Source organism: Parabacteroides sp. B2-S-102, from assembly GCF_023656665.1.
Lineage (GTDB): Bacteria > Bacteroidota > Bacteroidia > Bacteroidales > Tannerellaceae > Parabacteroides > Parabacteroides distasonis.
Map to the genome: position 1 here is coordinate 1 of NZ_JAMOKM010000009.1, position 115,343 is coordinate 115,343.

A 115,343-nucleotide genomic window follows, 5' to 3' on the forward strand; every position below is an offset into this window, starting at 1 on the left:
TTAGTCCTATCTGAACTCAATCCATCTTAATGTCTTTTATCAAGAATAAGGAAGTTGAACGAATAAATATAAGAATATGGAAATAAAGACGATAATCTCAAGTATCTGCTTGTTACTGCTGGCGGTCTCGTGCTCAATGGATGATGATGCGCTGAGGGATATAGAGAAAGGACATTCGGGGAGTGCTGTGATAGAGGAGGGAGAGGTTGCCCTTTCTATGAAAGTTTCTCTTTTTTCTTTGGAGACAAAATCCTTGTCTGGCGTAGGGACATTGCCTGCTTCCATGGACGAGGCAAAGATTAATAATTGTACATTGATTTTTTTTGAGGGTGGGCAAGTCAATTCGATAATGGAAGGGCTGTTTGTAAATAGCGAGAATTATATCGTTAAAAAGAAAAACGGCACGGAAGATGACTGGGCAAAAGTAATCGTGAAAGTGAAAAAGCCTAGCCCTTACTCCGTAATGGTAATCGCTAATAGCTCTAAATCGTTTGCGGGTTGTCAATCGGAAAGTGATATAAACGATATAATACAGGATAATAAGGATGCTTTAGTTAAAGTAGGGAAAATGAATATCAATTTTGATTCCAACTTTGCCGGTTATGCGACAATTAGGGAAGCATTGGAAAAACCTTTAGAAGTTGGTCCAGTCCCTCTTTCTCAGCTAACCGCTCGTATAGAACTTGCGGAATTTAATGTTTCTGGTTTTCAAGGAGCATCTGTTCAAGAGAAGATTACTGTTACAGGAGTGGATCTGTTGAACTTGAATCCTGAGAGTTATACGACAAATGAGCAAACTCATAAAAATGCGACTTATTTGCAGGAGAATAAGACGTGTAATGTGGAGGTATATGATGGAGTATCGGAGCTTCCGTCAACTTATTCTTTTGTAGAGAATAAAAATGTATTGTCTTTTTACTCGTTCCGGAATCTGGCGGCGGCAGAAAGTGATCAAGTGAAAATACAAGTCCGGTTTAAGGTCGGAAATAGCGAGGAAAGAACGACAAGGCAGTTTGTGATCAATAAGGAGGGGAATATTTTGCATGGTGTAAAATCCGGATATGTTTATCGCTTGGTTGTCAATATGACTATTATTGGAGATAAGGTCGAGACAGAACTACTTTGCTATACAAGAGATTGGTTGAATAATACCATATCCATTCCTATGGAAGATAATTAAGGTGTAAACGGGTAAAATAAAAATACAAGATTATGAAAATAAGGAATATATTATCAGTGCTGTTTGTCGGACTGCTTTTCACGAGCTGTAACTCGGAAGAAGAAGTTCAGCGAGGAAATGAGGACGGGCGGGATATCTCATTCTCTATGACTCTTACTTTGGGAGAAGTGACAGCGATGACGAAAGCTGGAGGGGATATCGCTGAAGGGTATACATATTCGACGGAGGATGAGGTAAAAGTGAATAATGTTGTGGTCGCTATATTTAATGAGGCGAATGGAACTGTGGGTGAGTGCTTGGAGTACAAGTCTGTAGCGTTTGACGGGGGAATTTCCAATTCTACCGTAACGATTGATGGAAAAACATTGATTGCTTATAAAATTGATAATATACAAGCAAAGACAGGTAAGGTTCGTATCGTAGCGATTGCGAATTCAACGCATTATGAGGACTTGGCTAGATTGGAAACGACTACTTATGAGAACCTGAAAGGTTTGTCGGAAACCGTTTCAGGTGGAACTTTTGATGCTTCAAATTTGGTAAAGGTCGGGGAGTTGGCTGCGTATGACCTAAATACGGCTGTGACAAGTATATCTGTTCCGATGACACAATTAGCGGCACGCATCGATATGAAGTTTACGGTAGATGAAGAGCCGGAGACTGTGTCTACAACAGCTGATACAAAAGTAACCAACCAGTGGTTCTATACTGTAACTAAACTTACGGTCAAGAATATCAATCAGAAATCAGATTTAATATTGCTTGGTCGAGATAATCAATATGATGATGCTTTCTCTACGGCAAAGGATATTACATTGCAAAATGGCGTTGCGTTACCTTTTTATACCTATGAGAAGTTGAACACAACGTTAACCCCATTGTCTATATATGTAACGGTTGATTTACAAAAGATACAGGTCACTACTACCTTTAATGAGGATATGACTATTCAAAATGTAACAAAGGGAAGTATTATAGAGGAAGAGAAAGATCATTCTTATAAATATGAGGATTTTAATCCTACGACAGAGCTTGAAGGATGTACGACAAATGGTATCATACATGGTAATAGATATGAGCTTACAGGTAAAATATCCATGAAGACACAACGAATCAACTTTACGGTATCTACAACACCGTGGGAAGGCGTGGAAAAGTTTGTCGTGGATGTGGTTATCGCTGATTTGAAGTATTTGTTCGTGAGGGAGACTAAGGTGGTGATGGCGAATATCACTGAGTATAAGATTGAGTTTGCTTCTAGCTCGAATATTACGATTGATCAACCATCTTATGCGACTTATGAAAAGTATGAGTTAAAAGGAAATGTTATTACTAAAGGTACAGGATACTATGATAATAGAGATAAGCAGTATCCGTCTATAATAGGAGATTTAGGAAAGAGTGGATATATCAAAATTACGAGTAAATTACCAGAGAATTATTTCCCAAAGCAATTTGTTTTTGGAGTTCATAATGCAGAGGGTTTGAAAGTATTAGGAATTGCAGTGGATCAGTATCCTCCTCAATATCTGACAGGAGTTGTTTCTGGGGGAACTAATACACCCGCCAGTCCGACGGGTAGTACTAATCCCAATTTGTTTACTGTAACGACTATTGCTCCGGGAACATTAGTTATTGGCGATCCTTATGATAAAATTACAGGACTAACAAAAAATGATATGTTGTCCAATGAATTGGTTTCGCCAAGATTTGTAGTTGCATCTCGATATGGAACGGTGTCTGGTGGTAGTTATAACTATGATAAAGCAGTTAAACGTTGTGAGGTGTATGAAGAGCATTATACGGATGAAAGAGGTGTTTATCATTCTTATGAAGCAGGAACGTGGCGATTACCTACTTTGGCAGAATTGGAATTTATGTATACGATACAGAATTCAGATCAAGTAGTAAATTATTTATACAATACGGGGGGGCAGTATTGGAGTGCTAGAAAATATTGGTGTTATTATTTTGGAGCCAAGGGTACAGGTTACAGATATGAAACAACAAATAGCACTAATAGCAATAGATTTGTTCGCTGTGTACATGATCTTTACTGATTTTATGAACCTTTAATATTAGGTAATTATGATAAAAAAAATATATGGCTTGTTTTCTGTATTGCTGTTGCTCGCTTCATGTGCGACAGAGGAAATAGAACAAATAGAAATTCAACCGACAGATGGATCAATGGTTTCTCTTTCATTCTCTGTAGATGCTCCGAATGCTCTTGAGATTACGAAAGCGACCGGGGATGTGGAGAAAGGTGTTGAGTCCTTATATCTATATACATTTAATGAGGATGGAGAGTTTATCTCTCCAGTTGTAGAGGCTGTTGTTTCTGGCAATGGATATACGGCTTCTATCTCAAAAGAGACCCGTACCATCCATTTTGTCGCCAATGATGGAACGTTAACCCCTTCCCTAGAAAGCGGAATGGCCTCGTTAGTGACAGATAAGCAAATCTTTTGGGGAAAGAGAACTTTTAGTGATATTCCTGCGAAAAATATAAGCAATAGTCTGGAAGCTGCTGGTAGTAACAATGTTGAACTACTACGAAACTGGGCTAAAATAACGCTGAATCTCTCATCGGAGGCAGCTGAGAAATTGGAAAATGTTTCTTATCTTATTTATAATGAATCGCAGTTGGCATCTATCGGGTATAAAGATGAGGGAAAGTTGAATATTCCAAATCAAGATTTTTATGCGCCACAGAATGAGCCAGAGGATGGTAAATATGCAAAGCTGGGTAAATCTGTGTATACTTTTGAACATTATAATCAAGATAAGAAAGCGACTTTTGTTATTATTAAGGCGCAATTTGATGGTAGCAAGACCTATACATATTATAAGATTGATCTTGCCGTAAAGGATGAGAATGATAAGGTAACTCGTGTTTATGATGTCGTTCGTAATTATGCCTTTAATATAACGGTCAAGAGCGTTTCCAGAAAAGGAGCTACGTGGGCTGAGGTTATAGATGAAAATGTGATAGCGGATAATAATATCACGGCCTCGGCTATTATGGAAAAGTACCCGAATATAACTTATGATGGTGAGGCCTTGAATGTTACAAAGACGACATTCGTTTTTACGGGGGCTTCTAACACATTGTCGATGACTGCGACATATGCGGGAGCAGGGCAGTTGAGTGTGGTTCCGGATGAGGGAATGTCGGATGTCGTAGAAGGAAACTTAAGTTATCCTTCTTGGATACCTTCTGGCAATCAGACGATAACGATTACAGCCAATATAAAGCCGGCTCCTGGCTCCGGTGAGAAGATAGCGTATTTCTACGTGGTAGGAGGTAATTTGCAGCGTAAGATTAAATTGGTCTTACGTCCCCCTTATAACTTTATCAATCCGAGATTTGAAAATGTAAAAGCTGGTGCCGGAACAAATGTGATTAATGGAGGCCTGAAACAAGATGTTTATCTGAAATTCTCGATACCGGAAGATATTGATGAATCATTATTCCCTATTGAGTATAAGATATATACTAAAAAACTATATGCGGTAGAACCCGGTGTTCGTTTGGAAACAACAGGAGCGAAGGATTGGTGTTATGTATATACGGATCAAGTCTTTAGCAAAGATGAGAAGGTTATCCATTTTAAGACGAATACGGCTAATGAAGGAGAAGGTATGGGGGATAATGACAAAGTGTTTTTAAAGGCAGATCTGTTTAATGCGTTTAGTGCTTTAACTTATTCACGAAAAGCTCCAACAACCATATCTCCTACTATTGCTGGAAATGTTACAGGGGGAAGCAGTTCTTGGAATGGATATACTGTTCGCTATAAAATAAATAATATAGGTTCGGAGAATTCTTTTAAATGTGGAAGTGGGGGGGCTTACTCTATTGCGTTGAAGAATGTTTTGTCTACAGATGTTGTTTATTTTTATTATTCAGGAAATAGCTATTGGTCTTGTCAGAAGTCCGTAAGCCACTTGATAGAGGATGGTAATATAGTGATGAGTAGATAATTAAGTACAATCAGGGTTCCCATCCATCATGTGAATGACGGATGCGGGGAGCGTGCAGCACACAATGGATTGAATTTGTTTTACACGTAGGCTGCACCTCCTCCCCGGCCCTTTACCTCATATAGCATTCGTGCTTTATCGATGCCATTCATTCCGTAAGAAGATGGGCGGCGTCGCTTTCTTCATTTGCCGATGACGTTAACTTACTTGCCCCATGCAGTTAACTTGCTTTGGTCTGATATCAAAGGTTCTTGTGTAAAAAATTGCGCAACCCTTTGTTTATTAAAAAAAAGGCTCTATCTTTGCAGCCCGAATAAGTATGCGAATAATAATAAATAATATAGAAAGATGAAAAGAACATTCCAACCTTCCAACAGAAAAAGAAAGAACAAGCATGGCTTCCGTTCAAGAATGGCTACCGCTAATGGCCGTAGAGTATTAGCTTCTCGTCGTGCTAAAGGCAGAGCTAAATTAACGGTATCTGACGAATACAACGGATAATTAGTCACGTTCTAAAGATTTATAAAGAAAGTAGAGGTTTTTTCCTAAAAAGCCTTTACTTTCTTTGTTTTTGTAGTATTGCTCTGGTGGATATTGGTCTATATGCCGTTTTTTTTCTACTTTTGAACCGCCTACAAATACATACGTGAAATGAGTAACTTTTTTGTAAAACTGATAAAGAATCCGTTTGTCATCAATCTCTTGTTGGTGATAGTCGTGTCGTGCGGCGTTGTTTATGGCGTGCTGGCGTGGCTGGATTCTTATACCCGCCATAATCAAGCGGTGGTCGTTCCGGACGTGAAAGGAATGAAGCTAGAGGACGCCGCCGAGTTTTTCGGGAATAATAAGCTACGCTATAACGTGATCGATTCCGTATTCTCGAAAGATGTGGCTCCGGGCTCCATCGTGGAGTTGGTTCCCGGTGTCGGATCGAAGGTGAAAGAGGGGCGGATCGTCTTTGTTACGATTAACGCGTTGACCTCCCAGATGGCCGTGATACCGGAGGTGGAAGACTTATCTTTCCGTCAGGCGTATGCCTTGCTGCGGGCCCGTGGCTTCTCGTCGGTCGAGATAGAGTATGTGCCGGGCGATTATAAAGATTTGGCGATGGGGGTGGAGTTAAACGGGCGTACCTTGCCCAAAGGGGAACATGTACCGTTGACCGCTCATCTGGTATTGAAAGTAAGCAGTGGCGATCCGAATATGCTTCCCGACTCATTGGCTTTGGATAGTATTCCGGTAGAACCATTGGATAGTGATATAGAAAACTGGTTTTAAGGGAATGGACGAGTTTTTGGACGATATGGATGATGAACAGGTAGACGACCTGTTGATGCCGGAAGAAGACGAAACATCGTCGAGCCAGATGTATGAGCATTTCCGCTTCGTAGCGGACAAGGGGCAATCCCTGCTCCGGGTGGATAAGTTCTTGGTAGACCGTATGATGGGCGCTACCCGTAACCGCATCCAATTGGCGGCTGAGGCGGGTTGTATCTTGGTGAACGATAAGCCGGTGAAAAGTAATTACCGGGTGAAACCTTTGGATGTGGTTTCTATCGTGATGGATCGCCCACGCCGGGAACTGGAGATTATTCCCGAAGATATCCCTTTGAATATAGTATATGAGGACGATGATTTGCTGGTGGTGAATAAGCCGGCAGGCTTGGTCGTACATCCCGGTCACGGTAATTATACCGGTACGTTGGTGAATGCCTTGGCTTATTATTTGAAGGATGATCCCTATTATGATCCTTCCGATCCTCGTTTAGGCTTGGTACACCGTATCGATAAGGATACGTCGGGCTTATTGGTGGTGGCTAAACGCCCGGAGGCCAAGAGTAACCTAAGCCTGCAGTTCTTCAACAAGACAACCAAACGTAAATACCGTGCCTTGGTATGGGGCATCGTTCAAGAGGATGAGGGGCGTATCGAGGGAAATATCGGCCGTGATCCTCGTGACCGTATGCAAATGACCGTCTTCCCGGAAGGCGATCAAGGCAAGACTGCCGTCACCCATTACACCGTATTGGAACGCTTGGGCTACGTGAGCTTGGTGGAGTGCCGTCTGGAGACGGGGCGCACGCACCAGATCCGTGTACATATGAAATATATCGGTCATACGCTTTTCAACGATGAGCGGTATGGCGGACATGATATCTTGAAAGGAACAACTTTTACTAAATATAAACAGTTCGTGCAAAACTGTTTCGCTATTTGTCCACGTCAGGCCTTGCATGCTAAGACGTTGGGGTTCGTTCATCCTACTACGGGAGAGGAGATGTTTTTCGATTCCGAGATTCCTTCCGATATGCAGCAGCTGATCGACAGATGGCGTGTATACGCGAACACTAAAGAATTATAAAAATGAAAAAGAACATCGCTATCGTAGCAGGGGGAGATTCCTCCGAGATCGTTATTTCATTAAAAAGTGCGGACGGAATCTACTCTTTTATTGATAAAGACAAATATAATTTATATATTGCCATCGTTAAGAGGGATGAGTGGGCGGTTATACTTCCTAGCGGGGAACATACACCAATTGATAAGAATGATTTTAGCTTCAAGGAGAATGGCGTGGCGAAGCATTTTGACTTCGCTTATATAACGATACACGGTACTCCGGGCGAGGACGGACGTTTACAAGGATATTTCGATATGATCGGTATGCCTTACTCGTCTTGCGGGATGCTGGTGAGCGTTTTGACATTCAATAAATACGTATGCAATCATTACTTGAAAGACTTTGGTGTAAAAATTGCCGCATCCATTCATTTATTCAAGGGAGAGACTATTACGGACGAAGAAGTCGTGACTCGTTTGGGTTTGCCTATTTTCGTGAAACCAAACGATGGGGGTAGTAGTTTTGGCGTGACGAAGGTGAAAGAGGTCTCCGCTATCCAGCCCGCTATCGCTAAGGCGTTTGGGGAAGGACGTGAGGTGATTCTCGAGCGCTTTATCGATGGAACGGAAGTGACATGCGGTTGCTATAAGGTGGAGGGTAAAGAGGTTGTCTTCCCTTTGACCGAGGTGGTTACGAATAACGAATTCTTCGATTTCGACGCGAAGTATAACGGACAGGTGGACGAGATCACTCCGGCCCGTATCTCCACCGAGTTGACGGAGTTGATACAGCGCGAGACATCAAGGATCTACGATATATTGGGCGCCAAAGGACTGATTCGTGTGGATTATATTATTCCGGCAGACGGGGAGCCTGTCTTACTGGAAATAAACACGACACCGGGAATGACGGCTACCAGCTTTATCCCACAGCAAGTACGTGCGGCGGGATTGGATATAAAGGATGTCATGACAGACATTATTGAAGACGAACTCAAAAACAGAAAAACAAAATGAATAGATATGGATACAGAAACAGTTTCCCCTAATTTCGACGACATCCGTCCGCTGAACAACAGTGAGGTGAAGGACGCGATTGAAAAATTGGTCGCCAATGAGGATTTCGAGCGGGCTTTACGTTACATAAAGCCGAATTTGAATTGGGAGGAATTCTCAGTTGCCATGCGTGCTTGCAAGACGAAGGAGGAGTTTAAATCTACTCTGGCCTATGACGCTGTAATGACGGTGGCGAAAAATACTACTTTCTCGCTTACTATCTCAGGGCGTAGCCGTCTGCCGAAAGATAAGGCGGCCTGTACGTTTATCTCGAACCATAGGGATATCGTATTGGATGCCTCCTTCTTGAACGTCATGTTATATGATGTGGGGTATGGTATGACGCAGGTCGCTATCGGCGACAATCTTTTAATCCGTCCGTGGATCGAGACGTTGGTGCGCTTGAATAACAGCTTTATCGTGAAGCGTGGCGTTTCTGTTCGTCAGATGTTGGAGGTCAGCAAGACGCTTTCCGCCTATATCCATCATGCGATCAAGAATGTGAACGAGTCTGTATGGATCGCCCAGCGTGAGGGACGTGCTAAGGATTCGGACGATCGTACGCAGGGCAGCGTATTAAAAATGTTGAGTATCGGCGGTGATAAGGATAATCTGTTGTTGAATTTGATGGACTTGAATATCGTACCGGTCGCTATCTCCTACGAGTTTGATCCTTGCGATTTCTTGAAGGCGAAAGAATTCCAGATGAAGCGGGATGATCCGGATTACGTGAAATGTCAGCGGGATGATTTGTTGAGCATGGAAACGGGTATCCTGAATAATAAGGGTCGTGTCCACTTCACGATCACTTCCCCGATCAATGATTCCTTGGCTAAACTGGACAAGGATATGGAGAAGAATGAGCTGGTAAGCGCTATCGCGTCCGTTATCGACCGGGAGATCTATAAGAACTATCGTTTCTATCCGTGCAATTACGTGGCGTATGACTTACTGAACGGCACTCGTCGTTTCCAAGAACATTATGGTCCGAAGGATAAGAAGCAATTCGAGGAATACTTGCAAGGACAATTGGATAAGATCGTCCTTCCGAACAAGGATGAGGCGTTCTTACGTAAGAAGATCTTAGAGATGTACTCCAATCCGCTGAAAAATTATCTGACAACTTTATAAGCGGCCTTTATCGGCTATGCGTAGCGGTTCGTACTTGATCCGCCCTTGATCCCCTCTTTCCGGCGAGCATGCCACCTTCGGGTGGCAGCCGCCGGAAAGGAGGGATTATCTTTTTTGCAAGAATTCGTCCAAGGATTCCTCTTTCTGCAATCCAAGTTTCTTGCGGATACGGCTGCGTCCGGAGTTGACGCTGGGACGGGAGATGCCCAAGGCCAACGAGATCTCGTCCGTGCTCTGCTTCAGGTAGATCAGCATGCAGAGCAGTTCGTCGGATTTGGTCAGTTCCGGGAAGTCCTTACGCAAGCCGGGCAGGAAGCGAGGGTACAGGGCGGCGAAGGATTGGCGGAACCGCAACTCGTCCTCGCCGCTCAGCAAGGAGGGGTTGAGCTTCTGGCGTACGCTGTCGATCACCTCGTTATGGGCGGCTTGCTCCAGCTCGGCGCTCAGTCGCTCATTGTGGCGGTTCAGTTCTTGTTGGGTAGCGAGGAGATTATCCAGTCGTTGACGCTGGATCTCCCGCTCACGTTGGTGAAGCCGGCGACGTTGGAGTGCGTAGACAATGATCCCGGTCAGCAGGCAAATGGCTAGGATCAGGATGACACGCGTATAAACGAGCGAACGTTCCTTCAAGGCCACTTCGGCGGATAAGGCCCGATTCTCCTGCTCCTTCCGTCCGGTCTCGTAGCGTACGTTGGCACCAATGGCGTACCGCTGCTTCTCCGCCAGTTGCAACGAGTCGTGTATCTCCTTGTATTCCGGGTAGATCTCGGCCATCTTGTCTCCCTTCTTCTGTTCGGCGTAAAGGTTGAGCAAATGCCGTCCGGTCCAATCCATCATATCGTTCGCCTCGTATTTCTTGTAGAGAGCGTAGGCCTCTTCCATCAGGGGGAAGCCTTTTTCCGGCTTTCCGTCGCGTACGAGGCAGGCCCCCAGCATGAATTTGAAAAGATCTTGATACCCCGCGGAGATCGCTTCTTCCTCTTCTATCAATTCCTTGTACCCTTCGAGGGCGGCAGGGATAGAGTCGGGCACATATTCGTAGTAATAATTGTAAAGTATGTTTTTGGCGGCGAGGACATAGGCGTTCTCTTTCATCTCCTCCCCTCTCTTTAAGGCCTGCCGTGCGTAATATAAGGTAGAGTCGTGCTGTTCCAGCTCCCAGAAAATCCCGGCTTTCATCCGGTAGAGGTCGCTGATGGTAAAACTATCCAACTGGAGGGAGTAGTCGATGGAGCGTGAGATGGCCTCCATAGCCTTGTCGTACAATCCGAGGTCGCTATAGGTGGAGGAGAGGTCGGCGAAGGTGTAGACGAAGCCCCGGTTGAGCTTCTCGGGGTGGGCTACGCACCAGTCCATGGCTTCCTGTATGACTTCCACCTCTTTTTCCCGCATTCCCTTGCGGCGGTAATAATGGCCGAGGGTAGAGAGCAGGTCGGCCGGATCGTCGGCGGCATCGGGGTGGAGGCGATAGACGGCGAGGGCCCTTTCTTGCGTACGGATCGCGTCCGAGGGGTCGCGGCGGAATTTATAGAGCGTGTTGGCCGCGGCCTGGGCGATACGGATCTCCAGCCACGGGTCGTCGGAAGGGGGAAGGGCGGCGAGGCTGTCGGCGAGGCGCAAGGCCTCCTCCCGGTTGTCGCGGTCGTTGAGCTTCTGGAATATCTCCTCGGTACCGGGCGGTAGCTGCCGGGAGAGGGGGCCGTCCGTAGGAGGCGTGTCGTGCCGGCAAGCGAGGGTGGCTAGCGAGAGGAGGGTGGCTAGCAGGAAATGCGTGATGTCTCTCATCTGCGTATGATTTTTCGGTTTCCCGCAAATATACGCCGTTTTTCTTGTAAAATAGCCTGTTTCGGGGTGTAAATCGATTGAATCATCTATTGGTTTTTTATCCGTCCGAAGGCCCGGCGGCGTACCTTTGACTTGTTCGTACCACCGGTGCCTCGAGCGGCGCGTCAATTAAATTGATGATCGCATTTCGCACGGATAAGGCCGTTGTTGAGGACTTGTTGAGTGGATTGATCAAAAAAGAATTCGTCATATAAGAACAGGAATCGTTTTCTTTGAGAAACAAAAACGAAGTAGCAATGGAAGGGTCATACTTACCGATTTTGATGCTGTGCGCGATGCTGGCGTTCCTCCTCTGCGGGGGCGGTTGGGTGTTCGCGTGGAAGCATCTGCGCCGGCGAATCGACGAGCGGTTCGACGTACTGTCGGAACACTTGGAGCGTCACGCCGCCGAGTGCCCGATACGGAAGGAGTTCCTGCTCGCCTCCTGCCTTCCCAACGATCCGGAGCGGAAGGGGAACGAGGCGTTCCACCGATCGTTCCGGGCGTCGTACCCGGGCTTCCTGCCGACGCTTAGGGAGCGGGTGCCGGGGATCACGCCGGCGGAGGAGACGCTTTGCATGCTGATCAAGATGAACCTGAGCAACCGGGAGATCGCCGACAAGATGTCTATCTCCATCGGAAGCTTGCATACCACCCGCTACCGGCTGAAGCAGAAGATGCCGCCGGAGGGCGCCAAGGGCATGGACGAATGGGTACGGGCGATCGAATAGGGTCATGGGGAGGCGAACTTCCCACATTATTATATAGAGTTACACCTTTATCTAAAAAAAAATCATTATGCGAACAAAATCTTTGTTTTTAGGTCTCTTGACGCTGGTGGCGTCGGCTTTCCTCGCGGGATGTTCCGACGACGACACGGAAGTGTACGTCCCCCAGCGTGTGGCGGAGTTCAACCTCTCCGACGAGTCGGGCGGCAACCGGCTGTTCATCATCCATCCGTGGGAGGGCGAGATCGCCATCCCGGTGCATGATGACCGTATCCGCGACTTCGAGTTCAGCGGCAAGTATTTCGACTGGGAGATGAGGCAGGGGGCCGAGAGCCGCTTCCTCGTGCTCAACCTCAAGAAGGAGGTGGAGCTGAAGCCTTTCCTCGAGAAGGTCGCCCTGCGGGGGATCGCCAGCAAGTCGGGGGAGGCGGCGACGGACACGCTCTTCCTCGTGTCGCAGCCCAAGCTGGAAAGCTCCGTGGCGGATGACGCCCCGAGCTATATGCACAACGTGGGCAAGACGGTGAACGCGTCGGGCGATATCTTCGCCACCCCCAAGGAGCCTTTCCTCGATTTCGACCTGATATACGGCACGAAGGCCTTCGTGAAGACCCCCCAATCCGAGTCGTGGGGACGGGAACGCTCCGGCGTGGACTACGAGGAGCTGGTGGACAACATGTGGCAGGAGCTCGGCATCTCGGTGAGCGGCCTCGGCTTCACGAACCAAGGCGCTCCCACGCCTACGAGATCGAAACTCTTCTCCGGCTCCTTCAACGAGCGGTTCCAGCATAACCGGACCTCGTCCAACCGCTTCGAGTATCACGTGGACGTGCATGTCAAGCCGATGGTGGAGCTGCACATGGCCACCGCCATCTATACCACCGACAACGATCCCGACGTCTTCCTGCCCTACCTCACCGCGACCGCCCAGTTCTTGCTGAACGTGAGCCATGACGACCTCTACAAGCGATACCCCAACACCAAGGAGGGCATCTACGACCTATACGACACCTACGGCACCCACGTGCTGGTGGGCGGTGTCTTCGGCGGGAGCTATACCTATATCTATAGCCGGAAGGAGAACATGTATTACGACGAGACGGTGCTCGCCGCCGAGGCGGAGCTTTCCGCCAAGTCGGCCTCGCCGGCGGGAGAGAACGAGAACTGGCTCCAGACCTACTACCGCGTGATGGGTACGCACGGCGGAAAGATCGGCGCTGGGGGAGGATATACGAAGTCGGAGCTGAACGAGCATATGTCCGAGGAGAGCATCATGATCATCACCGGCGGAAACGCCTCCGTGGACTTCGAGAGCTGGGACAACTCCATCGCCGACGAGAACAGCAACCTCCACCTCGTGCGCTACGGGCCGAAGGGCGATTCCACCAACTGCTTCATGATCCCTCTCTATTACCTGACGAAGGACTCCGCGCGGAAAAATGCGCTGAAGGAGCACCTGAACGCCTACGTGGAGGAGCATTCGAAGCTGGAGAAGGAACCGAAGCTGATCGTGGCCGACTTCATGATGCGTACCGGCAAGGACGATCACGGGGATCCCGCCGGGCAACGCGTCTTCACCGGGCCGGACGGCAAGAAGCGAATCTACAGCCCGCTGGTGCTCAACACCAAGGGGCCGGACAAGTCGCAGATCGGCAAGATGCTCGACACCTCGGCCCACCAATACCTCGACGTGGGGGATTACGCCGACCAGCTCTGGTGGGTGGCCTTCGATTTCGAGGGCGAGTGCCGGCCCATCTACCACATGCGCTTCATGAAGGAGGACGACGCCCGCCAGCACGGTTTCGAGCCGCGCGGACAGGACGCCGAGTCGGGCATGGAATGGGAGGCGATCGACAACCATTTCGTCTCCTTGCGCTTCACGACCGACGATACCCATAAGGAGCCTATCACCGGCGTCGGCATCGCCCGCAAGGGGAAGAGCGACGATAAGTATTACGTCATCGCCACCTCGCCCGGCACCGACATGACGCTCCCTTACTCCATCGACACGCAATTCCCGGCCTATTGGGGAAGCGTGGAGTATAAGTCGAAGGAGGAGAACCCGCCCTACCGCTTCGGGGTAGACCAGGAGGACGACCTCAACGAGGGCGACAGCTGGTTCGGCAGGAACAAGGCGACCAACCATAAGCAATGGATCTTCCCGGTCTACACCACCAAGGACTTGGAATGGCCCATCCGCTTCACGAAGGCGACGGACTAGCGAAACGCCTCGGAAACGATCCCCACGGCCGTAGCGGTCCCTCCCGAGGCCTCCGGAGCGATGCCGACAGCCGTAGCGATCCCTCCCGAGGCCTCCGGAGCGATGCCGACAGCCGTAGCGACTCCTCCCGAGGCCTCCGGAGGGATGCCGACGACCGTAGCGACTCCTCCCGAGGCCTCCGGAGGGATGCCGACGACCGTAGCGGCCCTTTCCGAGGCCTCGGGAGCGATCCCGACGACCGTAGGCGCCGCTCGAGAGAAAAATCACTGATTACCCTAGGGCTTGCCCTAGGTCTATAAGATACCTCGCGTCTGCGGACAAGAGGAAAGTATTAACGAAAAAACAACAAACAGTATGAGTTTAGCGAAACAAATCGGATCGGTAGCGAAGACCGCGCTGAGCAACGCCGGCCACATGAACATGAACAACGAGATCTACGCCCGTATCTTGGATACGACCGTGACCGCCCTCCATCTGGAGGCCCTCGCGCTGGGCTACAAGGAATGCCTCGACCGGGAGGCGGAGTGCGTGAACCGTGTCACCAAGAGCGCGTCTACCGCCCAGATGGAGGCGAAAGACGAGGAGCGGGACAAGATCCTCCAGTTCATCTATTCCATGAACGGCTCCTATAAGGTATGCCCCGACGAGACCCTGCGAGCCCCCGCCCTGCTGGTGGACAGCGTGCTGAGGGCCTACGACAAGATCTACGCCAAGGCCTACGCCGAGGAGACCGCCCTGATCGACGGCCTGCTGCTCGACCTCGCCAAGGCCGACGTGGCGGAAGCCCTCAAGACCCTCCGCCTCGACACCTACGTCGCCCAGTTGAAATCCTTGAACGATGCCTACAAGGCTCTCGACACCACTCGCACCGACGAGTATGCCGCCCGCGTGAAGACCGATACCACCAAGGCACGCAAGGCGACCGACGAGACCCTCGACCTCATCATCCAGCGGGTCAACGCCTATGCCGTGCTCGAGCCTACCGAGGCCATCAACGCCTTCATCGACACCGTGAACCAGATCTTCCGCAAGTATAAGAACCTCATCGCCGCCAAGGGAGGCCCCACCAGCCCCTCCAAGCCCGACGACAAGCCTTATCCCACGCCCGACCCTACGCCCGACCCCGAGAACCCCGGCGGCGATAGCGAGAGCCCGGATGAGATCTGATCCGGACAAATTTTCAAACACTTAAAAACGAATTCATATGAACGAATTTTATCTTTCTAGAAAGATATCCGCGCGGCTCACCCTCCGGGCCGCCGCGCGGATGTTCTGTATCCTGGCGCTGGCCCTCTGGGGGCCGGCAATGGCAGGAGCGCAAGCGCAGACACAGTCGCTTGACGTGGCTAATATTTCTGATAAACTAACCCTCACCTATAAACTGAAAGCCGCCGGCTCGACCGATTACGCTTGGTTTTACAAGGTCGGGACGAATGGCACCGACACCGAGTTCTCCGGTACGCTGACGGGCTCGGAAGAGAAAACCAATTGCCCCGTCATCACCATTAAAAGCGAGAAGGAAACCACTTCCCCGAATTATGATGATTGTGCCAAACTCATATTGAATGGAATAAAGCTGACTGCTGTTACTGATTCCGATTTGTTTGTAATAGGGGAGAAAACTAAGCCGCTCTGTATCCAGGCAACAGGTGAGTCTACCCTGAAATGTAAAGCGACTGAAACTAATAAGAGTCAATTTCGTGTAATTAAGAACGATGATGGAGGTATCCTACTTCTGGATGGTGGAGATGCTGGATTGAATATCGTTGGGGATGGAGGTGGAATATATTTGCGCTCTGGTGGAGCAACTATAAGTGGCATCCTCAAAGGCAAAATAAATGTCACAGCGGATAATCCCATAGCGAATGACCATTATGCTATAACGGCAGATAATAACTCTTCTTTATATGTGGCCGAAGATGCGAAAATAATGGCTTCTGCGGGAAAAAAAGCAATTCTTGACAATAGTGATTCGCGTGTGTATTCCTCCTTCCTTCAATGGAGGTTTGAGGTCGCCCCGGAGAGCGGCAAGAGGCTGGAAATAAAAAATGCCAACGGCAACTCGTTTGATCCTGCTATCCAATTCACCACCGACGGCAAAAATAGGTGTTTCGCTATCAACGTCGTGAAGGGCACCGGCTACACCGTTTGGCTAGACGATAATCTACTCATGGACGAGAAGAAAACAACCGTCTTTACGGAGACGGGGAATAAATTATTCACCTCCGAAGGAATGCAATTTCCTGCGGACTGGTCCGTCTACGGTGAGACAGCCCATGTCGGCACGGATGGCATCGATGTCTCCGTCTCCGGCACAACCTACACCGTCAAGACCCCCCGCGGCCTCGCGTGGATCGCTTGGGTGACGAATAATGGGAAGACAACCGCCAATACTACCACCAATATCACCAATACCGGTGATGCTTACTATCCTGCCAATGCAGGCTTTAAGGACTGCACGGTTAAGCTTGCCAACGATATCTCGCTGGCTACGCCTACCAAGGGCGTTGCCGCTGGTTTCGTGAATAATTGGGTACCGATAGGGACTTATGGTAATAGATTTCAAGGCACTTTCGACGGGAATGGCAAGACCATTACCGGAATGGCGATCGAATCAACTTCGGTAAACTATATCGGTCTTTTTGGGTATTTGGATGGAGCGACCGTGCAGGATCTGACGATGGCAGATGAAGGAACTCCCCCAGCAATTAATTTGAAGACTTCCACTTCCACTGATTCAGGCGCAGGCGATAACTACTATCTTGGCAGTGTCGCAGGCTGGGTGAAGAGTGGAAAAATCATCAATTGCCATAATAAATGTGCGGTCAGTTTCTCTGTGTCTGGCAAGGCTGGAAATGTCGGTGGATTTGCCGGTCTTATAGATGAAAACTCGGTGCTAAGCGCTTGTTCAAACAGTGGAGCTATCACTGTCAGTGGATCAACGGTTATGGGGGCTGGAATCGTAGGGGTAAGTGTCAAGTCTTCTATTGCTTCCTGCTTCAACACGGGTGATGTCAGTGCTATTGGTAATACTTCTACCGCCTATGCGGGCGGTATCGTAGGCGACAGTGATCCTAATGGTAGTAGCAGTAATCCGAGTCATATATCGTACTGCTATTCAACAGGGAAAATAACCGCTAAAGCAAGCTCGGCAAGTACTTCCGGCGGTATTGTTGGAGGTGCTCAACATGTGGTTCTTAAATCTTGTTTTGCCACGGGCACTGTTTCCGCTGAATCATCAAGCAGCAGCAACGCTGCTTATGCTGGCGGTATCATCGGGTGGATTTGGGACGGTAAAATTACCGTAGAGGATTGCCTCGCCTTAAATACCGAAGGAGTGAAAGCTATCGGAAGCGTCTCTGAAAAACATGCCGGTCGTATTGCCGGAAATAATATAGGTAATGATAATGGTACAGTTCCCCTTTCCAACAACTACGCCAGCACCAAGATCAAGTTGACGGTAGGAAATACCACTGCTGCCCCGACCACCGACATCGCCGCCGACGCGATAAACGGTGCCAACACCTACCTCGACGATGTCGCCACTGATATCGCCGGTTGGACAGGCGAGGGTAAAGCCTTTACCGCCATCGGCACCACCTCGAGCGGCAAGCTCCCGCTACTGAAAGTCATCACCAACTATGATGCCGACGGACTGCCGACCACTTACGAGGAAGGTTCTTTCATTCCCGGCCAGCCCGACAACTTGACCTCTTCCACCTATCTGGCTTCCCTTGATCCGCTGTCTTTGTCTAACGGAGACACTGATCTCATCACCCTCTCTCGCTCCGACAACAAATGGAGCTATACAAAGGGAGAAAGCGGAACGCCGGCCCGCTTCAACGGCATAATCAAGATGGATGCTTCGTCCGTATCCTCCAACAAGCTCATGGTCGCCACCGTCACCGGCAACCCGACGCTGACGTTCGAGCAAGTGACAATCAACGCGACCGGCGGCGCTGCCTTGACCGTCAACGAAGGTTGCGAGCTGACAATTGCGTCGAATGCCGATTCGAAGCTCAGCGCATCCGGTGCCTCTACCTTGATCAATAAAGGTACCTTGAGGCTGTCGGGCGACTTCCGTATCGAAAACACCGGCTCGTCCGAGACGGATTACTGCCTCGATAACTCCGGCACCTTCAGCGTGCTTGATCCGGGCAAGACCCCTGCCATTTTCCATTGCGCCCATACCGCTATCCATAACACCGGCACCCTTACCAACGCTTGGATGGAATGTCGGTTCACGGCTGAGGCGGGACAGTCTGGCGCTAAAATAGCCTTTGCGCCGCTTGACGGCTCATCCCAGTCCATCGATGCGATGCGCTACGACAAGACCTTAGCCGCGATCGTTACGGCCGGCAAGACCTACCAACTCTGGGCGGTAGCGACCGCTGATGCCCGTACCCGGCAGAAGGGCTCTGATAGCGAAGGAACGGTGATCACGCGCTTCCCCGCTCCCGCAGCCGATGGCGCGGTAGCGGTCTTTACGGATGTGAACGACTTGAAGACGGTCGAGATCTCCGGCAATCAGGATTTCTCGGCCGGCTGCGCGAATGAGGATGTTCTCGTCAAATCGGACGGCGTGCTTACCGTCAATGCCGAGAATGCCGCCGTCCTCAACCTGACTCTGGAGGAAGGCGCGCGGGTCGTGACGATGACGGAGCTGAAGGTGTCCGATACCTTCGCTACCACCCGCTCGCTGGGCAACCAATGGACGGCCTTCGGTAGCCCGGTCGCCTTGAAAGCCTCCGTGGGGGATGCCGGAATCCTTTACGCCGCCACCGGCTACACCGGTACGGGTGCCGCCGACCAAGGTTGGAAGGACCTTTCCGGCACGACCGCCGACGGCACGAAAGCCGCCGACCTTGCCGCCGATAGCCCCTACCTGCTTGCCGCCGAGACAGCCGATACGAAGGTAGCCTTCACCGCTACCGCTTCCGCCGGCTCGCCGATCAAGATACCGGCCACGACTCCGGTCACTTTAGGCGATGCCCTCGCGAACGGCGTGTTCCTCTTCCAAGCGAACCCGAACCTCGCCGACCTCACGCTCAGCGGTATCTACGTGCTCAACGCCGAGGGTACCCGCTTCGACCTCCACGAGTCGGCCTATACGCTGAAGCCTTTCGAGGCGTATATCACCGCCAATGCCGTCACCCGCTCGCGGCTTCGTAGCGTGGGCGCCGCCGATGGTTCCGTGGTGACCGCCAACGAGATCGTCGCCGCTACCGCCGCCCTCCGTGTCTGGGCCACCGACGGGGCGCTGCACGTCTACTCCGGGGAAGCCGCCGCGCTTACCGTGGTACGCTCCGACGGACGTGTCGTCTACGCCGCCTCTATCGCCCCCGGCGATACCCGCTTGGCCTTGCCTTCCGGTATTTACATGGTTCGAATCAATAACATCACTTATAAAATAGCGCTTTGATATGAAACGATATATTAGTTTATGGCTCGTATGCCTGCTGGCGGTCTTCTCAATGACCGCCCGGGCGCAGGAAGGGATCGAGACGAAGGCCCGTCCCGACTTTCCCGCCCTTCCTTTCACGCTGACCTACTCGGCTACGGCTCCGGAAGGCGCTGCCTTCTTCTCGCTCTCGGCGGACGGCAAGCAGCTCCTCGCTTCCTCGACCGTACATGCCGGCACGCAGGTGACGCTCACGACCGCCCCCGCCGCCGGCTACCGAATGGTTTTCGGCTACCCGATGGTCTGCCGCACGGATGCGCCCGCCACTACGGTGACGGTTACGGCGGTCTCCGGCAGTGCTAACACCTACACCTTCACCATGCCCGCCTACCCGGCCACGGTAGAGGTGCTGTACGAGAAGATCCCGTACGCCGTCACCTTCGCCACCCCCGAGAACGGTACGCTGGCCTTGGATACCATCGGTACCAAGCTAACTACCGGTGCCGAGCTTATTCCCGGCAAGCAGGTGACGATCACCGTCTCCCCCACCGACGGCTACCAAATGGTTTCCGGCTACCCGAAGGCCTACCGCACGGATGCGTCCGGCACTAAGGTAACGCTTACGGCAGTCTCCGGCCGCGATAACACCTACACCTTCACCATGCCCGGCTATCCGGTCACGGTAGAGGCGAAGTACGAGAAGATCCCGCGCCCCGTCACCTTCACCGCCCCCGAGCACGGTACGCTGGCCTTGAAAGCCAACGGTGCCGAGCTAACCTCCGGTGCCAAGCTCGCCCCCGGCACGGAGGTGACGATTACCGCCGTTCCCGCCGAAGGCTACCAAATGGTTTCCGGCTGTCCGAAGGCCCGCGTCACGGATTCGGACTTCTATGGAGTAAGGGTAACACCGGTTGAGGGCAGCGCTAACACCTACACCTTCACGATGCCCGTTGACTTCCAGATCGCGGGAATCACGGTAGAGGTGAAGTACGAGAAGATCCCACGCCCCATCACCTTCACCGCCCCCGATCCCAAGCAGGGCACGCTGGACTTGGCTGTCGATGCTAACCCGGTTGCCTCCGGTGACAAGCTCGCCCCCGACACGACGGTGACGGTTATCGTCGTTCCCGCCGAAGGCTACCAAATGGTTTCCGGCTATCCGAAGGCCTACCGCACGGATGCGCCCGCCACTGCGGTAACGCTTACGCCGCTCTCCGACAACTATAACGTCTACACCTTCACCATGCCGGACTATGCGGTCACGGTAGAGATGCGGTACGAGAAGATCCCGTACGCTGTCTCATTCGCTACCCCCGAGCATGGTAAGCTGGCCTTGGATACCGCTGGTATCCCGCTTGCCTTCGGTGCCGAGCTCGCCCCCGACACGCGGGTGACGCTTGCCGCCACTCCCGATGCAGGCTACCAAATGGTATTCGGCTCCTTGAAGGTCTCCGGAAGTGAAGCCAAGACTGTCCCGTTGCAGAAAGAGGCCGATGGCACGACCTACTTCTTGATGCCGGCCAGCGAGGTGAATGTTGAGGTGGAATTTGAGGAGGTCCCCAAGGCTCAATCCTCGGAAGCCCGTTTGAGTTCCCTCTCGTATCAGGTAGGAACTGGGGAGGCGAAACCGATCCCCGGCTTCCTCGCCTCTACGATGGCATATAAAGTGATACTTCCAAACACGACCTCGCAACCGGCTACCCTCACCTTATCCGGCCAGCTGGCCGATGCGAAGGCTAAATTGCTCGTGAATGGATCGTCAGTTACCGTACAACCGACAGGATCGTTCACGGCTACCGTACCGACAGGATCGGCCGCTACCTTGGTCGTTACCGCCGAGGATGGACAGACCAAGCGCACGTATGAGGTGGAATTTGAGGTAGCTCCCCAGTCGGTATGTTACGTCACGATCGAACAGCCGGCAGGCGGCACGATCTCCGTTTCCTATGAAAAAGAGGACAAGGAAGTGGTCGTGAAATCCGGCGATGCCGTACCCGTTGGTACCGTTGGTACCGTGTTGAGCTTGGCACATACGGCCTTGCCAAATTACAAGTTCAGTGGTTACAAAGTGAATAATGGTTCCCCGTCAACATCCGGGAATATTACCGTCTCCGGTACCGACGACTTGACGATAACCGCTACCTTTACGCCGGAATCTACCGTAACCCCGGAAGAGATCGCTGCGATCGGTACGCCAGCCGTTCCCAAGGAAAAGGAAGGGCAGGTGGAAACGTATGATCCACAGGCCCCGATCGTGATCATCCCCGATGCCGTATCCCTGCCATCGGATACGGAACTCTCCAGCCTCCGCTTGGTGAAGGAAGATATAGAAGACCCGGAGAAAAAGGCTGAGATTGAAAAGAAAGCGGAAGATGCCGCCAAAGCTGCGGGTATCGATGATGCCCCGAAGATCGTGATGGAAGTGACCTTGGTTAAGGTGACGACCACGATTTCCGGCGAGGAAACCACAACCGCCGTAACCCCTGTGCAACCCTCCGATACCGTGACGGTACGTATCCCGTATCCAGAAGGCGTAAGACAAGACCTACATGATATCGTGATTATCCACCTCCGCTCGGACGGCGAGGTAGACGTGTATTCCGAGGCTAAGGACAACTTGAAATTGGAGAAGGACTATATGGAGATCTCCGTTTCCAGCTTCAGCCCGTTCGTGGTAAGCTATACGGCCAAATCTGAGCAGGTGGATCCCGATTATCCCGACACGCCCGACACCCCGGATACCCCGACATCGAACGCCTCGGTAGAGGGAGGCATGGCGGTTTGGACCTCTGCCAACGCCCTCCATATCCGTGCGGATCGTTCGGCTGAGGCATGGGTTGTCGGCCTGTCGGGTGCCAGCCGTGCCCGGTTCGCGGTCGTTCCCGGCGAGACGAGATACGCCCTTCCCGCGGGAGTCTATCTTGTCCGGATAGCCGACCAGACCTATAAGGTACGGATACGGAACTAAATGTTGTTTGTCTAATGTGCGAGGGATGCCCTTGTTTCTCCTTGGGGAGAGCGGGGCATCCCTTCTTTTTTGTGGATATGTTTCTTAACATACCTACCCGTAATCAATTGGTTAGCCGCAAATGCTTATCTTTGAGCTATCCCGATGTAAACGCTTACGATATGTCAGTCATTTAAACTCAATTATAGTATGAAACCGGAAGATTACATTACCAGAGAGGAGAAGTATGGTGCCCACAACTATCATCCCCTGCCGGTCGTTCTCAGAAGAGGCGAAGGCGTGTTCGTGTGGGACGTGGAAGGAAAACGTTATTTTGATTTCTTGTCCGGCTATTCTGCCTTGAGCCAAGGACATTGCCATCCTAAGATCGTGAAGGCCCTGATGGAGCAGGCGGAGAAGCTTACGCTCGTATCCCGTGCCTTTCATGCGGATATACTGGGTGAGTACATGGAATTTACCTGTAAGTTCTTCGGATATGACAAGCTCTTGCCGATGAATACGGGAGCCGAGGCGGTGGAGACGGCCTTGAAGCTTTGCCGCCGGTGGGGATACCGCCGGAAAGGGGTCGCCCCGGAGCGTGCGAAGATCGTGGTTTGTAGCGAGAATTTCCACGGACGTACGATCACGATTATCTCTATGAGTACCGACCCTAGTTCCTACGCCGATTTCGGTCCTTATACGCCCGGGTTTATAAAGATACCCTATAATCATGTAGATGCGTTGGCCGAGGCCTTGAAAGATCCCGATGTAGTAGGCTTCTTGGTGGAACCGATCCAAGGTGAGGCCGGGGTCGTGGTGCCCGACGATGGTTATCTGCGGACTTGCTATGATCTTTGCCATCAGCATAATGTGTTGTTTATCGCGGATGAGATACAGACAGGTATCGGTCGTACCGGTAAGCTATTGGCTTGCGATTACGAGGGGATTCGCCCGGATATCTTGATCTTGGGAAAGGCCTTGTCCGGTGGGGTCAGTCCGGTCTCGGCGGTATTGGCGGATGATGAGATCATGCTAACGATCGCTCCGGGAGAGCACGGTTCTACCTACGGGGGCAATCCATTGGCGGCGAAGGTAGCTATCGCCGCCTTGGAGGTGGTACGCGACGAGTGTCTCTCGGAGAACGCTTTCAAGATGGGTGAATTGTTCCGTAGCGAGATTGAGAAGATCGATAATCCGATGATTAAGAAAGTACGGGGTAAAGGCTTGCTGAACGCTGTCGTGACGGAACCTAAAGATGGGAAGACGGCTTGGGATATCTGTCTGGCGTTGAAGGAAAATGGCTTGATAGCTAAGCCTACCCACGATCATATCATCCGCTTCACGCCTCCTTTGGTGATTACTGAGGAGCAAATGATGGAAGCTATTGGTATCATACGAGATACATTTGCTAAATTCTAAGGTATGAAAATAAATGTAATAGGCGTTCCCTTGAACTTGGGATGTGATCGGGAGGGCGTAGAGCGTGCCCCGAATCACCTCCGGGAACGGGGATTGATGAAGTTGATACGGGGAAACGGGCATCGTGCTTTCGATCTGGGTAACTTATATGTGCCTCCGGTTAGCGAGGCCGATAAATTCGCCCGGGGAAACAGCATGAAATACTTGGATGCCATCGTAGAGGTGAATAACAACTTGGCGGAGTTGGTTTATGATACCTTGAGAGGCGGCGCTTTCCCCTTGGTAATCGGTGGGGATCATTCGCTGGGCTTGGGAAGTGCCTCGGGCGTGGGCAAATGTTATGATGATTTCGGCATTATCTGGCTGGACGCTCATGGGGATATCAATACCAGCGAGACGTCACCCAGTGGTAATATCCACGGGATGCCTCTTAGCGCATTGATGGGGATGGGAAGCGAGGAGCTGGTGAATGTCTACGCACCCGGGAACAAGGTGAACCCGCAGAACGTATTCTTGGTCGGGACCCGCAGTCTGGATGAGGGCGAGTGGGATTTGATCGAGCGGGAGAAGCTGAGTGTCTATACGATGGAGACGATCCATCTGAAAGGTATCGGCTTCGTTGCGGAGGACATCAAGCGGAAATTGAAGGAACGGAAGATCCGCAACGTGCATTTCAGCATAGACGTGGATAGCATAGACCCCCGTTTCGCCCCGGGCACGGGAACCCGTGTGTGTGAGGGACTGATGCCGGATGAGTTCAATAACTTCGTGGATCATATGTTGTCTACGAATCTGGTTAAGTCGATGGATCTGGTAGAGCTGAATCCGGAACTGGACGTGAACGAGCAGACTACGAATCTTTGTTTGGAGATCATTGATTATATTACGGCCCGTCTGTAAAAAGAAAGCTCCTTGTTCCGGCATGAACCGGGTACAAGGAGCTTTGGTGATAAACCACTAGTCTATCGGTCTATCTTATTTACGGATATTATCGTAGTTGAAGCTATCGCTTAGATATTCATCCTCGGTAAATTTATTTCCTTGTGGTCCCCAATTACCCATAGCCAGTCTTGCGAGCATAGTCATCGGGTTGAAGTCGCTCATATCGCCACTAGCGGCGGCCAAAGAGACGGATTCCATTAATTTGCGCATGGAATGAGGATAATCCTCGTTGATCACCATGTTGCGGTATAAGGCAAGGATTCCATCTCCTTGCTCCTTACGGTTCCAAGTCAGTATATATGTACCGTCGTTGGCTTCTGCCTTCGCTTGGAGATCGGGTAGTTTGGCGGAGTTGGCGTCTGCTATGATAAAGGTTACGAAACCTTCCTTGTCCACTTCAGGCATTTCCTCGTCATAAATAGAGGCATACGAGTAGGACTCGGCTGACCCAAGGCATATAGACCAGTACCGTACATCGGCGGTGGCGTATTCGCTTACGCTTTTAGGAGCCGTAGGAGGAATGAAGCGGAAAGTAGCTACCTCGCCCTCATTCAATTTGATACGGGCGAATAGATATTCAGCCGGACTATTCGGATACATCAGGCTCAGCGGGGCACGCATGAACGGAAGCTGCTTCATGTCTACCGAGAAGTTCATAGGGGGTAATTGTAATGACTCATGGATATTACATTTCTCACGCTTCGGGAAATCCACTTCCTCACCTGTAGTCACATCGAAAGCTTGGATAGCAGGCATGTCCACGCCGCCATACTCATCGCCGCTATATTGTTTCGCCAAGTAAAGACGCATGAAAATGGAGACCATATTGACATCCTCCGGGAACTCACATACGTTCTTCATCGAGGCGCGTGCGCTGGCGGGGGTGTTAGCGGGAATGATGTAAATCGTATAGCCATTTGCTCCGTAGTCGTCTGTTTCCTTTACATAAGGGTTGATGGAGCTGTCATCGGGTTGGATATTTACGTCTTCAATGCTGGATACGTCTATTTGGGTCTCGTCGTTATAAACCGTGAAATTGAAGAAGCGTGACTTCGGGAACTTTCCAGTCAAACGAAGGCCGATGTTTGGATTATCTTTGTAAGAATAGGTGTATTCCCAATAATCGGCATAGATATCAGGAAAGGCCAGTAGGGTTTGATTGTCGCCTCGAAGCGTCTTGCCCCATTGTTCCTTGGGTTCCGGGTTGTTGATTTGAGTGGTATTCTCATCATCGTCGTCGCAAGCGGTGAACATACCCACAGTAAGGGCTACCAACATTAAGTAAAAAATCTTCTTCATGATTCTGTTCGTTAATTAATCTGTTTGTTATTAAAATGAGAGCGCAAAAGTATCTCATTTCCAATTAGGGTTGACCTATTGAAAATGAAATACCTTGGATAAGACCACAGAATCCTAGGAATGGAACAGCTAGAAGGGGTATCCGATAGCGAAATGGTAACCCATGCCGTCCTTGAATTTCGGGATATTGTAATAGCCTTTCTTTCCGGTATCGTAAGGGAGATGCAGACCGATACCCACGTCGAAACGGATGACGATAAAGGTGAGGTCGTAACGCAGGCCGAAGCCGGTTCCCAAGGCTAGATCCTTGAGGAAGCTACCCCATTTCAGTTGTCCGCCGGGACGATCCGGATCGTTCCGGATCAGCCAGATGTTACCGCTGTCGAGGAAAGTGGCCCCATGCAGGTCGCCAAGGATCGGGAAGCGGTATTCGAGGTTGGCCTCGAATTTAAGATCACCCGTACGGTCGATGTAAGCGTATTTATTGTTATCGCTGTTTTGATAGTAGCGTCCGGGACCGATGCTGCGGATCGTAAAAGCACGGATGCTATTCGCTCCGCCGATGTAGAATTGCTCGTTATAAGGGGAGGTACGGGCGTTGCCGTAGCTATAAATAGCGCCGGCCATTAATCGGCCTACGAGATATTGCTTATGCCCGAGGGCGTAATTATAACGTATCTCGGCGGTTCCCTTGATGAATTGGGCGAAGGGGTTGCCAAGTAATTCCTTATCCTCTTTATTGAATTTCTTCCCGGCTAACGCATAAATCCCATCCAAGACAAGGCCCGCTTGGGTAACGGATGCCTGCCACCAAAGATGGTTCCGGCGACTGGTGATCGGGGAGTCATCATAGGTATAGGTATAGTTCATGGCCGGGATGAATTGATTTTGCAAACTCTTCTTTAGGGCCTTGTTCACGTTGGTAATGCTGTCGAACTCATGCGTGGTATGCTGGAGCAAGTTGAACGTCAGCTTGAAAGGGGTGATGGAATGATGAGACGTGGCGGTAGGCTGGAACTCATACGAGGCGTCACCACCGAATGCCAGCAACTTGAAGAAACGGGCCCGGTTCATCTGGTCCGCATAGAGGCGGAAGGTGGTGCTGGCCGGGAAATTCATGTCCCGTTTGCTGAATGTAGGGAACAATACCCGTGGGAAAGTCAGCGTGGTAGTCAAGCCTAACTCATAACTGTTGATCTTGGAGTTGCTACCATCCAGCTTGTTGCCGGTCTGCCATTCGTAAGAGCCGCGGAGTTTCACGCCGAAGGTCTCGCCCCCTCCGAAGACATTCCGTTTGGTCACGCTGAAAATGGCGCCCGGACCCACTTGGTCGTTGCTCTTGGCGGTGACGTTCAACTCGAGCTCGCCGTCTAATGGAAGATCGTAGACCGTATTGATCCGCAGATCCAGCGTATCTTGGCGGCGCATGGTATCACGGGGGGAATATTGCAACTCGGCATAACGGAAGATACCCAAGCGGGACAGGGCCGTTTGCGTCCGTTCCTGCGCCCGCTGGTTATAAAGTTCCCCCGGCTTGAAATATAAACGGTTGTAAATGACCGAGGGGCGAACCCTTAGCTTGCCCTCATAATGGATCGTAAGGTCCTTATAGCGGATCGAGTCCGTGGGAGTCTCATTCTGGTAGCCGTTTAGCCAGACGGATATATCCCCGAGCTTCCAAGGGCGGAGGGCCGAGGGGGGAAGACTTTCCTTCGGGGCCACCCGTAAGGCCACTTTCCCGGGGTTCAACAAGGTATCCGCTTGATAGGTGATGAAATCGGGACGGAAATAGTAATATCCGTTGTTACGGAGCAAGGACGAGATGCGTTCCCGCTCGGCTTGCAATTGGACGACATTGAAATTCTCTCCTTTGTGGAGGATACGATCGCCGATCGTGGCATCGATCAATGAGTCGGCACGGTGACGGATATGGACGTATTGGATGCTGTCCAGCGTATACGGATCGTTCATGGTGACGCTATATTCCAGCTTCGCCTTCCGGGGATTCTTGGGATCGGGTATGACCTCGAAAGAGGTCTCTCCGTTGAAATAACCGTACTCGTTCAATAGATTCCGGGCTACCTTGACGCGGACATCCGGGTTCACGGTGGTGATCAGCACCGGTTTCGACGCCAGCTTGTTGAAGATCCACTTGCCGACCTTCCCTTTCTTGTTCACGAAAGCGTTGTAGACCCACAGGCCGAAAGGAAAAGGCACCCGGATCGAGGAGCTTCCCAGCAAGGCGTTGTTGGGGGGATAGGCTAGGGCGGCCTCGACCTCTTCCAAGGCGGCTTCGCCGGGTTTGGTCTTATCCTCGTTCTTCACCTCTATTTTCTTGATACCGGTATATAGGACCGCTCCCTCGGGAAGGTTCTTCGTGGTGGAGCAAGAGGTGAATAAGAAGGCCAGCAGCCCGAGTAGCGCCAGCGACGATAGGATCGCTCTTTGGGTAGACACCCCCCCTCGTCCTAGGAAAGTATCCTTCCCTGCTTTGGGAAGGCATGTTTCCCTGCTCTGGGAAGGCATGTTTCCCTGCTCTAGGAGGGCATCCTTCCTAAAATATATTAAAACGTTTTTCATATTCATTCCTTTTCTGTTTCCTCTTTCACTGGTTTCACTTTCGTTTTCTTGAAGTTGAATAGCTCCCTGAGATGCATCATTTTCTTGCGGAGCACGATACCGGCCCCGGTCTCCGTGATCTCGCCTTCCAGCAGGCTCTCGTAGTTCTTGTCGTGGAAAAGTTTGACGTAACGGGAGCCACTGCTGTCTAACCGATATTCTACGGATACGTTATCGATGAACGGCTGCGCCTGTCCATTGTTAATGTTCTCGCCGGTAGAGATACGGCCGCCTAGAACCACACGGATACGGTCATTATAGAATCGCTTGGCGAAGCGGAAGGAGTAGTCGGTACGGGTACCACCTCCGGCGTCGCCATTATCGTCGTACGTCTCCATGCCGAAGCTGATATCCACGGATTTCAAGGCGCTTCCGGCGATGTTGTTGATCTCGCTTTGCAAGAAGCTGGTCAAGGCGTCTCCCATATTCACGTTCACCTTGCCGCTACCGCCGCCGCCGAGGTACATGCCGGTCACGAGCATGCTGACAGCCAGCTTCGCCCGTTCCTCCGGGCCTTTCGAGGTCAGTTCCTCCTGCATCGCCATGTCTTCCGGGGCGGTGAGGGTAAATTGCAACCCTAGGTTCTCCAGTTGTTGGGTCAGTTCGATGCCTACGTCGAAATTTACCAAGCGGGGCGATGATTGCCCGGTTAGGGTGACGGACGTACGGACTCGCTCGGTAGCCGTAAGGTTCAAGGTCGGGTCCATGGGGTTGCCCGTCCATTGCACGTAGCTACCCTCTTGTACGTTGAACTCCTTCAATGGGATCACCGGGATGGAGTACTTGATGGTTCCACCCGTCAGCGTGTAGCGTCCGTTCAAGAACATATCGCCTTGCGGGGTATACTGGAAGGAAAGGTCACCGCCACCCTCCAAATTGATATGGTTGGACTGGTCGGGACTTAAATCCACGTTCGCTTGTACGGCGGGATCGATGTGGATCGTCATCAACATGTCCATGCCTCCCATCGGCAACGGGGGCTTACGAGGCATGCGCCGACGTAAAGTATCCGTGAAAGAGGTGAAGGTTACCATGTCCGACATACGGTCTTGCACGGTCAACGGGGAGTCTTTCAGCACGTAGGTGATATTCGTCCCGCCCAATAACTGCAAGTCCCCTCGCATGGTCAAGGCATCCAACGGCCCGCGTACGGTAGAATTCAAGTTGACGAACAGCTTTCCGTAGACAAGGCTTTCCTCGTTTTTCTTAACGTTCAGCAGTTGCAAGTTATTCGCCGTTAGTTTAAGATTGGCGGTCATGCGGGATAAATCGTTGAAATCCACTTCTCCGTTGATGATAAACGGATTCTTGTTGTATGCGTAAATACCATATTGGTTGAACAAGATTCGGTTGTTCTTTATCTCTATCTTCTTATCGTCGAAACGGAAGGTAGAACCTGCGGCGCCTACATAAACGGAGGCGGTATCGAGAATCAGATATCCCTCGGCCATGGGTTTATCGCTTTGTCCGCTGATAGCGAGCGTACCATCGAGGTCTCCGCCCATTTTCGCCATATCATCCGGAATGAACGGGTTGGCGATATCCAAGGGGAAGTGCATGAACTCGACAGTACCGCTGATATGGTCGGTCTCGCCCATCTGGTATAAGGCGGTAATGGCACTCACCTCTTTCCGGTCCCGGAAAAGGTGCATATCCACTTGATGGTTCCCCTGCTCTAAAGGTAGATAGACTGCGTTGAACATGAGTTCGCCGACCCGCTCGTTCTCATAATACAGATCATCAATGTTCATATCCGCCACGACCATGAAGGCCGAGTCGGAAGGAGCGTACTGGAAATCGGCGTTCAATATACCTTTCATCGGCGGGATATAACTGAATGCGTTGGAGATAACCCCAAGGTCGATCTGGTTCAACTCGGCGTGGACTTCCTCCATCTCGTCACTTTCCGCTTGGGAGTGTATCCAGAGGGCGGCGTTATTATCTCCGCTGAGTCGCAGGTTCGCCTCGATATCCTTCATGCTGCGTACCACGACGTAATTATCCGGGTTCAGCTTGAAAGGGCGGAACGCTATGATCGGGTCATCGGGGAAGAGATGGAACTTGACCCCGTTCTGTATCTTATCGGCCCGGATTCCGAGCAACAAGCCGGTCTCGCCTTTCCCGTCCTTGAAATAAAGGCGGGCGTCGCCGAAGCCATAACGTATTTGCCCGTCCAGCCCGGCGCTGAAAGGTTGTTGCTGCCTGTATTTATTCTTGATCACTTGGGCGCTATAGAGTAATCCGAGCGAATCTTGGTGCATCTCCGCCCGGATGGTATCGATCTGCATCGTATCCCGTGCCAGATCGTAAATGGAGGCATCCATGCGTATACCCGTTTCCGGTGAGGTATAGGCGTTCATGGCGATGCTCTTGAAATCTACGTAATAGGTTTGGAGATAGTTGTAGATCGGATTGTCCTGTCCTGCCCGTACCTCAAGGTACATATCGGGGAGGAGCGGGCGAAGGATCTCCAGATTGACAGTCGAGTCCCGTTCCAATTGGAGGGTGATATCGTTCGATACCTTAGTCAACTTATCCGTGATGTGGTGTATGCAATCATTACCCGTGAGGATGATCCCTAAATCCCCGGCGTGGAAAGACACACGGGTGGTATCGATATCCGTCCGGGCATGCAAGGTCAGCGTTTTCGGCTTGAAACTTTGTTTTGGGGTGACGACCTCCCAGTTTCCTAACGTAACGTCGATCGTGTTATCTTCATCCAGATTACTTTCTGCCTCGGCGAAGAGCTGGAAAGAGGTGGCGAAGGGATTTGCCATTAAGTGCATACCCTGTAAATCCATGTTCTCCACATCCGCTATCAACATCGCCTTCACCTCGTGCTTGTGGAGGGTCGCGTTTAAGGAGACATCCATTTTCGCCAACGGGTATTTGCTAAGCAGATCCACTTTCAGTAAGTTCTTTTCCAGAGAGCCATCGATGGATACGTCTGATACCGATGAGGCGCCGTAGCGTATATCCGATATCTTACCGTCCAGTTTGGCCCATGTACGTTCAGAGAAAGGGTCTGTGCCCCGGCCTTCTGCTTTAACAGAGGCGGTCAGCCAAAATAGAGAGTCTTTGGGCATGAAATGGGTAGGTTCCAGACTGTCTATCCGTAAATTAGCCTCATAAGCCAGTTGCACCGGATTATAGCGGGCGGTCAGACCTACTTTGCCTTTATCTTGGGTAAGAACAAGCTCGGTGCGGTATTCTTGATTTGCGACTGTAGCTTCCCCCTTCAACTGAATTCCTGCCGGAATGGCAAATTGATCCCGTTGGGAGGCGGGAAGCATCGCCAGCAAAAAGTCCAGATTACCGGATCGAGCCTTTAACTGAATCTCACCGGTTCGCCGGATGCTATCCGTCACGGACTCCATGCTACCCGTGACGTTCATCTGAAACGCTCCCGGCAGCATGATATCGCCTTGTGTGATACGTATACTGGAGAGGTTGCCTTCTACGCCAGCCGTAATAGCGAGAGGCTTGTCCGGGTAGGCTTTCTTGAAATCCTCTGGAAGAGAACCTGCCGCTATCAATAAATCTTCTTTCCCCAACGAGGCGTTTAACAGGGCTTTCATGCTACCTTGTGGGTGCTCCTCGAGGGAGCTCCAAGGGATAGTCGCTGTCAATCTCACTTCGGAATTTGGTGTCTGGAGAAGTAGGTCCGGTACGTCTATCTGTTCATGGTCACTCCGGACATTTCCTGCCAATGCCGAAACCTTGAGGCCGGAACGTTCTTCCACGAAGAATTCCTTGATGTGGGCGTTTATTTCTTTTCCTTGATATAAGATGGAATCGATAGAAGTGTTCAGGTTCGTTAAACTAATATGGGAGAAATCGAGTCCTTGCTCGGGTGCCGCGTAATTCCCGTCATAAGCGAATGTAGAATTCGTTATGTCAAAGTTTCTCGCCTTATATTGTTCCGCTCCAAGATCTACGAGGCCGTTATTTAGCCCGGCTTTATTTACGAAAGCCGTAAGGCGTAAGGAATCCGAGGGCATTTGTAGGGCGAAGGCTACCCGGTCCAAACTAATTTTATCCAGCTTGAGTACCCAGTTCAGAGGTGTGGAAGTCGTGTCTTCTTTCGAGGTTGAATCATTTAATAGAAGGGTAATGGCGGTATCGGATAAATCTACGGTATTAAATGTAGCTTTCTCCTCGGACAGGTCTATACGATCGGCGTGCAGGTAAAGCTTTCCCAAGAATCCTTTGATTTCCATACCTTCAATCATAGTCCCGGTGTTAACCTTTACGTTCCGGAGGTCGATCGCCTCTACCAATACTTGCTTCCGCAAAAGAGGAAGGGCACGAACCCGTACCGTCAAGCTCTGTAAACTCAACAAGGTATCGGCGGGAGGATTTACGACCTCGACACCCTTAACCGTAAGGTCTAACGGGAAAGATAGCCTAATCTGCTCGATCCCGATCTGCATACCAGTCGCTTTTCCCGCGTATTCGGTCGCTTTCCGTACCGCGAAGTTTTGGAAAGGAGGTATATATAGTAATATAGAGAGTAACAATACCAATGCGATCGGTATTAGGCATATCACTCCTATCCGTTTAATCCATACTCTCATGTTGATACGTTTCTCTTTTTCTTATTTGTTTATTTGCCTGTTTTTATGACGATCGCTCCGTTCGCGCCTCTTACCCCGTATTCACCGGCGTCTTTCAATACTTTTAATTCCGAGACATCTTCGACGGGAATCGTGTTTAGAACAGATAGGTCCATCGGTATACCGTCTACCACTACTAGCGGGTCACTAGGACTGTTTAGGGAAGCGCTCGCACGGATGCGTACGGAACCATCGGCGAATGTTATGCCACTCATCCTTCGTAGCAGGCAATAGAGATCCCGGCATCCGGTTTTCTGTATCTCTTCTTTATTCATAACGCTTGAGCTTACTATTTTGTTTCGTTCCCTTTCCATAATTTCTTTCAGGGCCTCATCCGGTTCAAAACTACGCTCTGCGTTGAATGTGCTATTCTCTAAAGTAATGGTTATATAATTGTATCCGTTGACCGGGACTTTGACTACATTTCTTGTTTTCTTAATAGTGACGAACAAGGTATCATTCAGGTTAGCCCCCGGGATGGTGAATACGCCATGTTTGTTCGTTTTCACGGTGATCGGATTCTGACTGCCTAGCGTGACCGGATAGCGTTTGATTATTTTATCGCTGATGTCACGCAATACACCGACTAAAGTATCATTCTGTGCCAAAAGTATTTGACTGCTGAATGATAAGATGATGATTGAAAGATAATGTATTGTTTTCATAGCTCAATCTTTTTAGCTGAACATAACACAAAGATAATATAATATTTCTTAAAGGCAGAGTTTTAGGGCAAATTCGTAATAGGTATTATTTTTACGTTTCTATGTGGTCTCATTTGTCGCTAAAATGAGATTACTATAAATGGAAATCATTACATTTGCCAAAATAAAATGAACGGTATGGAATTAGATTTAGCCTATTTGTGTAAGGAGGTTCGAGAAATAGCTCGTGCTTCTGCGACATTCTTAAAAGAAGAACGCCGAAAGTTTGACCGGAACTTAGTGGAGGAAAAAAGTGCTCATAACTATGTATCTTATGTGGATAAAGAATCGGAACGACAGATCATAGAGGCTTTGTCTACTTTGCTACCTGAGGCTGGTTTTATCGCGGAGGAAGGCTCTGGAAGTTTGACTGATGAGGAATATTGTTGGGTGATCGATCCATTGGACGGCACTTCAAACTATATTCATGATATTGCGCCTTATTGCGTGAGTATCGCTTTAAGAAATCGGAAGGAGTTATTGTTAGGAGTAGTCTATGAGGTGTGTAGGGACGAGTGTTTTTATGCAGTGAAAGGCGGTAAGGCTTACTTGGATGGGAATGAGATACATGTATCGGATGTCTCAGTACTGGATAACGCTTTCATTGCGTTGGGTTTCCCTTATAACTCTGATGATTATCGTCCGGTAGCTGCTCATTTGGTTGATAGGTTGTATGGTTTTGCGGGAGGTACCCGTTTGATGGGATCTGCCGCCGCTGAACTGTGTTATGTGGCAGCAGGACGTTTTGATGCCCGTATAGAGGCCTTTTTAGGCCCTTGGGACGTAGCTGCTGGTGCCTTGATTTTATTGCAGGCCGGAGGAAAAATATCGGATTTCAATGGCGGAGGGAACTGGGTTTCTGGTGAGCAGGTAGTTGCCAGCAATGGCAAGATTCATTCTCTTGCGTTGTCTTTGTTGCCCTAATACTAGGGTAATCCTGCGTATTCTAGTGCTTCTGTGTGTATTTAAAAGGTAAAAGAGTTTAAACTTACTTCTTATTTGCGGGGTGTTTGATCCGTTTTGATTTTCAAAACAGATGGAGGAATACAAATACCCGTAAATCCTTGTATGTGTCTAATTCAGTAAAAATCAAGACTTTTAGGATTAGAGATTTTACTTACATTTGTGGAAAATAAAAATGTTACAGAGTATGAAAAACAATCTATACGTCTTTTTTCTGTTCTTTATTACTGGACTAATGTCATGTAGCCATCACTCAGGTCTATATGAACATGCGGAAAAGATAATGTCCCAACATCCCGATAGCGTTTTAACATTGCTATCAACAATACAAGATGTAAATGATCTTTCAGAAAAGGATCGTGCTATGTACTATCTACTTTTGACAGAAGCTCAAAATAAAACTTATGTCAAACCTACTTCAGATTCGTTGATCGCTATTTCTACTGAATACTTTGATAAAACCGAAGATTGGGGAAGAAAAGCAAAAGCTTGGTATTATAGAGGAAGAGTCAATCAGGACCTTGGCGATGCTCTTCATGCGCAAGACTATTATTTGAAAGCATTACGAAATAGTGATAAAGTTTTGGATTATGTTTTACTGGGTCGTATTAGTTATAGTTTAGGAATGCTTTATACTTATCAGAATGTTTATGAAAAAGCAATTCCATTTCAGAAAAAGGCTTTAGATTATTTTAGGGAAGTTCAAGATTCTATTGGCCAATCATTTGTTTTAAGGGATATAGGCAGAACTTATACCTCTTTATCAAAGCTAGATAGTGCTTGCTTTTTCTATGAGTATGCGTTGAATTATGCGAATAATCTTAGTAAACCCTCTATTTTTAGTGAATTAGGAAATGTCTGTATGGAGTTAGGTGATTATAAAAAAGCTTATGACTTTCTTCAATTGTCTTTGGAATATTCTACGGATGTGTCTTTGTTGTATCCTACTTATTTAACTTTAGGAGACCTATTTTCAAGAATAGGGCCGATAGATTCTGCGTATGTTTATTTAGAAATGTGTAAAGAAAGCCATTCATGTTCAACACAAGCAGGCGCTTACTATTATTTGGCAAAACTAGAAAAAGAGCAGAAACACTGGAAAAATTATGCAATGTTTCAAGAAGTTTATGAACAACTACGTGACTCAACTAATAAGATAAAACAAACAGAGTCTATTCGAAAGATGCAAGATTTATATAACTATCACCAAGTAGAGGCAAAATATATGCAAACTCAGATTGCATTAAATAAGACAATCATAAATTTTCTCATTGTAGGTATTTTTGCTTTAAGTGCTATTGTAATATTGGTTTTCGTGATAGTTATGGTGTACAAAAGATTAAACAATAAAAAGAAACATCTGCAGGAACAGAGGCGAAAGCTAGATGCTTTGAAAGAAAAACAACGAAAAGATAGAGAACGTATAGAAAAAAATGAAAAGATTATAGCTAAGCTAGAGAAGCAGATACAAGAGTCTTCCATCGCTTTTGATGAAAAAGAGAAAGAACTTATGCTTTTGAGAAAAGAACGTTTGGAGGCAGAAAACAAGAATTTGAAGTATGCGGAAACCGAGAATGAGCTTTTATTAAATCGATTTTTAACATCGGACATTTATTATCGTTTTCATATGAAAGAAGACTGGAGACCAAAAGAGAATGATTGGGAGGAATTATATAAAGCTTTGGATGAGACATATGATGGCTTTACCCATAGGCTCATGGGAGTTGCTAAAAAATTGACAAGTACAGAACTGCGTGTAAGTTGTTTAGTAAAGTCTAATGTTCCTCCCGTTACAATAGCGATGCTAATCGTTACCACTCCAACAAACGTGTCTATGATTCGTAAACGACTATATGAGAAAATACATTCACAGAAAGGCTCTTCTGAGAAATTTGATAGATTCATACAGGAGTTTTAATGATGATTGTGCATAATTTGTGCAATTTTAGTTCATGTTTTTGTAAGTAATGTATGGTATGTTTGCTCCCATGTTTTTATAAAAATATCATGCATTATGAAAAATGTAAACAAATTCACTGTTGTTGCGATTTTATTCGCATTGTTTTTAACTAATTCTGTTTTAGGAGATAATATTCCTACGGAAGGAAAATGGAGAGATGAATATTATCGTTCGGCAGATGCCCCATTACCTCCAGTTGCATCAATCGAAGGAGATATCCTTTCCTTGGACTTTGAAGATGCTTTATCAAACTTGACTGTATGTGTCATGAATGATAGAGGTGTGAAAATTTATGAGGATGTTGTTTCTTCAGAGGCAGGTGGAACTTATTCATTTTCTTTAGCGGGAGAAACAAGTGGCCAATATCAAGTTGTACTATTACACCAATTGGGACACTTGACCGGTAACTTTACCTTGGAATAAAAAATTAAAAGGTTTTGTAAGAAGAAAGAGCTGTTATACTTCTCGGTAAAATGGGAAACACAGCTCTTTTTTTATTAAGACAATTGTGCCAAATTCGAATCTTTACTTGGATACATATATATACATGTTTTAGCGCTAAATGTATCATCAATCAGTTGGGAGTCATTCTGTTTATTGTGTATTTCTTAAAAATAGGCTCCGTTGTAGCCTACTTTACTATACATGGAAATTGCGATTAGTATTAATAGAAATTCAAAATACTATGGATACTAATCGGAGCTTGGATGGATGTAATTTCTTTGCATTCTGATTATCAGATGTATAGATGATAATCTGGAAATATTGGGCTTATTGTGCTTTTTTAGAAATTAAATTAGGTGTGGTTGGCCTAGTTTTATTTCCAAATGGTGTTATATCATGATTCTTATAACATGAAAAATTCATAGTTGTGAAATTTTATAGGATTTAGCTGTTAAAATCAATATGGATTTCCCCCTTGTCTAAGAAATGACAGGACAATACTATTATATATGCCGTTTATTCTGTATTTTTGCCAGAAAAATTAGCAGACATGGCTGAAAGCAAAGTTGAACACCTATTGGATAGCATTCATTTTCCGGAAGACTTGAGACATTTGTCACAGGATAAGTTGGAGCAGGTATGTGCCGATTTGCGTCAATATATTATCGATGTTTTGTCTGAGAATCCCGGTCACCTAGGTGCAAGCCTTGGTACGGTAGAGCTGACAGTCGCCCTTCATTATGTATTCAATACCCCCTATGACCGTATTGTCTGGGATGTCGGGCATCAAGCTTACGGACATAAAATACTTACAGGAAGGAAAGATATTTTCCATACGCTCCGTAAGTTTAAAGGAATTAGCGGCTTCCCTAATCCGGCGGAAAGCGAGTATGACGCTTTTATCGCCGGACACGCCTCAAATTCAATCTCTGCGGCGATGGGTATGTCGGTAGCCTCGGCCTTGAAGAAGGAACTGGATCGCCATGTGATCGCCGTGATCGGGGATGGCGCTATGACCGGAGGACTCGCCTTCGAGGGGTTGAATAATGCGTCTGCCAACCCTAATAATTTGTTGATTATCCTGAATGATAACGATATGGCGATAGATCATAGCGTAGGTGGTCTTAGCCAGTATTTAGTGGATATAACGACGAGTCAAGCCTATAATAAAATGAGATACGATGTGTATCGAGGCTTAAAGAAGATCAAGCTCATCAATAACGATCGCCGGGAAAACATCTTACGTTTTAACAATAGCCTTAAAGCATTGCTTACCCAGCAACATAATTTATTTGAAGGCTTCAGCATCCGTTACTTCGGTCCGGTGGATGGGCATGATGTAAATTATCTGGTGAAGGTATTGAATGATATAAAAGATATGCAAGGCCCTAAGCTGTTGCATATCAAAACGAAAAAAGGAAAAGGCTTTAAACCTGCGGAAGAGTCCGCTACGGAATGGCATGCTCCCGGAAAGTTCAATAAGGAAACCGGCCAGCGTATTATCGTTCGTAAATTAGATGAGCCTCAATTATATCAAGACGTATTCGGTCATACATTGGTAGAGCTTGCGGAGAATGATGAACGTATTGTAGGCGTAACTCCGGCTATGCCTTCCGGTTGCTCGATGACTTATATGATGAAAGCCTTCCCGGATCGTGCGTTTGACGTGGGAATTGCGGAAGGACATTCCGTAACTTTCTCTGCTGGATTAGCTAAGGAGAGAATGATACCTTTCTGCAACGTGTATTCCTCGTTTATGCAGCGTGCGTATGATATGGTTATCCATGATGTAGCTTTGCAAAAACTACATATGGTGATCTGTCTGGATCGTGCGGGATTAGTGGGAGAGGATGGAGCTACACATCATGGCGTGTTTGATTTAGCATATCTTCGTCCGATACCGAATTTGGTAATCGCTTCCCCATTGAATGAGTTGGATTTACGGAATTTGATGTATACAGGCTATGCCGCTTTTGATGGCCCGTTCGTAATCCGTTACCCTAGAGGTAAGGGGGAGATGAAAGATTGGCGTAACGAGATGCAAGTATTGCCTATAGGAAAAGGGAAAAAGTTGCGTGACGGGGATGATATCGCCGTACTTTCTATCGGACCGATCGGAAACGAGGTGATCAAAGCCATCGAGATGGTGAAAGAAGAGAGGGTATCGATAGCCCATTACGATATGATCTACTTGAAACCGTTGGATGAGGAGCTGTTGCATGAGATCGGGCAGAAATATAACCGTATTATTACGGTAGAGAATGGAGTGATAAAAGGAGGTTTTGGTAGCGCTGTCCTTGAGTTTATGGCAGACAATGGCTATACGCCTCATGTAAAGCGTATCGGAGTGCCGGATGCGTTTATCGAGCATGGTTCTATACCGGAACTGTATCAATTATGTGGTATGGATGCCGAGAGTATCGCGAAACAGTTGAAAAAGGAGAATTGATTATTGTCAATTAATAAAATATGAAAATTGTCATAGCCGGTGCGGGAGAAGTAGGTACACATTTAGCGAAAATGTTATCTCAAGAGAATCAGGACATCATTTTGATGGATCCGAATGAGGAACGGCTGAATTTCTCAAAATCTAGCATGGAGATTCTCCCTATGGTCGGGAATCCGACCTCGCTTAGAGATTTGGAGGAGGCGGGGATCAAGAAAGCGGACTTGTTCGTAAGTGTTACTCCCGAGGAGACTACCAATGTAACGGCTTGTATGTTGGCTCATAATCTAGGAGCGCATCGTACGTTGGCCCGAATCAATAATTACGAATATTTATTGCCTAAAAATAAAGAGCTGTTCGAGAAACTGGGAATCAACTCGATGATTTACCCTGAGATGTTGGCGGCTAAGGAGATCGTGACAGCTGTACGCCGTCCGTGGACACGCCAATATTGGGAGCTGTTTGGTGGAGCTTTAATTCTGATAGGTGTTAAAGTTCGGGATAATTCCCGTTTGGTGAACCGGGTATTGGCCGAATTGCTAAATGAGCAGAAGCTATATCATATTGTCGCTATTAAGCGAAAGAACGAGACGATAATCCCCCGTGGTACGGACCGGATAGAGTCTGGTGACATCGTGTTCTTTACGACGACCCGATCTCATATAGAGGATGTACGCTTACTGGCCGGAAAGAAAGATCCGGAAGTAAAGAAGGTTATTATTATGGGAGGAAGCCGTATCGCTATCCGTGCTTGCCAATATTTACCTAATAACATCCGGGTAAAAGTAATTGAGGCTAATAAAGAGAAAAGTCATCGAATCGCTGAGGTAGTGCCTAGTAATGTCTTGATTATAAACGGAGACGGCCGTGATACTGATTTGTTGATGCAAGAAGGCATCAAGGATGCGCAGACTTTTATAGCTTTGACGGAAAATTCCAGCACGAATATATTGGCATGTCTGGCCGCTAAGCGTTTAGGTGTGTTTAAGACAATCGCTAAGATTGAGAATATTGATTATATCCAATTGGCGGAAAGTATGGACATCGGTTCGGTTATCAACAAAAAGCTGATAGCGGCCAGCCATATCTATCAATTTCTTCTGGATGCGGATGTCTCTAACGTGAAATGTTTGACCTTTGCGAATGCGGATGTAGCGGAGTTGGTGGCTCGACCGGATTCAAAGATTACCAAGAAACAAGTCAAGGATCTCCGTCTGCCGAAAGATATGACTCTCGGTGGGTTGATTCGTGACGGTGAACCTATGATGATCAAGGGTGATACTCAGATACAGGCATACGATCATGTTGTCGTATTCTGCTTGGATACGGCTATGCGTAAGCTGGAGGACTACTTTAACTAGTTGATAGTTATGTTGAACGTACGTTTTATAGTGAAGATGCTAGGGGTGATGTTCATCCTTGAGACTTTTTTTATGCTGGCTGCTACTGTCGTAGCCTTCCTTTATCGGGGGAGTGATGTATATCCGCTTCTTATTTCAAGCGGAATCTTATTCGGGACCGGTTTTTTGTTCTACTCTATGGGCTTTAAGGCGAATGAACACTCGGCCGGCCGGCGGGAAGGAATGTTGATCGTGACATTGACATGGATTTTATTCTCTTTATTTGGAATGTTACCATTCTATATAGGAGGATATATAGATAATGTGACCGATGCCTTTTTCGAGACCATGTCCGGATTTACGACTACAGGCTCTACTATTTTAACGAATATAGAAGCGTTGCCTAAAGGTATCTTATTCTGGCGGAGTCTTACACAGTGGCAGGGAGGTATCGGTATGGTCGTATTCACCGTGGCTTTGATGCCTATTTTCGGAGGTGGTGCCTCGCAGATGTTTGATGCCGAAACGCCCGGTATAACCCATGAACGTTTTCGTCCTCGTATTACGCAAGTCGCTAAACGCCTGTGGGGGGTGTATGTTTTTCTGACACTTTTTTTAGTCGGCCTTTTATGGGCTGGTCCGATGAATTTGTATGATGCGGTAAATCATGCGTTCACGGCTATATCTACTGGTGGATATTCAACCAAAAACGCAAGTATCGCTTATTGGAATTCCTCTTATATAGAGTATGTAATAACTATTTTCATGTTTATCGGAGCTACCAATATGACATTGGTTTATTTCTGTTTTAATGGAAATGTGAAGAAATTGATTAAAGATGAGGAGTTTCGCTGGTTTTTCTTTTTTGTTTTAGGCGCTATTATCGTTGTCATGGTGTGGATCTTGTACCTTGGATTCGCCTCGGATGTAGAGAATGCGTTCCGTAAGGCGGCTTTCCAAGTGGTGACCTTGGTTTCTACCTGTGGATTCGCTACGGATGACTATATTCCTTGGGGACCGTTTTTCTGGTTTATCGCATTGATCTTGATGTTTATTTGTGGATGCGCCGGATCTACTTGCGGTGGCTTGAAGATGGGACGCTTCGTTATTTTAACGAAGAATCTCTCCAATGAATTTAAGAAACAGACACATCCCCATGCGGTGATTCCAGTACGAATGAACGGGCATGTCGTATCTGGTGATATCGTACATCGTGTGTTAGCTTTTGTGTTCGCTTATATTACGTTAATCGTGGTGAGCTGTTTGGCTTTATCTTTGGATGGGATGGGATTTTCGGAGGCGATTGGTGCCGCTGTTTCTGCTATAAGTAACGTAGGGCCCGGCTTGGGAACGCTTGGTCCGGTAAGTAATTTTGCGGATGTTCCCACGGTGTCGAAATGGTTTCTGTCTTTTTTGATGTTAACAGGGCGTCTGGAGATATTTACGGTATTAACGATATTAGTCCCCGGTTTTTGGAAACAGTAAAATTATTGAAAATGAAAAGTATACAGGTCATTGCTAGTCTGCTGTGTGGTATTCTGTATTGTGGGATTTCTTTAAATGCCCAGAATGTATTGAAAGCAACAGGTTGGATGCCAGAGCACACATTTACTTCCGGAATAGAAGGTCCGGCTGTAGATAGCGAAGGAAATTTATATGCCGTAAATTATAAGAAAGAAGGGACGATCGGTATTGTACGCCCAGATGGTAGCCATGGCTGTTTTCTCGTTTTGCCGGAAGGATCTACCGGGAATAGTATCCGCTTCGGGAAAGACGGAAATATGTACGTGGCGGATTATACAGGGCATAATATCTTAAAAGTGGATATGAAATCTAAGAAGATCAGTGTATTCGCTCATGAGCCAAAGATGAATCAACCAAACGATATTGTATTTGCCTCCAATGGAAATATCTATGCGAGTGACCCGGATTGGCCGAATCAAAAAGGCCAACTTTGGTTGATTACCCCGGATGCGAAAGTCTCCTTATTGGAGACGAATATGGGAACGACTAATGGCATCGCTGTGAGTGAGGATGGTAAACGCTTGTACATTAATGAATCTGCTCAATTAAAAGTCTGGGTATATGATATATGCCCGGATGGTACTTTAAGGAATAAACGTCTATTTCATACTTTTGAGGGGTACGGTATGGATGGTATGAAGTGTGACGAGAAAGGAAATCTTTATATTTGCCGTTATGATAAGGGTACTATAGCTTTGTTAAATCCGCAAGGAGATTTAGTTGAAGAGATTCAATTGACAGGAAAGCAGCCGTCTAACTTAACATTTGGAGGACCTGATCATCGTCAATGTTATGTGACATTGCAGGATCGGGGTTGTTTTGAAACCTTTAAGGTTCCTTATCCGGGAAAAGAATGGTAACCCGATATACGTTTTTGATTAATTTTGCGTTATAATAGGTACGGAATATTAAAAAGATATATAGATGATAGAATATATAAAGGGTGAAATCGTGGAACTTACACCTACACGTATGATTTTGGAGTGTGGTGGTATAGGCTACGAGCTGAATATATCCTTGAATACATATAGTGCGTTTGGGAACAAGACTACCGGAAAAATATATATATATGAGGTAATCCGGGAAGATGCTCATTTACTATTTGGCTTTGCCGAGAAAATCGAAAGGGAGTTGTTCCTTTTGCTTACTTCCGTTTCTGGAGTGGGACCGAATACCGCACGCATGATCCTTTCTTCTCTACCGCCATCCGAATTGGTTCAAGTGATCGGTTCGAAGAATGAGGCCGCATTGACTGCCGTGAAAGGGATTGGTTTGAAGACGGCCCAGCGTATCTTGGTAGATTTGAAAAATAAGGTGAAACCTATGGAGAGTATGGCCGGAAACTTGCCGGAGGCATCAGTCTCTAATGGAGCGGTAACCGAGGAGGCCGTAGCCGCATTGGTTATGTTAGGTTTCCAGAAAGCGGCTTCGCAAAAAGCGGTATCCGCTATTTTGAAAGGCTCGCCCACTTTAGCTGTGGAACAAGTAATTAAAACTGCGCTTAGAATGCTTTGATAATTGACAATTGAGGATTAACGATTAACAATTGACAATTAAATGAGAAAATGAGAAAACGAATACTGAAATATTCCATATGGATCGTTGTATTATTGTTTGGTGTCGGCTTGTATTCGCTGAATGCTGATTACCTTGCGTATACATCATCTTTGCCGGAATTGGAGTTGCTGGAAGCTCCGGAGGATACGATTCCTCCCCGTTATCCGGTAGCTAAAACTACACCGGAGGAATATCAAGATATCGTGAAACAATCACCTGCCGATTTGCGTGATCCGGAGAATGTCAAGACTACGATTGAGTATGATTTAAAGACGAATACGTATATTGTCCGTACGAAATTAGGCGATATGGAGATTGGTACGCCGATGAGTTTAACCCCAGCGGAATACCAAGATTATTCTATGCAACAATCACTTCGTTCCTATTTCCGCCAAAAGAACGAGGAAGAATTCCAAAAAGCTACGAATAAACAGTTTAACTTAACCGATATGCAGTTTAATATCGGTGCGGCGGAACGTATTTTCGGCCCCGGTGGAGTACGTGTAAGAACACAAGGTTCGGCCGAGATCACGATGGGATTGAAGACGAATAAGAATAATGATCCTTCTCTTCCGGAGCGTTCCCGTAAACGTACTTTCTTCAATTTTGACGAGAGTGTGCAGTTGAATGTACAAGCCTCGGTGGGTAGCAAGGTGAATTTCGGAATGAATTACAATACCGAGACCTCTTTTGATTTCGATTCCAAAAAATTGAAGTTGGCGTATACAGGCGAGGAGGATGAGATTATCAAGTCGTTAGAAGCCGGTAACGTGAGCATGAATACCAGCAATTCCTTGATTAATGGAGGTGCGGCTTTATTTGGTATGAAAGCGGATTTACAATTTGGTAAGTTGCGAGTGAACGCCTTATTTGCCCAGCAGGAATCTGAATCCAAGACGGTTAGCTCAAAAGGGGGCGTGCAGACGAAGCCCTTCGAGATCAAGGTGGATGAATACGACGAGAACCGTCACTTCTTCTTGGGCCATTATTTCTATGATAACTACGATAAGTTTATGGAGTCTTTGCCTACCGTCACCTCCGGTATCGAGATCTCCAAGATAGAAGTGTGGGTAACCAATAAACGCGGTAATTATGACCAGTCCCGTAATATCGTAGCTTTCACCGATTTGGGAGAAAATGAATCTCGTAATATCGGTAATACTGCGTTGGTGATGCCTTCCGGAACGGACAGACGTCCGAATAATTCCGCAAACAATTTATATACGACTTTAACCACTCAATTTACGGATGCCCGAAAGATAAGTATGGTTAATGATGCGTTGAAAGGCTCCATGGAGGGAGGACGGGATTTTGAAAAAATCGAGAGTGCCCGTTTGCTAGAGTCATCTGAGTATACATTAAACAAGAAATTGGGTTATATTTCTTTGAGGACTCAGTTACAGGCTGATGAGGTATTGGGTGTCGCTTTTAGTTTTATCTATAATGGCAAGACCTATCAAGTCGGTGAGTTCTCTACGGATAATAAAGAGAATACGAGCGACTGTATTTATGTGAAGTTGCTAAAGGGTATCACGATGTCGCCGGATATGATGTTCTGGGACTTGATGATGAAGAACGTATACTCATTGGGTGCTTATTCGGTGCAGAAAGAGAAGTTTAAGTTGAACGTTACCTACCAGAGCGATTCTACCGGTACGTATGTAAACTATCTTCCGGAAGGTAATTGTGCGAATCAAATCTTGATTCGGGTATTAGGGCTGGATCGCTTGGATACCTATGACAATCCGAATCCGGATGGTTTCTTCGATTTTATTGACGGTTATACGATACAGGCGGAGACCGGTAAGATTATATTCCCTTGTGTACAACCTTTCGGCTCGAAATTACGGGAAAAGGTAGGTAATGCCTATGCCAGTAAATATGTATTCCAAGAGTTGTATGACTCGACATTAACCGTTGCCCGCCAGATCGCCGAGAAAAATAAATTTCTTTTAAGTGGTGAGTATAAAGCCTCGTCGGGTTCGGAGATCGACTTGGGAGCTACTAACGTGGCCCGTGGATCCGTACGTGTCACGGCAGGAGGAGCTACACTGACCGAGAATGTGGATTATACGGTAGATTACAGTTTAGGACGTGTGACGATCTTGAATGAGAGCATTATATCGAGTGGGACACCCGTTAGCGTATCTCTGGAGAACCAGTCTACTTTTAATATGCAGCGAAAGACGATGATCGGGTTAGACTTGAATTACCAGTTCAATAAGGACTTCATGGTCGGTGCCACGGTTATGCATATGTCGGAAATGCCTCTTACGGTAAAAACCACTTTGGGAGATGAGTCTATAAAGAATACTTTATGGGGCTTGAATACCTCTTATAAAGCCGAGAGCCAGTGGTTGACAAATGTATTTGATAAGTTACCCTTGTTGACATTGACCAAACCTAGCCAAATCTCATTCAATGCGGAATTCGCTCATTTAATAGCGGGACATTATGAGAATCAATATACGGGTGGTTACTCTTATTTGGATGACTTCGAGTCTACACAAAGTGGTATGGATCTTTTGAACCCGTATGCTTGGAACTTGGCGAGTACCCCCTATGAAGATTCGAATCCTAAATTTCCGGAAGCGGAGAAGGTGAACGATATCGCTTATGGTAAAAACAGAGCTTTGTTGGCTTGGTATACGGTAGACGGAATCTTCACTCGGAAGAGTTCCTCTTCCCGCCCTCGACATCTTACGAATGATGATTTATCGAATCATTACACCCGTGGAGTCAGTTATAAAGAGATCTTCCCGAATAAAGAGTTGGGAACCAATGATAATACGACTTTGCCTGTATTAAACCTCGCTTTTTACCCGAATGAGCGTGGTCCGTATAACCTAGATGCGGAAAATGTAAACTCGGACGGTACGTTGGGTAATCCGGAAAAACGTTGGGGCGGTGTAATGCGTAAGATCGAGCCTAGCGATTTGGAATCTGCCAATTATGAATATATCGAATTCTGGCTTTTAGACCCGTATCTTGAGGACGAGACAGCCGAAGGTGGTGACCTATACTTTAACTTGGGTGAGATTTCCGAGGATATTTTGAAAGATGAGCGGAAATTCTTTGAGAATGGCATGCCTGTGGACGGTGATATGTCGAAAGTTGATACGACTGTTTGGGGTAAGGTGCCTCGCACGCAAAGTACGGGATATGCGTTTGATGCCCAAAATCGTGAGCTGCAAGATGTCGGTTTGAACGGTCTTTCTACGGAGGAAGAGCAAATTTTCCCTACGTATGCGGATTATTTGAATAAATTGAGGGCGAAACTATCCGGTGAGACAATCTCTAAGATGATGGATGATCCGTTTTCTCCTTTTAACGATCCTGCCGGGGATAATTATCACTATTTCCGTGGGGATGATTACGATGCTAAGGAGTTGGATATCTTATCTCGCTATAAACGATATAACGGTACAGAGGGAAACTCACAAGAATCCGATCAAAGATATGCTACAGCCGGAAAGAGTACACCGGATGTGGAAGATATCAATGGCGATAATACGTTGAATGAGACAGAGAAATATTTTGAGTACAAGATCTCTCTCCGTCCAAAAGATTTGCAGGTCGGTGTAAACAACATCGTCGATGAGCGTACTCCGGAAGTAACCTTAATGAATGGTGATAAGGAGAAAGTAAAATGGTATCTATTTAAGATTCCTATTAAAGATTATGAGAAGAGGGTTGGAGCGATCCGGGATTTCAAGACAGTCCGTTTCATGCGTATGTATATGACAGGATTCCGTAAGTCTACGGTTCTGCGTTTCGGTACCTTGGAATTGGTTCGTGGTGATTGGCGTACTTATACGCAGGATTTGTCAAATCCTCTTATTCCGCCAAAGTCTGATGGACAGATCGTCGTATCTTCTGTAAATATAGAGGAGAACGGGCAGCGTCAGCCGGTCAACTATGTGTTGCCTCCGGGTATCAGCCGTATGTTCGATTCCAGCCAGCCTCAGTTGCTTCAACAGAACGAGCAGGCATTGTCTATGAAAATAACGGATTTATCTCCTGCGGATGCACGTGCGGTTTATAAATCTACCGCTTATGACCTTCGCCGGTATAAACGATTACAAATGTTCGCTCATGCGGAAGCGCCGATTGATGAGAGCAAGACTTTGTCGAATGGTGATTTCTCTGTATTTATTCGTTTAGGTTCTGACTATAAGAATAATTATTATGAGTATGAGGTACCTTTGGATCTGACTCCCCATAGTACTATTCTTTATAATACGAACAATAGCGCGGATCAAGAAAAAGTATGGCCTTTAAATAATACCTTGAATTTTAAATTGGAGACGCTGACCGACTTGAAGTTGGAGCGAAATAAATTGAAACGTCAAGGACAGGGAAATATAAGCTACCAAAAGGTTTATTCGAAAAATGATCCGGATAATACGCGTAATAAAATCAGTATCATCGGTAACCCTAGCTTAGCGGAGGTGAAAGTGATCATGATCGGCGTACGTAATAATACGGGTGATATCAAGAGCGGTGAGGTCTGGGTAAACGAACTTCGTATGACCGATTTCGATGAGAAAGGTGGTTGGGCCGCTAATGCGAATCTGAACGTCGCTTTATCCGATTTGGGTACGGTCAATGTAAGTGGACGAATGGAAACCGCCGGCTTTGGTGCGTTGGATCAGTCGCTGGCCGAACGTCGGATGGATGATTATTCGCAATATAGTGTGGCGACCTCGATTGAGTTGGGTAAGTTGTTCCCTGAGAAAGCAAAGGTTAGCATACCTTTTTACTATGCTTATTCGAAAGAGACTACAACTCCTGAGTATGATCCGTTGAATGAGGATATTAAGCTTTCGGACGCTTTGGATGCGGTAGAGACCCAAGCCGAGAAAGACTCTATCAAGAGTTATTCTTTGGACCAGACCACGATTAAGAGCGTCTCTTTCAATAACGTAAAGGTGGATATCCGTAGTAAGAATCCGATGCCGTATGATCCGGCTAACTTCTCGTTAGGTTACTCTTATAGCCAGAACAGTAAGAAGAATCCGGAGACCGAATATGAGACAACCAAGGATTACCGGGGTAATTTCGCTTATAATTATACGCCTTACGTGAAACCGTTCCGACCCTTCGAGAAGCTGAAGAAGAATAATGGATATACAAAATATATCAAGCAATTCGGACTGAATTACGTCCCGTCGAATATTAGTTTCCAGACGGCGATGATGCGGAATTACTATGAGATTAAGCTAAGGGATTTGACAAGTTCTACGGATGGAGGTAACCAGTTGCTCTCATTCAGTCACAATTTCTTGTGGGACCGTGCCTTCAGTTTGCGTTGGGACTTTACGAATAATCTGAGCATGACGTTTACTTCCGGTACGAATGCCCGCATCGAGGAACCGAATGTTCAAGTGAATAAGAAATTGAATCCGGATGATTATCAGGTATGGAAGGATTCCGTGAAGCAAAGTATCCGTGATTTGGGTACTCCTTTGAAATATGACCAAACGTTTAATGTCACTTGGAATATGCCATTGCAATTCATACCGGCATTAGACTGGGTAAATAGTTCATTGACTTATAATGCCACGTACAACTGGGATCGTGGAGCCAATGTCGCTAGTATTGAGTTGGAACAGGGTAATATAATAAAGAACCAACGTCAATTTGACTGGCAGGGTAGTTTCAATTTGCAGTCATTGTACAATAAGAATAAATATCTGAAGAAGATCAACCAGAAATTTATGGCCTCTTCCCGGGTAAGCGCTCGTCAACCGGAGAAAAAGAAGAAAGAGGTGAAACTAGAGAAAGAGATCCAATTGAGCCCGGATAGTGGAACGATCGTGCAGCATGGAATGTTTACGAAGAAGGTTCGTATCACGGCACGTGGAGCGGACGGGAAGGTCTATTCAATTAAATACAAGCCGATCAATTACGCCCAAGTCATGATCTTGAATAAGGATACGGCCCGTTTGAAGCTGACAATCGTGCCCGGTCCTCAGCCTTTGGAAGGAACCTTGACGAAAGTCGCTGAGTATAGTAGCCGTTTCTTGATGATGGTACGTCGGGTAAACATACAATATTCGTTGATAGACGGTATGATGTTGAGTGGTTACGCTCCGGAGGTTGGCGATATGTTCGGACAACGGCGTACAGGAACTTTGGCTCCGGGACTCGGTTTTGCTTTTGGAGCGGTAAGAAGGAGCTTTATCGACGAGGCGGACGAGCGGGGCTGGCTGGTAAAGAATGAGAATATGACGACTCCCGCCATGATCAATAGCGCGAAGAATCTTACGATTCGTGCGAATCTAGAACCTATAGCCGGCTTGAAGATTGATTTGAACGCAAACCGGGTAGATACCCGTAGTACCGATATCTATTATATGCAAGACGGTATGCCCGAGCAGATGGGAGGTAGCTTCACGATGACTACGATTGCCTTGGGGAGCGCTTTCGGCGGCAGCGGAAACGCTAATAACGGTTATTCCTCGAAAGCGTTCGATAAATTTATCGCTCATCGTAGCGTGATCGCCCAGCGTTTGATGGATACCTATTCCGGTACGGTTTATCCGAGCTCCGGTTTTATGGCGGGGCATGCTTTAGCGGGAAAACCTTATGATCCAGCCGTAGGGGGAGGCGTAAGCCTGAATTCCATGGAGGTATTGGTACCTGCTTTCTTGGCGGCTTATACGGGTAAGGACCCGAATAAGGTAGGCTTGTCAGCCTTCCCGTCTGTTAAGAGCCTGCTACCGAACTGGCGTGTTACGTATGATGGCTTGATCCGTATACCGGTTATCCGCAAATACTTTAAGAGTATGATGTTAAGTCATCAATATCGTTGTTCCTATAGCGTAGGTGCGTTTTCCTCCTTCTTGGATTGGGTAGATGCCGGGCAGGATGGTTTGGGATATATCCGCGATATCCAGACAGGTAATCCTACGCCGTCGTCTCCTTATGATATAGCGGCCGTGAGTATCACGGAAGGATTCAGCCCGTTGTTTGGTGTGGACGCTACTTTATTGAATAATATAACAGGTAAATTTGAGTTGCGCAAGACTCGTAACTTAAGCTTGAATATTTCCTCTTACCAATTGGTGGAAGCGCTTTCCAACGAATTCGTGATAGGAGTAGGATATAAGTTGACTGAGTTTAACAAGGTGTTGAAAATGAAAAAGACACGCGACTTCAGTAATGATCTTACGATCCGCTTAGATTTCTCTTACCGTAAAATGCAATCGTTGATCCGTAAGATTGAGGATCAGTTTACGCAGGCTACCAGCGGGAATATCGCCAAGACCATCCAGTTCTCCGCGGATTACGGGTTAAGTCGTGCCTTGACATTGAGAGCGTTCTATGATTTACAGATCAATGAGCCGATCGTGTCCACCTCATCTTACCCGACTTCGAACTCAAACTATGGTATTAGTTTACGGTTCTCCTTAGCGCAATAAAAAGAGTATAGTCTATTTACAGGACTTCTTGGTCTGTTTTTAAATACCTGTCTAGCGGTATGGAATAAACCTTTATATTTGTGCGAAATATAATTTGGATATGAAGAATACTTACAAATTGATATTATTTCTTCTCTTGATAACCCATGCCTCTTTCGGCCAAGACGTGAAAGGGTATATTAAGGATGCGGAGAGCAAGGAAGCTTTAGCCGGGGTAAACGTTTTTTATAAGGACAAAGGGGGTACGAGAGGAACTGTGTCTGATATAAACGGTTATTATGAGCTGAAAGTGACGGATGGCGACGCTGTATTGACTTTTAGCTATCTGGGATATGAAACGTTGAGCGTTCCCGTGAAAGTAGATCCGGGAGAGTTCTTGACGCATGACGTATCCTTGCGAACAAACTCAAACATGATGGACGAGGTCGTCGTGAGCGTCGGGCGTTATGAGCAAAAGCTAAGCGATATTACCGTCTCTATGGAATTACTGAAAGCGAAAGATATCACTCGTCAGTCTCCGAAAGATTTAACGGACGTATTGAAGAATATCTCTGGTGTGGACGTGACGGACCGGCAACCTTCCGTACGCGGTGGTACGGGATGGACCTATGGCGTGGGTAGCCGTTGCTTGATTCTGGTGGACGGAATGTCGGTGCTAACTCCGGGTTCCGGCGAGATAAACTGGAATATGATCCCGATGGAGAACGTCGATCAAGTAGAGGTACTGAAAGGGGCCTCTTCCGTATTATATGGCTCTTCTGCCTTGAATGGTTTGATTCACGTGAAAACGAAACGCCCCGGATTGGATCCGGTAACACAGGTGAACGTACAAGGAGGTCTGTATGGAAAGCCACGCCAAGACGGGACGCCTTTATATGGAGGCTTGGATCTCTCTCATTCCCGTAGGATCAAGAATTTTGATTTGACAGTGGGGGCTAATACATTCTTGGACGACGGGTATCGGCAGGATAATTACAACCGCCGTGTCCGGGTCGGTGGGAATCTTACGTATCACGATCCCCGGGTACAAGGGTTGAACTATGGCGTGAACGTGAATTATTTGTATAACGATTATACCGGTTTCTTTATCTGGCGTTCTCCGGAGGAGCCCTATATTCAATCTCCGCTGGCGAATATGGGACGCCGTGAGAATACATTTTATATAGATCCCTTCTTGAATTATACGAATTCGGAAAAAGGGACGACTCATCGTTTCAAGGGGCGTTTCTTCCATCGGGGAAGCCGTATCATCACGCATACTACGGATAAGTCTCTTTTTGACATAACGAATAATATGGGTTTTGATATCTCATCCGTCCCGGAGATTATCAATATAGCGCAAAACTGGCAAACCGAGTTGTTGCCGACCTTCTTACCGTATTTACCGGAGGTGATGAACGGGAAGGTGAGCGGATTGATGGCTGAATTGGGCAAGCTGGGAAATCATTTTTTCCCGACAGCTACCTCGGCGGATTATATGGACTTGATTTCTTGGGTGATGGGACGTACTCCGCTACCCGATAAGAATAACGTAGGGGCTTGGTTGGTAGATGCCATGAAACCGATGGAGAAAAAAGCGCCGGAGGCTACGGATCATACCTATTCCTATAATCTGGATTACCAATTCAGCAAGAAGTTCGAACATTCACAACTCACGGTTGGAGGTACTTATGAGCGTATTCATGCGGATTCGAAAGTGACCGGGCAGCATAGTAGCGATAATGTGGCTACCTTCCTGCAATATGATCATAAGTTTATCGATCGTTTGAACGTCTCGGTCGGTGTTCGTCTGGAGTATTACCGGGTCGATGATTTCTACCGGGAAGCGGAGACGAAGATTTTCGGGGCGAAGGTTCCGGTAAAACCTGTTTTCCGTGGAGGCTTGAATTATGAATTGGGTGAGTATAGTTTTATCCGGGCATCTTTCGGACAGGGATACCGTTATCCATCCGTTACGGAGAAGTTTATCCTGAAGGATATCGGAGGTGTGGGAGCTTTCCCGAACGCTGAATTGAAAGCGGAGCAAGGTTATAATGCCGAACTTGGTTTCAAGCAAGGCTATAAGTTCGGCAATTTGAAGGGCTTTATCGATGTGGCCGGCTTTTATACCCGTTACAAGGATATGATCGAGTTCCGTTTCGGCCTGTTTAATAATAAGACCTTCGATTATATCGATGGGCTTTCCAAGTTGTTCAATGCGTTCTCTAGCGGCGACGGCTTAGGAATCGGCGCTCAGTTCACGAACGTAGGCCGGGCGGAGATTTATGGGGTAGACTTGTCTACCTCGGGTGTGTATGAGTTTAACCGTGATACTCGTCTGGCATATACTTTGGGGTATGTTTATACGAATCCGATCGATATGGACGTGGATTCACGGAACGCGGAGGAGGAAGCGAATGATGACTTAATGGCGATGCGTTCGAAATCGAATGACAGCAAGTATTTAAAATATCGCCAGAAACATTCCGTAAAGGGGGTATTTGATCTGGAATGGAAACAGTTTAATATCGGAACGAATATGTCATGGAAAAGCAAGACATTGGCGGTCGATTATTTTATGGTCGATGAGCGTACGAAAGCGGAGCCTAACCTGATGGATTATATGCGCTCGATGCTATTCGGAAACTTACATGATTATTGGGCAGAGAACAATAAAGGATATTTCGTCATGGATATGCGTGTCGGGATGAAAGTGACGAAGAATATCCATGTACAAGGACTGGTGAACAACCTCTTAAACAAGCGCTATAGCGCCCGCCCGATGGATGTCGGCGCACCCCGGACTTTCATTCTGCAAGTAGGAGCCAATTTCTAACAAATTACCTAGTTGTAGAGACGGAGCGTGCTCTGTCTCTACAACATGTGATAGTTTTTCAATTCGCTTCGTAAACGAATCGCTTGATTGTCCGTCACCTTATCCATCAGTTTCCAGAATCTTTCGCTATGGTTCATCTCTATCGTATGGCAAAGCTCATGCAATAATACATAATCCACCAAATGCCAAGGAAGAAGCATTAATGATTGCGAGAGGTTAATGCTCTTCTTCATTGTACAACTTCCCCAATGCGTTTTGCTATTATTGATTTTCACCCCGGTCAACATAAATCCATGTTGTCTAGCCAATAGCGTGATACGTTCCGGCAACAACCGTTTCGCCTCGTGGCGGAGCGCCTTCTCCAGCATGGATTTCAATAAGGATTGCACCTCTTCCTCCTCGAAACGAGTCTCATTCGGACAAGCGATATGCAGTACTCCATCCTCCAATCTCATGTAGAAATTACTTCGCTCGGTGCGGAAGATATGCAAGCGGAATGTCGTAGCCTGTAACTCCGATCTTTCGTCGAGCAGGGGCCGGGCCGGATGCTTCTGGAGCGCTTTTACCAGCCGGGCCTTGTTCTCCATGATAAAAGCGATCATACGTTTCTCGTCTCCCCCGGGTGGCATCGTGGCGGTTATCTTTCCTTTTGATATCTTGAGCGTGTATCGAGTGGCCCGGGGAGTGGTACGGAGCGTTATGACTCCCAAATCCTTGTCTTGTATATTCTTTTCCATTCCTGCCACAAAAGTAATACATTGAGAAAAACAATAATACGATGGAATTGATTATCTTCGCGATCGTAAAGGTTAAAAACATAATCAATATAATAAATTAGCAATCATGAGCAAAAAAGCACTTTTAATTATCTGTGATGGTTGGGGAATTGGTGACAAAGGTAAAGACGACGTGATCTTTAACACGCCGACTCCATATTGGGACGAGTTATTGAAAACTTATCCAGCCTCACAGTTACAGGCTTCTGGCGAGAACGTTGGTTTGCCTGACGGACAAATGGGTAACTCTGAGGTGGGCCACTTGAACATCGGTGCTGGCCGTATCGTTTACCAAGATTTGGTGAAGATCAACATCGCTTGCCGCGAGAATACGATCATGGAGAACCCGGAGATCAAACGTGCTTATAGCTACGCGAAAGAGAATAATAAGCAGATCCACTTCATGGGCTTGGTTTCCGATGGTGGTGTACATAGCTCTTTGGAGCATCTTTTGAAGTTGACGGATATCGCCAAGGAATACGGAATCAGCAAGGCTTATGTACATTGCTTCATGGATGGCCGTGATACGGACCCGAAGAGTGGTAAAGGTTTTATCGAGACGTTGGAGAATCATCTGAAGACTACCGGCGGTAAGATCGCTTCTATCATCGGACGTTATTACGCTATGGACCGCGACAAACGTTGGGAACGCGTGAAAGAGGCTTACGACTTATTGGTTGAAGGTAAGGGTAAGCAAGCCGAGTGCATGGTAAAAGCGATGGAAGAGTCGTACGCTGAGGGTGTGACAGACGAGTTCATCAAGCCGATCGTTCACGTTGAGAACGGAAAGCCGGTTGCTGTTATCGAGGAAGGCGATGTCGTGATCTTCTTCAACTACCGTAACGACCGTGCGAAAGAGCTTACGGTTGTATTGACTCAGCAAGATATGCCGGAGGCCGGTATGCATACGATCCCGGGCTTGCAATATTTCTGTATGACTCCGTATGACGCTAGCTTCAAGGGTGTTCATATCTTGTTCGACAAAGAGAACGTAAATAATACGCTGGGTGAGTTCTTGGCAAACGTAGGTAAGACTCAGTTGCATATCGCCGAGACAGAGAAATACGCTCACGTGACTTTCTTCTTCAACGGTGGCCGCGAGACTCCGTTCGATAGCGAGGAGCGTATCTTGGTCCCTTCTCCTAAAGTGGCTACTTACGACTTAAAACCGGAAATGAGCGCTTTCGAGGTGAAAGATAAATTGGTGGATGCTATCAATACGAAGAAATTCGATTTCATCGTAGTGAACTACGCCAACGGTGATATGGTAGGCCATACGGGGATCTACAAAGCGATCGAGAAAGCGGTTGTAACGATCGACGCTTGCTTGCACGATACGGTTGAGGCCGCTAAAGCCAACGACTATGAGGTAATCATCATTGCTGACCATGGTAATGCGGATCACGCCTTGAACGAGGATGGCACTCCGAATACGGCTCATTCCTTGAACCCTGTTCCATTCGTTTATGTGACAGCCAACAAGGACGCTAAAGTAGAGGATGGTATCTTGGCCGATGTGGCTCCTTCAATCCTTCACATCTTGGGCTTGAAACAGCCGAAGGAGATGACTGGCAAGTCATTGATTAAATAAGAGCTAGGCGCATCTTATGATCCAGATAGATGACACTTTAGTAAGTCTTGACGTTATTGAGCGTTATTTTTTATGTGATCTTTCCAAATGTAAGGGGGAGTGCTGCGTGGAAGGAGATTCCGGCGCTCCATTAGAGGATTCGGAGTTGGCGAAGCTCCAGAAAGTATTGCCCATTATCTGGGATGATTTATCCCCGAAAGCTCAAGAGGTCATTAATAAGCAAGGCGTAGCTTATATCGATGAGGAAGGCGATACGGTTACCTCTATCGTGAACGGCAAAGATTGTGTCTTTACCTGTTACGACGCCGATGGTACTTGTAAATGCGCTATTGAGAAAGCATACCGGGAAGGTAAGACGGATTTCTATAAGCCTGTTTCTTGCCATCTTTACCCGATACGTGTCACTCAGTATCGGGATTTCAAGGCCGTGAACTATCATCGCTGGAGCGTTTGTAAGGCAGCGGAGATCTTAGGAAAGAAAGAGCAATTGCCGGTTTATAAGTTCCTCAAGGAGCCCTTGATCCGTAAGTTCGGCCAGGCTTGGTATAAGGCCTTGGAAGAGTGTGCGGAGGAATGGAAGAAGCAGCGTGAGGAGTAGCTTTTAGATCGTTTATAAATATAAAAAATCCCTTCAGTCTCTCCCTTTGATAACTATACGTTAAAAACGGATGGAGGCTGAAGGGATTTTGTTTTATAGTCGCTCTATTTCCTCAAGGGAAAGGCCGGTGCATTTTTGGATGATAAGAGGGGTTATTCCCTCGGCTTTCATATTACGTGCCGTAGATTCTTTCCCTTTTTGCAGTCCTTCTTGCAATCCTTCTTGTAATCCTTTTTGCAATCCTTTTTGCAATCCTTTTTCCATGCCTTCTTCCATCCCTTTTTTCATGCCTTTCTCAACGGCGAAGTCCAAGGTGTTATAATAATCATTATACATCTTCCACTCCGCCTCGTACTGCGCTCGTTGTTTGGGGGTGAGGTTCGCCATGGATCCGATGCGTTCCAACCGCTCGAATATGGCCTTGCGTGCCTTGAAAGGCATTCTGTCTAATGTATCCATATGCTTTAGTACATAAATCCAACGTTCAAAATCTGTCTCGCATTCTTCCTCCTCTTTGTTGAATCGAGGAAGCTCAATATAGATCTGGCGGAACTTGGGGTTGAATACCTGTCCGTTCTCCCGGTCCGCCAATATGATGTCCCTTCGGAATTTACCCTCCTTCCCGTTTTTGTCTGGCCCGTTCTCTTCGTCGAGCGTGAAGTTCAAGAAGAAGACGCCGTACACAGCCGCCAGCTCATAGTCCCATGTTCCCTTTATCCCCTGTTCCACCACCGAGTGCGAGAGGTAGTATAAGGCCCTGTCCTTGAAGTGGGGCTGTTCCCTGTTCTGCATCTCGATTATGATCCGTTCGCCCTTGTCGGTCTCGCAATGGATATCGAAGATGACCTTCCTTCCTTGCTCTGTCTCGGGCAATCGCTCATTGTTCATGATCCTCAGGTCCATGATAGTATACTCCCCTTCGAGGAGGTCATTCAGGAACTCGATTAAAATGTCCTTGTCCATTTCCCTGCCGAATATGTGCTTGAAGCCGAAATCGGTGAAGGGGTTGATAAATTTTCCCATAGTGTTTATAGGTTTTAGTGATTAATAGGATATAGATGGCTCTTTTCCATCTTTGGCGATAAAGATACGATTTTTATTATATGGGGCATTCATTTAGGCTTTAAAAAAACACGTACGTCTTTTTTTCGGAAATATCTTGTGTAGTTTGAGTGAAGACGAGATATAGTGAACGCATAAAGGATACAGCCTTAAAGCTAAAGGTGGGTTAATGAGGCTTTCCGCGTCAAATGTAAGCCATAGCTTATTTGAAAATACGGGAAACATGTGCCTGTACAGGCCCAGATAACCAAGAAACGGGCCCTCTCATTGGCTGTTGAAGTGAATAACTGACGGCTTGGGAAGTGAATAACTAATCACTTGGAAAGCCTTTTTATACCGGAACCAACAAGGTCTTCTCAGTGGCTTTGGGATGCGGTTCAGTTATCCTGCGGGGCTTTTCTATGTCGATTATTCTGTTATAGCCCTCGCGGATGGATGGTAAGCGAAGCGGCGATAATCATGACAGTTTGCGCGAAACAAGGCTGTTTGTTTGACATACCTCTTCTTTGGAGAAGTCTAACCAGAGAGAAGAAATAGGTGAAAAGGGCCTTTTTGTCTCTTATTTATAGGTAAAAGGTCGCTTTTCCGGTGAGAAAGGTGGTGTTTGCCCACGCGAATATATGCGTTAGCCGACGCAACCGTATGTTTTAGCCGACATAACCGTATGTATTAGGTGATACATACGGTAGTAATCCCTATCGCATACGATAGAAATAGCCTTCACATACGGATGAATTATAGGTTTTAGCCTTAAGAATATGAATTAGGATGAATAATTTTCGCCAGAATGAAAGGGCGTATTCCGTTATCTTATTATGGAATAACTACTTGCGAATATTTTTTCTCGTTTTACGGAACTATATGTATAATCTCCCGGAAAATTCGATTCTCAAGGGCTTTAATTTACAAAGTGTCATAATGACAATCCGTAAATTCCGGATGACTTGTTTAATATAATATTAATGTACGCCTGTACATTATTAATGCTATACTATAAAAGTTGATGAATAATAGATTGAAATGATATCTGGAGTATGGAAACGACTAGTTTAAACGAACGATTCTTTTAGTCATTTGCAAAGGTACGCGTTTCTTCGATACTTGCAACCCTTCCGGGCTATTTTTTTACTGCTTATTCTCTTTCTTATCAATAGGATAGGTTATCCTTTACGAAACAAGCGATTCCTTCAACAAACCTTTCTATTTACCCCTTATAAAACGCAAGATTAAAACCTTCGTTTAAACTAGTCGTTTTTGAATGACAAAGCAATCGATACGATAACGTAATGAGCTGATTATCTTAATAAACACTAGTATTAATATTAATTTTAGAATTATGAACAAAAAGATTTCTACTTTGTTCGCCGCTGCGATGTTAGCCTCTGCGTTTACTGTAAACGCTGGAGTATATGTTGGTGATGCGGTGAGTAAATTAGCAATTGGAAACAATGAGAAGTTGTATCAATTGCAATTGAACTCTGTTGGATCTACCACTGAAACAGCAGAGCGTGTGCTAGCTTTAGATGAGGATGGAAAGATTCTTATCGAGAATGCTCAAACAGTCACTTTAGGAACTTCTCTATGGTGCGTAAATGTACAGAAGCAAAACCAAGGTCAGAATCCTATCTTCGACTTTACAAACAAATCTTTCGGTTATGTACTGGATGTAACGGCTGACGGTTACAAGAATTGGAGTAAAGATGCTAATGGGCTTTATACAAGTACTACCGCTGAGGTAGGAGGTGAGGTTGCCGGATGGCAATTCGCTCCTGTGTTGGATCAGCTTACTCAAAAATGCTATTTGGCTTCTTACATTAACTCTAATGACGTAGCTGTTTTGGCTATCGAAAGTGGAAAGGTTGTTGTTAAGATTGTAGCTGCTGATAAGGTTAATGAGACAAATGTAGAAGGTTTGTTGAAGTTTACCTTGGTTGAGGCTGCTCATCGTGTGTTGAGTGCGAATGATTTTAACACGAAATTAGGCGTTCAAAATGATTCTAATAGCGACGCTACAGTGAAGTTATCCTTCCATAAAGATTACAATAATACGAAATTGGTGAATCCGTTCTCTTCAAACGAGTTGAGAGCTGAGGCGATAACAGGTACTGATGCAGAGTTCGTTTATCTATATAGGACAAACGAGGATGGTAAAAAACAGTATTTGCGTGTAGATACAGCTTATGCGAACTCTGTAGGTGAGAAATTCTTGAACTTTGCGTTTGGTAAGGAAGATGTTGCTCCGGCTGGTATGTTGCTTGATCAATATAAATTCCGTATGACTTACTGTTCTACTGAGGATAGCCTTTATATCCAAGTTAAGAACGCTTATATGAAACCGGATGATGTGGAGTATTGGAAAGATCTGACAGCGGTAACACATCAGACTGTTAATGATACTAAGAAGAATAACTGGGTTAAGTTGCAAGACTTAGTTGTAGCTGATGAGTCTAGAATCGTAACGATTGGTGAGCAACCTATCAATACGAAGATCTCTTTAGGTATCGGTGGTTGCACTGCGTATAAGTCTGTGAAGACTTCTGTCGCTGATGATGTTTATTTCATTAAGAACCGTAAGGGTGAGTACTTGGCTTCTCCGATTTATGAGAACGGCACGATCCGTTGGACAACTGTAAATGCTGATGAGCAGAATGTTGAGCACATGCCGGCTTATCAATGGGTTGTTTTGAAACACAACACAAGCTCTACTGTTGCTGAGACAAGTAAGGTTGAGATTACGAACCGTGAGTTCGAGGCTAAAACAGCTTCTAATATCCAGTTGAATAAAAAAGAGGGTGCTTCTTGGATGTATGTGGGAAGTACGATCGCTTTTGGTGGTACTAACCTTATTACAAGTGCGGATTCTTTGGAATTCATCCCGGTTTCTGCTGCGGCGAAGGCTGACTCTTTGCTTGGTTATAAAAAACTTGATAATGATTCTTTGCTGGTTAATAAGTATACATTTAACTATTGGCATCCGTATGCAGATAACAAGTTTATCTCTAAATCTTCTAAGGACTCTACATTGATCGTATTGGATGACAAGGATGGTTTCAAGGTTGATACGGTATCTTATAACTGGAATACAACAAACGCTTCTACTGTAAACATTCCTTATGGTTATGATAAGAAAGTAGGTTTTGACAGAATCAAGGGATTGAAACGTTTGCATAGAACAGCTTATGAGATCAGCTTGGATAAAGCGGCATGGATGATTAACAAAGAGGATAAGTTCAATGTAAGTGAATACTCTAACGGTATACAGAAAAGTAATTATGTTCCTGTATTCTTCAAGGAGAATAATCAATTTGGTGACAAGTGTTACCATGCGATCGTAATGGCTTCAAGAACCAATGCTGATGCGGATTTTGAAATTGTTGATGGAACGGTTAAGGCTGGTGTATCAGACTATGATGGTTCTGCTACATTGAAATCTCAAGTATTGGATGAATCTAGAACTTCTGCGTTCTATATCGCTCCGGACAACACTCCGCTTTACCGTCGTTTCAACTCTGCGGAATTAGAGGGTAACGTAGGTGACGCTGCAGACACATTGCGTTTCATTGAGAAATATCGTAAAGAGTACTTGCAGGTTGAGAACAACAAGAACTTCATGAAAGACGGTATCGAGTTCTTAGGTATCTATACTCCGGAGAAGACAGAGGATGGTTTGTCATTCATCGTTGATACGGCTTGGGTAAATCGTGGTGCCGGTAACATCAAACCTCAATATTTGATCTCTATCGAGCGTAACGATTTCGAAGGTGCGCCGGGTGTTCCTTGTAGCTATACTCATAATCACTTCGATAACGAGGGTAATCAAGTAGACGCAGAGCATTGTTCTCACGCAACTGCTGCTATCCCTGGTTTCGAGAGAGGTAAGTATTTGATCAACTTCCATGATCTTGCTAATAATTACGCTGTAGCTAATGCGGACGATTATAAGTGGAAAAAATATGACCGTGCAGGTTTCGTAGAGGCTATTCGTGTAGCAGATACATTGTACGTATTGAGAGATGAGTTCAAGAACTTGAAGAACGAGGAAATCGACTTTGCGGCCTTGAATAAGGCAGAGAAAACAGCTGAAGCTGCCGCTAAAAAAGCTGGTAAGACGTATTATTCTTATAAATATGATTTGTCAGGTGACAGCCACAAGTATGTGACTTGGTCAATGCGTTTCGTAGACAAGAATGTTGCCGCTAATGAGGTTGAGGCTGACAGAGCGTTCTTATTCGAGTCTATGGCTCAAAATAAGAAAGATGCGATTGCTCCTAAATATGCGGCTTGGTTGAAGATGCAGAATGGTTGCTTGGTATTATCGGATGCAACTAGCTCTAAGTTTGACGAAACTGCTACCGGTGGTGACGATGCTTTAATCTTTAACGTAGAGCAAGGTGATGATATCGCAACAGATAACGAAACAATCGAGGCTGTAGAAGGTGTATCTATTACAACAGACAACGGTACTGTAACTATCCAAGGCGCAGCAGGCAAGTCTGTAGTTATCACTAACATCTTAGGTAAGGTGGTTGCTGAGACAGTTCTTACTTCTGACAACGCTACAATCGCTGTACCGGCTGGTATCGTAGCCGTAGCTGTTGACGGTGAGGAAGCAGTTAAGGTAGTCGTAAAATAAGACTAACCGATGGACTAAACGAATAAAGGCGGGGAGACCCGCCTTTATGTAATATAATTAAATAACTATGCCGCAATAAAAAAGTATCCTGTGACGGGTGAACACGTGGCATATTAATACTAAAGTAATTAAAAGTTCTTCCGCAGGTATCCTCGTGAGAAGAGAAAGCGGATCAAAAAACAAGCCCCGTGGGATTATCCTATGGGGCTTTTTAATCGTGAGCTGCCTAAGTCAGAGAGACTCCATGAATAGGAAGTCTCGTAAATGAACGATATTAATTCCTTCCGGAGTGATTCCTGTCGTAAAATCGTCTAGCGTGATGATGTATTTGGGAAAATGATCGGAAACTCTTAATAAAGGTGCCATTTCTCGATCCCGAGTCCTCTCAGCTTCAATTCGGAAGCTCACTTGCAAGTAGATGCGCTCCTCTAGGCGATGGGCTATGAAATCAATCTCCAAAGTATCTATCTTGCCGACTAACACTTGATATCCAAGTCGGAGTAATTGCATGTAAACTAAGTTTTCCATCCACTTTTGAATATCGGATAAAGGATTGATCCCGCAGATAGCATTACGAATCCCTAAATCCTCAAAATAATATTTCTCTCCGATTTCGAAAATCTTCAATCCTTGTATATCGGCCCTAGACACTTTGTACAGGAAATAGGCCTGCGAGAGAGCGGTGGAGTAGTCTATTACCATTTGGGTAGGTAACTGTTGCCGTTGTGACTTTAGGTATTTGCTAATGTTACTGGCTGAAAAGAGACTGCCGATGTTGTCCGCTAAATAATTTACCAGACGCTCGAGGAAATCGACATTTCGTATCTGCTTTCTTGCTATTACATCCTTTAGGAGGATGGTGGAATATAGATTTTGTAGATAATCCATGGAAAGCCGCTCGTCTCCATTTAGGTGGATTAAATAAGGCATTCCGCCAATACGCATGTATTTTTGTAAGCTCTCGTTATTGTTTTCCAGTCTGTGGAAATCAAGAAACTCACGGAAGGACAGGCTGTGGATGGGGAACTCGATATATCGTCCTGCAAGGAGAGTCGCTAACTCACCAGATAACATATTAGCGTTGCTACCCGTACAATATAGGTCGCAGTTTCCTTCGGCTAATAGACTTCTCAAGGAATTCTGAAAGTTTGGAATCTCTTGTATCTCGTCAATAAACACATAATTAGCCTGCTCGCTTGAAAGTCTCTGGTGGATATATTGATATAGCTCATCATCCGTATGGATATTACTGAATTCCTTCAATTCTTTATTGATTGCGATAATATTTGCGTTAAGATCTTCATGCTTGATCTTTTCGATGAGTTGCAATAATATATAGCTTTTACCTATACGCCGTTGTCCGGTCAACACCTTGATAATGGGTTGCCCGATATATGGACGGAATTTATCCATATAATAAGGTCGTTCTATTATATTTCTCATTTTGTTAGATATAACTGATACTTTACGCAAATATAGTATTTTTATTAGATATAACTAATAAAACGGGTAAATAGGGGAGAGTTTGTGAGATATAACTGATAAAAGCGGACGCTTATCGTATCGCCACCTTGCGTACCGTATCGCCAATGCGGATGATATAATATCCCTTTGCGATATCTACGACATATTCGGCGGTGGACTGCTTGACTTCGATTTCTTTCACCTTGATGCCTACGACACTGTAGATTTCCAAGATACTCCCGACAGGAGCGTTCTCTACCTTGATGCGATTCTCGTAGGCCGTGATTTCGATAGGAGAGGGATCTTCTTGCCTAGAAGCAAATGTCTTGACTCCCGATTTATTAGCTTGCGCGTAAACCGGATAACTTGCGGAGAATGCAAGTGCCAAAGCGATGATATGTATAAGCTTCATTTACTTGTCCCTAAATTCGTACAAATGTAGAAAGTTTTCTGCATATTAGAAAGTAATTAGCTTTATTTCGTAAAACGGATGTATGATTATACGCTAAGCCTCATACCTTCCTCTCCTAAGATCGTGCCGGGAAATATCTTGTCTGCTTCTTTCTTTAACGGTGCCATATCCTCGTAACGAGCCGAGTAATGACCGATAACCAATCGCTTCACTTGGGCTTTATAAGCAATCTCGGCCGCTTGGCGGGCGGTAGAGTGGAAGGTCTCTTTCGCACGTGCGGCGTCACATTCAGCGAAAGTCGCCTCGTGGTATAATAAATCCACCCCTTCAATGATGGAGATTATAGATGGGTGAAAAGCTGTATCCGAGCAATAAGCATACCGTTTGGGAGCGACGGCAGGACGGGTTAAGCGGGCATTCGGGATTACCTCTCCTTCCGGGGTGACGAAATCAGCGCCCCTTTTGATCTCTTGCATCATACGGACAGGAACTTGATAGAAATCTGTCATCTCCCGGATGATATGCGCTTCTTTGGCTTTCTCGGCGAATAAATAGCCACAACAGGGTATACGGTGCTTTAACGGAATGGAATAAACGCTTAAGGAGCGATCTTCCATAACCAACGAATGAGTTGTCGGGTCGATTAAGTTAAAACGGATCTCATAAGGCAACTCTTTGCAAAAGATATCAAGTATCGGACGCATATAGCTCTCGATCTCTTTCGGCCCATGAATAACAAGTTCTCCATTACGTCCAAGCATACCTAATGTAGAGATCAATCCCGGTAGCCCGAAGCAATGATCTCCGTGTAGGTGGGAGATGAAGATATGATTTAAACGACTGAATTTTATACGCATACGACGCATTTGCACTTGCGTGCCTTCTCCGCAGTCGATCATGTATAGTTTATCTCGTAAATCTACTATTTGAGAGGTCGCCAGATGGCGTGTCGTGGGCAATGCGGAACCGCATCCCAATATGTTTATATCAAAATCAGCCATTTGTTGTCTATGGGAATAATTGAGTGCAAAGATAATACAAAAGCATTTCTGTTCTGTGAAAAATAACAAAAAAACAAAGTGTAATGTATGCAGGATGAGGTGGATTCCATATATTTGTTTGCTGTCCTTCGGGAAAGCGAATATACAGTCGGTAAATAGACTTAAGATATTTTTTTCTAAGCCTTAACTAACTTTTTCTTTTTGTTTAAAACGGTTAAATGTAGAAACGGCCAAGCGTGAGCTTCGCCGTTTCCTTTTTTTATTGTTATTTTGAAATCTAAATACCTATATCTAATAAATTATGTCATTTAACAATCTACGATTATGAACAAGAATTTTATCTCTGTTTTCTTCCTGATGCTCGCTATGGGCGTATCTGTTATGGCCCAGAGTTATGAGGAAGATTTGGCTTTTTTTAAGGAACGAGTAAAGACTTTAGGCTCGGATGAGTTCGGAGGGCGTAAGCCTTTGACCGAGTATGAGACGAAAACAATCCATTACATCGCTGATGAATTTAAGAAACTAGGTCTTCAACCTGCTAATGGCGATAGTTATTTCCAGCCGGTGAAGGAAATATCTACTTTTACCCGTCCGGTAAAGGATAAGATCACGGTGAAATGCGCGAAAGGCTCTATGGATTTGAAGTTCTCGGATGATATTGTCGTTTGGACGAACCGGGGAACTGAGCAGGTAGTTATCCCTACTACGGACTATGTGTTCTGTGGGTTTGGCATTAATGCGCCGGAATATGGATGGAACGATTATGCGAATGTAGACGTGAAGGGGAAAATCGTTATCGCTATGGTGAATGATCCCGGTTTTTATGATGCGTCTTTGTTCCGTGGAAAGAACATGACTTATTATGGCCGTTGGACTTATAAGTTCGAGGAGGCGCAACGCCAAGGTGCCGCAGGTTTATTGGTTCTTCATAACGAGGCGGCCGCTTCGTATGGTTGGAAGGTCTGTCAGGCTTCTCACGTGCAGACAAATATCGCTCTTTGCTCGGAGACAATGAATGCGGAAGCTTTGGGCATGAAGGGATGGCTCTCGGAGGAGGCTTGCAAGAAAATGTTCGCCCTTAGCGGATTGAATTTTGACGAGACGATTGCCGCTGCGAAGAAACCGGGTTTCAAGAGTTTTACGATGAAGGCGAAAAGTAAGGTTATATTAAATGTAAAGATGACTGTAGGCGAGTCTCATAACGTGGCGGCTGTTTTACCGGGCACGGACCTGAAAGACGAATACTTGGTTTTTACCGCTCACTGGGATCATTTTGGGATCGGCACGCCGATAGATGGGGACAGTATCTATAATGGCGCTAGCGATAATGCTTCGGGCGTGGCAACCTTAATGTTATTAGCTAAGAAATATCAATCATTGCCTGTTCATCCCCGTCGTTCCATCGTATTCGTGGCGGTGACTTCCGAGGAATGTGGCTTATTAGGTTCTCAGTACTATTGTGAGCATCCTTTGTTCCCTTTATCTAAAACGGCTATTAACTTGAACTTTGACGGCACGGCTCCGCATGAGCGTACCCATGATATTTCTCTCCGGGCTGCGGGTAAGACGGATACGGATGCCTTGGTGATCGCTATGGCCTCGGCACAAGGACGGACCGTGAAGGTTATTACCGAAGATCCTGCGGGTGGTTATTTCCGTTCCGATCATTTTAATTTCGTGAAAAAAGGCGTACCTACGATTTTAGTTGGTGGCGGTAAGGATTACGTGGATAAAGCACGCCATGAGGCTAAACCGAAAGTTTACCGGTATCACCAACCGAATGATGAGTATGATGAATCTTGGTGGGATTTTGATGGGGCTATGGAAGATATGAACTTAATGTTTAGTATCGGTTTAGTTATCGCCAACAATGATGAGATGCCTAAGTGGACAAAAGAGGCGGACTTCCAAAGGCAATAGATTAATGTGCCAATGTAGCAATATGCCAATATGCTAATGTGTCAATTAAGATACTATCACTTGTATTCTCACTTGACATTGACATATTGGCACATTGGCATATTATTTAATTTGCACATTATTTAATAGGTATGACCTCCTTCTTGCATTTCCTTACTATTGATCTTATGTAGATCAAGCGCTCTCCAAGCATAGAAAATGTAGGCTAATACGAATGGAACGAGAATAGATACATAGCTCATTACTTTCAACGTGAATGGGCTTGAGCAACTATTCTGGATCGTCAATGAACTTTGTAGATCCGCCAAAGATGGGTAGTAAGCCGTATTATTCCATCCTGCGCAAAGTAATAAAGCTAATACGGTCAAGACAGTCCCTGCTCCCGCAAACCAGATGCCTTTTCTCCAAGTCTTCGAGAATATCGTTTTCCCTATGCCGAATAGCACGCCAACCACGCCAATCAATAATACGGCTAACACGATTGGCATCTCGATCAGGTTCATAAAATACTTATACGGTTGCATAAATACTTCTCCGGTATCCGGATTTACGGCAAAACCGTCCACCAACAATAAACGGATCAAGAATGTCAAGAAAAAGACGAGGAACAAGATTGTCTCCGGTATCAATTGTTTCCGGCTTTTAGCGACAATCTCCGGATCATCGATATTGTTGATAAAATAGAGTAGGGCCAGAGCTCGTGCCAAGAAGAAAACTGCCAGTCCTAGGCACAAATTCCAAAATACCAAAGCCGCCTCTAATCCATGCCAAGGATTGGCCCACGTGGAAATGACGGGCATGGCTACATCAGTCAACTGTTCTTTGTTAACAATAAATTCAGCGCCGTTAAAGAAGGTCGCTACAGCGGTTCCGAGTAAGATCGGACCTGCTATACCATTGATCATAAGAAATACTTGATACGTCTTTTTCCCGAGTAGGTTGCCTTTTTTCGCTTGATACTCGTAAGATACAGCTTGTATCACGAAGCAAAGCAAGATCAGCATCCATACCCAATAGGCTCCGCCGAAGCTTGTGGAATAAAATAAAGGGAAAGAGGCGAAGAAAGCACCTCCGAAAGTGACCAACGTAGTGAAAGTAAACTCCCACTTACGCCCGGTCGAGTTCAATAACATTTTTTGCTGTATCTCCGTCTTGCCGATAGTGAAGAGTAGAGATTGGCCTCCTTGTACAAAAAGAAGGAATACTAATAGCGCTCCGAGTAGAGATACCAGAAACCACCAGTAATGTTGTAACAATATATATGTACTATCCATAGGACTTTCTATTTAAGAATTGATATTTGAAAATTGAAAATTAGTGGGCGGCAGCTTCCGGCCCTTTCTTGATGGCCTTAACCATGATTCCAATCTCTGCGATCAGCAGGATCGTAAATAAGATAAGGAACAGGTAGAAAGTGGTCTGTACCGAGGATGGGTTTAACTTGGATATCGAAGCGCTGGTCGGCAAGATATCCTGTATAGCCCAAGGTTGACGTCCTACCTCCGCTACGATCCAACCGGCTTGTCCCGCTATATATCCTAAAGGTATAGACCATAGGCCCACGTATTGCAACCAACGTGTATTAGCGATTTTCCCTTTTTTATCCCATATCAACGTAATAATGAATAGTAAGATGAAGAAACAACCAAGGATCACCATCACACGGAAAGAATAGAATGTCAATCCTACATGCGGGATTAACTCTGCCGGATCCTTAATATAACCATATCCGAAATAGGGGAAATTCTCTTCCAAGGTTACCCTGTATTGTGCGGCTGCTGCGGTATCTTTATCTTTAACCGCTTTGCGATAATCAGCTAACGCTTTGATGGCGGTTTTACCTTTCTCTATTTTTTCTTTGGCGGAGAGCGCTACCGTTCCTTTATTGGTCGTATAACCTCCCTCTATTAAGTTTACGATTCCCGGAACGTATGCGTTCATGTCACGTTCTGCTAAGAAGGAGAGGAGTTTGGGGAACTTAATGTCAAAAATAAATGCGTTCTGGTTATCCAGATAACTCGTCTTTGCCGGATTTAAGATGCCGATACCTACGAGTCCTACTCCGTTGCCACCCTCATAAAGACCTTCCATGGCGGCTAGTTTCATCGGCTGCTTTTGAGCGACTTGGTAAGCGGAGCCATCACCCGTCCAGATAATAAGGATGGAGGCTACCAACCCGAATATAGCGCTGACCTTGATACTTGACAAAGCGAATTCGGTATTCCGTTTCTTTAATAAATACCAGCAGCTGATTCCTAGTACGAACAAGGCGCCTACGATCCAACCGGACAATACCGTATGGAAAAACTTATTAATGGCGACAGGCGATAAGGCTACGGCCCAGAAATCGAACATCTCGTTACGGACCGTATCCGGATTGAAATGCATACCGACCGGATATTGCATCCATGCGTTAGCGATCAAGATCCAGAGAGCGGAAAGAGTAGCGCCGATAATCGTCAGCCAAGTGGAGGCGAGATGAAAGCGTTTGCTAACCTTGTCCCAACCAAAAAACATAACAGCGATAAAGGTAGCTTCCATAAAGAAGGCGAGAATTCCCTCGATAGCCAAAGGTGCCCCGAAGATATCCCCGACAAACCAACTATAGTTAGACCAGTTGGTTCCGAACTCGAACTCGAGGATCAATCCCGTAGCGACACCGATAGCGAAATTGATACCGAATAATTTCATCCAAAATTGGGCGGTCTTTTTCCATGCCTCATTACCTGTCCGATAATAAATCGTCTCCATAATAGCTTGGATAACGCCAAGTCCTAGTGTTAGTGGCACGAAGAGCCAATGATACATGGCAGTAAGGGCAAATTGAGCCCTCGACCAATCGATCAATGAAGTGTCAATGTTTTCAATCATATTTATTAATGTTTTAAGGATTTATTGCCCGTTGTATGAGTTCGTTCGATACGTGGTTCTCCTTCTCACTATCGCTATCGAATTGCCCGAGATAATTAGGAAAGAAGAATAATCTCAGGATAAAAAACATGATAAACAATTTGACTAGAATGATTAGCCAAAGAGTCTTGCCCAGCTTCATCTCCCGGAATCCTTCCAGATAAAAGCGATATATTCGTATGAATGCAGATTCTTTTTTCATATAGTTGTTCTCATTTAAGATAACAGTTGTTAATATGAATATGTTTTCATGTTTTTACAAATATATCCAAACTGCGTTAATAAAATACCCCCAATCCTATAGATAATATTTATGAAATTATAAATAAGATCTATCCTGTCTGTTAAAAAAAACTATTTTAAATAAGAAAGCGGTCTTTTGATCTTGTCAATAATACAGCATTGGCTATATTTGCGACAATTTGTTGCCTGTAAAGGTGTAAAGACACATGAAATATCATTGTTAAGTGCTAATCTATAAAAAATTATTACTATGTCTAACATTTCTAGAAGATCTTTTCTTCAAAAAGGTACGGCTGCCGCAGCAGCTTTGACTATTGTTCCGAGTGCGGTCCTAGGTAAAACCCATGGTCATATCGCTCCAACTGATAAATTGAATATTGCCGGTGTTGGTATCGGAGGTATGGGTAACGCTAACTTAAAGAACATGGAGACTACCGAGAATATCGTAGCTCTTTGTGACATCGACTGGAAGTACTCAAAACCTGTATTCGACCGTCATCCTCAAGCTAAAAAATACTGGGACTATCGTAAGATGTATGATGAGATGGGTAAATCTATTGACGCTGTGTTGGTAGCTACCGCTGACCATACTCATGCGATGATCACAGCTGACGCTATGACGCTTGGCAAACACGTATACACTCAGAAACCGTTGACTCACTCTGTTTATGAGTCCCGTTTGCTTACGAACTTGGCTAAGAAGTGTGACGTAGCTACTCAGATGGGTAACCAAGGTTCTTCATTGGCTGAAGGTGTAGATTTGATCTGTGAATGGATTTGGAATGGTGAGATCGGTGAGGTTACTAAAGTAGAATGCGCTACCAACCGTCCTATCTGGCCGCAAGGTTTGAACGCTCCTGAGAAAGTTGATAAGATTCCTTCTACATTGAATTGGGATTTGTTTACGGGTCCTGCTAAATTGAGACCGTTTAATAAGACATATCATCCTTGGAACTGGCGCGGATGGTGGGATTATGGTACAGGTGCGTTGGGTGATATGGCTTGCCACATCTTACATCCGGTATTCAAAGGCTTGAATTTAGGCTATCCGACAAGAGTTCAAGGTTCTTCTACATTGTTATTACAAGACTGTGCTCCTAACGCTCAGCATGTTAAGTTGGTATTCCCGGCTCGTGATAATATGCCAAAGGTAGCTATGCCGGAGGTTGAAGTTCACTGGTATGATGGTGGTATGATGCCGGATCGTCCAGAAGGATTCCCTCAAGGTAAGGAATTGATGGGTGAAGGTGGTGGATTGTGTATCTTCCATGGTACGAAAGATACATTGATCTGCGGTTGCTACGGTGTTAACCCATGGTTGTTATCTGGTCGTAAACCGAACGTTCCTCAAACATTGCGCCGCGTGAAAGACGCTATGAAGGGTGGTCACGAACAAGACTGGATTCGTGCTTGTAAGGAAAGCGCAGGCAGCCGTGTTCAGACGAAGTCTAACTTCTTGGAGGCTGGTCCGTTCAATGAAATGGTTGTAATGGGTGTATTGGCTGTTCGTTTGCAAAGATTGAATAAAGAATTGTTGTGGGATGGCCCTAACATGAGATTTACGAATATCGATCCGAATGAGACAATCAAGATCATCAAGAAAGATACATTCGAGGTTATCGATGGTGACCCGAAATTCAAGACAGAGTGGACGGATCCAATTAATGCTCAAGAATTTGCCGCAGGCTTGATCAAGCACAACTACCGTGAAGGCTGGAAGTTGGTAGATATGCCGAGATAATAGTTTTAACTCAATAAATAAAATGAAAAAGTCAGTATTATTAGCAAGTGCCGCTATCATGATGTGTTATTTCACTTCTTGTGGTGGTGGAAAGAAAACAGAAGAAGCTCCTGCAGCTGCTGAGACTACAACAGAAGCCGCAGCTCCTGAGTACAAGCTCATGACAGATCTTCCTACTGTAGATATCACGACTTTCCCGAAAGATAAAGAGGGTAGATATGTGATCTTCGATGGTAAGACATTCAATGGCTGGAGAGGTTATGACCGTGCTGACGTTCCGGGTGCTTGGACAATCGAGGACGGAGCGATCAAAATCAATGGCTCTGGTGCTGGTGAGGCTGGTGCTTCCAACGGTGGGGACTTGATCTTCGCTCATAAGTTGGGTAACTTCGAGCTTGAGTTCGAATGGAAAGTAGGTAAAGGCTCTAACTCTGGTGTATTCATCATGATTCAAGAGGTAGAGGGACAACCTTCTTACATCTCTGCTCCTGAGTACCAAGTATTGGATAACGAGAACCACCCCGACGCTAAGTTAGGTAAGGATGGCAACCGTAAATCTTCTTCTTTGTATGACATGATTCCTGCTAAACCGCAGAACGCAAAACCGTTCGGTGAGTGGAACAAGGGTAAGATCATGTGCTATAAGGGTACAGTTGTTCACTATTTGAATAGCGATGAACCTGTTGTTGAGTATCACTTGTGGACTCCGCAATGGAAAGAAATGTTGGATAATAGCAAATTTAGCAAAGACAAATGGCCGTTGGCTTATGAGTTGTTGTTGAATTGCGGTGGCGCTAACAAAGAAGGTTTCATCGGATTTCAAGACCACGGGGATGATGTTTGGTTCCGTAACATTACTGTTAAAGTTTTGGATTAATCGTATCAAGCACATTTTAGCATAAATAACGCCCGAGGCCTAAATCTATGATTTTAGCTTCGGGTGTTGTGTTTTTAATAATCGACTTTTTCTAAACCAATTTTTTAGGACCAAGAAATGAAAATAGAACAAGGTTACACGAAAGCGCAGATGACTTGGCTGATGATGCTGCGTCTTTTTATAGGTTGGCACTTTATGTATGAAGGCCTAGTAAAAATCATGAACCCAAAATGGACATCTCTACCCTATCTACTCGATTCAAAGGGTCCCGCTGCTTCATTTTTTATCAAATTGACTCAAGACGACAGTTTGATGACGACCATCAACTTCTTGAATGAGTGGGCTCTGTTATTGATCGGCCTAGGCTTGACTTTAGGCTGTTTGTATCGTTTATCTTCTGTTGGAGGTATGATTCTTCTCGCTATGTACACGTTATCCCACCCCTCTTTTGTGGGAGCGAGCTATATGATGCCGTTTGAAGGCTCTTATTTATGGATTGACAAGAACCTTGTGGAGTTCGCCGCCTTAGGTTTGATGTGCGTATTCCCTACATCACAAATCATAGGATTCGATCGTGTGTTAGGACGTGTGTGTCCGATATTGCATAAACTTAAATTTATTTGATACCCATGGCAACAGAAGATGCAAAGAATACTCCTTCTCAGGAGCAAATGCCCGATAAAGGACGTCGGGACACATTGAAGACATTGGCTACAGTGCCTATCTTAGGTGCTTTGGCATATGGCGTTTACCAAAAAAGGAAAGACGCTTTAAGAGGCCGTAACATATCAGATGTATTTCAGGTAAGTAACAGACAGGCCTCCTATTTGGAGCCGCAAGGCGATGGCAAGAAGATCCGTATCGGTTTGGTCGGCTTCGGTATTCGTGGAAAGCAATTGATGCGTGCCGCAGGTTTCGCTGAGCCTTCTTGGATCGATAAGATGAAAGAGGCTAATAAGCTGAATAAGAAGGATACGCGTTATCAGCAATATATGGAGCAAGATGATCTGAATATTGAGATAACCGCGGTTTGTGATATATTTGATGTATATGGTGAGGCCGCTGTATTGACCGGTTCCAATATCCATCGTGAGGGTAGCGGCGGTAAGTTCGGGCCTGCTCCGAAACGTTACCGGACTTATCAAGAGCTGGTAACGGCTCCGGATGTGGATGCCGTTATTATCGCTGGTCCGGACCACTGGCATAGCACGATCGCTATGGCTGCGGCACGTGCCGGAAAGCATGTATATTGCGAGAAACCGTTATCATGGACGGTTCCTGAGACGTATATGGTTCGCCAAGTGATCAAAGAGACCGGCGTTGTATTTCAGTTAGGTCACCAAGGACGTCAGACCGATTGCTATCAGAAGGCCGAGGAGATTATCGGTAACGGATTATTAGGCCCTGTTAACTTGATCGAGGTTTGTACGAACCGTAACTCTCCAAATGGTGCTTGGGTATATGATATTATCGAAGGCTCAAATCCTAATACGATTGATTGGAAGCAGTTCGAGGGTGATCCTGAGCGTATTAAGGAATATATGGATTATATGACATCCAACAAGCTTGAAAGATATATCGGTCCGGACGAGCGTAGCAAGTTCAGTCTGGAACGTTTCTTCCGCTGGCGTTGCTGGTGGGATTATAGTACAGGTCTTTCCGGTGACTTGTTGACACATGAGTATGACGCTGTCAACCAGATCATGCATGTGGGTATACCTCATTCCGCTACTTCATCCGGCGGTGTTTATTTCTTCAAGGACGGACGTACGGTACCTGATGTATTGCAGACTACTTTCGAGTGGCCGGATCGTGACTTGACGATGTTGTATAGCGCTACATTGGCAAGTAGCCGTAACCGTGGCAAGGTGTTCATGGGGCATGATGCTTCTATGGAGGTTTCCAATATCTTGGCTATTACGGTTGACCAAGATTCCACTCGTTATGCGGATAAGATCAAGGAAGGTATTATTCCTACAGATACTCCGTTCTATACCTATGTACCGGGACAAAATAGCTCGGATTCCGTTACATCTCCTACGGAGTTGTATTTCGCTAAACGTGGTTTGCTGTATACGTATGTAAATGGTAAACGTTATGATACGACTCACTTGCATATCCGTGAGTGGCTAGAATGTATCCGTCAAGGCAAGACTCCTAGCTGTAATATCGACGCTGCTTTCCAAGAAGCTATGACTGCCCACATGGGTACGCGTGCTTATCTGGAAGGACGTACGATGTACTGGGATAAGGACAAAGAAGAGATCGTAAGAGGTGAACTTGCGTAAGTATCTAAAAAGACGATAAATAACTTTCCCAAGAAGCGAACTTCATAAATGGATGGAGTTCGCTTCTTTTATTTGTGCATGTATAAAATTTCTTCTCTTTTTTGTAACCGATTTGTGATTACTCATGTCTTATTGATAAAAGCGAATAATTTATTAAACCTTTAAAGAATAAAAGATATGAACGAGTTGTGGATTCCTATTTTAGGTGTTATTTGTGCGGTAGGTATGCCGGTATTGTTAGGTATTATCGCTAGTTACATGACCATTAAAAGTAAGCATGAGGAAAAGATGGCGATGATCGAGAAAGGAATTGTGCTGGAAGAGGCTATGCGCCCCGAGAGAAGGCCTAATCGTTATAATACCCTGCGTAACGGTATTTTTATGATCGGTTTGTCATTGGGTGTGATTGTCGGTATGATGCTCGACTCTGCTTTCACTTACGATAGCGATTGGTTCTTTTTGTTAGTTCCGGCTATTACGATTATGTTCGGTGGAGTAGCTTTTATAATTTATTTCTTTCTTTCCCGTTCTTTAATGGAGAAGGAGAGATTGGAGGACGAGAAGAAAATGCGTCTGGAAGAATAAACGATACCGAATGGATGAGCGAAAGTGGATAGAACGTATTTTGGCAGGGGACACGCAAAGTTTCTCCTGCCTTGTCGCGAAGTATGAGAAGATGGCTTATACCATCGCTCTTCGTATCTTGGAAAATCGCGAGGAGGCAGAAGAGGCCGTACAGGATGCGTTCGTGAAGATGTATCGTGCTCTTTCCGATTTTCATTTCGATAGTAAGTTCTCAACATGGTTTTATAGGATCGTGTATCGTACGGCGTTGACGGCCTTGAGACAACAGCGTATGTTCGTGAGTTATGAGGAGGCGGGCCCTGTAGACCTTTCGAATGACGAGGTTGAATCGGCTACGGCTTTATTAGAGCGTGAGGACCGGAAAGAGATGATCGCACGTACGCTGAAAAAGCTTCCGGCTGATGAGGCCTTGTTGCTTACTCTTTATTATTTGGAGGAATGCTCGGTGGAAGAGATCTGTCAGATCACTGAATTGAGCGCTTCTAATGTGAAAGTAAAACTATTCCGTGGGCGGAAACGGTTTTATGAAGTGTTGCAAGATAAAATGAAATTAGAGACAGCTGATTTGTTATGAATATGAATGAGAAAGATATTGATCATTTGACACGTAAGTTGATGCGAGGGACGGCGGAACAACCTTCGGCCTCATTAAACTCCCGTATTATGGCATTGATTATACAAGAGAAGAAGCGGGTATATAAGTACTATATCAAGAAACGATTTACACCTGTAGGCATTTTTAGCATATTTGTCGCTTATATGCTTGTGTTAGTAGGCATCTTGTATTTGGTTAAGCTTTCTCCGGGCGGGACGGAAACGGTTTTAGGTTCTTTGCGAGCCTATTTCCCGATTGTTTTAACGATTGCTTCCGGGATCTCTTGTTTCTTCCTGTTTACACAACTCGATAACTGGTTGAAGAGAGAAGAGATACGCCGCCAAAACACCTCAAAATAAAAATATCCGGTGTAGAGACGGGGCACGCCCCGTCTCTACAACCGATTAATTGGCCTTGACTTTTAGATTTCCGTAACGATTTCCTTCGAAGTGAATCGTCGGTTGCTTTCCACCATTAATCTCATAAGTGTAATTCTTGTCACGATCCTCATCGTCAAAATGCTTGCGGGTGATATTGAAACCGTTCACGTCGCAGCTTGAATACTTCATGTTCTCCGCTACTATCCGGAAAGAAGTTTTTGCGGGAAGCGCTACCTCTAAATTCCCATAATGAGATTCTACGTTCACCTTCGAGAAAGAGTGAGACAAGTTTCGTATCTTTAAGTTACTATAGCTAAGGCTACTTACATTCAAGGCATCTTTAAGGGTCCCGATTTTAGCGTCGCTGTACTTAATCTCCATGTCTAGTCTGCTTACGCTTTCAATGGTGAGATTACCATATTTAATCTCCATGCGTAAAGATTGTATATCCTGTATATCCAGATTGGAATATTTACTGTCTATCGTTAAATCTTTAGCGTTGCGAATCTTGGCGGTTCCTACGTAGCCCAGATCCAGTTGGGCGTCCTGCAGATTTCCTACCTCGATGTTACCATATTTGGCCTCTATCATTGCGTTGGCTGTGAAATTACCCGCATTCAGGTTGCCGTATTTTACATGGATATCCATGTTGCCGTTATTATCGCTTGGCAAGTTGATATTTCCATATTTCTGGTTCAAGTCTGCGGCGAGCTTAGGAGGCATCTGGATATAATAATTGATCGTCATGGACTCATTATTTGAATTGCTATTCATCTCCTTCTTTATCGTAGTGACCGCTGAGACAATACCACCTATCTTCTTGGTCTCGATTTGGATACGGTCCAAGTTCTCTTGAGCACGTTCCTCGCTGCGAGCCTTACATTCTACCTCAACCCGTATAGCTACCGTATTCTGATTCCAGTGGGTAACGGTGATGTTTCCATAACGGTTTTCTACTTGGAGACGATCACCGGCGCTTACGCTGTAGGATTGGGATATCTCTTTTTTCTTGATCTTCTCTTGTGGCCTAGCTATTGCCGATAGATTGCATAGCAGCAATACGAAAGCCAGCAATACGGTGGGACTCAATTTTACGTGTGTCGTGTTCATGATTGATATGTATTAATTGTTATTACTATTTCTGGTTATCCGTGACTTGTTCCATTTGCTTAAGCATCAGCGTGAGGCCCTCCAAGCTATTGCTGTAATGCTGGGTCATGGCGAAGAGACCGTCGTTGGAACAAGGCAAGGTAGGGAGTATCGTTTCCTCGAACATATAATTATCCGTGAGGATCCGTTTGCTCTCTTGCAATAACTCTTCCGCTCCCGGTGTCCGGTCCTGTTTATACAACTTCTTCATCTGCGTCAATACGTCGTTCATTTGCATATTGTAATATAGACGTAGTTCCTCGATCTCTTCTTGGGCCTCGCAGGTCTGGGCCGTGGTCTTTTGCGCGGGTTCCGGCAGACCGGTCCCTCCCGGCAAGCGGAATAAGAGCAACAAAGCGATAGAGGCAGCTATGACAAAGGCCGATAGGCTGTATAGGGCCGCACGGTTTTTCCGTGGCTTCGGCAGTTTTTGCTCGAAACGTTCGAAGTGACCTTCGGGAAGCATCTCATCTTCCTCGAATGCGTCACGGTTTGCGTCTATGAAATTCTTTAGTTTATCCATGTTTAATTGGCTGCTATAATGTCTAACAATTTCCGCTTGGCACGTAGGTACTGGCTACGGACGCTTGGCGGTTGGATTTTCAGGATAGAGGCGATCTCTTCCATGTCATATCCCTCAAAGAGGTAAAGCGAGAGGATTATGCGGTAGCCTGCCGGCAACTTCTTGGTAGCTTCCTTTATCTGTGCCACGGAGTATTGGATATCTTCCTCGTCCGGCCCTTCCTCGTCCGGTTCGGCCAGATTGTCGGAAAGCTCCTCTTGGTCCGGTGCTTGGCGACGTACATAATCGATGGCCGTATGGATGGCGATACGATGCATCCATGCCTCAAAGCATTGCCCGTCATGATATTGGTCCAAGCGTGTGAAGATCTTGAGGAACGAGTCCTGCATGGCTTCTTCCGCCTCGGATGAGTTGCCTACGATACGCAAGCAGGCTATATACAATCGCTGTGCGTATTGTTTGTACAACTTCAGTTGCGAGCTCCGGTCTCCCCGGCGGCAACCCTCGATCAGATGTTCGGTTACTTTGTCCATTTGTTTATATAAACGAGAGTGATGCCTTGACCGTTGCATCTTGTAGCGTAAAAATACAAAAAAAAGAAAGGCATCATCTCGACGCCTCTCCTCCTGAACTAAATGATAAAAATAAAAGTTATGTGGGAAGGTTTATTTCATGTCTGTTATATTGGAGATACTATCGTTCGTATAGCCTTGCGAAGTACCTTCCATTTTTGTCTTATCCGAATTATATTTCAATTTATAAGCCTGTTTCCCGTCGGAAGTCCAATAGTTTACGACAAGATCGACCGTCTCTCCTTTGGTATCCGGCAAGGAAGACAAGTTGAACGCCACACGTCCGGCCCCGATCGTATATTGGGGATCATCGTAAGCGTTATGCCTAAACTCCAGCGTATAAGGATCATTCTCGGCATCCGGTTGGATCAGGTTGATAAAGTGGGCGGTCTTGCCTCCCCAGAGTGTCTCGAAATAGATATTCAAATATCCGTCTCCGATCCACATATTATTGTTATAAATACTTACCGGGTCCGTACCATAGATAGAATCATTAGCCGCTCCCTCGTTCTTAGCGATGGATTTCGTAAGGATGTTATGGATCGCGTTCACCTTGATATAGTGGGAGAAACCTCCTAGGTTACTTTGGGTGGAATCCGCCAATATCGTGAAGTTAACCAAGGCACGTTGGTTAGGCTTCGGCTGATAGTTCGGATAGTTCGTGGCGGCGGGCCATAGCTTATCCCCGTCATCCAGCCGTAAGTAATATACGTTATTGCCTTCCGGTACTACGGTAGCGACCGCTATCCAGATATCACCTAAAGAATACGAGTTATCGTCATCTAAGCAAGAGGGTAGGGTGAGGGATACTAAAGCGATCCCGATAACCAATAAAAAAGCTCTCAACGTCTTCATTCCTTTTGTTTCTTAAAAAGTTCACATTTCATCGTTCTATGAAGAAAGATGTAAGTTCGGGGTGAAATGCTGCAAAAGACGTTAATAAAAGATGTTAAGAACCAAGGGATTCAACGATTAGCCGTGCCGTACGCTTTGAAGCCCCGGGCATTCCTAGCGTATGGATAATCTTGTCGTATCCGTCTAGCATTCGTTTTCGATAGGCTGGATCTTGTAGGATGCGTCCTAGCTCGTCTTGTATTTGCGATTCGGAGAAGCGGGCTCCGAATAGTTCTTGTACGATCTCCCGTCCCCCGATCAGGTTCACGAGGGATATGTATTTCGTATGGAAGAAATGCTTGAAAATAAAGCTGGCCAACTGTCCGGCTACGACGTAGTAGCAAACGACTTGCGGAACCCGGAACAGGGCGGTTTCCAAGGTTGCCGTGCCGGAGGTTACCAAGGCGGCGGCACTATGTTGTAGCAAGGGATAGGTTTTACCGAACACGATCTTGGCAGGATAAGAGCCTATGTATTCTTGATAGTAGGCAGGATCGATGCCTGGTGCTCCGGCTATTACCGGCTGGTAGTCGGGATATGCGGAGGCTACTTTCAGCATGGTCGGTAAATTATCCTTGATCTCTTGTTTGCGGCTACCGGATAGCAAGGCGAGGATAGGCTTGTTGGCCAATCCTTCCTCTTTGATAAATGTATCTTTGGGGATCGCTTGATGCTCCTTGTAATAGGCTACGGAGTCTACAGAAGGATTTCCTACGTAATCTACCGAATAATTAAGCTTCCGGAAAAACTCGGTCTCGAACGGCAGGATGCAGAACATACGATCTACATAACGCCGGAAGTCCCTGATGCGGTATTGTTTCCAGGCCCATATCTTGGGGGATATATAGTAATATACCGGGAGACCCAATTGGGTTTTCACATATTTGGCGATCTTCAGGTTGAATCCCGGGTAGTCAATTAAGATGACGACATCTGGTTGATAGCGGCGGATATCCTCTTGGCACGTCTTCATGTTATTTAAGATGGTGCGCAAGTTCAGCAATACCGGGATAAAGCCCATGAACGCCATTTCCCGGTAATGTTTGACAAGGGTTCCTCCGACGGCTCTCATCAGATCGCCGCCCAGAAAGCGGAACTCGGCCTTCGGGTCATTCTCTTTCAAGGCTGCCATCAAATTCGAGGCGTGCAGGTCTCCGGAGGCTTCTCCGGCTATCAGGTAATACTTCATGAATTGAGAATTGAAAATTAAAGGATCCAGTTGTTTAGGGTGGCCATGAAGTTGTAGTCCGTAACGTCGATCTTGCAGGGGACTAGGGAGGCGTATCCGCTGTCCAGCGCAAGCATATCATTGTCCGGGTGGATGGGTTTGGCGCTTTCGAAAGCTCCTGTCAACCAGAATACGGGCTCTCCGCTGGCGTTCTCGGAACGCTTGAATTCACGTACCCAACGACCATCCGCTTGGCGACAAACTTTCAACCCTTTCACTTGCGGTAGCTTCGGCACGTTGAGGTTTAAGTAGGTTCCGTGCGGTAAGCCTTCTTTTAATACCCGGCGTGCCAGCATACGTCCAAGACGGCAGCATTCGGAGAAGTCGGCATCGGCCGCATGGTCCAGTAAGGATACACCCATGGAAGGGACGTTGAAAATACAGCCCTCGGCGGTGGCACCCATCGTTCCGGAATAATTTACGCAGATAGCCATATTCCCCCCGTGGTTGATACCGGAGACTAACAGATCGGGCTTGCGCTCCATAACCTCATTAATCGCTAATTTAACGCAATCAACCGGTGTCCCGGTGCAACTATAGATGGTAAGTCCTTCCTCCTTTTTCAACAAGGTATACTTGATAGGAACTAAAGATGTAATGGCACTACCCATCCCGGAACGAGGTCCATCGGGAGCGAATACCACCAAATCGCCTAGATCTTTCAGGCACTCAATCAATTCGTTAATACCTTTGGCCCATACGCCATCATCATTCGTGATCAGAATCAACGGTCTCTCGTTTGTCATATCGTTTTATCCTTATAGTTGTCGTACAAAGGTAACAATAATTTGCGAACAATGGTTGGGGTGTGAGGGATGGGAGTTGTCCTTTCGCCTAATCAGTTGTTGATCAGGCGAAAGGTCTCAGATTATTATAGTTTCTCTATTTCTTCTATGGAGAGGCCGGTGGCAAAGGCGATTTGCTCTATACTAACTCCTAATTTCTTAAGATTAAGTGCTATGGAGTGTTTCTCTTCCTGTCGTCCTTCAGCTTTTCCTTCGGCTTTTCCTTTTTGCAATCCTTTTTCCATGCCTTCTTCCATCCCTTTTTTCATGCCTTTCTCGACGGCGAAGTCCAAGGTGTTATAATAATCATTATACATCTTCCACTCCGCCTCGTACTGCGCCCGTTGTTTGGGGGTGAGGTTCGCCATGGATCCGATGCGTTCCAACCGCTCGAATATGGCCTTGCGTGCCTTGAATGGCATTCTGTCTAATGTGTCCATATGCTTTAGTACATAAATCCAACGTTCAAAATCGGTCTCGCATTCTTCCTCCTCTTTGTTGAATCGGGGAAGCTCAATATAGATCTGGCGGAACTTGGGGTTGAATACCTGTCCGTTCTCCCGGTCCGCCAATATGATGTCCCTTCGGAATTTACCCTCCTTCCCGTTTTTGTCTGGCCTGTTCTCCTCGTCTAGCGTGAAGTTCAAGAAAAAAACACCGTACACGGCCGCCAGCTCATAGTCCCATGTTCCCTTTATCCCCTGTTCCACCACCGAGTGCGAGAGGTAATACAAGGCCCTGTCCTTGAAGTGGGGCTGTTCCCTGTTCTGCATCTCGATTATGATTCGTTCGCCCTTGTCGGTCTCGCAATGAATGTCAAAGATGACTTTCCTTCCTTGCTCTGTCTCGGGCAATCGCTCATTGTTCATGATCCTCAGGTCCATGATAGTATGCTCCCCTTCGAGGAGGTCGTTCAGGAACTCGATTAGTATGTCCTTGTCCATTTCCCTACCGAATATGTGCTTGAAGCCGAAATCGGTGAAGGGATTGATAAATTTTCCCATAGTGTTTATAGGTTTTAGTGATTAATAATGAATAATAGTATAATGAGACAGGGCATCCTGTCTTCCGGTTGTAAAGATACTACTTTTTTAATAGGATAGGCATCGTTTTAGCTTTTAAGAAAACACGTACGAGTTTTTTCGGAAACACGTACATGTTTTTCGAAAAACTCGTACGTGTTTTTTGAGAGGCATAATGTAACTACTTCAAATACCGGATCAGCCGATAAATCGTGGGGATAATTTTCCTGAATGTATATTCCACCAAGGGATAGTATGGCCAGGCACTACATGATCTGATCATTTCACATTCGTGAAGAGATCTTTTCACCTACGTGATACAATCGTTTCGCATAGGTGAAAAGATTGTATCACAACCGTGAAACGATTTCATGGGCAGATAGAGCAAGCTACTGCCGATAATGTTTGTATTAAATAGAAAGGCTCAACGGTAACAACTCTTCGTAGGCATCTCTGCGCTCCCTTTCACATCCTTCACAACATATCACTGACATAAAGCAAGTTGGCCGACGTGAAACGTGTGATAAACAAATTAAAGTGTAGATAAAAGTACATTGCGAGATTATCCCCACTATTTATCGAGTGAGCTTGAAAAAGTCGATTCTCCGGGAGTTAAGAATACAAAATGTCAAAGTGCTATATTTTGATATAGATATAAAATGTACGTGCGTACATTAGTATAGAAGAGTAAAGTTTATATGATTAGTAAATATTTTTCTAGTATAGAAACGACTAGTTTAAACGATCGATTCTTTTAGTCATTTGCAAAGGTACGCGTTTCTTCGATACTTGCAACCCTTCCAGACGATTTTTTTATCGCTTATTCTCTTTCTTATCAATAGGATAGGTTATCCTTCACGAAACAAGCGATTCCTTCAACGAACCTCCCGTTTCGACGCTCAAAAAACGCAAGATTTAGACGATCGTTTAGACTAGTCGTTTTTAATGGCAAACGACGATTTTCAATTAGTCTAACAGATTGATTATCTTAATAAACACTAGTATTAATATTAATTTATTTATTATGAGCAAAAAGTTTTCTACTCTTTTGGCAGGTGCTGCGCTTGTTGCTGCGGTATCTGCTAATGCGCAGAATCTTGCTGATGTTAAGGACGGAGTGGCTCTTGACATTAACAAAAGTGCACAAGCTTTGCCTACGTATGACAAAGATACCAAGGGCGGCCTTTATCAATTGAGAGATGCGAATGATCAGATCTTGATGATGAAGGAAGTGAATGGCGAATATTCATTGGTCGCAATGAGTGCCAATGATAAGGATTTCGTTTTGAAAAATACGTTATGGTGTGTGACTACTCAGCCGTATAGTCAAGGTCAAGCGGTAAAATTCGATTTCATGAACAAGGGTACTGGCATGATGTTGGATATCGCTATGGGTGATGATCTGAAAAGTGCGGATGGTAAGAAGGGCTATTGGTGGAAGCCTATAATCGGTGGTGAGATCTCTGGTTGGGCCTTTTCTTCTGTATTGAATAAGTTGGAGAAGAATGTTCCTTTGTATTCTCACTTTAGCACAGACTCTGTTATTGGTTTGTTGAACGATAACGGAACTATCAAGGTCGCTAAATATGCCTTGAATGATGTAAAGGTAGATCCTACAGCTGCTACAGACGTTACAGATCTTTCAAACCTTTCAACTGAAGCGAAGAATACGTTCTCTGGCTTTACTTTGTATCAAGCAGAAGATATCGTATTAGATGCGGATCAATTGAATAAGATTTTCGATTTGCAGGATGCTGATGCGGGTGTTAAATTGAATTTCTCTCCGGATGTTAAGGGTACCAGCTTAAAGAATCCGTTCAACGAGAAGGAATTTATCGCTGAATCTACAGGTGATAACAAGTATTACGATGTGAATGCTAGCAGTACTGCGACTTTGACAAATGGCGAATGGCTTTATGTGACACGTAAGAACGATGATAATAAGGACACTTATTTGAAGGTCGATACAGCTTATACAAATGAGACCGGTGCCAAGTTCTTGGCTTATGGCTGGACTGGTCCTAGCAAAACACAAGAGGCTATTGATCGCTTAGGGGATTTACAAGATCAACATAAGTTCTTATTTGTTTATTCTCCTAGCAAAGATGAATTGAAGATCTATGTAAAAAAGATCACTTGGAGAGGTGATGATGATAAGGTAAAATATTGGAAAGAGATTTATCAAAAGACAGACAACCAAAGAAATAACTGGCGTGTGTCTTTGCAAGATTTGATCAAGGATGAGACTCGTATCTTGACCGTTGATTATTCCAAACAGAATACAACCATCAAATTAGGTTATGGTGGTTGCGAGGCTGATCAATCAAAGACCTCTGTTAAGGATGGTGTTTACTACATCATGAACAAGAAGGGTGAGTACTTAGCTTCTCCGATCTATGAGAATGGCGTGATTCGTTGGACTACCGTGAATGCTGATGAGCAAAATGTAGCTCATATGCCAGCCTATCAATGGGTTGTTTTGAAGACAAACGCTAAAGATCAGAATAATCTGTCTTCAGTAACAGCTACTAACCGTGAGTTTGAGGATGCGAAAGGAACATTTAGTTTGTATAAGAATGCTGATACGGAATATGTATATACAAAAAGCAATGTAGAATTAACACAAGATGGTGTTTCTTCTAAATTTACAGTAGCAGCGAAGAGTGACTTACGTTTTGTAGAGGTTCCGGCCGAGGCTGTATCTGATTCTTTGTTAGGTTATAAGAACTTAACGAACGATGAGTTGAAGGTTAATAAATATACATTTAATTACTGGCATCCGTATGCGACGGATAAATACATCGCTAAGTCTTCTAAAGACTCAACTTTGACAGTTAATGTTGGTGTATCTGCCTTTAATGTAGATACTGCTAAGAGAAGTGCAAACAGCTCTGTATATGCGGTAGAGAAGTTTGGTTTCAAGGTAGAGAAAGAACATCAAGATCGTATCAAAGGCTTGAAACAACTTTATAGAACGGCTTATGTAGTGAAATTAAATGGTATTGGCTTAGCTATCAATAAAGAGGATAAGTTCAATGTACCTACTCATAACGATTATCGGACTACAGGCGAAAATGAGGAGGTTACTCCGTTCTTCTTCAAGGAGAATAATGAGATCAAAGAAACGGGTAAGTGTTATTATGCGATCTTGTCTACTGAAAAAGACACTAAAGATGTAAACGATGTACATTATTCAATTTCAGATGACAACAAGGCTGGTGTATCTGACTATGATGGCTCTGCTACATTGAAATCTCAAGTATTGAAAGAATCCAGAACATCCGCATTCGCTATCGAACCGGATGAGACTCCACTGTACCGTCGTTTCAATTCTCTTGAGCTTGAAGGTAATGAAGGTGACAAGGCTGATACATTACGTTTCATCGAGAAATATCGTAAAGAGTACTTGCAAGTTGAGAACAACAAGAATTTCATGAATGGTGATATCGATTTCTTAGGTATCTACACTCCGGATAAGACGGAAGATGGCTTGTCATTCATCGTTGATACGGCATGGGTAAATCGTGGCGCTGGTAATATCAAACCTCAGTATTTGATCTCAATCGATCGTAACGACTTCGAGGGTACACCGGGTGTTGCTTGTACATATACTCACAATCACTATGACAATGAAGGTAACAAGGTAGACGCAGCGCACTGTTCACATGCTACTCCGGCTATCCCCGGTTTCGAGAGAGGTAAGTATTTGATCAACTTCCATGATTTCGCTTTGAAACATGATAAGGCTAATACTTCCGATGCGAAGAAAGACGCCGCTTATATGTGGAAGAAATATGATCGTGCCGGTTTCGTAGAGGCTGTTCGTGTAGCTGATACATTGTTCATCTTGAGAGACGAATTCAAGAACTTGAAGAATGAGGAGATCACGATTGAGGCTTTAAATAAGGCTGAGGAAGCAGCTTGGGCTGCCGCTAAGAAGGCTGGTGTAAGCAAGGATAACTTCGTATCTTACAAATATGTTTTATCTGGTGACAACCACAAGTATGTGACTTGGTCAATGCGTTTCGTTAACAGAAATGCTGCCGCTAATGAGGTTGAGGCTGATAGATCATTCTTGTTCGAATCAATGCAGGCAGATGGTCTTGACATCGCTCCTACAAAAGCTGCTTGGTTGAAAATGCAGAATGGTTGCTTGGTATTGTCTGATAAAGATGATTCTAAGTTTGACGAAACTGCTACCGGTGGTGATGACGCTTTAATCTTCAACGTAGAGCAAGGTGACGATATCGCTACAGATAACGAGACAATCGATGCTGTAGAAGGTGTTTCCATCACAACTGATAATGGTACTGTAACTATCCAAGGCGCTGCTGGTAAATCAGTAGTTATCTCTAACATCTTAGGTAAGGTAGTCGCTGAGACAGTTCTTACATCTGATAACGCAACAATTGCCGTACCTGCCGGTATCGTAGCTGTAGCTGTTGATGGTGAGGAAGCTGTTAAAGTGGTTGTTAAATAATTAAACAAATAGATAGGTCAAGAGATGGGGGTTCCCCCATCTCTTCCTTTAAGAAGATATTTATAATTCTGAAATTCCCGTGTGGAGATAGATTCTTCAAGTACACCGCGATGGTAGAACATGCGGGGGTATTAATACTAAAGTAATAAATTAAAAGCTCAGGTCACGAGAACTTCTGTGAAGAAATGTCGTGACCTTTTTTTGTACTCTTAAATCTCGTGCTATGCTTATATCTACTCAAGAAACATTGATCTATAAATCAATTAGTCCGGAAGACATTTATTGTTATACTCCCGGAATCACCGTGACTTCGACGGGACGCTTGGTCGTGACTTTCGACTTGGGCGGCAAGGGGGTAAAAGAAATCTATGCTTCTTCGCAGCTGTACACGGAAAGGACAAGACGGTTAGGTATCGGTAAGATTTTTGTATCGGACGACCAAGGCGCTAGTTGGTGTTTTATCTCGGATTTTAATTTTTGGCATGCCCGCCCTTTTTGTATAGGGGAAAAGATATATATCATAGGAAACGCAGGCGATTTATGTATTATATGCTCGGAAGATGATGGGAATACGTGGAGCGTTCCCTCGTTTCTCTCCCAAGGTGAGAAATGGCATTCTTCTGCCTGTAATGTTCTTTTCGCTAACGAGCGGGTTTACTTGGCGATGGAACAGCGTTTTTATAACTCGGAGATAGAAGGCTGGAATGTGGCGGGTTTGAGCCCTACCTTGCTATCTTGCTCTATTCACGATGATTTACTGGATGCGTCTTCTTGGCGACGTTCCGATCCTTTTGTTTTCAGGGATAAGGTACATTTCCCGGAAGGGGTTGGCATTCCTTTTTACGAGTCATTGACCAATAAGCCGCTGGAATTGGCTCCCGGTCGTTTTAATGCGCCCACTGGATGGCTGGAGGCTCAAGTGGTTCAAATAAAGGATAAACATCATATTTGGTATGATCCGGAGGGGAAAACGTTCCATATGTTTCTTCGTGCGCATACCGGAGGGATTGGATACGCTTGTTTATTAAAAGTGAGGGAAGATAAGAACGGCCAGATGGTAATCGGCTTTCAAGAGACTCCTTCCGGACAGACCTTGCTTTTCTTGCCCTTTCCCGGTGGCCATTTGAAATTCTTTATAGTGTATGATGAAATATCCCGGTTGTATTGGATGGCATCCAATCAATCTTTCGATTCTATGCGGACGATAAGCTCATTACCTGAGACTTCCCGGTATGGACTCCCGAATAATGAGAGGCATCGTTTACAATTGTTATTCTCAAAGAATTGTGTGGACTGGTGTATGGCTGGGATGATCGCTTGCCAAGAGAATGAATTGTATTCAAGAAATTATCCTTCGTTATGTATCGTAGGTGAGGATATGCACGTGGTTTGCCGTGCGGCGGATGATCATACAAAGGACCCTCAATACTCTGATTGTATTACATATTATAAAATTAAACGGTTTAGAATGTTAATCTATTAAATGAAGTGATTATGGAAAAAGTACTGATTGTAATACCGGCTCGATATGGTTCAAGCGGGTTGCCGGGTAAGCCTTTGGTTAAGATTAAAGGTATAGAGATGATAAAACGGGTCTCGGATATAGCGGATTTTGTATGTCGCAAAAATGAGTCTTGTTCTTATTTGGTAGCTACGGATGATGAGCGCATCGTCTCGTTTTGCGAATCCCGGGAGATTCCGGTGATGATGACTTCCACGAATTGTAAAAGTGGTACGGAACGTTGCTATGAGGCGGTAAGGAAACAGGACACCAATCCCGGACTGATAATAAATCTGCAAGGCGATAATCCCACGTGTCCTCCTTGGATCTTGCAAGATCTGATCGATACATGGAGAAAGGAGAAGGCGGATGTCCTTACCGCCTCGGTCTTGTTGGGATGGAGCGAATACGATCAATTACTGGCGATGAAAAAGGAAACCCCTTATTCCGGCACGACGGTATTGGTGGATCGGCTGGGATATGCCTTAGCTTTTTCGAAACAAACCATACCCGCTATCCGTAAGGAGGATCAGGCTAGGGATCTTTTGCCTAAAAGCCCTGTCAGGCGGCATGTGGGTTTATATGCGTATAGCGGTCGAGCCCTCGAGTCTTATTTCTCATTACCTCCGTCTGTGTATGAACGCTCTTATATAGAAGGATTGGAACAGATGCGCTTCTTAGAGAATGGCATCAAAATGAGGGTCGTAGACGTCGATTATCGGGGACGTGAGACAACAAGCGGGGTTGATTCCCCGGAAGATGTCAAACGGGTTGAGGAAATACTTGAGAAGTATGGAGAGTTCGATCTTTCGTGACTTAGATGGAATCGTAGATTCTATTTTATCTCCCTACCATACTTTGGAGGAGGTTCTACCTTCTGGCTGTGATGCTGGTCCGGTATGGATGGATTTTGACTGTTGGGTAGACAGCCAAAAGGTGGATATGCGGACATCGGAATCACCCTTACTCTTGAATATATGTGGTATACCCGCATCCGGTAAATCGTATTGGGCGGAGGAATGGCTATCAGAGAATGGACCTTGTTTGCATATCGCTTTCGACGCTATTATGGAGGCATTATCCGGGTATCAAGCGGATTGCTCGCTAGATAGGGAGAAAGCGTTCTTACGTTGGGAACTTCCTGCTCGTTTTTTAGGTTACCGTCTTCTTTTGTTGGGATTGAGGAATGGGTGGCCTATTTTATTTGAACATAGTAATGCGTTGAGAGAACATGTGGATTTGTATAAGAAGATAAAGAGTCTTGGATATCGGATTCATATGGTGTGCATCGATGCGACACCAGAAATGGTTATCAAAAGATTGGCTCGGAGGAATCGTTTTTTCCCGGAGGAGCAAGTGAAAAAACGTTGGGATTGCTTGATAGATTTGTTACCTGAATATCAAAAAATAGTAGATGACTTTAAATTAATACAACCATGGAAAAATGTAGAAAACTTGTGATCGTACGGCATGGTAATACGTTTCGTGCGGGAGAGACTCCGACTCGGGTTGGAGCTAGAACTGATTTGCCTCTGGTAGAGGAGGAACGAGCTAGATCTGCGGGACGTTATTTACGTGAAAAGGGGATTGTGATCGACAAGGTGATTTCGGCCCCCTTAAAACGTACATTGGAGACCGCTAACTATATCTTGGAGGAAATGAATGTGGATTTGCCTATCATTCAAGACTTACGTCTTAAAGAGATTGATTATGGGCCGGATGAGAATATGGTAGAAGATCATGTAATAAAACGTTTGGGATCTCTCTATTTAGAAAAGGAGGGAATGGAGCGGAAAGACCTAACAGAAGATCGGATCGTGGAGAGGGGACTTTCCGTGATCGCCCAATGGAATGAGAAGGCCGTGGTACCGTTAGGATGGAACGTAGATGTAGAGAAACTGATAAGCGGTTGGCTGGATTTGGCGGCTAGTATACCTGATGGTGAGACTTGGCTGCTAGTATCTTCCAATGGAGTGATGCGTTTCTCCCCCTATATTCTGGGGAATTATGAGGATTTCTGTGCGACTCATGATATTAAGGTTCCGACAGGTGGGGTTTGTATATTCGATTGTGTGGGTGATCATTGGAGGTGTACGGATTGGGGAATAAAGGCTTATAAACTTTTTAAATGATAAATCATGGAAGATATATGGAATATAACAGCTTTGGTAGTTAGTGTATTAAGTGTGCTTTTGTCTCTTTATGCTTTAAGACAGGCTACCACTAAAAATACCTCGGATATGTATCTGTTCTTTATCTCGCAATATGCGAAGGAGGACATGAAATTGGCTTTACGTAAATTGAAAGATATAAAGCGGGGGGTATATCGGTTGGAACAATGGGAGAGTGATATGAAAAATAATTTGCCGAAAGCCTTTGAGTATGACGAGGCGAGACGTTTGGTGAAATATTTTTATGATACTTTAGCCTATATGAAGTTGGAGAAACTAATAGAGGCTCGTTTTGTAAGATTGATTTGCTTGAAGAAAGGGGCATGGCTTTATCTGGACACAGTCGAAGCCATGGAAAAATTTTTTGACAGTGGCTATGATAAAAAGCCATATGCGGTTATTCGGGATGTATGCGAAAATTTACGAAAGGAAGGGTGTTGTCCTCCTTAGTTCATTATTTTCGGCTTTTGGTGATTTAATAAAGCCTTGATCGAAGAAACGATCGGGGCTTTTATATTTATTTCTTAATTTGCCATGACGATATTCCGCAAGTCGAAACCGAATTGAATATACTCATCCTCAGTGATTTGCCTCTCTGTTGTCAGGATGATTAACGCATGCCCTCGATAGTTGTTTCTGTAAGGGGGATGGAAATGGTTGTAACGGTTTTCGAAGAAGCCGCATTTTTTATAGAACTTTAATCGCTTGGAGGAAATTTCATCCGTAATAGGTCGATCTCTAATAAGATGATCTTATTCAGGCGTTTATTAAAATCCTCCAGCAATAAACCGCCGTATCCTTGTCCCCTAAAGTTCTCATGAATGGCGAAATGTTCGATATATACATAGGTGCTAAAATCCCAGTATGAGATAAAGCCGATAAAGAGGTTGTCTTTCAGATAAGCCACTAGATGATAGTTGGGAGATTGGAAGGCCTGTTCTTGTTGTTCTTCTGTTCGCTGCTCAAATAGAGGGAAACTTGCCGTATATATTTGCTCAAAGGTAGGATAGAGAGGATCTTGCTTTCGCGTTATTTCTAGTATGTCCATATGACTTCGCTTTATTTTGATGCGAAGATAATAATCTAAAAACATTGTCATGTCATATTAAAGCTTTATTTTTGGATGATCTTATAATTAAGATATTGTATACGATGATAGCGTGGTTTCGTTATATATGTTTAATTGTTAGCCTTATAATCACCCTGCCGGAATTACTTTCGGCACAACGTCTGGTTTCTCAACGTCAAGAGGATGTAGAGGCTGGTCTTTTATATAACGAGAGCGTCTATATCCTATCTAATTATTCTTGTCTATCCTCCAATTCCCCGGAAAAACTTTCTTTGGACGAGTTGCTGCGGAAGCAGATCGAAGGCTTTTATTTCTATTTGAAGCGGGATACGGAGACAAATGTATTGCTACTAAGGAAACCTGATGGTACGTTTACCCCTTTTAGTGAGTCATTGGAAGCCATTAAGACGGCCTTGGATGCGGACTCCACTAAGGTTATGACGCTTTTCCTTGATTTCTATGTCGAGACGGAGCTGGAATCCTCTTTTAAGGAAATAGGCTTGATGGAGTATGTGCTTGAATATGATACGAAAAACGGATGGCCATCCTTGAAAAATATGTTGAGTTCCGGAAAGCGACTGGTCGTTTTCGAGGTTCAGAAACATTTGAACAGTCCTTCATGGTTGCATAATATGAGGGATTTCGTGGAGCATACGGACGCTGATTGGGGAAACCAACCGGAAGGGGTTGAGAGTTTTGATGAGCGGCTGAAAAAGAATTTGTCTTTATTTACCGGATATAAGTTCTTGGAGACTTCCCGGGGAAATAGTAATGATATCTCGGCTTTAGCCCGGCAGACACCCTATTTAATAGAATCGTTTAAAAGAGCGTGGATCCGGGATGGAAGGGTTCCTAATTTTGTCTTGGTAGATAAGTATTACGCATGGTTGGATGTCTCGTTGGTTACTTTCCGGAATTTCGATATCATTTACGGCGTGGTTACGAATAACAATGAGTTGCTTAACTACGTGAATTGGGATGGGATGTCTAATTATACGACGGGTAAATATTGCTTTCCGCTAGAGCCCGGGGCCGAGTTGATGCTTTCCCCGATCTCTCCGGGCTATAGGATAGAGCCGGCTACGGTTTATGTCTCCGGTACCCAAAGGAAGGCTTTCGCCGGCGATTTTAAGGCCAGGCCTTTGCGGATTGACGAGGATATAGAGATTTATTTACCGTTTGAGGGCGATGAGAAAGATGGTTCGTCCAATCATAATCTCACGGTATCTAGGAATGTCGAGTTTATTCAGGACCCTATACGGGGACAGGTCGCTTCCTTGGAGAATCAGGCCCGTGTGGATTTACCGACCGCTTCGGAACTTCATATGCGGGATCATGATTTCACTGTCGGCGTTTGGTTGAAAATACCTAAGTACCTGCCGGAGAAGGAGGATTATTGTATTCTGGGAGCTAAGAACAGTACTTATCAACAAGCGTTGCATCTGTTGATACGGAACCGGAAACCGTATATGGGATTCTTTAACAACGATCTGGTTGGTAACACGGAGATCGAGCCGGGCAAATGGTACAATGTCGTATGGCGGTATAATAAAAGGAATGGGGAGCAGGCTATATTCGTGAATGGAAAACTGGACGCGATCTCTTTTGATCGTCCGGCTTATCTGGGTAGTGATAGCTTATATGTCGGTTTCGTGAATTTCAGCCAGTCCTCGAACTTCGTGGGTGTGCTGGATAATCTTTGTATTTGGTCTCGTGTGTTGAGCGATAAGGAGATATTGGGATTGAGCAACCAGTTATTAGATTTACATATATCGAATGCGATTACTTGGTTGGATATCCTTGGAATTGGGTTGATTTTGATGGCTCTGGTCTCGATAGCTTATCTAGGCTATCGGAAGGTGAAAGAAAAGCCAAGGCAGGATGAGGCTGATGCGGGAACGGTCGCGGAGGAGGGAATCGAGGAAGGAATCGAGGAGCCGGATCGTTCTTCGCGAGAGATGCCGGAGGAGATTGAGGAGGTTCCGGTTCTGCGCAATTATATCCGATTGTTTGGAGAGTTCTATGTGTTGGACCGGGATGGAAATGATATAACCTCTCTATTTACCCCCAAATTAAAACAGCTGTTTATCTTGATTATGCTTCACTCTTCCCGTGGAGGTTTCGGGATATCGAGCAAGGACTTGACACGGATGATTTGGGGGAATGACAACCCCTCGAAAAGTACGAAGAGCCTTCGAAGCGTATCTATATTGAAACTCCGGAAGATATTGGAACGTATCGATACGGTCGAGGTTCTATTTAACGCGAATCGATATATTCTCCAGCTTTCGGAAGATGTCTATTGCGATTATTTGGCTTGTTTGGATTGGCTGAAAGATAAACGGGTACGGACTCAGCCGGACTTTGAATATTTCTATGATATTATCAGCAAAGGAGAAGTGTTCAAAGGGGAATCGTTTGATTGGATGGATGATTTTAAAAGTTATATCTGTAATAGTACGGTGGATGTCTTGTCTCGCTTTATCGACACTTACTCGATCGAGGATGAGGCGGATCGGGTGATCCAGATAGCAGACCAGATCCTTCTGAACGATCCTTGCAACGAGGAGGCTTTGCTCTATAAGATCAAAGCCTTGATTTACCAGAACAACTTTAAATTGGCCCGTTATGTGTACGACCGCTTTTGCGCTTTATACCAAGAGATGTATGGCGAGGCTTTCCCCTCTTCTTTTGAGCAGGTCGTACCGTCTCCGCTGATGAGTCAGCAATCTCCCCAGTAAGTATTATAGTGTGCCTGCTCATTGGCAGGACTGTGCCATCGCTATTGTCACACCTGTGCCATCGTTGTGGCAAGACCGTGCCACCGTTATGGCATGCCTGTGCCATCCGTGTGGCACTCCTCTGCCATTACAGTGGCAAATGTATGCGCCCCACTGATAGCGATCCTTTCGAATAGAGAGGCAGGTGCTATGCCTCTGACTTATCGAAGATTTTTATAAATATTTCTTGATTGATTTATGTCGCTGTTATTGCGTGAATTATGCTTTGTGCGGATATGAAATTTGCCTTAAATTAGCCCTAGGTTAATGCCTTGTTTAGCGTTCGTTAACTCATGGTTTACTGCTCCTCCCTATATTCGCTCTCGTTGTTTCGCACGAGGAAGCGAAGTTGTGTTTTACTATATATATTTTTTTTTTCGACTTTAAATTTAATACTATGAGTAACACTATGTCTGACAAGAATTCGGTGAACTTCACACGTAGGGAGTTCTTAGGTACAGTAGCTGCAGCGGCGGCGTTTACAATCGTACCTCGTTCCGTTTTGGGTGGACCGGGCTATACGGCACCTAGCGATATGGTCAATTTGGCCGGTATCGGTGTGGGTAGCCAAGGTGGTGGCGATATACAGAATATCGCTACTCCGGATGTACCTATTAAAAGGAGACCTTTTGGTGGAGGCGGTATGCTGATGCAACCTTATGCGGGCATCCAGCCACCCAGACGGGAACGAAGAGCGTCGGATAATCCTGTGCAAATGGGAGATGCGGAGAAACAATCGTTTAAGCATGCGAATATTTATGCGCTATGTGATGTAGACCACGATTACTCCGGACATATCTTAGCGGGATACCCGAAAGCGAAAAAGTATACCGATTTCCGGGAAATGATTGACAAGGAGAAAGAGATCGATGCGGTATTGATCGGTACTCCGGACCACACCCATGCGGTTATTGCCGCTTATGCGATGAAAGCTGGTAAGCATGTATTTGTAGAGAAGCCGATGGCTAAGACGATTTATGAGACTCGCTTTTTGAGGGATCTGGCAAAGCAAACCGGTGTTGTTACCCAGATGGGTAACCAAGGGCATAATATTGAAGGGACTATGCAGACGGTTGAATGGATCCAAGGTGGCGTGATCGGAGACGTAAAGGAAGTTCATTTGTGGACAAACCGTCCGATGTGGCGCCAAGGTTATTTTGATCGTCCGGCGGGAGTGGATATACCGTCTAATCTTAACTATGACGTGTGGTTGGGACCGGCTCCTGATAAACCTTATAATCCGGAGATGCTTCATTTCGCTTGGCGTGGGTTATGGGATTACGGTACAGGCGCTATGGGGGATATGGGAGCCCATACCTTCGACGCTCCGATTTGGGCGCTTAATTTGGGTATGCCCACGAAAATACAAGCTACTTCCACCCCTTACAATAAGGACTATCTGCCACAATCGGAATGCGTGACGTATGAGTTCCCGGCTCGTGGGAATATGCCTCCGGTAAAGGTAACTTGGAGTGATGGGGGTATAAAACCGGCTCGTCCGGCGGAGTTGGAACCGAACCGCCAGTTAAGGGAAGCGCTTTATATAGGCGATAAAGGTCTGATCATGCATGGTACCCATGGAGCGGAGCCGCAACTGATACCGGAAAGACCGGGGTTCGTAGCTCCGGCGAAGACATTAAAGCGACCGAGTAATATTTATGTGGATTTTATCGAGGCGATAAAGGAAGGTCGCAAAGCCGCTAATGATTTTGAGGTATCCGCTAAATTGACGGAGATTATGTTGCTGACGAATGTCGCTGTCGCTGCGCAACGGTTGGATCTTACGTTGGAATATGACGCAGAGAATATGAGAATCACGAATTGTCCGGAAGCGAACGATTATTTCCACTATGAGTATCGTAAAGGTTGGAGCCTGTAAGGGACTTTCTTCTAAGGGTTAAGATTAATTTATAAATTGAATGGTTATGAATAAAGATGTGAACAATGGTCAGTCCAGACGTGAGTTTCTAGGAAGATCGGTCGCTGCTTTGGCGGCCGCGTCTTTCCTTCCGAGTGCTTTCTCTTGTACGGGGAAGAGTGTGGCGGCTCCCGCTCCGGTTGATACGGCGGCGGAGGCAGGCAAGGTTAACTCGAAGTTCGGTGGCGTGCAAATCGGCACGATCACTTATAGTTGGCGTTCCATGCCGGGTGGATTGGAGAATATCATCAAGTATTGCCAAGAAGCGAATATCAGTTCCATTGAGTTGATGGGAGGTGATCTGGAAGCTTATTTAGGAGCTCCGGAGAATCCGATGATGAAATTCTTCCGTCGGCAAGCTTCTCAACCTGCGGCGAAACCGGGTGAGAAACCTGCGGCTCCTCGTCGGATGGGTCCCCCGAAGTTTACTCCGGAGCAGCAGGCTGAGATCGATAAATATAAGGAAGAGGTGAAAGCGTGGCGTCTCGGGCTGGATCTATCGAAGGTGGAAGGTGCCCGTAAGTTGTTGAGCGACGCTGGGATATCTGTGCATATCGTGAAAATGCAACCTTCCGGCATGGGATCGGACGAAGAGGTCGATTATGCCTTCAAGGTGGCCAAGGCCATGGGCGCTAAAGCCGTGACGGACGAGATTAATTTGGAGACGGCGAAAAGAGTCGCTCCATTTGCCGAGAAGCATGGGATGTATATGGCTTTCCATAATCATATGCAATATGCCGAAGAAGGCTTTAGTTGCGATCCGATCTTAGCGATCTCTCCTTCTATTATGTTGAATTTTGATGCGGGCCACTTCTTTGGCTCTACAGGTATCCATCCGAATGAGATGATCAAGAAATATCATGATCGGATCTATAGTATCCACTTGAAAGATAAGACGGGGCCTACGACAGGGGACCAGCCGAATACGAATCAAGTATGGGGACAAGGGGAGATGCCGTTGGAAGACGTGCTCTTGTTGATCAAACAAGAGAAATGGCCTATCTATTGCGATATAGAACTGGAATATGATATCAAGCCTTGGTCTGACTCCGTGAAAGAGGTAGGCACTTGCGTGAAATATGCTCGACAGATATTGATGTAGATTATAGAATGTTGTCTTTGGTATGTCATTAATGGGATGACGAAAAGGTCGGTTCCCGGTGGAGCCGACCCTTTATTTTTTATTTATTGATCTCTTTCAGCAAATTTGGTGCGCACTTAAAATGGACAATGGTTCTAGGGATCAACATTAAAGTCTCTCCGCTTTTCGGGTTTCTAGCCAACCTGCTTGTCTGTAAGCGGGGAGTATAAACACCGAAACCCTGTATACATACCTTTTCTCCGGCTCTCGTTTTCTCTAAGATGATGTTATTCAGTTCTTCCAATATGTACCGGATTTCTTCTTTGTCATTACCGACTCTTTTCGATAATTCCTCGATTAGCTGACTTTTATTCATATCGTATTATTTTTTGAGAAGTTTGTTCTTTGCTCTGTTGTTAAATATTTTTTTCTGTATTGCAAAGGCGATAAGCCCGTGTGCCTCCGAAAGAAGCGTCCCAACGAGGATTGGTTCGAGAACTGCGTCTTCTCAACAATCTCTTGGATATTCAAGGTAGAGTTGGTGAGTAATCCTTTTAATTCTAGGATCATATATTCCGTAATCCAATCTTTGGCGGATTTGCCGCTTACCTCCTTAACAACCATGGTCAAGTATTTAGGGGTGATGCATAGAGAGTTCGCGTAGAACGTCACGCTTCTGTTCACTTTGTAATTACTCATGACCAATTGAAAGAATTTGTGGGTCAGTTCTTTCTTGTGTACATCTATCGTTGCCGTACTGTCTAAAGAATTGACTTTATAATGGTTATATATATCAAGGAATAATATGCGAAGTAAGAGTATAACCGACTCTCTTCGATACTGGTTTTCCGGATCGACGGCTTTTCTTATAAGTAATTCAAAGAAGTCTACAAAGGAAAGAGTTTCCACGTCTTCCATCTTGAAATAGTAATGTTGCCTCATATAGAAAAAGAAATGTGGCGAGAAACGACTGATACCGCTTAATATATCAGAATAAAAGGATTCCGTGATCGTGAAATATCTGATTTGGAAATCTACGCTAACGTCCGTTAATGCGACCAATTGCCCCGGCAAGATGATGATGAGCTCTTTGGGGGTTATAATGTGCTTGTTAGAATAGATATCAATTTTAGCGTTTCCTTTTACACAATAGATGACAATCCCTAATCTTATATAAGAAGGGTAAGTGGTAATAGGGAGTTCTTTGGAAAGTGTAAAGATCTTGAAGTCCTTCTCCAAAGAATAATCAATACCACTATTCGGCTCAACTATTTTTTTAATATTTCCCGACATTCTTTTTGTCTATGTTTCTTATGTAAAATTATAACTTCGTCTTTTACTATATTTATCTAGTGGTTGTTTGGTATAATATTACAGAAATATAGGTCTCGTTTTGGCGTTTTTTAAAGTTTGGCTTAAATGATACCTTGAAAAATAACCGCTATTGGATGTTTTTGTTTGTAGGTCTAATACTTTTTTGCAAATACGGTTGAGGTGATGTTAGGGATAACTTGTATTCTAAGGGCTGTGCGAGCTGGATGGAATATGTGTTAGGAAATATTAGTAATTAAGGTTAAGGACAAGCGTGCGAGACAAGAACGGGAAGGATTGCCTCGCACGACAGGCTTAGATCGTCTTTTAGATAAACTTGAGTATATCTTCTGCCTTTTCCGCTATATGATCGGGTGCGTATTTCTCTAATTCCGTACGAGGGCGAAAGCCCCATGTTACCCCACAGGAGGTCACTTCGCTGTTGATGGCGGTTTGCATGTCTACGTCCGAGTCACCGACATAAAGAGTGTTCTCTTTGGATATGCTCGCTCGTTCTACGATCTCATTGACAATACTGGGATCTGGCTTCGCCTTTACTCCTTCACGCTGTCCGAGAACCTCCGTAAATTGTATGGAAGGAAAGAAATGGGCGATGAGCTTACGGGTAGCGGCTTGATATTTATTAGAAGCGACCGCCAGTTTTATCCCTCTTTCCTGCAACAAGGCTAATAACTCAGGGACACCGGGGTATGGAACGCTGCGATCCGTGTTATGCAGATCGTAATGCTTCAAGAACTCTTCCCTTACCTTTAGTATATTCTCTGCCGTCTTTTCACCTTCGGGTAACGCACGTTCGAATAATTTGTTGATGCCGTTTCCTACGAAGAAGTTATACTCCTTTACGTCATGTGTCGGAAAGCCGTTTTGCCGCAACGCATGGTTCGTGCTATGGGCTAAATCCGCGATCGTATTTAATAATGTTCCGTCAAGATCGAATATTACTAACTTTTTCATTTTAGTTTTCTGGCAAAATTAATGGAATGTAGAGATATACTTTCTCTTTCGACTGATAAAATAGATGAACCGATTTAAAAATAGATAAAAGTATTAGGTCATATATAAGATATTTGTATCTTTAGGACAGGAATAGAAATCCTTTGTAATATATTGTATAACCTAAAATTGGAACATCATGGGAAAGAATCAATTAATTCACGGGAATGAATTTCATTTGCTGAAACAAGCTGAGATTCATAAAGCTACAGGTAAATTAGTCGAGTCACTAAACTTGGCAGCCGGTTCTACGGGAGGTTTTGATATTTATAAAGTTGTAGAGGCTTATTTTACGGATTTAGAGAAAAGAAAGGAGATCAATGATTTGTTGGGTATTTCCGAGCCATGTGAGACACGTGTCACGGAAGAATGCTTTTCTTAAATAAGCCGCAGTAGGAATAACATAGAAAAAGGAGATACCTGAATCAGATATCTCCTTTTATTATATCTCAAAGAAGGATCAATTACTTACCAGAAAGTTTTTCTTTCAAAGCAGCCAATTCCTCGATGTCACCTAATGTAGTCTTTTCAACCGGACCGGTTACCATTCCAGATTCCTCTTCTTTTTTACCACCACGTTTTGAGGATGCCTTCTTTTCAGAAGTTGCCTTAGCGCCTTTTTGCTCATCTTCAAAGATGCGGCTGTGAGAAAGGATGATACGTTTAGCTTCCTTGTTGAACTCGATTACCTTGAATGAAAGTTTCTCATCTACTTGAGCTTGAGAACCATCTTCTTTTACAAGGTGCTTCGGAGTAGCGAAACCTTCTACGCCGTAAGGCAAAGAGATTACGGCACCCTTATCCAATACTTCGATGATTGTACCTTCGTGGATAGAACCAACCGTGAAGATTGTCTCGAATACATCCCAAGGATTCTCTTCCAATTGCTTGTGGCCTAAGCTTAAGCGACGGTTTTCCTTATCGATTTCCAATACTTGAACTTCGATCTCTGCTCCGATCTGAGTGAATTCAGACGGATGTTTGATCTTCTTCGTCCAAGACAAATCAGAGATGTGGATCAAGCCATCAACACCTTCCTCGATTTCTACGAATACACCGAAGTTAGTGAAGTTACGAACCTTAGCCGCATGACGAGAACCTACCGGGAAGCGCTCCTCGATGTTTTCCCAAGGATCAGCCTTCAATTGCTTGATACCAAGAGACATCTTACGCTCGTCGCGATCCAAAGTCAAGATTACGGCCTCAATCTCGTCACCAACCTTCATGAAGTCTTGAGCGGAACGCAAGTGCTGTGTCCAAGACATCTCTGAAACGTGGATCAAACCTTCTACGCCCGGAGCGATCTCGATGAACGCACCGTAGTCAGCCATAACGACAACTTTACCCTTAACCTTGTCACCAACCTTCAAGTTCGTATCCAAAGCATCCCATGGGTGCGGAGTCAATTGCTTCAAGCCAAGAGCGATACGTTTCTTCTCGTCGTCGAAGTCCAAGATAACAACATTGATCTTCTGGTCAAGCTGAACGATTTCTTCCGGATGAGAAACACGTCCCCAAGAAAGGTCTGTGATGTGGATCAAACCGTCTACGCCACCCAAGTCGATGAATACACCGTAAGAAGTGATGTTCTTGACAGTTCCTTCCAATACCTGTCCTTTCTCCAATTTGGAGATGATATCTTTCTTCTGTTGTTCCAACTCAGCCTCGATAAGAGCCTTGTGAGATACAACAACATTCTTGAATTCTTGATTGATCTTAACAATCTTGAATTCCATAGTCTTACCTACAAATACATCGTAGTCGCGGATCGGCTTCACATCGATCTGAGAACCCGGCAAGAACGCTTCGATACCGAATACGTCAACGATCATACCGCCCTTCGTACGACATTTGATGTAACCTTTGATAATTTCGTCTTTTTCAAGAGCCTCGTTAACACGATCCCAAGAACGTGTAGCGCGTGCTTTCTTGTGTGAAAGGATCAATTGTCCTTTTTTGTCTTCTTGGCTCTCGATGTAAACCTCTACCTCGTCACCAATCTTTAAATCCGGGTTATAACGGAACTCGGACATAGGAACAACACCGTCAGATTTGAAACCGATGTTTACAACAACCTCACGTTTGTTCATAGAAGTAACGGTACCCATAACCACTTCTTTGTCTTTTACCGTGTTTAGGGTCTCGTCATACGTTTTTACAAGATCGTCCTTGCTTACTTCGGTGTAAGTCTCGCCTTGCTCGAAAGCGTCCCAGTTGAAATCTTCAACCGGCTGGATGTTTTTTAAATTTTCCATTCTTTAATTGTTAATACTAAGTTTGTTTTAATTAGTAAGTTAGACTTTATGTTGTCATCTCTCAAAAATCGGGGCAAAGGTAATGCTTTTTTTCTGATTGACAAGAGTTTTGAGGGGTAAAAACATTCAATTGGGCCGTGTTGGCTGTAATTACGGAAAACTGTTGATTTTTATTGATATTTATTTTGTAAGTTTGCGAATTGTAAGCGATAAATCAATGAGTAGAGGATTTTTAAGAAAGTCCAGCGTCAATACTTTTATAGGAATAGTGTGGATTTTGTTTGCGGTGAGCGCAAGTGCGCAGAATGCCGTGAGTAAATTTCGTGCGGATAGCATACGCCAATCTTTATCGTGTATCCAAAAACCTCAGGATAAGATACCCCTTCTTAAAGAATTAATCGGCTTGTACTGGCAATTGCCGGAGGAGGTACCAGCGTTGAAAGAGATAATCGATATCGCGATGCCTTTGGATTCCATCGGGATCGTATACGATGCGATGGCTGGCTTGAGTCGTTATTACCCTGCTATTAGGACGTTTGTCCGAGTCGGGGGCGCTCTTGAAACAGTATGATCATTTATTGGATTCCTTGGAAAGGAAGTATAATGGGGAGGGAAAGATTTTTCCGGTAAAACGTCATCGTTGCTTGATGAGTTGCTATTATTGCGAGCTGTATACCATGAAAGGGAATTCGGGAAAGGCACAGGCGTATTTGGATCAGGCGACCGCTTATTTGGATAGTTCTTTTGGGGATAGGGTGGAGGCTCAATATCTGCGGACAAAATCATTTTATTATTGGAAGGAGAAAGATTATAGGCATGCGTTGTCCGCCGTCAATCTGGCTTTAAAGATCAATCGTGATCTGGATAAGTTGGAGATGAAGAAAGCGATATTGCAATCGTCCGGCCAATTGCAAGAGGCGGTCACTATCTATGAGGAGATCATCAATAAGACGGAGACGATCAACATGGATGCCTTCGACCGGCAAATCGAGCAACTCCGTGTATTGAATGACTTGAATGACATGGAAAAGCAAGATCGGGAGTTGAAGCTGAAATCGGAGCAAGAAGCTTTGAAGCAGAAGCAGATTGTCGTATCTATCGGTCTTCTATTGGTCTTGATGGGCCTACTCTATATGTTGTGGCGTATTTATATGCATACTAAGCGGTTGAGAAATGAGTTGCTTCAGGAGAAAGACTCCTTGATCGCTTCGGAGAAGCAACTGAGGGTCGTGACGAAAGAGGCGGAGGCGGCGAACAAGAAGAAAAGCGCATTTATCGCCAATATCAGCCATGAGGTGCGTACGCCGTTGAACGCCATTGTCGGGTTCTCGGAATTATTGGCGAGTAGCGAGTATAGCGAGGAGGAGAAGATCCGGTTTGCCGGGGAGGTGAACCATAGTTCCGAGTTGCTATTGAATCTGGTGAACGATGTCCTGGATTTATCCCGTTTGGAATCCGGCAAGATCAAGTTCAGCGTGAAGCCAAACGATCTGGTCGCCTGTTGCCAGAGGGCGTTGGATTCGATTCGCCATCGGGTGAAGCCCGGGGTCCGATTGACGTTTACTCCCTCGCTTGAATCTTATACCTTGAATACGGATGCCTTGCGTTTACAGCAGTTGCTGACTAACTTGTTGTCGAATGCCGCTAAATTCACCTCTGAGGGAGAGATCAATCTCTCGTTTACCGTGGATGAGGGCAAGGAGGAGGTCCGTTTCTCCGTTACGGATACGGGCTGCGGGATCCCGGAGGATAAGTGCGAAAAGATATTCGAGCGTTTTGAGAAACTGGACGACTTTATTCAAGGTACCGGCCTAGGACTATCTGTTTGCCAGATCATCTCGGAGCAGCTTAATGGCTCTTTATCGGTGGACATCTCTTATAAGGATGGAGCCCGGTTTGTCTTTATACATCCAACGAATTTAATTGAGACCCCCATATGAGACAGAAGAATCGACTCAATAACTGGATATCCATACGTATGGGGATGGTCATCGTGATCTTCCTAGGCGTATCTTGCGGTTCGATGAAATCTTCCACACCTCCTCCCGCCAAGGATCGTTTAACGGAGATCGACAGCTTGGAGAGGTTATTGCCGGACTGCCCGACAATAGCGTCTACCTTGCCCTTATTGCGGAGGTTGGCATTCCTGTACCAGCAGCAATCCGAGATGAAGGTTTATAATGAACGTCTTTATGAAAATGCGATGGCGGTGGATTCTATATCTGTCGCATACTTGGGATTGAAGAACTTAGCCGAATATTATTACGATCAGTCTGTACGTGATAGTTTGGAATATTATTGTTCTCTCGTAGACTCCATAGCCAAGGCCCGGCATGAATACCCGAATGTGTTGTTTGACGTGAAGAGCCTTTCCTGCCAAGATCTCCTTTGGCTTGGGAATTATGAGCTGACGATGAGCGAAGCTATGGATCTGTATCGGTTGGCGAGCAACTTGGATCATAGATATGGCTTGCTCCGTTGCTCGGAGACATTAGGATTGATTTACCAACGAATCCGGAGGGATAGCGACGCTGTCGTCTCTTTTCAGGAAAGCCTTGATTTATTGAAGGATATAAAGGATGTGCCGGATATCATGGATACTAAGGTCCGGTTAACTTCTTATCAATTGGAGAGTAGCGTACGGACGAAGCAATACGCGTCGACGGAACGGATCTTAGGGCAATATAAGGCTTTGCTCGATGAGCAGTATAAGATCTACCAAGAGAAAAACGATCTTTTGTCTATTAAAAGAGAATATTGGTTACTTTATTCTTTTTACACGAGTTTTTATCTTTCGCAAGGAGACTTGGAGAATGCCAAGCGTTCGTTGGATCAAGCCTCTTCTTATGCGGATAGTAATTGGGTTGAGGGAGATTATGCGATCAATACCTACCTGGCGGTTAAGGCCCGTTATCATAAGGCGGCAGGAGACATTCCGCTGGCGCTTCATTGTATAAATGAAGTGCTGGAGACCGAGCGGCTGCCCGAGGATATCCAGTTCAAGGCGGATATCTTGAAGGAACAGGGACTACTTGGGGAGGTCATGGCTCTATATGACGAACTTTATAGTACGCTGACGAAAAGGCGGGGAACTTCTTTTCTCCGGCAGGTAAACCAATTGCGTACCTTGCATGAGCTGCATGAAAAGGAGTTGAAAGAAACGGAATTGAAGGAGGCCGGGCAACGCATCGCCCGGAAACAGGATCTGCTGATCTTTATCCTATCCATATCGGTCGTGCTGTTGATCCTTCTCTATGTCCTGTTTTTGTACTACCGTCATCTACGATCCTTGAAGAACCAGTTGCAGCGGGAGAAAGAGTTGCTTTTGGAATCTCAAAGACAGTTGATAAAGGAAAAGACCCGTGCGGAAGAGGCTAGCTTGATGAAAAGCGCTTTCCTGGCGAATATGAGCCACGAGGTCCGGACTCCGTTAAATGCTATCGTGGGGTTCTCCGGTTTATTGGTGGAACCTTCTACCGATGAGGAGGAGCGGAAGGAATATTCGTCTATCATCCGGAACAACACGGATCTGATGTTGAATCTGGTAAACGACGTATTGGACTTATCCCGGATGGAGACCGGAGACCTTCATTTTGACATCAAGGATCATCTGCTTTTAGTATGTTGCCAAATGGCTTTGGAGAGTGTACGCCACCGGATACCGGATGGGGTTAAATTGACTTTTTCTCCCGCCGGGGAACCAATCGTGGTACATGTAGATAATCTGCGCCTGCAACAACTGTTGACAAACGCCGCTAAATTTACGGAGAAAGGCGAGATTAATCTATCGTTTCAACTTGAGCCGGACCGGAAGAAGGTACGTATAGCCGTTACGGATACGGGCGCCGGAATCCCCCTTGAAAAACAGGCTACCATATTCAACCGCTTTGAGAAGCTGGACGATTACAAGCCCGGCGTGGGTTTGGGGCTCTCTATCTGTCTCCTGATCGCCGAGCGGCTGGACGGCGCCTTGTTTATCGACTCTTCGTATACAGACGGGGCTCGCTTCGTGCTTATCCTTTCTTGTGAAATAGATTCCTCAATTTATAATCCGCCAATAGAAGTATGAGCGTGATGGCCCCTATGTATAAATAGAAAGCCAAGGCCGATGTGCTTATCGTGGGGATGGCTATCTTGGGTATCTCCATATATACGAAAGATACGATCGCGAGGGAAATCATGATAAGCGAGGCCACGATCGCCGCTAACAGGCTGAACCGTTCGTCACGTTTCTTCGCCTTTGCGGACTCAAGCATGATTTGTCGCATTACGTTCGAACGGAACGAGGCGGGAAGCTCCTCCTCCGGTATGCGTTTGAATAAATCCCCCAATAAATCGGGTTGTTCCTTATTTGTGTTTATCTTACTCATGATCCATTCCATTTAATAATACAAACAATTTTTTTCGGATGCGATGTAGCTTGACTTTAATATTCGAGGCGGTCAAGCCGGTGATAGAGACCAGTTCTTCTATTGTTTTTTCTTTCCAATAAAAGAGCAAGATCAAGGCCCGTTCGTCCGGTAGAAGTTGTTCAAGGGCGACTTCCAATCTTTGAACCTGTTCCGTGGATTCGGTTTGTCCGAACAGGTTCGTAATTTCCTCCTCCGATACGTTTTCAAGTGTAGTCTCCTCAATCGCTAGAAACTCATATCTCTTCTTCCGGACCGACGAGATCGCCGTGTTGTAAGCGATCCGGTAAATCCATGTGGAGAAACTGCAATCCCCTTTGAATGAGGCGAGGTTTTTGAATACCTTCATAAACGTATCTTGCGCCAACTCCTCAGCCTCCTCTTGGTTTTGTACCACTTTGAGGATCAACGAGTTAATCGGACGGCTATACTTGTCCAAAAGGCAAACGAAACATGCCACGTCCCCCGCTTGTATCCTTTGTATGTAATATGTATCGGTATACAATTCCATTGTACTTAATGGACGCAAGCCGGGTAAATAGGTTACAACTTGCGGTAACAAAAATAAAAAATATTTTTCAGCCCGGAGGTGTAACCTATGGGAAACTGTTGCGTCAAATTAGCAAACAATATGAATGAATCAATTAAAATTATACAGTTATGATGGATTTTATTTCTGTTCCGCTAGTTGTCGGAATCGTTTGTGCAGGTATTTACGGATTATTTGAGTTGTTTGTTCGCAAGAGGGAACGTTTGGCGATTATCGAGAAGATCGGTGATAAACTGGATGCCTCTGCTTTCGATGGTAAATTGGGACTGCCTCACTACATGCGAAACTTCTCGTTCAGTAGCTTAAAGGCCGGGTGCCTTTTGGTGGGAATCGGATTAGGTTTGTTGGTAGGCTTTATTATTAATATGTGTATGGCGACAAATTCTTATTATGATGATGGTTGGTACAGGCATGAGGTAGCGGGTACGGCTTATGGGGCTTCGGTTCTTTTGTTCGGGGGAATCGGCTTGATAATAGCGTTCGTCATTGAGCTGAAACTAGGTAAGAATAATAAATAGCCATAGGCTTGCCTGTATAGACGTAGCGTGCTGCATGCAGCACGCTACGTCTATACTACAGGTAGATCTCCCCGAAGAATTCAGGACAATGGAAATTAGGCTCGGGAAGGTCGATCGGACTCCAACTTACGAAATGCGGATTCATTGTCTCATCGGCGCATTTATAGAAGTTCCCTAGTATTTTCTCCGGCAGATTACTAGGATCTAACCCCATCAACTTGAGTGGTATGACTACGATTAAGTTCCATGTATGAATACCTTTAATCTCCTCGAATGCCCTTCTTCTCACGGATGGGAGTCTTATGATGCTTTTATACTCTTCTTGCGAAAGCGACGTCTTGATATCCCGTGAGGTACGGCGGGCGGCATCGCAAGTCCCGATACAATTAAACTCGAAATTCATATAATGCGAGTCACCTTCCTTTTTCATGAAGAATTCCACGCAACTATCCTTATGGACCGAGGAATTGTCCATCTCATAAGACGCCTTTAGCGAATTACCCTGCACGCTATATCGTATATATAGATTTTTCTCTGTCCGGGCTATATTAAAAGCGGTGATCGGCTTATATGGATACTCATGCCAATTGGCATGGGTGAGGAACTCACGTTGGGATTGCACCTCAAGAATCGGTTCTATGGATGTTATATCGAGTACATCCAGAACGGGGATAACAGGAACTTTCAGTCTTTTCATTTTAACTATAGATTTGAAGTAAAGGCCATTGTAAGTAGGAGGTCAATAAAACCGATAGGGCACCGATAATAGACAATACGATAATGACAGAGCCCACGATCCGGTTCAGTAACCAAATACCTCTAACGTTGAACCATTTCCTCAGTTTTCCAATAATATATGTTATGCCGAACCACCAAAGAACGGCCCCTAACCCTATGCAAACAATGCCCAATACCAGCAGCCAAAACGAATGTTCAGGCAGCACGAAACCAAACCGGGCGAATAATCCTATATAGAGCAAGACGATTAACACGTTGCTAAAGGTAAGTAGAAAAGCTGTAATAAAGTCTTGGGTGAACGATAATTTTTTTTCTCGGTGTTTCTTTAGGTTCCTAGTCGGGTTGCTTTGGAAGATATAATACCCGAAAATGCCGAGAACGATACTTCCGATCAATTGCAGGGGCGCTTGGTTCGCCTCCACGAAGTTGACCACAACTCCCATGCCCAGACAAGTCAGTGCCGCATAAATCACGTCGGATAGAGCGGCCCCTAATCCGGTGACGAACCCGTGCCAACGTCCTTTATTTAGTGTTCTTTGTATACAGAGCATACCGATGGGGCCCATGGGGGCCGAAACCAATACACCTATAATGATTCCTTTACTAACGATTCCTAGCATTAAGTTGAGTCTCTTCTAGTTTCTTGGGCAAAGATACATCCATTCCGCGATAAAAAAAAGGTAAAAAACGTAAGATACTGTAGGGACGAGGCTCGCTCGTCCCTTATTTCGGGAAATTGGGACTGTACAATAGGGTCGTATCGAGAGTCATCAATTTACCGTCTTTCACGAATGAATCTCCTCGCTCGGACAGATGCTCTACCATCATCTTGCGTAGTTCGGACAACTTATTCTGATAGGCTGCGTCCTCACTAAGGTTATGTGTCTCTCCCGGGTCTTCCCGTAAATCGAACAACTGCTCGCTTCCGTTGTGGAAATTCCAGATATACTTAATCTTCCCATCGGTAAGGGCTGCCCAGTAATTATCGTCGCTATAGCAAGTGGCATGCTCCATGTCTATATAGGGGCGCCATTGTTCCTGCTGGCCTTGGATCAGCTTGAGTAAAGACCGCCCGTCCATATCGGGAGGAACCGACCCGCCGGCGATATCGATAAAGGTAGGCAAGAAGTCTCTCAGTTCTACAGGTTGTTCTATGCTGCTTCCGTCCGGTATGGATTTGGATATACCGGCGGGCCATTTTACGATATAAGGAATATGGGCCGAACCCTCGTACGGATAGGTTTTCCGCCAATGATAATGATCGCCCAACATATCACCATGATCCGCCGTGAAACAAATCAGGGCATTGTCGTACATACCTTTGTCTTTTAGGGTCTGGATGATTTGCCCTACTTGATCGTCGATAAAGGTGATATTGGCGTAATAATGGCGACGGGAGTTTATGGCATACGCATCCCCGAAATTACCGAATGGGGCATCCGATGCTCCTTGGAGAGGATCTTTCGGCTCGGCGTATTGTCCGCACCAATCTCCTATATGGGGTTTTGGGATATCCGCGTCCTTGTACATATCCAGATAACGTTGAGGCGGATCATAGGGACTATGCGGGCGGGCGAATGATACTTTGAGGAATAAGGGCTTGTCGTTGTCGTAGTTCCGGATCAACTCGCAAGCGGTCTGTCCGGTCCAAGCCGTAGGATGAAGCCGTTCGTCTAACTTATAGACACCGGCGGCATGGTCGTTCCAGCCGATACCCGTAAGATCCGGGTCTTTGCCGGGTGCCTGCAATTGAAACCATTCCCGGTAATCGCTGATGAAATCGGGACTTTCCACCCGGCCACTCTCGTCGATCAAGGTCGCGTGGAATCCGTGAAGTGCTTTCTGCGGAAACCAATGCATCTTACCGATCCCGAAGGTATAATACCCCAGATTCCGCATCATCTGAGACATCTCGTAACGATACTTCAAGGCCATGCGTCCGTATCCCAGCATACCATGATGCCAAGGAGACATCCCGGTCAATAAACCGGCCCGTCCCGGAGTACTACTTGGAGCGGAGGAATATCCGCTCACGAACAACGAGCCTTCTTGCGCCAGCCGGTCGATATTCGGTGAGATCACCGCCTTGTTTCCCATGCAGCCGAGGGCGTCGCCCCGTTGTTGATCGGTCATGATCAGGATGATATGCGGCTTACCGCTCTTTACGGGCATGGCGGGAGAGACGGCGGTCCCTGCCTCTTTCCCGCTTTTGCTATGCGTCATCCCCGGAAGTGTCGCACCCAGACCGATTCCGAGGGATGATTTAATGAAGTTTCTTCTTTCCATTATTTAGCCTTGATTGTGTGATCCCGAACTCCTTTTAAGATTCCCTGCAATTGGAAAACGATCTCCGGATGTTGCAAGGCCTTGTTTCCTTCCTCGTAGACCTTCGTCATGTCGTATAACTGAGGCTCGGGGGAATATCCGGTCTCAATCTTCTCATATTCCATGATAGCGGAACCTACGCTCGGCTCGATATATTTCCAATCTTTCGTACGGACGGAAAGTGCCTTATTAAGCGCTTGCTCGATTACCCACGGGCGGTCTTCCTTGCTTTTCCCGATCCAAGTATCCAGATAATCATAGCTATCCGGCGCGCTTCCTTCCGGAAGACGGGAATTCGTCAGTGAGGCAAGGGAGGCGAACCAGTCGATCTGGCTCACTAGCGCGTCTGATACGGCGGCTTGCTTGATCTCCTTTGGCCAATGTACGATAGCCGGGATACGCGTTCCCCCTTCGAAGGCGCTGTATTTATTACCTCTAAGCGGTCCGGCGGGTTTATGATCGCCTAGTAGCTCCACGGCCCGGTCCGCGTAACCATCGTCTACGACAGGTCCGTTATCGCTTGACAAGATGATCAAGGTGTTTTCCGTCAATCCCATCTCATCCAATGTTTTCATCAATTGGCCTACGCTCCAGTCGAATTGCTCGATAGCGTCGCCCCTCACGCCCATCGGGTTCTTTCCCCGGAAACGGTCGTGCGGGAAGCGGGGTACATGCACGTCGTTCGTGGCGAAATACATGAAGAAAGGCTTCTCTTTATTCTCCTTGATAAAATCGATGGCGTGTGTCACGATAGAATCGGCGATATTCTCGTCTTTCCAAAGCGCCTTGCCGCCACCTTTCATGTAACCGATACGGCTGATCCCGTTTACGATGGATTGGTCGTGCCCGAAACTGGGCTTCTGGTTGTATAATAATTCCGGATTATCTTTTCCGGTCGGCTCTCCGGGAAAGTTCTTCTGGTAACTGACATAGATCGGGGCGTCCGGATCGTAGTTCGCCACCTGCCCGTTCTCGATGAATACGCAGGGGACGCGGTCTGCCGTTGCCGCCATGATATAGGAATAATCAAATCCCAGATCGCCAAGGGCGGTGGGGAGTGGGGCGTTCCAGTCTTGCTCGCCCGCTTTGTCTCCTAGGCCAAGATGCCATTTGCCGATAGCGGCCGTGGCGTATCCTGCGTTCTTGAACATATCGGCTATCGTATAACGCTCCGGTCGTATGATCATTCCGGCGTTTCCCGCGGCGATGTCCGTTCCCGGGCGGCGCCATGCGTACTCTCCGGTTAGCATGGAATATCGGGAGGGCGTACTGGTAGAAGCGGTCGCGTGAGCATTGGTGAAGCGGATGCCGTTCTTGGCGAGTCGGTTGATATTCGGGGTTTTCACTTGCGTGCCGTCGTAGCATTCCAAGTCTCCATATCCCAAGTCATCCGCGTAGATGAACAATACGTTTGGCGTTCTAGGTGTAATGTCTTGTCTCTGTTGGGCTTTTGCGATACCGGCTGTAAGAAGCGAGGCACCGATCCCTACGATAAGTGTTGATTTCATGTTGTTTATTATTTAGATGTTCTATAAAGAGTTTGTATTATGACTCTATTTCGTTATCAAAATCAAGAAGGTTATCTGTCTGGTATTTATCAAAATCGGATTGGAATAGACGGTCTTGAATGATACGGTATTTCTCAAATCTTTTCTTATCAACGACATAGCCGCGAATGGCAAACTTGTAATATTTAGTTGCGTAGCTTTTGCCATCGGAAGCAGTTCGTCGGAATTTCCGACAGACTGAGTCTTCTTGTAATTCTTGGCTTTGAAATATATTTTGTAGATGTTCCGTGATAGTGGAACGGCTTTTATCGAACAATACGGCAATAGCATCCTGCGTCAGCCAAAGGCTTTCGTCTTGATATAAGACTTCTATACCTTCTTCTTTATTTTCTATTTGGAAAATCAAGAATTCAGCCGTGCTGTTGTGTATCTGCAATTTCTTATTCATGGCATGTTCTATGGACATTAATTATATACAAAAATAACCAAATTATTTCAGAATCAGGGTAACTACACCAAAATATCTATGAGATGGAGCTTAGGAAGAAATGCTTTTTGGCTCTGGTTAAAAGGGGGGCTTATCGTATATTTTCATGTACGCTCTTGCTCCTTATCGAATGATGCTGTAAAAAGTCGTACGTGTTTCCCGAAAAACATGTACGACTTTTTACAGAAACACGTACGTGTTTTTCAAAAATCACAATCGTGTTTTTAAGGTGTTGATATTAAACAATTTATATATTTGTGCCATTTGTATACCTTATTGTATATTATTATTACCAAGACGGAACACGCACTGCCTATACAAGAGTGGGTAATATTGATATTGAAGGGTATGCACATGACATGGGATTCACTTCCTACCCAAGTGGATGCCAGCAAACATTCTTGTAAATGAAGAAAAGTTCGGAGAGTGAGTTCGGAGACACTGCGGATAAGCCTAAAAATATAGGTAGAACAGCACAGAAGATCATCGACCTTGTCATTTCCGACCTTTCTATGTCAGCCGAAGCTATGGCTTATAAAATTAGGTATAAGTTCCCGTGCTGTAGAAAAACAAATCGCAAAATTGCGTTCTATGGGTATATTGTCTCGTGAAGGCGCAGACTTTGGTGGTTATTGGCGTATTATTTTAAGTTACCATTTTGAGGGGATGAGACGCAGCACGCTGCGTCTCTACAACTGGAGACAAAATTGGGCGAAAAAAGTAAGTTAGCTTGCTTTGGAAGTGAGGTATTGGAGTTTGAAAATCAAATAAAATATTATACATTTGCATGACTGGATAAGTCAAAGCGAATAATTGGTATCAAACAATGATAAACTAAAAAACATATGGATTATCTTAGGTTGAAATATTATTAATACGTATATTTGCGACAAGAAAAGGCTTTTTAATTAAGAGCCTCGTGTTGCGTGTGATATTTGTGCTGTAGGACGAAAATCGGCTAATTTTCTTAAATCTCCCTATGCACGAAGAAGGCCCCGCAACCCTTTACTGGATATACGTGTTATCTATGCTAATATAGTATGGATATATTTTGTATACAGATAAAGGGGGCGTGTGGCTGACTTTATT

82 protein-coding genes and 2 pseudogenes are annotated in these 115,343 nt (G+C 45.6%); 52 read left to right on the top strand and 32 right to left on the bottom strand.

The window, feature by feature from the left end; genetic code table 11:
• Positions 1 to 76: 76 nt before the first annotated feature.
• From NBH07_RS12660 to NBH07_RS12695, 8 genes are all read left to right on the top strand, one after another.
• The gene (locus NBH07_RS12660) at positions 77 to 1,180 is read left to right on the top strand and encodes a hypothetical protein (protein ID WP_008773954.1); all 1,104 of its coding nucleotides are present in this window, start codon (positions 77 to 79) and stop codon (positions 1,178 to 1,180) included.
• Positions 1,181 to 1,212: 32 nt separating this feature from the next.
• On the top strand, positions 1,213 to 3,240 hold the full coding sequence (locus NBH07_RS12665; RefSeq protein WP_009018412.1) for a fimbrial protein: 2,028 nt from the start codon (positions 1,213 to 1,215) through the stop codon (positions 3,238 to 3,240).
• A 28-nt stretch (positions 3,241 to 3,268) separates the two neighbouring features.
• On the top strand, positions 3,269 to 5,167 hold the full coding sequence (locus NBH07_RS12670) for a FimE-like fimbrial tip protein (RefSeq protein ID WP_009018411.1): 1,899 nt from the start codon (positions 3,269 to 3,271) through the stop codon (positions 5,165 to 5,167).
• Positions 5,168 to 5,515: 348 nt separating this feature from the next.
• Positions 5,516 to 5,668, top strand: coding sequence for a 50S ribosomal protein L34 (gene rpmH, locus NBH07_RS12675; RefSeq protein WP_005633099.1), 153 nt, complete (start codon positions 5,516 to 5,518; stop codon positions 5,666 to 5,668).
• 150 nt (positions 5,669 to 5,818) lie between these two features.
• Entirely contained in the window at positions 5,819 to 6,445 is a 627-nt protein-coding gene (locus NBH07_RS12680; protein ID WP_009018410.1) for a PASTA domain-containing protein, read from the top strand.
• 4 nt (positions 6,446 to 6,449) lie between these two features.
• A complete protein-coding gene (locus NBH07_RS12685) occupies positions 6,450 to 7,529 on the top strand; it encodes an RluA family pseudouridine synthase (RefSeq protein ID WP_005861030.1) in 1,080 nt (359 codons plus the stop codon).
• Positions 7,530 to 7,531: 2 nt separating this feature from the next.
• Positions 7,532 to 8,524, top strand: coding sequence for a D-alanine--D-alanine ligase (locus NBH07_RS12690; RefSeq protein ID WP_250833521.1), 993 nt, complete (start codon positions 7,532 to 7,534; stop codon positions 8,522 to 8,524).
• A 6-nt stretch (positions 8,525 to 8,530) separates the two neighbouring features.
• On the top strand, positions 8,531 to 9,694 hold the full coding sequence (locus tag NBH07_RS12695; RefSeq protein WP_009018407.1) for a 1-acyl-sn-glycerol-3-phosphate acyltransferase: 1,164 nt from the start codon (positions 8,531 to 8,533) through the stop codon (positions 9,692 to 9,694).
• A 105-nt stretch (positions 9,695 to 9,799) separates the two neighbouring features.
• On the opposite strand, the gene NBH07_RS12700 is transcribed toward NBH07_RS12695, so the two are convergent.
• The gene (locus tag NBH07_RS12700; protein WP_232284152.1) at positions 9,800 to 11,647 is read right to left on the bottom strand and encodes a tetratricopeptide repeat protein; all 1,848 of its coding nucleotides are present in this window, start codon (positions 11,645 to 11,647) and stop codon (positions 9,800 to 9,802) included.
• A 128-nt stretch (positions 11,648 to 11,775) separates the two neighbouring features.
• Between NBH07_RS12700 and NBH07_RS12705 the strand changes: the two genes are divergently transcribed.
• The 8 genes from NBH07_RS12705 to rocF all read left to right on the top strand — a co-directional run bounded on the left by NBH07_RS12705 (position 11,776) and on the right by rocF (position 25,134).
• A complete protein-coding gene (locus NBH07_RS12705; protein WP_009018405.1) occupies positions 11,776 to 12,249 on the top strand; it encodes a helix-turn-helix transcriptional regulator in 474 nt (157 codons plus the stop codon).
• A gap of 67 nt (positions 12,250 to 12,316) precedes the next feature.
• Positions 12,317 to 14,467: an MAC/perforin domain-containing protein gene (locus tag NBH07_RS12710; RefSeq protein ID WP_039848963.1), complete on the top strand. Its 2,151-nt coding sequence runs from the start codon at positions 12,317 to 12,319 to the stop codon at positions 14,465 to 14,467.
• Positions 14,468 to 14,527: 60 nt separating this feature from the next.
• Complete coding sequence (locus tag NBH07_RS12715) at positions 14,528 to 14,737, top strand: hypothetical protein (protein ID WP_250833522.1); 210 nt, start codon at positions 14,528 to 14,530, stop codon at positions 14,735 to 14,737.
• An 84-nt stretch (positions 14,738 to 14,821) separates the two neighbouring features.
• Positions 14,822 to 15,634, top strand: coding sequence for a DUF6261 family protein (locus NBH07_RS12720; protein ID WP_009018403.1), 813 nt, complete (start codon positions 14,822 to 14,824; stop codon positions 15,632 to 15,634).
• A gap of 37 nt (positions 15,635 to 15,671) precedes the next feature.
• Entirely contained in the window at positions 15,672 to 19,889 is a 4,218-nt protein-coding gene (locus NBH07_RS12725) for an autotransporter outer membrane beta-barrel domain-containing protein (RefSeq protein WP_156682453.1), read from the top strand.
• 1 nt (position 19,890) lies between these two features.
• A complete protein-coding gene (locus tag NBH07_RS12730; protein ID WP_229045802.1) occupies positions 19,891 to 22,836 on the top strand; it encodes an InlB B-repeat-containing protein in 2,946 nt (981 codons plus the stop codon).
• A 189-nt stretch (positions 22,837 to 23,025) separates the two neighbouring features.
• Positions 23,026 to 24,234, top strand: a complete 1,209-nt coding sequence (rocD, locus tag NBH07_RS12735) for an ornithine--oxo-acid transaminase (RefSeq protein WP_009018399.1) — start codon at positions 23,026 to 23,028, stop codon at positions 24,232 to 24,234.
• 3 nt (positions 24,235 to 24,237) lie between these two features.
• Positions 24,238 to 25,134 (top strand): arginase, encoded by an 897-nt coding sequence (rocF, locus tag NBH07_RS12740; RefSeq protein ID WP_009018398.1) that lies wholly within the window; start codon positions 24,238 to 24,240, stop codon positions 25,132 to 25,134.
• Between the two features lie 75 nt (positions 25,135 to 25,209).
• On the opposite strand, the gene NBH07_RS12745 is transcribed toward rocF, so the two are convergent.
• The 4 genes from NBH07_RS12745 to NBH07_RS12760 form a co-directional block, all read right to left on the bottom strand.
• The gene (locus tag NBH07_RS12745; protein WP_009018397.1) at positions 25,210 to 26,475 is read right to left on the bottom strand and encodes a hypothetical protein; all 1,266 of its coding nucleotides are present in this window, start codon (positions 26,473 to 26,475) and stop codon (positions 25,210 to 25,212) included.
• Between the two features lie 129 nt (positions 26,476 to 26,604).
• The gene (tamL, locus tag NBH07_RS12750) at positions 26,605 to 29,055 is read right to left on the bottom strand and encodes a translocation and assembly module lipoprotein TamL (protein WP_039848978.1); all 2,451 of its coding nucleotides are present in this window, start codon (positions 29,053 to 29,055) and stop codon (positions 26,605 to 26,607) included.
• Positions 29,056 to 29,057: 2 nt separating this feature from the next.
• The gene (locus NBH07_RS12755; RefSeq protein WP_009018395.1) at positions 29,058 to 33,671 is read right to left on the bottom strand and encodes a translocation/assembly module TamB domain-containing protein; all 4,614 of its coding nucleotides are present in this window, start codon (positions 33,669 to 33,671) and stop codon (positions 29,058 to 29,060) included.
• Between the two features lie 29 nt (positions 33,672 to 33,700).
• Positions 33,701 to 34,375: a TonB-dependent receptor plug domain-containing protein gene (locus NBH07_RS12760; RefSeq protein WP_009018394.1), complete on the bottom strand. Its 675-nt coding sequence runs from the start codon at positions 34,373 to 34,375 to the stop codon at positions 33,701 to 33,703.
• 177 nt (positions 34,376 to 34,552) lie between these two features.
• On the opposite strand from NBH07_RS12760, the gene NBH07_RS12765 reads away from it, so the two are divergent.
• The 10 genes from NBH07_RS12765 to NBH07_RS12810 all read left to right on the top strand — a co-directional run bounded on the left by NBH07_RS12765 (position 34,553) and on the right by NBH07_RS12810 (position 54,890).
• Positions 34,553 to 35,338 carry an inositol monophosphatase family protein gene (locus NBH07_RS12765; protein ID WP_009018393.1) on the top strand — a complete coding sequence of 262 codons (786 nt, stop codon included), beginning with the start codon at positions 34,553 to 34,555 and terminating at the stop codon, positions 35,336 to 35,338.
• A 226-nt stretch (positions 35,339 to 35,564) separates the two neighbouring features.
• Positions 35,565 to 37,295: a tetratricopeptide repeat protein gene (locus tag NBH07_RS12770; RefSeq protein ID WP_005861040.1), complete on the top strand. Its 1,731-nt coding sequence runs from the start codon at positions 35,565 to 35,567 to the stop codon at positions 37,293 to 37,295.
• 96 nt (positions 37,296 to 37,391) lie between these two features.
• The gene (locus NBH07_RS12775; RefSeq protein ID WP_005861041.1) at positions 37,392 to 37,760 is read left to right on the top strand and encodes a DUF3244 domain-containing protein; all 369 of its coding nucleotides are present in this window, start codon (positions 37,392 to 37,394) and stop codon (positions 37,758 to 37,760) included.
• Between the two features lie 571 nt (positions 37,761 to 38,331).
• The gene (gene dxs, locus NBH07_RS12780; protein ID WP_009018392.1) at positions 38,332 to 40,230 is read left to right on the top strand and encodes a 1-deoxy-D-xylulose-5-phosphate synthase; all 1,899 of its coding nucleotides are present in this window, start codon (positions 38,332 to 38,334) and stop codon (positions 40,228 to 40,230) included.
• A 20-nt stretch (positions 40,231 to 40,250) separates the two neighbouring features.
• Complete coding sequence (gene trkA / locus NBH07_RS12785) at positions 40,251 to 41,588, top strand: Trk system potassium transporter TrkA (RefSeq protein ID WP_005861043.1); 1,338 nt, start codon at positions 40,251 to 40,253, stop codon at positions 41,586 to 41,588.
• Between the two features lie 9 nt (positions 41,589 to 41,597).
• Positions 41,598 to 43,052, top strand: a complete 1,455-nt coding sequence (locus NBH07_RS12790) for a TrkH family potassium uptake protein (protein WP_008780644.1) — start codon at positions 41,598 to 41,600, stop codon at positions 43,050 to 43,052.
• Positions 43,053 to 43,063: 11 nt separating this feature from the next.
• Positions 43,064 to 43,951: an SMP-30/gluconolactonase/LRE family protein gene (locus tag NBH07_RS12795; RefSeq protein ID WP_005861047.1), complete on the top strand. Its 888-nt coding sequence runs from the start codon at positions 43,064 to 43,066 to the stop codon at positions 43,949 to 43,951.
• Positions 43,952 to 44,015: 64 nt separating this feature from the next.
• Positions 44,016 to 44,606, top strand: coding sequence for a Holliday junction branch migration protein RuvA (ruvA, locus tag NBH07_RS12800; protein ID WP_005866654.1), 591 nt, complete (start codon positions 44,016 to 44,018; stop codon positions 44,604 to 44,606).
• 50 nt (positions 44,607 to 44,656) lie between these two features.
• Entirely contained in the window at positions 44,657 to 52,075 is a 7,419-nt protein-coding gene (gene sov, locus NBH07_RS12805; protein WP_009018390.1) for a T9SS outer membrane translocon Sov/SprA, read from the top strand.
• Between the two features lie 100 nt (positions 52,076 to 52,175).
• Complete coding sequence (locus NBH07_RS12810; protein ID WP_009018389.1) at positions 52,176 to 54,890, top strand: TonB-dependent receptor; 2,715 nt, start codon at positions 52,176 to 52,178, stop codon at positions 54,888 to 54,890.
• A 38-nt stretch (positions 54,891 to 54,928) separates the two neighbouring features.
• On the opposite strand, the gene NBH07_RS12815 is transcribed toward NBH07_RS12810, so the two are convergent.
• On the bottom strand, positions 54,929 to 55,627 hold the full coding sequence (locus NBH07_RS12815) for a M48 family metallopeptidase (RefSeq protein ID WP_005861055.1): 699 nt from the start codon (positions 55,625 to 55,627) through the stop codon (positions 54,929 to 54,931).
• Positions 55,628 to 55,733: 106 nt separating this feature from the next.
• Here NBH07_RS12815 and gpmI point away from each other — a divergent pair, with 106 nt between their 5' ends.
• Together gpmI and NBH07_RS12825 are read left to right on the top strand one after the other, a co-directional pair.
• Entirely contained in the window at positions 55,734 to 57,257 is a 1,524-nt protein-coding gene (gene gpmI / locus NBH07_RS12820) for a 2,3-bisphosphoglycerate-independent phosphoglycerate mutase (protein ID WP_005861057.1), read from the top strand.
• A gap of 16 nt (positions 57,258 to 57,273) precedes the next feature.
• Positions 57,274 to 57,855: a DUF3109 family protein gene (locus NBH07_RS12825; protein WP_008773936.1), complete on the top strand. Its 582-nt coding sequence runs from the start codon at positions 57,274 to 57,276 to the stop codon at positions 57,853 to 57,855.
• Between the two features lie 93 nt (positions 57,856 to 57,948).
• On the opposite strand, the gene NBH07_RS12830 is transcribed toward NBH07_RS12825, so the two are convergent.
• Positions 57,949 to 58,878 (bottom strand): Rpn family recombination-promoting nuclease/putative transposase, encoded by a 930-nt coding sequence (locus NBH07_RS12830; protein ID WP_009018387.1) that lies wholly within the window; start codon positions 58,876 to 58,878, stop codon positions 57,949 to 57,951.
• A gap of 1,375 nt (positions 58,879 to 60,253) precedes the next feature.
• Between NBH07_RS12830 and NBH07_RS12835 the strand changes: the two genes are divergently transcribed.
• Positions 60,254 to 63,550, top strand: coding sequence for a DUF6383 domain-containing protein (locus tag NBH07_RS12835; RefSeq protein WP_009018386.1), 3,297 nt, complete (start codon positions 60,254 to 60,256; stop codon positions 63,548 to 63,550).
• Between the two features lie 231 nt (positions 63,551 to 63,781).
• Here NBH07_RS12835 and NBH07_RS12840 read toward each other — a convergent pair whose 3' ends face one another.
• The 3 genes from NBH07_RS12840 to NBH07_RS12850 form a co-directional block, all read right to left on the bottom strand.
• The gene (locus NBH07_RS12840) at positions 63,782 to 64,993 is read right to left on the bottom strand and encodes an ATP-binding protein (RefSeq protein ID WP_039848961.1); all 1,212 of its coding nucleotides are present in this window, start codon (positions 64,991 to 64,993) and stop codon (positions 63,782 to 63,784) included.
• Positions 64,994 to 65,105: 112 nt separating this feature from the next.
• Entirely contained in the window at positions 65,106 to 65,426 is a 321-nt protein-coding gene (locus NBH07_RS12845) for a T9SS type A sorting domain-containing protein (RefSeq protein WP_005861068.1), read from the bottom strand.
• Positions 65,427 to 65,512: 86 nt separating this feature from the next.
• The gene (locus NBH07_RS12850) at positions 65,513 to 66,427 is read right to left on the bottom strand and encodes a ribonuclease Z (RefSeq protein ID WP_009018384.1); all 915 of its coding nucleotides are present in this window, start codon (positions 66,425 to 66,427) and stop codon (positions 65,513 to 65,515) included.
• A gap of 324 nt (positions 66,428 to 66,751) precedes the next feature.
• Between NBH07_RS12850 and NBH07_RS12855 the strand changes: the two genes are divergently transcribed.
• Complete coding sequence (locus tag NBH07_RS12855) at positions 66,752 to 68,347, top strand: M28 family peptidase (RefSeq protein WP_009018383.1); 1,596 nt, start codon at positions 66,752 to 66,754, stop codon at positions 68,345 to 68,347.
• 122 nt (positions 68,348 to 68,469) lie between these two features.
• Here NBH07_RS12855 and NBH07_RS12860 read toward each other — a convergent pair whose 3' ends face one another.
• The 3 genes from NBH07_RS12860 to NBH07_RS12870 are packed head-to-tail and all read right to left on the bottom strand — an operon-like array spanning position 68,470 to position 71,459.
• A complete protein-coding gene (locus tag NBH07_RS12860; RefSeq protein WP_005861074.1) occupies positions 68,470 to 69,621 on the bottom strand; it encodes a cytochrome d ubiquinol oxidase subunit II in 1,152 nt (383 codons plus the stop codon).
• A 40-nt stretch (positions 69,622 to 69,661) separates the two neighbouring features.
• Positions 69,662 to 71,218 carry a cytochrome ubiquinol oxidase subunit I gene (locus NBH07_RS12865; protein ID WP_005861076.1) on the bottom strand — a complete coding sequence of 519 codons (1,557 nt, stop codon included), beginning with the start codon at positions 71,216 to 71,218 and terminating at the stop codon, positions 69,662 to 69,664.
• A 13-nt stretch (positions 71,219 to 71,231) separates the two neighbouring features.
• Complete coding sequence (locus NBH07_RS12870; RefSeq protein ID WP_005861078.1) at positions 71,232 to 71,459, bottom strand: DUF4492 domain-containing protein; 228 nt, start codon at positions 71,457 to 71,459, stop codon at positions 71,232 to 71,234.
• Positions 71,460 to 71,750: 291 nt separating this feature from the next.
• On the opposite strand from NBH07_RS12870, the gene NBH07_RS12875 reads away from it, so the two are divergent.
• The 7 genes from NBH07_RS12875 to NBH07_RS12905 all read left to right on the top strand — a co-directional run bounded on the left by NBH07_RS12875 (position 71,751) and on the right by NBH07_RS12905 (position 77,945).
• A complete protein-coding gene (locus tag NBH07_RS12875; protein ID WP_156682345.1) occupies positions 71,751 to 73,241 on the top strand; it encodes a glycoside 3-dehydrogenase in 1,491 nt (496 codons plus the stop codon).
• 22 nt (positions 73,242 to 73,263) lie between these two features.
• Positions 73,264 to 74,118, top strand: a complete 855-nt coding sequence (locus NBH07_RS12880) for a 3-keto-disaccharide hydrolase (RefSeq protein ID WP_005861081.1) — start codon at positions 73,264 to 73,266, stop codon at positions 74,116 to 74,118.
• 117 nt (positions 74,119 to 74,235) lie between these two features.
• Positions 74,236 to 74,742, top strand: a complete 507-nt coding sequence (locus NBH07_RS12885; RefSeq protein ID WP_005861083.1) for a DoxX family membrane protein — start codon at positions 74,236 to 74,238, stop codon at positions 74,740 to 74,742.
• Between the two features lie 5 nt (positions 74,743 to 74,747).
• The gene (locus NBH07_RS12890; RefSeq protein ID WP_005861085.1) at positions 74,748 to 76,406 is read left to right on the top strand and encodes a Gfo/Idh/MocA family protein; all 1,659 of its coding nucleotides are present in this window, start codon (positions 74,748 to 74,750) and stop codon (positions 76,404 to 76,406) included.
• Positions 76,407 to 76,583: 177 nt separating this feature from the next.
• Entirely contained in the window at positions 76,584 to 76,991 is a 408-nt protein-coding gene (locus NBH07_RS12895; protein WP_005861087.1) for a DUF6249 domain-containing protein, read from the top strand.
• A 10-nt stretch (positions 76,992 to 77,001) separates the two neighbouring features.
• Positions 77,002 to 77,565 (top strand): RNA polymerase sigma factor, encoded by a 564-nt coding sequence (locus NBH07_RS12900; protein ID WP_008773926.1) that lies wholly within the window; start codon positions 77,002 to 77,004, stop codon positions 77,563 to 77,565.
• A gap of 2 nt (positions 77,566 to 77,567) precedes the next feature.
• Positions 77,568 to 77,945, top strand: a complete 378-nt coding sequence (locus NBH07_RS12905; protein ID WP_229045811.1) for a hypothetical protein — start codon at positions 77,568 to 77,570, stop codon at positions 77,943 to 77,945.
• A 45-nt stretch (positions 77,946 to 77,990) separates the two neighbouring features.
• Here NBH07_RS12905 and NBH07_RS12910 read toward each other — a convergent pair whose 3' ends face one another.
• From NBH07_RS12910 to NBH07_RS12940, 7 genes are all read right to left on the bottom strand, one after another.
• On the bottom strand, positions 77,991 to 79,076 hold the full coding sequence (locus NBH07_RS12910) for a DUF4097 family beta strand repeat-containing protein (RefSeq protein WP_009018381.1): 1,086 nt from the start codon (positions 79,074 to 79,076) through the stop codon (positions 77,991 to 77,993).
• Positions 79,077 to 79,101: 25 nt separating this feature from the next.
• Positions 79,102 to 79,638, bottom strand: a complete 537-nt coding sequence (locus tag NBH07_RS12915; RefSeq protein ID WP_009018380.1) for a hypothetical protein — start codon at positions 79,636 to 79,638, stop codon at positions 79,102 to 79,104.
• A 2-nt stretch (positions 79,639 to 79,640) separates the two neighbouring features.
• Entirely contained in the window at positions 79,641 to 80,171 is a 531-nt protein-coding gene (locus NBH07_RS12920; RefSeq protein ID WP_009018379.1) for an RNA polymerase sigma factor, read from the bottom strand.
• A 132-nt stretch (positions 80,172 to 80,303) separates the two neighbouring features.
• Positions 80,304 to 81,065 carry a NigD1/NigD2 family lipoprotein gene (locus NBH07_RS12925; protein ID WP_008780656.1) on the bottom strand — a complete coding sequence of 254 codons (762 nt, stop codon included), beginning with the start codon at positions 81,063 to 81,065 and terminating at the stop codon, positions 80,304 to 80,306.
• A 94-nt stretch (positions 81,066 to 81,159) separates the two neighbouring features.
• On the bottom strand, positions 81,160 to 82,293 hold the full coding sequence (gene lpxB / locus NBH07_RS12930) for a lipid-A-disaccharide synthase (protein ID WP_005861102.1): 1,134 nt from the start codon (positions 82,291 to 82,293) through the stop codon (positions 81,160 to 81,162).
• Between the two features lie 17 nt (positions 82,294 to 82,310).
• Entirely contained in the window at positions 82,311 to 83,078 is a 768-nt protein-coding gene (surE, locus tag NBH07_RS12935; RefSeq protein WP_009018378.1) for a 5'/3'-nucleotidase SurE, read from the bottom strand.
• A 125-nt stretch (positions 83,079 to 83,203) separates the two neighbouring features.
• A complete protein-coding gene (locus NBH07_RS12940; protein WP_156682344.1) occupies positions 83,204 to 84,121 on the bottom strand; it encodes an Rpn family recombination-promoting nuclease/putative transposase in 918 nt (305 codons plus the stop codon).
• Positions 84,122 to 85,163: 1,042 nt separating this feature from the next.
• On the opposite strand from NBH07_RS12940, the gene NBH07_RS12945 reads away from it, so the two are divergent.
• The 6 genes from NBH07_RS12945 to NBH07_RS12970 all read left to right on the top strand — a co-directional run bounded on the left by NBH07_RS12945 (position 85,164) and on the right by NBH07_RS12970 (position 92,741).
• On the top strand, positions 85,164 to 88,619 hold the full coding sequence (locus NBH07_RS12945; protein ID WP_009018376.1) for a DUF6383 domain-containing protein: 3,456 nt from the start codon (positions 85,164 to 85,166) through the stop codon (positions 88,617 to 88,619).
• Between the two features lie 223 nt (positions 88,620 to 88,842).
• Positions 88,843 to 90,102: a sialidase family protein gene (locus tag NBH07_RS12950; RefSeq protein WP_009018375.1), complete on the top strand. Its 1,260-nt coding sequence runs from the start codon at positions 88,843 to 88,845 to the stop codon at positions 90,100 to 90,102.
• A gap of 11 nt (positions 90,103 to 90,113) precedes the next feature.
• Entirely contained in the window at positions 90,114 to 90,935 is an 822-nt protein-coding gene (locus NBH07_RS12955) for a 3-deoxy-manno-octulosonate cytidylyltransferase family protein (protein WP_039848958.1), read from the top strand.
• On the top strand, positions 90,913 to 91,581 hold the full coding sequence (locus NBH07_RS12960; RefSeq protein ID WP_009018373.1) for an AAA family ATPase: 669 nt from the start codon (positions 90,913 to 90,915) through the stop codon (positions 91,579 to 91,581). Before NBH07_RS12955 ends, NBH07_RS12960 begins: the two co-directional genes overlap by 23 nt.
• A complete protein-coding gene (locus NBH07_RS12965; protein ID WP_005861115.1) occupies positions 91,557 to 92,252 on the top strand; it encodes a histidine phosphatase family protein in 696 nt (231 codons plus the stop codon). Before NBH07_RS12960 ends, NBH07_RS12965 begins: the two co-directional genes overlap by 25 nt.
• Before the next feature lie 6 nt (positions 92,253 to 92,258).
• On the top strand, positions 92,259 to 92,741 hold the full coding sequence (locus NBH07_RS12970; protein WP_005861117.1) for a hypothetical protein: 483 nt from the start codon (positions 92,259 to 92,261) through the stop codon (positions 92,739 to 92,741).
• Positions 92,742 to 92,815: 74 nt separating this feature from the next.
• On the opposite strand, the pseudogene NBH07_RS12975 reads toward NBH07_RS12970, so the two are convergent.
• Positions 92,816 to 93,339, bottom strand: a pseudogene (locus tag NBH07_RS12975) (GNAT family N-acetyltransferase).
• A 71-nt stretch (positions 93,340 to 93,410) separates the two neighbouring features.
• On the opposite strand from NBH07_RS12975, the gene NBH07_RS12980 reads away from it, so the two are divergent.
• From NBH07_RS12980 to NBH07_RS12990, 3 genes are all read left to right on the top strand, one after another.
• A complete protein-coding gene (locus NBH07_RS12980) occupies positions 93,411 to 96,101 on the top strand; it encodes a LamG-like jellyroll fold domain-containing protein (protein WP_009018371.1) in 2,691 nt (896 codons plus the stop codon).
• A gap of 436 nt (positions 96,102 to 96,537) precedes the next feature.
• Positions 96,538 to 98,019 (top strand): Gfo/Idh/MocA family protein, encoded by a 1,482-nt coding sequence (locus NBH07_RS12985; RefSeq protein ID WP_229045800.1) that lies wholly within the window; start codon positions 96,538 to 96,540, stop codon positions 98,017 to 98,019.
• A gap of 46 nt (positions 98,020 to 98,065) precedes the next feature.
• Positions 98,066 to 99,160, top strand: a complete 1,095-nt coding sequence (locus tag NBH07_RS12990; RefSeq protein ID WP_005861126.1) for a sugar phosphate isomerase/epimerase — start codon at positions 98,066 to 98,068, stop codon at positions 99,158 to 99,160.
• 79 nt (positions 99,161 to 99,239) lie between these two features.
• Here NBH07_RS12990 and NBH07_RS12995 read toward each other — a convergent pair whose 3' ends face one another.
• The 3 genes from NBH07_RS12995 to NBH07_RS13005 all read right to left on the bottom strand — a co-directional run bounded on the left by NBH07_RS12995 (position 99,240) and on the right by NBH07_RS13005 (position 101,425).
• A complete protein-coding gene (locus NBH07_RS12995) occupies positions 99,240 to 99,515 on the bottom strand; it encodes an HU family DNA-binding protein (protein ID WP_005861129.1) in 276 nt (91 codons plus the stop codon).
• A complete protein-coding gene (locus NBH07_RS13000; RefSeq protein ID WP_005861131.1) occupies positions 99,512 to 100,432 on the bottom strand; it encodes an AraC family transcriptional regulator in 921 nt (306 codons plus the stop codon). Before NBH07_RS13000 ends, NBH07_RS12995 begins: the two co-directional genes overlap by 4 nt.
• Positions 100,433 to 100,777: 345 nt before the next feature.
• A complete protein-coding gene (locus NBH07_RS13005) occupies positions 100,778 to 101,425 on the bottom strand; it encodes an HAD family hydrolase (RefSeq protein ID WP_005861133.1) in 648 nt (215 codons plus the stop codon).
• 178 nt (positions 101,426 to 101,603) lie between these two features.
• Here NBH07_RS13005 and NBH07_RS13010 point away from each other — a divergent pair, with 178 nt between their 5' ends.
• A complete protein-coding gene (locus NBH07_RS13010; protein ID WP_005861135.1) occupies positions 101,604 to 101,846 on the top strand; it encodes a hypothetical protein in 243 nt (80 codons plus the stop codon).
• Positions 101,847 to 101,928: 82 nt separating this feature from the next.
• On the opposite strand, the gene rpsA is transcribed toward NBH07_RS13010, so the two are convergent.
• Positions 101,929 to 103,719 carry a 30S ribosomal protein S1 gene (gene rpsA / locus NBH07_RS13015; protein WP_005861137.1) on the bottom strand — a complete coding sequence of 597 codons (1,791 nt, stop codon included), beginning with the start codon at positions 103,717 to 103,719 and terminating at the stop codon, positions 101,929 to 101,931.
• Between the two features lie 286 nt (positions 103,720 to 104,005).
• Between rpsA and NBH07_RS13020 the strand changes: the two genes are divergently transcribed.
• From NBH07_RS13020 to NBH07_RS13030, 3 genes are all read left to right on the top strand, one after another.
• On the top strand, positions 104,006 to 104,290 hold the full coding sequence (locus NBH07_RS13020) for a hypothetical protein (RefSeq protein ID WP_232284148.1): 285 nt from the start codon (positions 104,006 to 104,008) through the stop codon (positions 104,288 to 104,290).
• 76 nt (positions 104,291 to 104,366) lie between these two features.
• On the top strand, positions 104,367 to 105,659 hold the full coding sequence (locus tag NBH07_RS13025) for a tetratricopeptide repeat-containing sensor histidine kinase (protein ID WP_005861141.1): 1,293 nt from the start codon (positions 104,367 to 104,369) through the stop codon (positions 105,657 to 105,659).
• Positions 105,656 to 107,788, top strand: coding sequence for a sensor histidine kinase (locus NBH07_RS13030; protein ID WP_009276443.1), 2,133 nt, complete (start codon positions 105,656 to 105,658; stop codon positions 107,786 to 107,788). Before NBH07_RS13025 ends, NBH07_RS13030 begins: the two co-directional genes overlap by 4 nt.
• Here NBH07_RS13030 and NBH07_RS13035 read toward each other — a convergent pair.
• Positions 107,733 to 108,089 (bottom strand): hypothetical protein, encoded by a 357-nt coding sequence (locus tag NBH07_RS13035; RefSeq protein WP_005861145.1) that lies wholly within the window; start codon positions 108,087 to 108,089, stop codon positions 107,733 to 107,735. The two genes, NBH07_RS13030 and NBH07_RS13035, sit on opposite strands and share 56 nt — an antisense overlap.
• Positions 108,082 to 108,639, bottom strand: a complete 558-nt coding sequence (locus NBH07_RS13040; protein ID WP_010185258.1) for an RNA polymerase sigma factor — start codon at positions 108,637 to 108,639, stop codon at positions 108,082 to 108,084. Before NBH07_RS13040 ends, NBH07_RS13035 begins: the two co-directional genes overlap by 8 nt.
• A 149-nt stretch (positions 108,640 to 108,788) precedes the next feature.
• Between NBH07_RS13040 and NBH07_RS13045 the strand changes: the two genes are divergently transcribed.
• A complete protein-coding gene (locus NBH07_RS13045; protein ID WP_005861149.1) occupies positions 108,789 to 109,196 on the top strand; it encodes a DUF6249 domain-containing protein in 408 nt (135 codons plus the stop codon).
• Between the two features lie 55 nt (positions 109,197 to 109,251).
• On the opposite strand, the gene NBH07_RS13050 is transcribed toward NBH07_RS13045, so the two are convergent.
• The 5 genes from NBH07_RS13050 to NBH07_RS13070 all read right to left on the bottom strand — a co-directional run bounded on the left by NBH07_RS13050 (position 109,252) and on the right by NBH07_RS13070 (position 114,215).
• A complete protein-coding gene (locus NBH07_RS13050; protein ID WP_005861151.1) occupies positions 109,252 to 109,893 on the bottom strand; it encodes a carbohydrate-binding family 9-like protein in 642 nt (213 codons plus the stop codon).
• Position 109,894: 1 nt separating this feature from the next.
• A complete protein-coding gene (locus tag NBH07_RS13055) occupies positions 109,895 to 110,554 on the bottom strand; it encodes a LysE family translocator (RefSeq protein WP_005861153.1) in 660 nt (219 codons plus the stop codon).
• Positions 110,555 to 110,657: 103 nt separating this feature from the next.
• A complete protein-coding gene (locus NBH07_RS13060; protein ID WP_250833524.1) occupies positions 110,658 to 112,220 on the bottom strand; it encodes an arylsulfatase in 1,563 nt (520 codons plus the stop codon).
• Positions 112,220 to 113,767, bottom strand: coding sequence for a sulfatase family protein (locus NBH07_RS13065; protein ID WP_009018363.1), 1,548 nt, complete (start codon positions 113,765 to 113,767; stop codon positions 112,220 to 112,222). The genes NBH07_RS13060 and NBH07_RS13065 overlap by 1 nt, the downstream gene beginning before the upstream one ends.
• A 37-nt stretch (positions 113,768 to 113,804) precedes the next feature.
• Positions 113,805 to 114,215, bottom strand: a complete 411-nt coding sequence (locus NBH07_RS13070; RefSeq protein ID WP_009276445.1) for a virulence RhuM family protein — start codon at positions 114,213 to 114,215, stop codon at positions 113,805 to 113,807.
• Between the two features lie 452 nt (positions 114,216 to 114,667).
• Here NBH07_RS13070 and NBH07_RS22625 point away from each other — a divergent pair.
• Positions 114,668 to 114,905: pseudogene (locus NBH07_RS22625) on the top strand (HTH domain-containing protein); the annotation flags it as partial.
• Positions 114,906 to 115,343 lie beyond the last annotated feature (438 nt).

Bases quoted from the DNA above. Each gene is read 5' to 3' on its own strand.
- gpmI (WP_005861057.1), top strand. From the start codon at position 55,734: ATGAGCAAAAAAGCACTTTTAATTATCTGTGATGGTTGGGGAATTGGT.
- NBH07_RS12835 (WP_009018386.1), top strand. From the start codon at position 60,254: ATGAACAAAAAGATTTCTACTTTGTTCGCCGCTGCGATGTTAGCCTCT.
- NBH07_RS12830 (WP_009018387.1), bottom strand. From the start codon at position 58,878: ATGGGAAAATTTATCAACCCCTTCACCGATTTCGGCTTCAAGCACATA.
- NBH07_RS12985 (WP_229045800.1), top strand. From the start codon at position 96,538: ATGAGTAACACTATGTCTGACAAGAATTCGGTGAACTTCACACGTAGG.
- NBH07_RS13025 (WP_005861141.1), top strand. From the start codon at position 104,367: ATGAGTTGCTATTATTGCGAGCTGTATACCATGAAAGGGAATTCGGGA.
- NBH07_RS12965 (WP_005861115.1), top strand. From the start codon at position 91,557: ATGGAAAAATGTAGAAAACTTGTGATCGTACGGCATGGTAATACGTTT.
- NBH07_RS12815 (WP_005861055.1), bottom strand. From the start codon at position 55,627: ATGGAAAAGAATATACAAGACAAGGATTTGGGAGTCATAACGCTCCGT.
- rpsA (WP_005861137.1), bottom strand. From the start codon at position 103,719: ATGGAAAATTTAAAAAACATCCAGCCGGTTGAAGATTTCAACTGGGAC.
- NBH07_RS12990 (WP_005861126.1), top strand. From the start codon at position 98,066: ATGAATAAAGATGTGAACAATGGTCAGTCCAGACGTGAGTTTCTAGGA.
- NBH07_RS12875 (WP_156682345.1), top strand. From the start codon at position 71,751: ATGTCTAACATTTCTAGAAGATCTTTTCTTCAAAAAGGTACGGCTGCC.
- NBH07_RS12870 (WP_005861078.1), bottom strand. From the start codon at position 71,459: ATGAAAAAAGAATCTGCATTCATACGAATATATCGCTTTTATCTGGAA.
- NBH07_RS13060 (WP_250833524.1), bottom strand. From the start codon at position 112,220: ATGGAAAGAAGAAACTTCATTAAATCATCCCTCGGAATCGGTCTGGGT.
- NBH07_RS12660 (WP_008773954.1), top strand. From the start codon at position 77: ATGGAAATAAAGACGATAATCTCAAGTATCTGCTTGTTACTGCTGGCG.
- NBH07_RS12670 (WP_009018411.1), top strand. From the start codon at position 3,269: ATGATAAAAAAAATATATGGCTTGTTTTCTGTATTGCTGTTGCTCGCT.
- NBH07_RS13045 (WP_005861149.1), top strand. From the start codon at position 108,789: ATGATGGATTTTATTTCTGTTCCGCTAGTTGTCGGAATCGTTTGTGCA.
- NBH07_RS12770 (WP_005861040.1), top strand. From the start codon at position 35,565: ATGAAAAACAATCTATACGTCTTTTTTCTGTTCTTTATTACTGGACTA.
- NBH07_RS12880 (WP_005861081.1), top strand. From the start codon at position 73,264: ATGAAAAAGTCAGTATTATTAGCAAGTGCCGCTATCATGATGTGTTAT.
- rpmH (WP_005633099.1), top strand. From the start codon at position 5,516: ATGAAAAGAACATTCCAACCTTCCAACAGAAAAAGAAAGAACAAGCAT.
- NBH07_RS12905 (WP_229045811.1), top strand. From the start codon at position 77,568: ATGAATGAGAAAGATATTGATCATTTGACACGTAAGTTGATGCGAGGG.
- NBH07_RS12950 (WP_009018375.1), top strand. From the start codon at position 88,843: ATGCTTATATCTACTCAAGAAACATTGATCTATAAATCAATTAGTCCG.
- NBH07_RS13050 (WP_005861151.1), bottom strand. From the start codon at position 109,893: ATGAAAAGACTGAAAGTTCCTGTTATCCCCGTTCTGGATGTACTCGAT.
- tamL (WP_039848978.1), bottom strand. From the start codon at position 29,055: ATGAAAAACGTTTTAATATATTTTAGGAAGGATGCCCTCCTAGAGCAG.
- NBH07_RS12945 (WP_009018376.1), top strand. From the start codon at position 85,164: ATGAGCAAAAAGTTTTCTACTCTTTTGGCAGGTGCTGCGCTTGTTGCT.
- NBH07_RS12955 (WP_039848958.1), top strand. From the start codon at position 90,114: ATGGAAAAAGTACTGATTGTAATACCGGCTCGATATGGTTCAAGCGGG.
- NBH07_RS12910 (WP_009018381.1), bottom strand. From the start codon at position 79,076: ATGAACACGACACACGTAAAATTGAGTCCCACCGTATTGCTGGCTTTC.
- NBH07_RS12760 (WP_009018394.1), bottom strand. From the start codon at position 34,375: ATGAAAACAATACATTATCTTTCAATCATCATCTTATCATTCAGCAGT.
- NBH07_RS13010 (WP_005861135.1), top strand. From the start codon at position 101,604: ATGGGAAAGAATCAATTAATTCACGGGAATGAATTTCATTTGCTGAAA.
- NBH07_RS12765 (WP_009018393.1), top strand. From the start codon at position 34,553: ATGGAATTAGATTTAGCCTATTTGTGTAAGGAGGTTCGAGAAATAGCT.
- NBH07_RS12900 (WP_008773926.1), top strand. From the start codon at position 77,002: ATGGATGAGCGAAAGTGGATAGAACGTATTTTGGCAGGGGACACGCAA.
- NBH07_RS12665 (WP_009018412.1), top strand. From the start codon at position 1,213: ATGAAAATAAGGAATATATTATCAGTGCTGTTTGTCGGACTGCTTTTC.
- NBH07_RS12845 (WP_005861068.1), bottom strand. From the start codon at position 65,426: ATGAAGCTTATACATATCATCGCTTTGGCACTTGCATTCTCCGCAAGT.
- NBH07_RS12885 (WP_005861083.1), top strand. From the start codon at position 74,236: ATGAAAATAGAACAAGGTTACACGAAAGCGCAGATGACTTGGCTGATG.
- NBH07_RS12690 (WP_250833521.1), top strand. From the start codon at position 7,532: ATGAAAAAGAACATCGCTATCGTAGCAGGGGGAGATTCCTCCGAGATC.
- NBH07_RS12775 (WP_005861041.1), top strand. From the start codon at position 37,392: ATGAAAAATGTAAACAAATTCACTGTTGTTGCGATTTTATTCGCATTG.
- NBH07_RS12720 (WP_009018403.1), top strand. From the start codon at position 14,822: ATGAGTTTAGCGAAACAAATCGGATCGGTAGCGAAGACCGCGCTGAGC.
- NBH07_RS12715 (WP_250833522.1), top strand. From the start codon at position 14,528: ATGCCGACAGCCGTAGCGATCCCTCCCGAGGCCTCCGGAGCGATGCCG.
- NBH07_RS12940 (WP_156682344.1), bottom strand. From the start codon at position 84,121: ATGGGAAAATTTATCAATCCCTTCACCGATTTCGGCTTCAAGCACATA.
- NBH07_RS12795 (WP_005861047.1), top strand. From the start codon at position 43,064: ATGAAAAGTATACAGGTCATTGCTAGTCTGCTGTGTGGTATTCTGTAT.
- NBH07_RS12685 (WP_005861030.1), top strand. From the start codon at position 6,450: ATGGACGAGTTTTTGGACGATATGGATGATGAACAGGTAGACGACCTG.
- rocD (WP_009018399.1), top strand. From the start codon at position 23,026: ATGAAACCGGAAGATTACATTACCAGAGAGGAGAAGTATGGTGCCCAC.
- NBH07_RS12970 (WP_005861117.1), top strand. From the start codon at position 92,259: ATGGAAGATATATGGAATATAACAGCTTTGGTAGTTAGTGTATTAAGT.
- NBH07_RS12725 (WP_156682453.1), top strand. From the start codon at position 15,672: ATGAACGAATTTTATCTTTCTAGAAAGATATCCGCGCGGCTCACCCTC.
- NBH07_RS13040 (WP_010185258.1), bottom strand. From the start codon at position 108,639: ATGGAATTGTATACCGATACATATTACATACAAAGGATACAAGCGGGG.
- NBH07_RS12680 (WP_009018410.1), top strand. From the start codon at position 5,819: ATGAGTAACTTTTTTGTAAAACTGATAAAGAATCCGTTTGTCATCAAT.
- NBH07_RS12865 (WP_005861076.1), bottom strand. From the start codon at position 71,218: ATGATTGAAAACATTGACACTTCATTGATCGATTGGTCGAGGGCTCAA.
- ruvA (WP_005866654.1), top strand. From the start codon at position 44,016: ATGATAGAATATATAAAGGGTGAAATCGTGGAACTTACACCTACACGT.
- NBH07_RS13030 (WP_009276443.1), top strand. From the start codon at position 105,656: ATGAGACAGAAGAATCGACTCAATAACTGGATATCCATACGTATGGGG.
- NBH07_RS12890 (WP_005861085.1), top strand. From the start codon at position 74,748: ATGGCAACAGAAGATGCAAAGAATACTCCTTCTCAGGAGCAAATGCCC.
- NBH07_RS13065 (WP_009018363.1), bottom strand. From the start codon at position 113,767: ATGAAATCAACACTTATCGTAGGGATCGGTGCCTCGCTTCTTACAGCC.
- NBH07_RS12705 (WP_009018405.1), top strand. From the start codon at position 11,776: ATGGAAGGGTCATACTTACCGATTTTGATGCTGTGCGCGATGCTGGCG.
- NBH07_RS12840 (WP_039848961.1), bottom strand. From the start codon at position 64,993: ATGAGAAATATAATAGAACGACCTTATTATATGGATAAATTCCGTCCA.
- NBH07_RS13035 (WP_005861145.1), bottom strand. From the start codon at position 108,089: ATGAGTAAGATAAACACAAATAAGGAACAACCCGATTTATTGGGGGAT.
- NBH07_RS12855 (WP_009018383.1), top strand. From the start codon at position 66,752: ATGAACAAGAATTTTATCTCTGTTTTCTTCCTGATGCTCGCTATGGGC.
- NBH07_RS12895 (WP_005861087.1), top strand. From the start codon at position 76,584: ATGAACGAGTTGTGGATTCCTATTTTAGGTGTTATTTGTGCGGTAGGT.
- NBH07_RS12850 (WP_009018384.1), bottom strand. From the start codon at position 66,427: ATGGCTGATTTTGATATAAACATATTGGGATGCGGTTCCGCATTGCCC.
- NBH07_RS13005 (WP_005861133.1), bottom strand. From the start codon at position 101,425: ATGAAAAAGTTAGTAATATTCGATCTTGACGGAACATTATTAAATACG.
- NBH07_RS12790 (WP_008780644.1), top strand. From the start codon at position 41,598: ATGTTGAACGTACGTTTTATAGTGAAGATGCTAGGGGTGATGTTCATC.
- NBH07_RS12810 (WP_009018389.1), top strand. From the start codon at position 52,176: ATGAAGAATACTTACAAATTGATATTATTTCTTCTCTTGATAACCCAT.
- NBH07_RS12745 (WP_009018397.1), bottom strand. From the start codon at position 26,475: ATGAAGAAGATTTTTTACTTAATGTTGGTAGCCCTTACTGTGGGTATG.
- NBH07_RS12995 (WP_005861129.1), bottom strand. From the start codon at position 99,515: ATGAATAAAAGTCAGCTAATCGAGGAATTATCGAAAAGAGTCGGTAAT.
- sov (WP_009018390.1), top strand. From the start codon at position 44,657: ATGAGAAAACGAATACTGAAATATTCCATATGGATCGTTGTATTATTG.
- NBH07_RS13000 (WP_005861131.1), bottom strand. From the start codon at position 100,432: ATGTCGGGAAATATTAAAAAAATAGTTGAGCCGAATAGTGGTATTGAT.
- dxs (WP_009018392.1), top strand. From the start codon at position 38,332: ATGGCTGAAAGCAAAGTTGAACACCTATTGGATAGCATTCATTTTCCG.
- trkA (WP_005861043.1), top strand. From the start codon at position 40,251: ATGAAAATTGTCATAGCCGGTGCGGGAGAAGTAGGTACACATTTAGCG.
- NBH07_RS12925 (WP_008780656.1), bottom strand. From the start codon at position 81,065: ATGAAGACGTTGAGAGCTTTTTTATTGGTTATCGGGATCGCTTTAGTA.
- NBH07_RS13055 (WP_005861153.1), bottom strand. From the start codon at position 110,554: ATGCTAGGAATCGTTAGTAAAGGAATCATTATAGGTGTATTGGTTTCG.
- NBH07_RS12920 (WP_009018379.1), bottom strand. From the start codon at position 80,171: ATGGACAAAGTAACCGAACATCTGATCGAGGGTTGCCGCCGGGGAGAC.
- NBH07_RS12825 (WP_008773936.1), top strand. From the start codon at position 57,274: ATGATCCAGATAGATGACACTTTAGTAAGTCTTGACGTTATTGAGCGT.
- NBH07_RS12730 (WP_229045802.1), top strand. From the start codon at position 19,891: ATGAAACGATATATTAGTTTATGGCTCGTATGCCTGCTGGCGGTCTTC.
- rocF (WP_009018398.1), top strand. From the start codon at position 24,238: ATGAAAATAAATGTAATAGGCGTTCCCTTGAACTTGGGATGTGATCGG.
- lpxB (WP_005861102.1), bottom strand. From the start codon at position 82,293: ATGAAGTATTACCTGATAGCCGGAGAAGCCTCCGGAGACCTGCACGCC.
- NBH07_RS12755 (WP_009018395.1), bottom strand. From the start codon at position 33,671: ATGAGAGTATGGATTAAACGGATAGGAGTGATATGCCTAATACCGATC.
- surE (WP_009018378.1), bottom strand. From the start codon at position 83,078: ATGACAAACGAGAGACCGTTGATTCTGATCACGAATGATGATGGCGTA.
- NBH07_RS13070 (WP_009276445.1), bottom strand. From the start codon at position 114,215: ATGAATAAGAAATTGCAGATACACAACAGCACGGCTGAATTCTTGATT.
- NBH07_RS12710 (WP_039848963.1), top strand. From the start codon at position 12,317: ATGCGAACAAAATCTTTGTTTTTAGGTCTCTTGACGCTGGTGGCGTCG.
- NBH07_RS12695 (WP_009018407.1), top strand. From the start codon at position 8,531: ATGGATACAGAAACAGTTTCCCCTAATTTCGACGACATCCGTCCGCTG.
- NBH07_RS12860 (WP_005861074.1), bottom strand. From the start codon at position 69,621: ATGGATAGTACATATATATTGTTACAACATTACTGGTGGTTTCTGGTA.
- NBH07_RS12960 (WP_009018373.1), top strand. From the start codon at position 90,913: ATGGAGAGTTCGATCTTTCGTGACTTAGATGGAATCGTAGATTCTATT.
- NBH07_RS12915 (WP_009018380.1), bottom strand. From the start codon at position 79,638: ATGGATAAACTAAAGAATTTCATAGACGCAAACCGTGACGCATTCGAG.